Below are 115,343 nucleotides of genomic sequence, written 5' to 3'. Positions count from 1 at the left end.
GCGGCGCGACGGGCGGGACCGCTCGCGCCGGTGCTGGCCGGTCTGCTGCGCAAGGACCCGGCCGAGCGGATGGATGCCGACGCGGCCGAGCAGTTGCTCCGGGCGGCGCTGGACGGCACACCCCGGCCGCCCATCGCGGTGACGTGGCGTCCGGCGCCCGCCGCGTCAACGGCGATCACGGCCCATCCGATCGACGCGTCCGACGTACCCCGGTCGTCGGCCCCGGTGGCAGCGGATCGTGCCGGTCGGGGACCGGCCCGCCGACGGCGGACCTGGCTTCTCGGTGGCCTCGCGGCAGTGGTCGCGCTCGGCCTGGCGGTCGGGGTTCCGCTGGCCACCCGCCGTGCGTCGCGGCCGGCCGGGGGAGGGGTCGAGTTGGTGGACGCCGCAGTGCCGGGTGCGCCGTCGACGCCCGGTGCCGCATCGACGACCGCTGCGCTCCGAGCGATCTCGTGGTCGGTCTACCGGGACGGCAGCGGCTTCTCGATGCCGGCGCCGCGTGACTGGCAGATCGTCCGGCGCGGGCAGCGGGTCGAACTGCACGAGCCGGGCGGCGAACGGATGCTGGTCGTCAGCCAGACCGACTCGCCGCGCACCGACCCGTTGGCCGAACTGGCCGGCCCGGCCGTCGGTGAGCGGTACCGCGACTACCGCCGGGTCGAGCTGCTCGCCGTCAACTACCAGCTCAAGGCCGCCGACCTGGAGTGGGTTTACACCAGCGAGGCGGGCACCGCGATGCGCGGGCGTCAGCGCACCTTCACGACGGAGAAGCGTCAGGGTTACAGCATCGCCTGGTTGACACCCGAGTCCGCCTGGGCGGTCGCCGGGACGGACGCGTTCCGGGAGATCACCGCGGGTTTCCGGCCGGCGTCGACGGCGGGTGGGGCCACCCCGTCGGCCACGCCGGACCGTCGAGTGTCACCGACCCCGAGCGTGCCCCCGACGCGGTCGGGCAGCCGGCTCGTCGGGGTGGCGAGCAAGCGGTGCCTGGACGTCAGCGCGCCGGAATCACCCGACCCGGTCCGGCTCGGGATCTGGGACTGCCGGGACGACCGCGCCTCCCACCAGCTCTGGGCGATGCGCTCGGACCGGAGCATGCAGTTGGGTGGGCGTTGCCTGGACGTGCTGTCCGCGTCCAGCGACGCCGGAGCGGCGATCCAGCTCACCACCTGCAACACGACCCCGGCGCAACAGTTCACACTGAACGAGGCCGGGCAACTCGTCAACGCGCACAGCGGACTGTGCCTGGGCACTGTCGGCCAGAGCACCGCGAACGGCGCGATGATCGAGCAGCGCAGCTGTAGCGCCGGCACGAGCCATCTGCAGTGGACCCGGCGATAGCGCCCGGACACCGACGAGGGCCGTCCTCCTTGCGACACGGAGGACGGCCCTCGTCGGTGGTTGGGTCAGGCGACCGCTGCGGGGAACCGCTCCCAGACGCGGTGCGCGGCCATCAACTGCTGCACCGCGGTCAGCGCCTCGGCGCCCGAGCCCGCCGCCACGACGCCCGGGGTGCCGGCGACGCCGGCCTGCTCCAGCACCGTGACACCTGCGCCCCAGGCACCGATCGCCTTGGCGTGCCGCCAGCACTCCTCGACAAGCAGCAGCACGCGGGGATCCACGGTGGCCGGTTCCGGCGTGCCCGCCTTGGCGTCGCGGGCCGGTAGGGCATCCGGTGCGGGCGCCGGCGCTCCGGCCAGCAGGACCGCGTCGAACTCGACCGATCGGCCGGTGGCGAAGGTGCGCTGCACCGACAGGTCGCCCACCATGCCGCCGTGTGGGGCGATCACCAGCGGCACCATGCCGGCGCTGAACACGGCCCGGCGGACCTCGTCGACGCCGTCCAGGTCGCCGGAGGGGTCGACGACGATCCCGACCATCCGGCCGTCGCTCGGCCACTCCCGACCGACCTGCGACAGCGCCGGGCTGGGCGTGACGTCGGGGAGCGGCACTGTCGGCTGGGGTGCGGGCAGGCCCAGGCCGGTGGCGACCTGCTCGCACAGCACCGGGTCGATGTTGGCGAGGCTCCGCAGCTGACGCTCCTTGATCGCCTGGTGGTAGCACTTACCCAGCTCGAAGGTGTACGCCCGGATGATGTGTTCCTTCTCGACCGGCGACATGCTCAGCCAGAACAGGCGGACCTGGCTGTAGTGGTCGTCGAACGAGGCCGGGTTCGCGCGTACCTTCGGCGCCTGCGCGACAGTGACCGGCACGTCGACGAAGGCGTGCTCGGCGTCCCCGGCGGGGAACGGGTTGCCGCCGTCGAGCGAGTTCGGTCGGTACGGCGCGACGCCGGCGTGCACGGCGTGCTGGTGGAAGCCGTCGCGCAGCATGTCGTTCACGGCGGCGTGCGGGCGGTTGATCGGGATCTGCGTGAAGTTCGGCCCGCCCAGCCGGGTGAGCTGCGTGTCGACGTACGAGAAGAGCCGGCCCTGCAACAGCGGGTCGTTGGTGACGTCGATGCCCGGGGGCAGGTGACCGAGGTGGAAGGCGACCTGTTCGGTCTCGGCGAAGAAGTTCGTCGGCGTCCGGTTGAGCACCAGCCGCCCGATGGGCTGCACCTCGGCCAACTCCTCCGGCACGATCTTCGTTGGGTCCAGCAGGTCGATGCCGGCGAAGGTCTCCTCCGGAGTGTCCGGGAAGACCTGGATGCCCAGCTCCCACTCGGGGTACGCGCCGGCCTCGATGGCGTCGTAGAGGTCGCGGCGGTGGAAGTCCGGGTCGATGCCGCCGATCAGCTGGGCCTCCTCCCAGGTCAGCGAGTGCACGCCCAGCTTCGGCTTCCAGTGGAACTTGGCCAGCACCGTCTCCCCGGCCTCGTTGACGAGGCGGAAGGTGTGCACGCCGAAGCCCTCCATCGTCCGGTACGAACGCGGAATGCCCCGGTCGGACATGTTCCAGATGGTGTGGTGTTGCGCCTCGGTGTGCAGCGACACGAAGTCCCAGAAGGTGTCGTGGGCGCTCTGCGCCTGCGGGATCTCCCGGTCGGGGTGCGGCTTGCCGGCGTGGATGATGTCCGGGAACTTGATGGCGTCCTGGATGAAGAAGACCGGGATGTTGTTGCCGACCAGGTCGAAGGTGCCCTCGTCGGTGTAGAACTTCGTGGCGAAGCCACGGGTGTCGCGGACGGTGTCGGCCGAACCCCGCGAACCGAGCACCGTGGAGAACCTGACGAAGACGTCGGTCTCGCGTCCCTTCTTGAGGAAGCCGGCCCTGGTGACGGCCTCGGCGGTGCCGTACGCGGTGAACACCCCGTGCGCGCCGGCGCCTCGGGCGTGCACCACACGCTCCGGAATGCGCTCGTGGTCGAAGTGCGTGATCTTCTCGCGGAGGTGGTGGTCCTGCAGGAGCACCGGGCCGCGCGGGCCGGCCTTGAGCGAGTGGTCGGTGTCGCGCAGCCGCGCCCCGTTCGCGGTCGTGAGGTAGGCCCCCTGCTGACCGTTCGCGATCGTCGGCGCGCCGGTCTGCGCGCCGGTTGGCGTGCGCGTCTGCGGTGCCCCCTGTTCCGGCTTCGGCGGCAGCGGGTCGTGCGGCGTCGTCGGCTCCTCGAGCGGCGGTGGCGCGCTCCCCGGCGCACCGGGGATGTCCGGGGTGAGGGCGTCGGCGATCTTTCCTGAGGCGGTCTTCACGACGTTCTTGACTGCCTCGGCGGGCTTGCTGGAATCCACTGAATGAACCTCTCCATGGCGCGTGTGCGGGCCGGCGCCTGCCCTGCTACCCCAGGTCAGAGGGTCGAAACACGACTCATCTCGGCATCCTGCGCCGGGACTGGTGATTTCGCCGATGCCGGGATCGGCCAAGCAGCCAAAACTGACATACGTCGATATCCCTCGACTTTAGGGAGTGCCCGACGTGTCCTCACCAACCACCACCCGTCCCCGTTCCGTCGCAGCCCGCGCCACCCGGCTCGCCTTGGCCGCCGTCCTGGCCGCCGGTGGCATCCTGGTCGGATCCCCCGGCGCCGCCCAGGCCGCCGGCCCGTACGACAGGGGCCCCGCCCCGACCACAGCGATCCTGGAGGCAAGCCGCGGCCCGTTCGCGACGTCCTCGCAGAGCGTGTCCTCGCTGAGTGTCACCGGCTTCGGCGGCGGCGTCATCTACTACCCGACCAGCACCAGCGAGGGCACCTTCGGCGCCATCGCCATCTCGCCCGGTTACACCGCCGCCTGGTCCAGCATCAGCTGGCTCGGACCGCGCATCGCCTCGCACGGCTTCGTGGTGATCGGCATCGAGACCAACAGTCGGCTGGACCAGCCGGCCAGCCGGGGTCGGCAGCTCCTCGCCGCGCTCGACTACCTCACCCAGCGCAGCTCGGTGCGGACCCGGATCGACAGCAGCCGACTCGCTGTGGCCGGTCACTCCATGGGTGGCGGGGGCAGCCTGGAGGCGGCCTCGTCGCGGCCGTCCTTGCAGGCCGCGGTGCCGCTGGCGCCGTGGAACACGGACAAGAGCTGGTCCGAGTTGCGGGTGCCCACGCTGATCGTGGGCGGGGAGAGCGACAGCGTCGCGCCGGTCTCGTCGCACTCGGTGCCCTTCTACAACAGCATCCCGGCCTCCGCCGAGAAGGCGTACCTGGAGCTGAACGGGGCGAGCCACTTCTTCCCGCAGAGCACCAACACGCCGACCGCGCGGCAGATGGTGGCCTGGTTGAAGCGGTTCGTCGACGACGACACCCGCTACGAGCAGTTCCTCTGCCCCGGCCCGAGCGGCTCGCAGATCCAGGAGTACCGCAACACCTGTCCCAGCGCCTGACGGCGGTCACGGGGCGGTCGCCGCTGGCGGCCGCCCCGTCCACGTGCGTAAAGGGGCATTGAAGGTCTTGACGCCAAACCCGAGAAACGTACACTGCGAGTGTAAATAAACACCCGCCACGACAGAGGGATGGGTGATGGAGCGCGGCCTCGAACTGCACCACATCGGCGTCCGTTTCGGCGGCCTCACCGCCCTCGACGACGTGTCCCTGCGGGTGCCACCCAACCGGGTGGTCGGCGTCATCGGGCCCAACGGCGCCGGCAAGACCACGCTGTTCAACGTGATCTGCGGCTTCGTCGCACCGGAGACGGGTTCACTCACCCTCGACGGCCGGCCGCTGCGGCCACGGCCGCACCGGCTGACCCGGCTCGGCATCGCCCGGACCCTCCAGGGCACCGGCCTCTTCGCCGGGCTGAGTGTGCTGGAGAACGTGATGACCGGCGCTTCGCACACCGCCCGTGCCGGCTTCGTCCCGGCGTTGCTCGGGCTGCCGGCCAGCGACCGCGACGAGCGCCGGCTGCGCGGGGACGCCCTGGCCATCCTCGACGAGCTGGGCATCGCCGAGCACGCCGGAGCCGCGCCGACCACCCTGCCCTTCGCCGTACGCCAGCGGGTCGCCCTGGCCCGCGCGCTCGCCGCCCGGCCCCGGCTGCTCCTGCTCGACGAGCCGGCCGGTGGCCTCGGGGCGGACGACATCGCCGAGCTGGCGGAGCTGGTCCGGCAACTGCCCCGACGGGACACCGACCCCTGCGCCGTGCTCCTGGTCGAGCACCACATGGACCTGGTGATGGCCGTCTGCGACGAACTCGTGGTCCTCGACTTCGGCCGGGTCATCGCCGCCGGCGCCCCGGACGAGATCCGCGACGACCCGGCGGTCACCGACGCGTACCTCGGTGCCACAGTCGAGGAAGAGGTCTCCCCATGAGCGGCACCGACCTTCTCGTCGTGCGAGGGCTGGTCGCCGGTTACGGCGCCGCGCCCGTGTTGCGGGCCATCGACCTCACCATCCCCGCCGGCACGATCGCCGCTGTCGTCGGCGCCAACGGCGCCGGCAAGACCACCCTCCTGCGCGCGCTCTCCGGCATGATCCGCCCGGCCGCCGGCCAGGTCCTGCTGGCCGGTGAGGACCTTCGCGGTACGCCGGTGGAGCAGCTCGTCCGACGCGGCATGGCGCACGTCCCGGAGGGCCGGGGCGTGATCAGCGAGCTGACCGTCGACGAGAACCTGCGGCTGGGCGGCCTGTGGCGGCGCGACCGGGCCGACGCCGGGCGGGCCCTCGACGAGGTCTACCAGCTCTTCGAGCCGCTGGCCCGACGCCGCCGGCACCTCGGTCACCAGCTCTCCGGCGGCGAGCGGCAGATGCTCGCGCTCGGTCGGGCCCTGGTCGGCCGCCCCCGTCTGCTGTTGCTGGACGAGCCGTCGCTCGGCCTGGCGCCACGGGTGGTCGCCCGGACCATGGCACTGCTCCGCCAACTGCGTGACCGGACCGGGCTGACCGTCCTGCTGGTCGAGCAGAACGTGCGCAGCGCGCTCGCCGTCGCCGACCAGGGCGTCGTGATGTCCCTCGGTCGGGTGGTGATCGCCGCCCCGGCGGTGCAGCTACGCGACGACGTCGACCTGCGCCACGCGTACCTCGGTTTCTGACCACCACCATCTCGTCCCCCGGAGGGAGGACTGTTGGACCGCTTCGTCTTCCTCACCGTCGACGGCCTGTCCCGGGGCGCGGTGTACGCCGCGTTCGCGCTGGCCCTGGTGCTCATCTGGCGGGCGGCGCGGGTCGTCAACTTCGCCCAGGGGGCGATGGCCGTCGCCGCCGCGTACGTCGCCTACACGGTCAGCACCGCTACCGGTTCCTACTGGCTGGGCTTCGTGGTCGCGATCGTCGCCGGCCTGCTGCTCGGTGCGCTGGTGGACCGGGTGGTGATGCGGCACGTCGACCACGCCTCACCGCTCAACCCGGTGATCGTCGCGCTCGGGCTGGTGCTGCTGATCCAGGCCGTGCTCGGCATGGTGTACGGCAGCGAGTTCCGCCCCGCCGAGGCCCCGTTCAGCCGGTCCGCCCTCACCGTGGGCGGGGTCGCCGTGCTGTCCCCGTACGACCTGTTCGTCTTCGCCACGATCGGCGTGGTGGTCAGTGGCCTGGCCTGGATGTTCGCGCGTACCCCGGTGGGGTTGCGGATGCGCGCGGCGGCCTTCGCTCCGGAGGTCTCCCGGCTGCTCGGGGTCAATGTCGGTGGGATGCTGACCCTCGGCTGGGCGCTCGCCTCCGGGGTGGGCGCGTTGGCCGCCATGCTGGTCCTACCGACCGAGCTGGGCCTGCACCCGCACGCGATGGACCTGGTGTTCGTCTCGGCGTTCACCGCGGCGGTGGTCGGCGGGCTGGACAGTCCACCGGGGGCGGTGGTCGGTGGGCTGGTGGTGGGGTTGCTGCTCTCCTACGTGAGCGGCTATGCCGGCAGTGACCTCACCCCGCTCGCGGTGCTGGTCCTGCTGCTGGCGGTGCTGCTGGTCCGGCCCGGTGGGCTGTTCGCCCCGGTCGCGGCGAGGCGGGTGTGAGCGCCACGAGGGCGGCAGTGCCGCCGAGGGAGCAGCTCGACGACCCGGGCGGCCGACCGGTCGACAGCCGACGCGGCTCCACACTGCTGCGCCACCTCGCCGTGGTGGCGGCCGCCGGGCTGCTGCTGGTGGCGGTCAGCTACTCCGTCGAGCCGTTCCGCAACTTCCAGCTCGCCACGGTGGCGGCCTACCTCTGCGCGACCGCCGGGCTGACCGTCCTCACCGGGCTCAACGGTCAACTGTCGCTCGGACACGGCGCGCTGATGGCCACCGGGGCGTACACGGTGGCGCTGTGCCAGACCGCGTTCGCCGACCGGGGGATGACCGGCGGCTGGCTGTTGCCGCTGTCGTTGGCTGCGGCGATCGTCAGCACCGTCGCGGTCGGCGCGGTGGTCGGTGTGGCGGCGGCCCGGCTGCGCGGCCCTTATCTGGCCGGGGTCACCCTCGCGGTGGCAGTGGTGGTGCCGGCGCTGGCGGTCACCTTCGACGGCGTGTTCAACGGAGAGCAGGGGCTGTCGGTGCCGGTGGAGCCGCCACCGCTGTCGCTCGGCCCGTACTTCCCGTACGAGCGGTGGCAGCTCTGGGTCACCGGCGCGGCCACCCTACTCGCGTTGCTGCTGTTGGCGAACCTGATCCGCAGCCGGTACGGGCGTACCTTCCGGGCGGTCCGCGACGACGAGGTGGCGGCCCGTCTGGCCGGCATCCACGTGGCCCGCACCCAGGTCCTCGCGTTCGTGGTCAGCGCCGCCACCGCCGGGCTCGGCGGTGCGCTGCTGGCGGTGCTCGCGCAAAGCGTCTCACCCGGCGCGTTCTCGCTGACCCTGTCGCTGTTCCTGCTGATGGCCGTGGTGATCGGTGGCCTGGGTCGACTGACCGGTGCGCTGTGGGGGGCCGTCCTGCTGGTCGCCCTGCCCGATCTGACCCACTCGGTGACCGAGATGCTCACGCTCTCGCCCGCTGTGGCGCAGCGGCTGGAGGGCAACCTCCCCCTGGCGATCTTCGGTCTCACCCTGATCGTCGTCATGATCGCCGCCCCCGGCGGTGTGCAGGGTCTGCTGTCGCGTCTCGGCCGGGCGTTGCTGGCCAGGCGGCCGACCCGGCGTTCCTGAGCTGTCCTCGGTCCGGCCTCGGCCGGGCGCCCCACCACCACACCGTTCCCCACAGAAAACCGGACCGAGAAAGGTCGGTGTTTCCCATGCACCGTAAAGCGCATCGCGGCCTCGCGATCGCCAGCACCCTTGCCCTGCTCATCACCGCAGCCGGCTGTAGCGGCGACGACGGCCCCGGCTCCGGCGGTGCGTCGGTGCCGGGCGTCACCGACACCGAGATCGTCGTCGGCACCCACATGCCGCTGACCGGCCCGGCCTCGGCCGGCTACTCGAAGATCGCCCCGGCGACGAAGGCGTACTTCGACTACGTCAACGCCAACGGCGGAGTGCACGGCCGCACGATCACCTACAAGATCATGGACGACGGCTACAACCCGGCGAACACCCAGCAGGTGGTTCGTCAGCTCGTCCTCCAGGACAAGGTCTTCGCCGTCCTCAATGGTCTGGGCACGCCGACGCACACCGGTGTGCTCGACTTCCTCAAGAGCAACCGGGTGCCCGACCTCTTCGTCGCCTCCGGCAGCCGCAGCTGGGACCAGCCGGACAAGTACCCGGGCACGTTCGGGTTCAACCCGGACTACACGGTCGAGGGTAAGATCCTCGCCAACTACGCGAAGACGAACCTGGCCGGGCAGAAGGTCTGTTTCCTCGGTCAGGACGACGACTTCGGCCGGGACAGCCTGGCCGGCGTGGAGAAGGTGCTCGGCGCCGGCGCCGTGGCGGTCAAGCAGACGTACGTCACCAGCAACACCAACGTGGCGCCGCAGATCGGCGCGTTCAAGGCGGCCGGGTGCCAGGTCGTCGTGCTCGCCACAGTGCCCGGCTTCACCGCGCTGTCCGTCGGCACGGCGGCCAGGCTGGGCTTCAAGCCGCAGTGGCTGGTCTCCAACGTCGGCGCCGACCACCCGACCCTGGCCAAGCAACTCGGCGCCGCGGCGCCGCTGCTGGAGGGAATGGTCGGCACCAACTACCTGCCGATGCAGAACGACACGGCGAACCCGTGGGTCCAGCTCTTCACCAAGGTCAACAAGGAGCACAACGGGGACGCGCCGTTCGACGGCAACACCGTCTACGGCATGTCGGTCGGCTACCTCTTCGTGCAGACACTGCTCGCCGCCGGCAAGGACCTCACCCGGGAGAAGGTGCTGGAGGCCGTGCAGAAGGGCGGCTTCCAGGGCCCCGGGCTGGTGCCGCTGCGCTTCTCCGCCACTGACCACTCCGGGTACGGCGGCCAGCGGTTGAGCCGGGTGAGTGGGGGAGTGCAGAGCTACTTCGGGCCGGCGTACGAGACCGACGAGGCGGATGGGGCGGTCAACGAGTACACCGCCACCCCGGCCGCGCCACCGGCGAACGGGGTGCCGACCGTCTCCTGAGGCCCCGCAGCCCCGACGTCCGACCGGGCGTGGTTCCCCCTGACCACGCCCGGTCGGACTGCTGCGCGCGTGCTGCCGGAGCGGTCTGCCGCTCGATCGCCGGAGGCGTTGACCGATACCGATAGACGCTCTTACTATCTGCACCGTGAATGCATATTCGGGCCGACTCGCGGACCGGGTCGCCATCGTCACCGGCGCCAGTCGCGGGATCGGTCTGGCCATCGCCCAACGCCTCGTCGCCGAAGGCGCGCGGGTGGGCGTGACCGCCCGCCGCCCCGAAGGGCTGGCCGAGGCGGTCGCCACCCTGGGCGGTCCGGCACACGCCCTCGCGGTGCCGGGCCGGGCCGACGATCCCGAGCATCGGGCCGCCGCGGTGAGTCAGGTCGGCGCGGCGTTCGGGCCGGTGGATCTGCTGGTCAACAACACCGGCATCAACCCGGTGCACGGCCCGCTGGTCGAGCTGGACCTGGCCGCGGCCCGCAAGATCCTCGACGTGAACGTTGTCGCGGCGCTCGGCTGGGTGCAGGAGGTCTGCGCCGCCGGCATGAGCCAGCGAGGCGGCTGCGTCGTCAACGTCTCGTCGATCGCCGGGCTCGGCCCGTCGCCCGGAATCGCCTGCTACGGGGTCAGCAAGGCCGCGCTCAACCACCTCACCGCCAGCCTCGCCGTGGAACTGGGGCCGACGGTCCGGGTCAACGCGGTCGCCCCCGGCGTGGTGAAGACCCGCTTCGCCGCCGCCCTCTACGACGGGCGGGAGGCCGAGGTCGCCGCACGATACCCGCTCGGACGCCTCGGTCTGCCGTCGGACGTGGCGGGCGCTGTCGCCTTCCTGGCCTCCGACGACGCCAGTTGGATCACCGGGCAGACCATCGTCTGCGACGGCGGCGTCTCGCTGACCGGCAGGGTCGGATGACGGCGTCGGCGGAGCGTCCGGAGCCGCTGATCAACGGCTGTCTAGACTCGGCGGTGCGTCGGGGGACGCCGTGGCGGTGAGGGGGCGAGGGCGGATGGACGCAGTCGATGTGGCGGGCCGGGTCGACGGGCGCACCGCCCGCGCCGAGCGCACCCGCGCCGCCATCGTCGAGGCGCACCTCGCGCTCATCTCCGAGGGCGACCTGCGTCCGACCGGGGAGCGCATCGCCGAGCGGGCGGGCATCTCGCTGCGCACCCTCTGGACCAACTTCAAGGACATGGAGACGCTCTTCGAGGCCAGCGGCGCGGAGGTGCTCCGCCAGCAGGACGCCGCCTACCGGCCGATCTCACCGGGCCTGCCGTTGGCGAAGCGGGTCGACGCGTACTGCCGGCAGCGGGCTCGACTGCTCCAGCTCATCGCGTCGTCGGCGCGGGCCGCCCAGATGCGTGAGCCGGTCTCCGAACAGCTGCACCGCAACCGTCTCAAGCACATCGAACGGGTTCGCGACGAGGTCGAGGAGCTCTTCGCCGTCGAGCTGGCCGAGGCCGGGGCGGGACGGGAGCAGTTGCTCAACGCCCTGGTGGCGGCGAGCACCTGGCAGGCCTGGTCGATGCTGCGCTACGGGCTCGGTCTCGGCGTGGACCAGGCCCGCGCGGTGATGGCCCGGACCGTGGGCGCCCTGCTGGCCGAGGTCGCGCCCGACTGATTCCGGCCCGGCCCGATATCGACCCCTCTTTCCATTCGGTTTCCGATGGGTAACACTGGCAGGCATGGTTACTGCATCAAGAGTGCAACTAACCGTGCTGCGTGGCCGGGACGACGAGTGCCGGGCTGTCCGGAGCCTGCTCGACGGCATGACCAACGCCGGCGGTGCCCTGCTGTTGCGCGGAGAGCCCGGATCGGGCCGTACGGCAGTTCTCGGCTACGCCCATCGGCACGCCGAGGGTGACTGCACGGTGCTGGCCGGCAGCGGGCTCGCCGAGGAGGCCGCCCTGCCGTACGCCGGCCTGCAACGCCTGGTCGACCCGGTGCTCGACCGGGCCGCCGGGCTCCCCGGCGAGCAGCGCCAACTGCTGCGGCGCGCACTGGCCGGGGAGAGCTGCCCGGCCGACCGGCAGTTGACCCTGTCGATGGCGGTGCTCGGGCTGCTCGCCGCCGCCGCCCGGGACCGGCCGTTACTCGCCACCATGGACGACATCGACCGAGGTGACCCGCAGACCGCGCAGGTGCTGGCGTTCGTGGCCCGCCGACTGCGGCACCTGCCGCTCGCCGTCCTGCTCAGCGCGGACGTCACCGCCAACCTCGACGGGATACCGGCACACCGGCTGCGCGCGCTGAACGAGCACGAGAGCCGCGCCGTCCTCACCGATCGACTCGATCGGCTGTCCGGGCGCGAGGGCGTCGACCGGCTCCCCGACCGGCCAGCCGCGTCGGCCCTGACCGCGTTGGCCACTATCGGCGGCGGCAATCCGCAGGCCCTGGTCGACCTCGCCGATGTGCTCACCGCGGGGCAGTGGCGGGGTGAGGAGTCGCTGCCGGCAGCGCCACCGGCGGACGGAGCGCTGGGTCGCGCGTACCGAGCCCGGCTGGACCGGCTGCCCCCGGAAACCCGACGAGTGCTGTTGCTCGCCGCGCTCGACGAGGACGGCGAGCCGGGCACCCTGATCCGGGCCGCGGCGGCTGCCGGCGCCGAGGTCGAGGCGCTCGCCCCGGCGGAGGTCGCCGGCCTGGTGCGCGTCGAGCAACGAGGCGTCACCTTTCCGCAGCCGCTGGTGCGCACGATGATCGCGGCCAGCGCGCCGCTCGCGGAGCGCCGCGCGGCGCACCGACTGCTCGCCGAGGTGCTGGTCGCGGACGGGCAGCGGCTGCGCCGGGCGATGCACCTCGCCGCCGCGACGGCGGGTTCCGATCCGGTCCTCGCCGCCGAGCTGGAACAGGCGGCGGTCGGCGGATCCGACGGCTGGGCCGCCGCCTCGGTGGCCCTGCGGTGGGCGGCCGAACTGAGCGACCGGCCGAGGCTGACCGCTACCCGTCTGCTGGCCGCCGCCCGGTACGCCTGGGCCGGGGGGCAACCCGACGAGGCCCGGCTGCTGCTCGACCGCCTGCGCGCGGTCTGCGTCGACCCGGTCGTCCGAGGCCGTGCCGACCTGCTCCGCGGCGAGCTGGAGCTGCGCTGCGGCACCGCGTCGAGTGCGTCTGCCACTCTGCTGGCCTCCGCCGCGGCGGTGGACGGCACCGACCGCGCCCTGGCGTTGACCGGGCTGGTGCGGGCCGGCGAGGCGGTCTGCTTCACCGGCGAGCAGTACCGGTACGCCGAGGTCGGCCGGCGGGCACTGCCGTTGCGGCGCCCGGACGACCCGCCGGCCCTGGAGGTCATGGGGTGCCTGATCGCCGGGGTGGCGGCGACCCTGCGGGGCGACCACGAGCGAGCCGGGCCCGCGCTGCGCCGCGCCGTGGTGCTGGGCGACCGGCTGACCGGTTGGGCGTTGACCCCCACCGCGCTCAGCTGCGCCGCGGCGGCCGGACTGCTGGTGGCCGTGGACGGCGCGGCTCACCGGCTCGCCGAGCGTGCCGTCGAGCTGGCCCGGGAACGGGGTGAGCTGTCCATGCTGTCGCGGGCGTTGGAGCTGCGGGCGGTCGCCGAGTACTGGCTGGGCCGACACGAGGCGGCGGCGGAGACCTCCCGCGACGGGCTGCGCGTCGCCCGGGCGACCGGGCAGGTCAACTGCGCCAACGTCCACCTGGGCATGCTCGCCGTCCTCGCCGCGATCCGGGCCGATCGGGAGACCAGCCTGCGGCGGATCCGCGAGATCGGCGAGTCTCCGACGCCGGGCAGCCGCCCGCACGCGCTCGCCGCGTGGGCCCTGGCGGTGCTCGATTTGGTCGACGGTCGGCACGCCGAGGCCGCGGAGCGGTTGGCGTCGCTGGCTCGGCTCGGCACGCGTCGGGGGCAGGTCCTCGTGCAGGTGATGGCTACCCCGTACCTGGTGGAGGCGGCGGCGCACCTGGCGCACCGGCCGGCGGCGACGGCCGCGCTCGCCGCGTTCGACAGGTGGGCCAGCAGCACCGCGAGCCCGTTGCGCCGGGCCCTGTCCGCGCGGTGTCACGCACTGCTCGCCCCCCGGGGCGGTGCCGAGGCGGAGCGGGACTTCCAGGCGGCGCTGCGCCTGCACCCGACCGAGGCCGGCACGTTCGAGCGGGCCCGCACCGAACTGCTCTTCGGCCAGGAGCTGCGCCGCAGTCGACGCCCTCGCGACGCGCGCACGCACCTGCACCAGGCCCGCGAGATGTTCAGCCTGCTCGGGGTGGAGTGCTGGGCCGAGCAGGCCACCACGGAGCTGCGGGCGGCCGGGGAGTCGATCGGTCCGCCGGACCTGCCCGCGGCGCGGTTGTTGACAGGCCAGCAACTGCGGATCGCCGAGCTGGTCGCCGAGGGTGCCACCAACCGGGAGATCGCCGCCCGGATGTTCCTCTCCACCCGCACTGTCGACCACCACCTGCGCAACGTGTTCCACCGGCTGGGCATCCGTTCGCGGACCGAGCTGGCCCGCGCGTTCACCGCCGAGCGGCACGTCGGTCTGGCCTCCGACCGGTGAACGTCCGGTCTGGACGCGTTTAACTATCACCGCTAGTTTGAGCGTCATGGACCTCACCCTCTCCGCCGAGCAGGCGGCGGTCCGCCAGCTGGCCGCCGAGTTCGCCGACCGCGAGCTGCTGCCGCACGCGGCCGCCTGGGATCGCCGCGAATCAGTCGACCCCACCATCGTCGGCATGCTCGGTGACCTGGGCTTCCTGGGGCTGACCATCGCCGAGACCGACGGCGGTTCCGGCGGCGACCACCTCGCGTACTGCCTGGTCCTTGAGGAACTGGGCCGGGGCGACTCGGCGGTGCGCGGCATCGTCTCGGTCTCCCTCGGCCTGGTCGCGAAGTCGATCGCCGCGCACGGGAGCGCGGAACAGCGCGCCGAGTGGCTACCGAGGCTCTGCGCCGGCAGCGCACTCGGCTGCTTCGCGCTGACCGAGCCGGACAGCGGCTCGGACGCGGCCGCCCTGCGCACCCGTGCGGTCCGCGACGGCACCGACTGGTTGCTCACCGGCACGAAGACGTTCATCACCAACGGCACCACCGCCGACGTCGCGCTGGTCTTCGCCCGCACCGGCGGCCCCGGGCACCGAGGAATCAGCGCGTTCCTGGTGCCCACCGACAGCCCGGGGCTGACCCGGCGGGAGATCCACGGCAAGCTCGGCCTGCGCGGTCAGGCCACCGGCGAGCTGGGCTTCGACGAGGTGCGCGTGCCCGACACGGCCCGTCTCGGGGCCGAGGGCGCCGGATTCCGGCTGGCCCTGGCCACCCTCGCCAAGGGTCGGATGTCGGTGGCCGCCGGATGCGTCGGCATCGCCCAGGGCTGCCTCGACGCGGCGGTCGGTTACGCCGGGCAGCGCACCCAGTTCGGCAAACCGATCGCCGGGCACCAGCTCGTCCAACAACTGCTCGCCGCCATCGCTGTGGACACCGCCGCCGCCCGCTTACTGGTGTGGCAGGTGGCCGATCTGATCGACCGCGACCAGCCGTTCGCCACCGAGGCGTCGATGGCCAAGCTCTTCGCCAGTGAGGCCGCCGTCCGCGCGGCCAACAACGCGGTCCAGGTCTTCGGTGGGTACGGCTACATCGACGAGTATCCGGTCGGCAAGTACCTACGCGATGCCCGGGTGGCCACCCTCTACGAGGGCACCAGCCAGATTCAACAACTCCTCATCGGCCGCGCGCTCACCGGCGTCAACGCCTTCTAGCTGCAGGGAGATCCGGTATGAGAGTCTTCACCTCGTTCGAGGAGTTGGCCGCCGCGACCGGCGAGAGCCTCGGGCCCGGTCCGTGGCAGCCCATCGAGCAGAGCCGCGTCGACCTCTTCGCCGACGCCACCGACGACCACCAGTGGATCCATCTCGACCCGGTCCGAGCCGCGGCGGGGCCGTTCGGCGGGACGATCGCCCACGGGTACCTCACCCTGTCGCTGTTGCCGGCGTTGGCCGGCGGGCTCTATCGGGTCGAGGGGGTGGCGATGGGCGTCAACTACGGGCTGAACCGGGTGCGCTTCCCCGCGCCGCTGCGGGTCGGCGCCGCCGTACGCGCCACCGCCACCATCGCCGACGTGTCGCCGGTCAGCGGCGGTGTGCAGTTGGTCGTGACGGTCACCGTGGAGAGCGACAGCGGCGGCAAGCCCGTCTGCGTGGCCGAAACCGTGAGCCGGCTCTACCGCGCCGTGGAGCAGTGACCCTTCCGGGTGCTGACAGGGCGGCGACGGATCCCGTCGCCGCCCCGTCACCGCACCGCCCTAGCGGTCGAGGCGGAAACGAACTGGTCTTGTTCCTCGAGCTGGTCGCCAGAGTGATAGGGAAATCGTAATCGAATAAAATCCCCCTCGCCTATCCGGGATCGCGTGACACCCCCCGATTCCAGGACGACGATCGGTGCTGCGGGTAACAACGCCGATGCCGTTTCTGGTGTGCATCACACACCCCCTCCCGGTCGTCCTCCGTGTCGTCGATCGCGTCGGATCATCGAACGTGGCCGCGCGCCTAGTTGCGCTGTGGCCGCTACCCGACAGTCGCCGATCGGCTTCCACGGAACTAGATATAGTCCCTGATGGATTGTTTGCCAATCATGTCGCCAGGCTGACAAACAACTCTGTGACGGGGGACAAGGTGGGAAGACCTGAGCGGCCGCTCGACCCGGAGGCAGGCGAGTTGGAGCGGTTCGCGCTCGACCTGCGCCAACTGCGGACGAAGGCAGGTTCGCCGACCTACCGTCAACTGGCCCGACGCGCGCACTTCTCGGTGACCACCCTGGCGAAGGCGGCCAGCGGCGAGACCGTGCCAAGCCTTCAGGTGACACTGGCGTACGTGGCCGCCTGTGAGGGCGATCCGGCCGAATGGACCCAACGGTGGCACAGTCTGATCGCAAGCATGACGTCCGCCGAGACGGTGGGGGGCAGCCGCGGGCCGTATTGGGGTATGGCGGCGTTCCAGCCGGAAGACTCGGAATGGTTCTTCGGACGTGAGCGCCTGGTGGCTCAGCTCCGGGAAATGCTCACCCGCCTCCGGTTCGTCGCGGTTTTCGCCCCTTCCGGTGCGGGAAAGTCATCCCTGCTCCGAGCGGGTCTGATAGCGGCAGTGGTCGACAATCCCGCCAAGGGTCAGCCGGCCTGGGCCACGGTGCTGATGACGCCGGGCGAACATCCCATCGAAGAACTCGCGTTCCAGCTCGTCAGTGAACCGGACCTGGCTCGTGACACGGCCCAGCGTCACCTGGTCGATGAGCCCGCCAGCATTCGCGCGACGATTGAGCAGATTCTTGATGCCCGTCCATCGGGAGCGACCATGCTCATCGTGGTGGACCAGTTCGAGGAGCTCTTCACGCTCTGTCGCGACGAGGGGGAGCGGTCGGGGTTCGTTGCCGCGCTGCTCGCCGCGGCGGAGGTCCCCAGGGTCCGCGTGGTGCTGGGAGTGCGAGCCGACTTCTATGGTCGGTGTGCCGCCTACCCGGCCCTGGTGGCCGCTCTTCACGAGCACCAGCTGCTGATCGGCCCGATGGACGAGAAGGATCTGCGTCGGACGATCACCGGCCCTGCCGAGCGCGCCGGGTTGCTGGTGGACCCGGCGTTGGTGGAGATGGCCGTGGCAGACGTTGGCGGCCAGACGAGTGCGCTGCCGCTGCTGTCCCACGCGCTGTTGGAGACGTCGCGCCTGCGGCAGGGCAAGCGGATCACACTGGCCCACTACCGCGAGTCGGGGGGTGTGAACGGCGCCATCACCCGCACCGCCGAAGGGGTGTACGCGCAGTTCGATGAGGGGCAGCGAGGGCTGGCACGCGACATCTTCCTGCGCCTGACCGCCCTCGGTGACGGCACCGAGGACACCCGACGCCGGGCACCCCTGGCCGAGTTGGTGGGCGGGGCAGACCCATTGGCCGCGGCCGAGGTGCTGGGCAGGTTGACAGCCGCGCGGCTGGTGACGGCGGACGAGAAGGGCGTCATGGTGGCCCATGAGGCCCTGATCCAGGAATGGCCCCGGCTGCGTCGCTGGCTGACCGAAGATCGGGAGCTGCTGCGCGCGCACCGCAGGCTGACGGAGGCTGCCGCCGAGTGGGACCGGCACGACCGCGTGGACGGATTCCTGTATCGGGGGGTCCAGTTGGCGCTCTGGGCAACACACCAGGTGCTGGACCTCAGTGACCTGGAACGGGACTTTCTGGAGACCAGCCGTGCGCGAGAGAGCCGGCGCCGGGCAGCCCGACGGCGCCGGACCAGCGTGGCGTTGACCGGGCTCGCGGCAACCGTTGTCGTGGTGAGCGTCCTCGCGGCAGTGGCGCTCGTGCAAGCGGACCGGGCGGCGGCCGAACGAGACCTCGCTGTTTCCCGGCAGCTGACGGTCGAGGCCAACAACCAACTGCGGATCGATCCGCAGCAGGCGCAGCGCCTCGCCCGACGCGCTCTGACCACACGCCCGACCGTCGGTGCGGAGATGGTGCTCCGCCAGGCCGCCGTCGATGACCGACTGCAGACGATTGTGCCGATGAGCAGCAAGAAGGCATTGGGCGTGGCGTTCAGTCCGGACGGGAGGCGGGTGGCCGCCACCGGGGCGGACGGCGAGGTGCGGGTGTGGACCTGGGCCGGGCACGGCGTCTCCGGACCAGGTCTGGCTCTCACCGGCGGACCCGAGGGACAGGTCTGGAGCCCGATGTTCAGCCCGGACGGGAAGCGACTGGTCACCGCCGGCTCGGACGGCACCGTCCGGATCTGGCAGGTCGATGGAGGCGCTGGGCCCGTCGTCCTGCGCGGGCACGAGGGCCCGGTCTGGGGAGTGGCCTTCAGCCCCGACGGACGGTCGGTCGCGAGTGCTGGCGAGGACACCACAGTTCGGGTCTGGGATGCTCACGGTGGCGGCCGACCGGTGGTGCTGCGTGGGCACACGAAGGTGGCTGTCGGTGTGGCCTTCAGCCCCGACGGGCGCCGGTTGGCCAGCAGCAGCCACGACACGACGGTACGGCTCTGGGATCTGGCCGCGCGATCCACCAGAAGGATCCTCACCGGGCCACGAGAGGCCACCAGGACGATGGTGTTCAGCCAGGACGGCACCCGCCTGGCCTGCTCCAGCACCGACGGTACGGCCTGGGTGTGGCCGCTGACCGGATCGGCGGCCCCGGTGGTGTTGCGTGGGCACGAGGGCACCGTGGAAGGGCTCGCGCTGAGCCCGGACGAGCAGTGGATCGCGACCACCAGTGACGATCTGACCGTACGGATCTGGAACGCCAACGGCGCCGGTGACCCGTTGGTGCTGCGCGGCCACACCAACCGGGTCTGGGCGTTGGCGTTCAGTCCGGACGGATCCCGGCTGGTGAGCGCGGCCGATGACGGTACGCTACGGATCTGGGACGCGGGCAGCGATCGTCTGATCCTGCGGGGCCACGAGAAGGCCACCTGGTCCGCCGCGTTCACCCCGGACGGGCAGCGGGTGGTCAGTGGCGGCGAGGACGGCACGGTACAGGTCTGGAACCTGGCCACACCGGCCGAGCCTCGGGTGCTCGGCCGGCACGACGGCGACGTCTACGGTCTCACCGTGAGTCCGGACGGGACGAGTGTGGCCACGGGCGGCCGCGACGGCAGCGTACGAGTCTGGGACATCGCCGGCAGACACGATCCTGTGGTGCTTCGCGGGCACGAGAAGCAGGCGTGGATCGCCGACTTCAGCCCTGACGGCCGTCGCCTGGCCAGCGTCAGCAACGACGGGAGCCTGCGAATCTGGGACCTCACCGGCCAGGGTGCCCCGGTGGTCCATCGAGTCGCCGAAGAGATCCGGTACGCCGCCTTCAGCCCGGACGGCAGGAAGGTCGCCACCGCTGGTGCGGAGGGCACACTACGGATCTGGGACGCCTCCGGCACCGCCGAACCACTACTACTTCCCGGTCACGAGGGACTGGTATGGGCGGTGGACTTCAGCCCGGACGGACAACGGGTCGTCAGTGCCGGCTTCGACGGCACCGTGCAGATCCATTCCGTCACGAGCGGCAGCGCGCCGATGGTGTTGCGAGGACACGAGGGTCCCGTCTGGCACGTGTCGTTCAGCCCGGATGGGCAATGGGTCATCAGTTCTGGAAAGGACGGCACCGCTCGGCTGTGGCGCGCGTCGGAGGCCGCGCAGTCCGTGACCTTCGGCGGATTCGGCGCCTCCGTGGAGACCGTCGACTTCAGCCCGGACGGCCAGCGGCTCGTCTCGACCCATGACGACGGCACCGTACGAGTCTGGTCCTGCCGCGCGTGTGCCCCGGTCCAGAGCCTGCTGGAGCCGTGACCACGGCCGTCCATCGTGGCGGCTCACGGTCCGAAGTGGATGTGTGAAGCCCAGAACTGCGGTTTGTGGGGATGACGCTTCCGCACGGCGTGGATCGTGTGATGGAGGGCTACCGCGGGTGGCAGCCCTCGTGTCAGGTTGCGGTAGAGATGCCAGGCCACGAACGGTGCGAGTACGTCGGAGATCGGCCACAGGGTGGCGATGGTGTGTACGAAACCCGCGATCTGGAACGCCGAGGCGAGGTGGACCGGCTCGTTGAGCAGCCGCGGCGAGACGACCCCGGTGGTGCAGGCGGAGAGATAAGCAAGCCATGCCCGAGGCGCGTCGGCACTCATGAGCTGTCCCACGGTCAGTACGTCGTCGTGTAGTTGCAGATAGCCGGCCGCCGGGTCGTCGAAGTCCGCCACGGCGTGGCAGGCGAAATGCGCGATCGTCGTCCCGGGTAGCGCGGCCAGCACCGCTGCCGGGTTGGCACGGTCGCCCACCAGTGGTTCCGGCACGGCGCCGAGGATGCGTCGCACCGCTTCACACTCGGCTTCGGCGAGGGCCAGCGGCGCGTACCCGTCCCCGACGGGAGAGTTGCTGCCGACGAGGAGCACGCCCGTGCCGTCGATCGTGGCCGGCCGGCCACGCTGGTCCAGGGAACGGACGGTCAGCGTGTACGACGAGACCACCCGGTCCAGGGTGATCCGGCGCGCCGGGTCCCCCTCGTCGTCGTCATGGTGGCCTGCCGCGTGCAGCGGCAACATCGACAGCACGTCGGTGGGCATCCAGCAGATCTGCGGCCAGGCCTCGTCCGCGCCGATCGCGGTGGTGTGCCCCAGCGCGTGCAGGACCGGCTCCATCGTCGTGTCCCACAACCACGCGAGTACCGCGCGCACCCCGTTTGCGTCGTACTCGTGGTCGGGACCGGGGTCGACCGCTCGGAGGAACCGGTCGGCCTGCTCACGTAGTCGATCCTGCCGGAGCTCGGGCAGCGGAACGTGGTCGGCCGTGTCCGCGGTCAGAATGAGCGCGGCGCACCCGTACGGGGTGACGTTGATGGCCACCACTGTGCGTTCACCGACGACCGCGCGCAGGTCGCCTACAGTGGGCGGCAGCCCGAACCGTTCGTGGCCGGGCAGCGCCCGGATCCGGTCGAGAAGGTCGCGCCATTGCGATGCCAGCTCCCGCGGCTCGTACCCGCCGGGTCCGGCGGTGTGGTCCCGGCGGTGGCTTTGGGCGAGCAACCACCGTAGCTGCTCGACGTCTTCGGCGATCGACGGATGGTCATGGCGCAGGCCGGTCAGATCGTTGTGCGCGTCGAGCGCCTGACGGACGAGGAACGCCCTGCCGTTCTCCAGCCGCTCCCAGGCCGCCTCGAGCCGCGGCGGATCGGCGGCGAGCTCCATCCAGGCCGCGAGTGGTCCGAGACCCTGGAGGTCTTCCAGGTGACGCAGCCGGTCGGCTTCGCTGAGCCCCTCTTCCACGAGCTGCGGCAGCAGGCCGGTGACTAGTTCGACGGCCTCCCGGACCTGGCCGAGGTCGCCTGCCACAGCGGCTCGTTCCGCCCACGCGCGTGCCGATCGCGCCTGCTGCGCCGGCTGTGTGCGCGGGGCGAGGGCGGCATCGTGCCAGTACCGCATCGCGTATTTTGGCGTCTCCGGATCGGGCGAACCAGCCATGCCCAGGTCGAAGAGATTCGCCCAATCGGCGCGCAGGCTGGCGTTCCCGGGGTCCAGGTGAAGCGCGGAGATGAGTGCTTCCGCGGCGAGCTGCAGGTCGTCGGCGGACGATCGGGTCAGCGCGCGCCCGACCAGCGCCTCGGCCAATACCGCGAGCCACTGTGGGCGGTTGACGTCCTCGACGGTGGTGGCGTTCACCGCCCGCAGCGCCGCGTCGACGGCGAGGTCGATGTCCCCACCCAATTCTGGCTCGCTCGCCGTCAGCAGGATCCGGGCGAGTGTGGCCTGCCCCGCCGCGTGGTCGGCGGCACCGGGTGGTGCCAGCGCCGTGACCTCCGTGGCGGTCGTGATCGCGGCCGCTAGCGTAGCCGGATCGGCGTCGTGCTCGTACTGGGTGTGCAGCCGGGAGGCCAGGGAGATGAGGTGACCGATGCGGGCCGGGTCGTCTGCGGGCAGCGTCTCGGTGACTTCGCGGGACACCTGTACGGCTTGCAGGAGGTCGTTGCCGTTGCCCGTGTACCTGTACCGCTCGGTCAGGATCTCGGCCAGGGCGGTGAGAAGCTCGACCCGGCTCCCGGGATGGTCAGTGGGTGTCGAGGCGATCGCCCGACGGGATACGGCAGCGGCCAGGTCGAGGTCGCCCACGTCGCTGCTGTACCGAAACCGGCCGTGCAGCGCCCACGCATAGGAGAGCATGGCGATCACCCGGTCCGACCCTTCCGCCGGGAGACCGGTGACCGCGTCCCGCAGTAGCGTGACAGCTTCCTCGATGTCGTCGCGGCTTCCCTCCACCTCCGAGCGCAGCAGCAGGGCGGACGCCAGTTGTACCCGCCGCAGGTCGGAGGATGGGCGCGGCGTCGCTCTGTCTTCGGCCTGAGAGACGGCCCGGTGGAGGACGGCGATCGCCTCTTCAAGATCGGCTCGCTCGCCCGACTGCTCGAATCTGATCAGGAGGGCGCCGCCGAGCATGCTGAGAAGGGTCGAGCCGGGCTGGGTGCCGTCGGCCTCCGCAGCCTCGATCTCGGCGCGGCTGCTCGCTATGAGCCGAGCCGCGGCACCGTCGTCCTCGGCCGAGCCGTGGTAGAGGCCTAGCGCCACGTCGATGATCGCCATCTTCTCGGGTTCGGCGGCAGCCGCTCGCACGGCCCGAGCTGCGGCCGCGCCGTCCTCGGGACGCATCGAGAGCCGGTAGCGGTGCTGGAGGATGATCGCCACCCCGCTCAGTAGCTGGGAGCGGACGGTCGGGACTGCTCGGTCGGCGCAGCGGCGGGCGTCGTCCAGTACGGCCTCCAACCCGTCGTCGCGTCCGGTGGTGGTGTACCTGACGGCCATCGCCCCTACGTGGTTCACCAACAACGATGGTCGATCCGGGTCGTCCTCGTCGCAGAGGTCGACGGCTTGGCCGGTGGCCTCGACGGCGCCGTCGATGTCAGCCGTACGGCGAGTGATGCCGAACAGCAGGGTGCGGATCCGGCCCAGGTTACTCAGCGCCTTCATGCGGTCACGACCACCCGGCTGGGCCGCCGTGACCGCACGGTGGCCGTACTCCGCGGCCTCCTCGATGTCCGCGGGTACGGTGCGTTGCTGAAAGCGTTCCAACAGCGCCGCCGACAGGCTCATCAACGCTCCGAGAAGCTCCGGATCGCTGGGATCCGTGCCGTTCAGAGCCTGGCGTGCCAGGGTTACCGCGTCGTCCCCGTCGCCAGCCGCTCCAGTGCGCTCGAAGCGCATCCGAAGAGTGACCGCCAGCGTGGAGAGGATGCGGTTGTGATGCGGCGACGTCAGGTCCGCCGCGATCCGCAGCCCTTCGATGGCCTCGTCCAGGTCGGCGGTCGCGCCACTGGCCTCGTATCGGATGACGAGGCCGTTACTCAGGTTGAAGAGCGCCGCGGCGCGCGGTTCCGGCATGTCGCCAAACGCCGCCACCGCGGTCCGGCCGATCTCGATGACCTCGTCCAGGTCCGCGGCGGAGCCGTGGAGGCGGAATCTGTGCTGGAGTTGGGTGGCGAGGTTGGTCAGTGAGGCGGCCCAGTGCCGTGAGCCCTCAGACAGGGTGCCGAGGTACGAGCGGAGCAGGCCGATCAGCCGGTCGAGGGCGGCCGGATCGGCCCGGGTGTCGGGATCGAGCATCAGCCGTCTCGCCTCGGCGCCCCAGGCCGCTGGGTCACTGTCAGCCACGCCGGGGTCGGCGGCGGTCATGGTTCGCAGCAGCTCCCGCAGTGGCTCGGGCACCAACTGTTCCCGGTCCGGCATCAGGCGGCCCAAGGTGACCAGCGCTTCCGTCATGTCGGCCTGGGCGAGCCCGGCCTGGTACGCCCACCACATCGTCATCGCGTGCAGGTACTCCGACAGTTCCCCGCGATCCGTCATTCCGGCTGCGATGGCGTTTCGCGTCATGGTGCCGCTGTCGATGCCGAGCGCCTCTTCGAATGCCAACTGCTCGCGGATCTCGTCGGGCAGAGGTGTACCGGTTACCGTCTGCCAGCGTTCCTCCAGCGCCCCGAACCCCACCGCCTTTGCGATGGTGATGAGGGAGGTCGCCGGCGAGTCGAGAATGGTCCGGCCATGGACACTGTGAAAGTCATCGAACAGAGCGACGCCACTGATCGCGTCGTCCAGCGCCTGACCAGTGTCTCCACGCGACATCCCGATCTGAGCGAGCAGACCGTAGGTGCCAGCCAGCGCGCCGCGATCCAGTCTCTGCGCCTGGACCAGCCCCTCCCGGACGACGTGCTCGGCCGCTTCTTCTTCGTGGCGGCGCAGATGGAGCCGACCGAGCGCGTGGCGTCCACGGAGGATCAGCCCATCCGAGTCTCGCTCCTCGCCGAGAGCGATGATCTTGCGGAGCCAGGTCTTGGCCTCGTCCGGCCGATCCTGCTGATCGAGTAGCTGACCGAGGTTGTCGTAGCCGTCCGCCATTGCGCGGGGATCGCCGACCTGCTCGGCGACCTCGACGAACTGAGTCTGCCAGTGCTGCGCCTCGGCGGGTTTGCCGCGCCTCTGGGTGACGAGGCCGAGCAGCCGGCAGACATCGCCGTACCTGGTTGTCTCGGACTTGTGCAGGAACAGTTCAGCGGAGCGCCGATAGAGCTGCTCAGCGTCCTCAAGCCGACCGCGTTCCTCGAGAACCTCACCCAGATTGCGATAGACGGCGGCGGTGCCAACGCGGTCGTCCATGGCCAGATGCGCGTCCAGGGCCAGCCGCAGCCAATGCTCGGCCGCACCGAGACGGTCCCGCTTTCTCGCCACGATCGCCAGCGACTGCAGTCGGATGGTCTGGGCGGCCCGATCCCCTGCCCGGGTCACGATGTCGAGTGACTGCCGGTAGAGACGTTCCGCCTCCTCGAGATCGCCTTGGTTCTCCGCGACGAAACCGAGCTGATGGTACGTGTTGGCGCGTTCCGATTCGTCCACGCCGACCAGCGCCCGGCGGTACCACCGTTCTGCGTCGTCCCAGCGCTGGCGGGTCTCGGCGACCCGGCCGAGTTGGTGTTCGAGCACCCGCAGACTCTTCGTGAACTCGTCGCGTGCCGCGATGGCGTCATGCACCTGCAGGTAGAGCCGTTCGGCGTGATCGACGTCGCCGGCACGCAGCCACTTGCGGGCCTGCGCCATCATCTGCTGGTGCCAGAGGGTGCCGGCCCTGCCGCCGAGCGGAGGCGGCCATCCTTCGTCGCTGTCGAGCGCGTCGCGGCAACGCTCGAACCACAGCAGGGATTCCGCGTACAGGCACCGACTGTCTGCCAGCTCGTCCAGCGGTTGATAGATGGTTGCGGCCATACCCCAGTCGCCGTCCGCGAGCGCGCCGCCGACTACCGTGCCGTAGGTGTGCCGCTGGAAGTGGATCATCCAGAACGTGAGTTCGGGGTCCTCGCCGGCCAGGTCGTGCTTGAGGAGCATAGGTCCGATCTGCGCGTAGATGTGGTACAGGAAGCGCGAGGTCGTTCCGTGCTCCGCCTCGTACGATTCAGCGGCCTCCACCCGCCAGGCCAGGTCCAGGTAGCGGCGGACCGCGGGGTCGAGCAGGTAGAGGTAACTGCCGGCGTAGCGATACAGGCCGGCCCGGCTCGCCTCCTCCAGAATCGGTTTCCACACGTCGGCGTCACGATCGGCGATCCGGGCCGGGATGTGCCCATGACGAGACACCAGGCCAAGCGCGTCGAGGTCGGCGTAGTCCCGAAACAGGCTGGTCACGACAAGCTGGCGCCGCGCGTGCGGGCTCAACTTCGTCAGGGCGTACGCGAACACCCACGGCAGCGACGTCTGTTCCTCGGCGGGTAGCGCTGTCACGAGGCCGGATTCGGCGAGGAACTGCTCCGGCGTTCCCGACTGCAGCAGGGGTACGGCCAGGCGCAGGCTCAACGGGTTGCCGCCGATTCGTCGCATCACCTCGAGAAACGCCGGCCGGGACCGTGTCGCCTCCGACAGTTGTCGTTCGGTGAACTCCATCGCCTCGGCCTGGCCGAAGCCGCGGGCTTCGATGCGGGTGGCGTCGACGATCCAGTCCTCGGTGGTGCGACTGGTGATCACGACGGTGCTGCCGGTCTCCGTCAGCCGGCGGACAAAGTCGGCGAACTCACCGGCCTCCGCGGCGGTGAGGACCGGGGTCGTGCAACCCGGGTCGGGCAGCGAGTGGGCGATCTCCAGACCGTCCAGGAAGATCAGCATCGGCCGATCGGACAGCGCGGTCAGCACCCGGTCCACCCAGGCGGCGCGGTTGCCGGGACGTAGCGGCTGATGGTCACGTCCGTGGACCAGGCGGCTGAGCGCGGCGGCGAGGTGCGCGGCCGCGAACGTCGGCGCCCCAGACTCGATCGGATGCCAGAGCACGCGCTCGTATCCGGCCGTCTGCCCCGTGGTCACCCACCACCGTCCGAAGGCCCGGGCCGCCTCGCTCTTGCCCGAGCCGGATGGTCCGTGCAGGATCACCGGTCTCTTCTGCCGCGCTGCGGCCTGGGTCGCGGCGATCAGTGAGTCGCACCCGACGGGATCGGACATCGAGTGCAATGTTCCCGGGCGGTTGCCGCGAGCGTCTCGCAACTCGTTCAGCTTCTCGTCGGTGCGACCGGGCTCGCGATCGGTGTGTGCCCGGGGAATACGTGGGTCGGCGCTGAGGAAGAGCGCAGGCAGCAGCCGGTCGGCGCGCCGCCGGACGACCGAGTCGGAGGTTCCTTGAGCGAGACGACGGCGGCCTGCGGCGACCGCCTCCGTCAGATGCCCTCCGCTGAGCAGTTCGTCGTAGACGGTCAGGAGGAACTCCGCCGCGGCCGTCGCGTGCAGTGCCGAACCAAGGGTGATGACCGCCTTGGCGCCATCCTCGACGATGCGGACCGCCTGGGCCCTGACCGCCTCTCGGCTCGCCGGGTCGGACCGACCACCGGGAAGCACCACGATCGGTACGCCGAGCGCGCCGATGCCGTCCTGTATCGGCACCCCGTCCTCGACGTGGATGAGGTGAAAGGGCCGGCCCGCCTCAGCTTGTGACCGCACGTGCGCGACCACCTTTTCGGGATCGGGTCCATAGGGGGTGTAGTAGGCCTCGATACCGACCGGCGTCCGCAGCGCGCCGAGCCGATCCGCCACCTGCCGAGCCACCAGCCGATGCTGCCCGCTGCCGTCCGGGTCGCCGAACAGGACGATCACACGCAACTGCGCTCCCGGCAGATCTACCGGCGCTGGCGCCGGCGTCGGTGGACGGACCTCGCCGGCGATGGCTGTCTCGGCCTGTCCGGCCCGGACGTCGCCGATCTCGAACGACGTCCGCAGGTGATCGTCGAGATACCACCGGATGAGCTCTGCGGTATCCGGGCTCCGCGGAACCCCGGCCAGTTCGTCGTCACTGTGGACAGTTACCCGCTGAGCCATGGCGCGCACCCCGACCTGTCATCAGAAGGCGTCGTGCGGATCCTCTGCCAGCTCATATTGCCCGCTGCGGGCGGCTCCCACACGACTGGAGCACAGTCGGGTAACCGCCAGATCAACCCCAGCGAGCGGCACCATCGATCGTCGGACGCGCTCAAGCCCGAGCTGCGTGGAGCACCGAGCCCAGCCAGCGCAGCTGACGCCGCACGTGCACGGCCTCCCCGCCCTCATGGCCGTTGAACGGGTAGACGTGCATCTCCCGCTCGGGCGGGACCGACCTTCCGATCGCCGCACCGTAGTGGTTGTAGGCGGCGAAGGCGGTTCGCGGCGGGCAGACGGTGTCGCGTCCGCCGACCCCGAAGTGCGCCGGCGCCGTCGCCCGACGCGCGAAGCTCACCCCGTCGACATAGGACAGCGTGTGCCACACCGCCTCCTCGGCCTCCCGGTGCACCGCCAGGTACCGGGCGATCTCGCCGTACGGCGCGAGGTCGGTGAGCGCGACGGCCCGGCGCATGTCGCAGAGGAACGGGGCGGTGGTCAACACCGCGCTGAGTTCCTCGACGAGACCCGCCACCGCCAGGGCGATGCCGCCGCCCTGGCTGTTGCCCACCACCGTGACCCGGTCATCGTCGACCCCCGGTAGGGCGCGGACCGCCTCGACCGCCCGCACCGCATCGGTGATCAGGCGGCGGTAGTGGTAGGTGCGCGGATCGAGGATTCCCCAGGTGACCGGCCAGGGCCCGCCCGGCGCGCCGTGCGGGTCGGGGGTGTCCCCGGCGCCGTGCTGCCCCGCCTGGCCCCGGTTGTCCATCAGCAGGTGCGCGTACCCGGCCACCGCCCACGTCGGCCGTTCGTGGGGCAGGCCGCGCCCGCGACCGTAGCCGGCGTACTCGACCACCGCCGGCAGCGGCTCTCGAACCCCGGCCGGGCGGGTGTACCAGGCGCGGACCGGGTCGCCACCGAAGCCGGCGAACGTGACGTCCCAGGAGTCGAGCAGCCGCAGGTCGGTGGGTTCCGGGCGGACGTCGACGAGTACCGGCACGGCGGCCGCCTCGGCGAGCGTGGCCCGCCAGAACTCGTCGAAGTCGTCGGGTTCGGCGACCTCGGGTGCGTACCGCTGGAGGTCGTCGACGGTGGAGGCGGAGTGGGGCACGGGTCCTCGCAGGGGCCGGGGTCAGTACGGGTGGGCGGGCGGCGCGGTGCTCTCCCGGACGACAAGCTCGGTCACCAGGTCGATCCGGCTGGTCGCCGGCTCGTTCCCCCTGGTCAGGTCGAGCAACATCTGGGTGGCGATGCCGGCCATGTCGCGCAGCGGCTGGTTGATCGTGGTGAGCGCCGGGTCGGTCCAGGCGGAGACCGGCAGGTTGTCGTACCCGATCACCGAGAGGTCCTCGGGCACTCGCAGGCCGCACTGACGGGCGGCCCGGAGCACACCCATGGCCTGGATGTCCGACCCGGCGAAGATCGCCGTGGGTCGGTCCGGCCGTTGGAGCAGTCGCAGCCCGTGGGCGTGCCCCGCTCCGGCGGAGAAACTGCCGTAGCGGATCAGCTCGCGGTCGACCACGATCCCGGCTTCGTCGTGGGCCGACTGGAAGCCGGCGGCGCGGGCTCGGCTGCACAGCACGTCGGGTGGCCCGGAGATGATGGCGATCCGGCGGTGCCCCAGCTCCAGCAGGTGCCGGGCGGCGAGCAGGCCGCCGTTCCAGTTGTTCGACCCGACGGTCGGCACGGACGCCGAGGTGGCGCTGTCGGTGTCGACGACGACGAACGGTATGCCCTGCCGGCGCAGGTGCTGCTGCTGGGCCTCGGCCAGGTGGGAGAGGACGAACACCACGCCCAGGGGGCGGTCGGCGAGTAACGCCTCCAACCATCGTGCCGGCGGGCGGTGCGCGCCGTCGAGTTGGGCGATCGACAGCCCGATGCCGGCCGCGGAGGTCACCGCCTCGACGCCCCGCAGGATCTCCATCGCCCAACCCGTGTCGAACTCGTGGAACACGAGGTCCACCCGGCCGCCGCTTGTCGCGTGTCGCCGTGCGCGGCGCTGGTACTGGTGGCGGTCGAGGCTCGCCTCCACCCGGGCCCTGGTGCCGGGGGCGACGTCGCCGCGTCCGTTGAGGACCTTGGACACGGTCGCGACCGAGACGCCGACATCGTTGGCGATGGTCGCGATGGTGGTGGAGGCGGGTGGGTCGAGCGGGCGGTGCTCTGTCATCGCGGCCTCATACAACATCCGAAAGTTTCGGGCGACCTTAACATGACGAGACATTCACGCCAGTAGGTGTCGCAGTCGGGCTGCGCATTCGAGCGGCATTGCGAGGCTTGTCGGCGACGGAGCGCCAATCGTGGGATCACCGTGTGCAGGAAACAACCCCTGGTGGTCCGATTGAGACTCTTGACAGGCATCGATGGGGCACTTAGGTTGCCGAAAAGGTTACGCAGGTTTCCGGAAAGTTTCGGATCGTGGGAAACGTCCGCCACAGACCTGGTTCCACCAGGGCGCGGGGATGTGGCCGGAGCTAAGGGGTCAGGGGATGAGAAGTCAGTCGCTCGGGGACGGTGGCGCCGCGCCGTGGCGTGATCAGCGGCTGTCGCCGACCGAGCGGGCCGAGGCGCTTCTGCCATTGATGTCCCTCGAAGAGAAAATCGCCCAGCTCGTCGGGGTCTGGGTCGGCGCCGACGCCAGTGGCGAGGGCGTCGCACCGCACCAGTCGGACATGATCAGCGAGTTGCCGCAGTGGAGCACTGTCATCCAGTACGGGTTGGGCCAGCTGACCCGCCCGTTCGGCACCGCCCCGGTCGACCCGGTGTCCGGCGCCCGGTCGCTGGCGGCCTCGCAGGCGCAGATCGTGGCCGCCAGCCGGTTCGGCATTCCCGCGCAGGTGCACGAGGAGTGCCTCACCGGGTTCGCGGCGTGGCGGGCCACCGTCTACCCGACCCCGCTGAGCTGGGGCGCGTCCTTCGACCCCGAACTGGTCGAGGCGATGGCCGACCGGATCGGGCGGTCGATGCGCGCAGCCGGTGTGCACCAGGGCCTCGCCCCGGTGCTGGACGTCACCCGGGACTACCGCTGGGGCCGCACCGAGGAGACGATCGGCGAGGACCCCTACCTGGTCGGGACGACAGGTGCCGCCTATGTGCGGGGCCTGGAGCGGGCCGGCGTGGTGGCCACGCTGAAACACTTCGCCGGCTACTCCGCCTCCCGAGGCGGACGCAACCTCGCGCCGGTGCCGATGGGGCGCCGCGAACTGGCCGACGTCATTCTGCCGCCCTTCGAGATGGCGCTGCGCCTCGGCGGCGCGCGCTCGGTGATGAACTCCTACGCCGAGATCGACGGCCTACCCGTCGCGGCCGACAGGGGGCTGCTGACCGGGTTGTTGCGTGACGAGTGGGGCTTCACCGGCACCGTGGTGGCCGACTACTTCGCCGTACGGTTCCTCCAGACCCTGCACGGAGTCGCCGGAGATGCCGCCGACGCGGCCCGGCTCGCCCTGCGGGCCGGAATCGACGTCGAGCTGCCCACGGTTGACGCCTTCGGTGAGCCGCTGGTGGAGGCGGCTCGCCGTGGCGAGGTCGACGAGGCGCTGATCGACTGCGCGCTGCGTCGGGTGCTGACCCAGAAGATCGAGCTCGGTCTGCTCGACGAGGGCTGGCAGGAACTGCCCGACGACGTGGCGTCCCTGCGTCTCGACGACGAGGCCAGCCAGGACATCGCCCTTCGCCTCGCCCGGGAGTCGGTCGTCCTGCTGCGCAACACCGGCGTCCTCCCGCTGCCCATGGGTAGCCGGGTCGCCCTGGTCGGTCCGGTCGCCGACGACCCGATGGCCATGCTCGGCTGCTATTCGTTCCCCAACCACGTGGGCGTCAACCACAGCGACTTCGGGCTCGGCCTGGACATCCCCACACTGCGCGACGAGTTGGCCCGACGCGTCCCGCTGCTCACCCACGAGCCGGGCTGCGCCATCACCGGCGAGGACACCTCGGGCATCCCGGCCGCGGTCGCCGCCGCGGCCGCCGCCGACGTGTGCGTGCTGGCCGTCGGCGACCGGGCGGGAATGTTCGGCCGGGGCACCTCCGGTGAGGGCTGCGACGCCGTCGACCTGCGACTACCCGGCGTGCAAGGCGACCTCGTCCGCGCCGTCCTCGCCACCGGCACCCCGGTCGTCCTGGTGTCGATGGCCGGCCGCCCGTACGCGCTCGGCCCGGAGTTCGACGACGCGGCGGCCGTGGTGCAGGCGTTCTTCCTCGGACAGCTCGGTGGGCAGGCGCTCGCCGAGGTGCTCACCGGCGCGGTCGACCCCTCCGGGCGGTTGCCGGTCAGCGTTCCCCGCGACGCCGGCGGGCTGCCGAGCACCTACCTGGCGCCACCGCTCGGCCGGCGCAACAAGGTCTCCTCGATCGACCCGACCCCGGCGTACCCGTTCGGCCACGGGCTGAGCTACACCACCTTCGAGTGGTCCGACGCGACGGTGGTCGAACCGCGCGAAGATCCGATCGCCTGGCCGGTCGACGGCGAGGTGCGGGTACGGATCACCGTCGCCAACACCGGTGAGCGGGCTGGCACCGAGGTCGTGCAGCTCTACCTGCACGACCCGGTCGCGCAGACCACCCGTCCGGTGGTCCGGCTGATCGGCTACACCCGGCTGCCGTTGGCGGCCGGTGAGGTGGCGCACGTGACGTTCGGCGTACCTGCCGACGTGGCGTCGTTCACCGGGCTGACCGGCCAACGGATCGTCGAGCCCGGCGACGTCGAGCTGCGCTTCGGCCGATCGAGCGGCGACGTGGCGGCGGCCCTGCCGCTGCGGCTGGTCGGTGCCGAACGCCAGGTCGGTTTCGAGCGGGAACTGCTCACCTCGGTGCGGATCGAGCCCCTGGTGGCCGTTCCACAGTCGGCATAGGAGGCCAAGGATGACATCCACCCTGCGGCCACCGCCGCCGGCGCCGCCGAGTTCTCCGCAGCAGGCGCAGAGCCCTGCCCCGCGCTCGCCACGACGCCGTCGCAGTTGGCGGCAGGCGCTACGCCGGGACTGGCAGCTCTACTCCCTCGCCATCCTGCCGCTGCTGTTCTTCCTGGTCTTCCGGTACCTGCCGATGATCGGCAACATCATCGCCTTCCGCCGTTTCAAGCCGGGCGGCAGCATTTTCGGTGAGTACTGGGTCGGGCTGCGCTACTTCCGGATGTTCCTCAGCGACCCGACGTTCTGGGAGGTGTTCACCAACACCCTGGTGCTGGGGACGCTGACCCTGCTGTTCTGCTTCCCGCTGCCGATCGTGCTGGCGCTGTTGCTCAACGAGGTCCGGGCCCGCCGCTTCAAGCGGTTCGTCCAGTCCGTGTCCTACCTGCCGCACTTCCTGTCGATCGTGATCGTGGCGGCGATGGTCATGCAGTTGACCTCGATCGAGGGCACTGCCAACCAGATCGTCAGCCTGTTCGGTGGCGACCCGGTGGCGTTCCTGCAGAAAGCGGAGTGGTTCCGCACCATCTACGTCTCGTCCGAGGTCTGGCAGACCGTCGGGTGGGGCACGATCCTCTACCTCGCCGCCCTCACCACCGTCGACGAGGACCTGTACGAGGCCGCCCGGATCGACGGCGCCGGCCGGCTGCGGCAGACCTGGCACGTCACGTTGCCCGGCATCCGTCCGACGATGGTGACCCTGCTGATCCTCAACATCGGCAGCTTCCTGGCGGTCGGGTTCGAGAAGATCCTGCTGCTCTACAACCCGTTGACGTATCCGACAGCCGACGTGGTCTCCACCTATCTGTTCCGGATGGGCTTCCAGTCGAGCAACTTCAGCTACGCGGCCGCCATCGGCCTCTTCGAGGCGGTGATCGGGCTGATCCTCGTCCTGTCGGCGAACGTCATCTCCCGTCGCACTGTGGGGACGAGCCTGTGGTGACCCTCGGTACGAAGATCGACGCCCCGAAGACGCGCGGGCCGGTGGACAGCCGGGGTTACCGGATCTTCCGGGTGGTCAACACGATCGTCCTGCTCGGCGTCGTGGTCGTGACGCTGTATCCGTTCCTCAACATCGTGGCCCGGTCGCTCAGCGAAGAGGCGTACATCATCGCCGGCAAGGTGACAATCGTCCCGCGTGGCTTCGACCTGACCGCGTACAAGCTGCTGATGTCGGACGCGATGTTCTGGACGAACTACCGCAACACAGTGGTGTACACGGTGGTCGCCACGCTCATCTCGATCGTGCTGACCACGTGTTACGCGTACGTGCTGTCGAAGCCGCAGCTCAAGGGGCGCCCGTTCCTCATCGGTGTCGCGCTGTTCACCATGTTCTTCTCCGGTGGCCTGATCCCCAACTACGTGCTGGTCACCAGCCTGGGCATGAAGAACACCATCTGGGCCGTGGTGATCCCCAATGCCATCAGCGTGTTCAACCTGCTGGTGATGAAGGCGTTCTTCGAGAGTCTGCCGAGCGAGCTGGAGGAGGCCGCGGCCGTCGACGGGCTGAACACGTACGGCACCCTCCTGCGGATCGTGCTGCCGCTCTCGAAGGCGATCATCGCGACGATGGTGCTCTTCTACGCGGTGTCCTTCTGGAACTCGTGGTTCACCGCGTTCCTCTACATCGACCGCCAGGATCTGCTGCCGGTCACCGTGTACCTCCGCAACCTGATCGCGGGCGCCACGAGCGCCGAGTCGGCCGCGGCCGATGCCGACAAGGTCCAGGCCGCGGCCACCCTCCAGGCCGTGACGATCGTGCTCACCACCCTGCCGATCCTGGCGATCTACCCCTTCGTCCAGCGGTACTTCGTCCGCGGAGTGATGCTCGGCGCGGTCAAGGGATGACGCCGGCGCCACACCGCTTCCCCAACGCAACCCCCCACCACCGAAAGGACGAGCCATGCTCCACAAGACGTGGCGCCGCGTGGCAGTAGCCACAGCGGGTCTGCTTGCGCTCTCCCTTGCCACCGCCTGTTCCGAGGACCCCGGTGAGTCGACTGACCTCTCCGAGAACCGGGTCGGCGCGATGGCCAACTACGGCGTCGGTGACCAGTTCAAGGCCACCGAGGCGCTCTCGTTCTCCACCCTCTACAACAACCACACGTTCTATCCCCTGAAGGAAGACTGGCTGTTCTGGTCGGAGCTCACCAAGCGGACCAACGTCAAGATCGAACCGGTGGCCGTGCCGCTGAGCGACTACGAGCAGAAGCGCAGCCTGCTGATCGGCGCCGGGGACGCCCCGCTGATCATCCCGAAGACGTACCACCCGCAGGAGAACGCGTTCGTGTCCTCCGGGGCGATCCTCCCGGTGAGCGACTACCTGGATCTGATGCCCAACCTCAAGGAAAAGATCACCAAGTGGAACCTCAAGCCGGAGATCGACAACCTGCGGCAGTCCGACGGTAAGTTCTACCTGCTGCCCGGCATGCACGAGAAGCCCACCCAGGACTACACGGTTCTGGTGCGCACCGACATCATGCAGGAGCTCAACCTGGCCGTCCCGAAGACCTGGGACGAGCTGTACACGGTGCTCAAGGCGATGAAGGCGAAGTACCCGAACGTCTACCCGTACTCCGACCTGTTCAGCAAGCCCAACCCGACCGGGGCCCTGCTGAACATCCTCGGCTCGGCCCACGGCACCCAGGCCGGCTGGGACTACCAGCACGCCACCTGGGACCCGGCGGCGAAGAAGTTCAACTACACCGGCGCGTCCGAGCAGTACAAGCAGATGCTCACCTACCTGCACAAGCTCGTCGCCGAGGGCCTGCTCGACCCGGAGAGCTTCACCCAGACCGATGACCAGGCACGGCAGAAGCTGGCCAACGGCAAGTCCTTCGTGGTCACCGGCAACGCGCAGACGCTCGTCAACAATCACCGGCCCGACCTGGCCAAGACCCTGCCGAGCGCGAAGATGGCCAAGATCCCGCTGCCGATCGGCCCGGCCGGCGAGATCAACCCGTTCCCCCGGCTGGAGAACGGCATCATGATCTCCTCGAAGGCCCGGGAGAGCAAGAACTTCGTGGCCATGATGCAGTTCATCGACTGGCTCTGGTATTCCGACGCCGGCATGGAGTTCGCCAAGTGGGGTGTCGAGGGCACCACCTTCACCAAGGACGCCTCGGGCAAGCGTTCGGTCACGCCCGACGTCGACTTCCTCGGGGTCAACCCGAAGGGCACCAAGCACCTGCAGAAGGAGTTCGGCTTCCAGAACGGTGTCTTCTCCTACGGTGGCACCCCCGACCTGGTCCGTGGGTTCTTCTCGCCGGAGGAGTTGGAGTTCCAGAAGGTGATGGACGCTCGCACGCCGAGGCTGGTGCCCCCGCCCGCTCCGTTGACCGACGAGGAGCGCGAGCAGGTGTCGCTCTGGGAGACTCCGCTGAAGGACTTCGTCACCCAGAACACGCTGAAGTTCGCCCTGGGCCAGCGCCCACTGAGCGAGTGGGACGCGTACGTGGCCGAGCTGAAGGCAAAGAACTCCGACCAGTACATCGACCTGGTCAACAAGGCGTACGAGCGGTTCCAGAAGAACAACGGCTGATCAGCGGAGTCCGGTCGGGCGGCCTTGTCGCGGCCCGACCGGACTCCCGCGACCACGGATCAGCTGAGTCGACCGGAGGGAGCGAGCGTGAGTGGCGCGACTCAGACCCGGCGACAGTTCGGCGACGGACCACTGTCGCGGATCACCTCGCGCGTCTACATCCTGCTCGTGGTCGAGCTGCTCCTGCTGCTCACCACGTTGCCCGCCCTGCTCCCGCTGCTGTTGCTGGGCCGCGACCCCAGCAACCTGCCGCTGGCCGCGCTCCTCCTGGTGCCGATCGGCCCGGCGATCTCCGCCGCCCTGTACGCCCTGCGCCACCAGCGAACCGACCTGACCGACCTGCACCCGGCCGCCCTGTTCTGGCGCGGCTACCGGGCCAACGTGTCCGGCGTGCTGCGCGTCTGGGTGCCGACGCTGCTGTGGCTGACGGTGCTCGCCGTGAACCTCGCGTACCGCGGTGCGGTGGGCCTGTCGAGCTGGTGGGCAGTGCCGCTGGTGCTGATCGGAGTGGGCGTGACGCTCTGCGCGGCAAACGCCGTGGTGATCACCTCGCTGTTCGACTTCCGCACCCGCGACGTGTTCCGGCTGGCCGTGCACTTCCTCGTGCGTACCCCCGGTGTCTCCCTCGGCAACGCCCTGCTGCTGGCCGCGGCGGCCGGGATCACCGCGGTCTTCTCCGAAGCGGTGCTGATGCTGCTCGCGTCGATCGCGGTGCTGGCGTACCTGCGCATCAGCGATCCGATGATCCACCTGATCCGGAAGGAGTTCACCTCATGAGCCTGCCCCTCAGCGCCAAGGTGCCCTTCGGGGGCGACTACAACCCGGAACAGTGGCCCGAGGACGTGTGGAAGCAGGACTACCGTCTCTTCGACAGCGCACGGATCGACCTGGTCACCCTCGGGGTGTTCGACTGGGCGCTCACCCAGCCCGCCGAGAACACCTACGACTTCGCGCTGCTGGACAGGATCGTCGAGCGTGCCAGTGCCGAGGGACGCGGGATCTGCCTGGCCACCGGCACCGGAGCTCACCCACCATGGTTGGCGAAGGCGTACCCGGAAGTGACCCGGACCGACTTCGAGGGCCGCAAGCACCGCTTCGGCCAGCGACACAACTCCTGCCCCAGCTCGCCGGTCTTCCGCCGGCTCTCCACGGAGCTGGCCCGCCGGGTCGCCCGCCGCTACGCCGACACCCCGGCGGTGCTCGCCTGGCACGTCGGCAACGAGTACGGCGGCGCCTGTTACTGCGCGCTCTGCGCGGCCGGCTTCCGGAACTGGCTGCGTCACCGCTACGGCACCCTCGACGAGCTGAACGAGGCCTGGTACACCACCTTCTGGTCACACACCTTCACCGACTGGGACGAGATCGAGCCGCCGTCGGCGCTGACCGAGCACTGGCGCGGCCCGGATCACACGGCGTTCCCGGGCATCACACTGGACTACCTACGGTTCACCTCCGACGCGATGCTGACCAACTTCCGCGACGAGAAGGCGGCCATCCGGGAGTGCAGCCCGACGCTGCCGGTGACCACGAACTTCATGGGCATGTACCGCCCGATCGACTACCACCGCTGGGCCCCTCATCTGGACTTCGTCTCCTGGGACAACTACCCGCCCGACGACGAGTCGGCGGCCCGGATGGCGCTGACCCACGACCTGATGCGCGGGCTCAAGGGCGGCCAGCCGTTCTGGCTGATGGAACAGACCCCGAGCTTCACCGCGTGCCGCGACGTCAACCCGTTGAAGCGCCCCGGTCTGATGCGGCTGTGGAGTTGGCAGGCGGTGGCGCACGGCGCCGACGCGGTGCTCTTCTTTCAGCTGCGTGCCTCTCGTGGGGCCAGCGAGAAGTACCACGGCGCGGTCATCGGGCACGCCGGTCGCTCCGACACCCGGGTGTTCCGGGAGGTATCCGAGCTGGGCGCCGAACTGGAACGGCTCGGCCCGGCGTCGCTGGGCGCGCGGACCCCGGCCCGGGTGGCGCTGCTGTTCGACTGGGACAGCTGGTGGGCGTTGGAGCTGTCCGACGGCCCGTCCCGGCTGGTCCGCTACCAGCAGGTAGTGCTCGCGTACCACCGGGCGCTCTGGGACGCCGGTGTGGACCTGGACGTCATCGCGGTGACCGCCGACCTGTCCCGCTACGACGTGGTCGTGGCCCCGGCCCTGCACCTGCTCAAGGGTGACCTGCCGCAGCGGCTGGAGGCGGTGGCGACGCGCGGCGGGTCGGTGCTGACCACCTACCTGTCCGGCCGGGTGGACGAGAACGACCAGGCGTTCCTGATGGACGTACCGGGCCCGCTCGGGCAGCTCATGGGCGTCCGGGTCGACGAGTGGGACGCCCGCGGCCCGGACGTGGTCAACACGGTCCACCTCGGCGACGGCGCGGATCAGCTCGACGTCGACGCGCGGCTGCTGTTCGAGCTGGTGATTCCACAGGGCGCGCAGGTCATCGGCACCTACCAGGCCGACTTCTACGCGGGCACCCCGGCGGTGACGCGCAACTCCTTCGGCGCCGGCGACGGCTGGTACGTGGCGGCCGGACTGGACCAGGCCGGGGTGTCCTGGGTGGTGCGGCAGGTGCTCGCCCGGCACGACCTGCTCGGGCCCTACCCGGACGTGCCGAACCTGGAATCCGCCGTGCGGGTCGCGGCGGACGGGTCGCGGCTGCTGTTTCTGCTCAACCACCGCGCCGAGCCGGTCGAGGTGACCGCCCGGATCGGCGGCGTCGACCTGCTCACCGGCGACCGTACGGCGGCCGGCGGCGCGCTGCGGCTGCCGGCGTACGGGGTTGTCGTGCTGGAGGAGGACCGGTGAACGCCGAAGAGTCGGTGGAGTTGGAGCAGCTGATGTTCGTCGAGGAGCCGATGGACGGTGGCGAGCCGCGCGTCCATCCGGCCTGGCTGCCCCCGGAGGCGTTCCGGTCGCTCGGCGCGCGCCGCATCCTGCTGCACGGCGAGGGGTTGCTCGTCGACACCGTCCTCAACGAGGTCTCACGCGCCTGCGCGCGATACGGCGGGAGGGTGTGGCATTCCCCGTCCTGGGACGTCGACGTCGACCTGGTGCTCGCCCTGCGCGACGCCCCTGAGCTGCCCAACCCGGCGGTGGAGGCGGCGCGCGCGGCAGGTGAGGCGGCGCTGGTCGAGCTGGGCGACGGCGGGACGCTCGGCGACGAGGGTTTCGTGTTGGCGCGGGCTGGCGACGTGACAGCGGTGCTGGCCGACGCTCCCGCCGGCCTGCTGTACGGGCTCTTCCACGTGGTCCGGCTCTGCGCGGCGGCCTTCGACCCGGCTCGCCCCCCGGAGCGGCATCGGCCGGCGCTGCGCCGACGCATGCTGAACCACTGGGACAACGTGGCAGTGCACCCGGTGATGGGCCAGGTCGAACGGGGGTACGCGGGCGGCTCGATCTTCTGGCGGGACGGCCGTCCGCGCGGCGACCTGGCCCGGGTGCGGGAGTACGGGCGGCTGCTGGCCTCCTGCGGGGTCAACGCGATATCGGTGAACAACGTCAACGTGGCCCGTACCGAGGCGCTGCTGCTCACCGAACGGCTCGGCGACGTGGCCGAGATCGCCGACGCGCTGCGCCCGTACGGCATCCGGGTGCACCTGTCGGTCAGCTTCGCCGCGCCGGTGGTCCTCGGTGGCCTGCCGACCGCCGACCCCCTGGACGAGGCGGTGCGGGTCTGGTGGGCCGCTACCACCCGGCGGGTGTACGACCGGATCCCGGACTTCGGCGGCTACCTGGTGAAGGCGGACTCGGAGGGGCAACCCGGCCCGTTCACGTACGGCCGTGACCACGCCGACGGGGCGAACCTGCTGGCCGAGGCGCTCGCCCCGCACGGGGGAGTGGTGCACTGGCGGGCGTTCGTCTACAACCACCACCAGGACTGGCGGGACCGGTCCACCGACCGGGCTCGGGCCGCGTACGACCACTTCGCCCCGCTCGACGGGCGGTTCCGCACCAACGTGGTCGTCCAGGTGAAGTTCGGCCCGGTGGACTTCCAGACCCGCGAGCCGGTCTCACCGGTGCTCGCCGCGATGCCGGCGACCCGGCTGGCGGTGGAGTTGCAGGTCACCCAGGAGTACACGGGCCAACAGCGGCACGTCTGCCACCTCGGCCCGTGGTGGGGTGAGGTCCTCGGTTTCGCCCCCTGGGGGCCGGGCGGGCGGACGATCGCCGACGTGGTCACGGGCGAGTCGGCGGCGGGCGGCGGGATGGTCGCCGTCGCCAACGTCGGCGACGACCTCTTCTGGACCGGGCATCCGTTGGCGCAGGCCAACCTGTACACGTTCGGCCGGCTCGCCTGGGACCCTCGACGGGACCCGACGGCCGTCCTCGACGAGTGGATCACACTGACCTTTCCGCCGTCGGCGACCGCCGACGCGGAGCTGGTGCGGCGGACCCTGCACGAGATCATGGACGACTCGTGGCGCACGTACGAGCGCTACACCGCCCCGCTGGGCGTCGGCTTCATGGTCAACCCCGGCGACCATTACGGCCCCGGCGTCGACGGGTACGAGTACACGCGGTGGGGCACCTACCACTTCGCCGACCGCGACGGCGTCGGCGTGGACCGCAGTCGCGCGTCGGGCACCGGTTTCGCCGTCCAGTACCCGCCGTACTGGGCGCAGGTGTACGAGTCACCCGAGACCTGCCCCGACGAGCTGCTGCTCTTCTTCCACCATGTGCCGTACGGGCATGTGCTGCGTAGCGGCTCGACAGTCATCCAGCACATCTACGACACCCACTTCGCGGGGGTCGAGGAGGTGACGGTGATGCGACGGAAGTGGCAGACGTTGACCGGCATGATCGACCCGAGCGTGTACGAGCGGGTCGCCGAACGCCTCGACGAGCAGGTGCGCTGCGCCACCGAGTGGCGCGACCAGATCAACACGTATTTCTTCCGCAAGTCCGGGGTGCCGGACGAGCGAGGGCGGGACATCTACTGAGCGGCGGTGGGGGAGGCCCGACCATCCGGTCGGGCCGCCCTCGTGCCGCGCGCCCCAGCCGGCCTGGCAGGTTCCGAAAACGTCCCGATAATTTATCGCGGCCCGTCGGTGCTGACCATGCCCGTCGATGGCCATTCCGACGCAGGTGACCGCCGGAACCGTTGCGGCGAAAGGTTTCCGGAAGTCTTGACAATCGAGGGTGCTCGATCGAAGCTGACATGGTCACGCGAGCCGCGGTCAAGGTCGGGCGAAGGGCAGTCCTCGACTTAAGTCCCCTTCCACGCGCCTTTTTCGCAAGGGATCGCGACGATGACACTGAAGACGAGAATGCTTGGCGTCGTCATGGCGGCCGTGACACTGGCCGCCGCCGCCTTGACGTTCGCCACCCCGGCGTCGGCGGCGACGCTCACGCAGGTGACGAACTTCGGCACCAACCCCACCAACCTGCAAATGCACCTGTACGTCCCGGACCGGGTGGCGACCCGACCGGCGATCCTCCTGGCCATGCACTACTGCACCGGGACGGGCCCCGCATTCCACTCGGGCACCCAGTACGCCTCACTCGCCGACCGGTACGGGTTCATCGTGATCTACCCGTCGGCAACCCGCAGCAGCAAGTGCTGGGACGTCTACTCGCCGCAGGCGTTACGCCGTGGCGGCGGCAGCGACCCGGTCGGGCTCATGTCGATGGTCGACCACGTGCGGCAGCGCTACTCCGCCGACCCCGCGCGGATCTTCGCCACCGGCACCTCCTCCGGCGCGATGATGACCAACGTCATGCTGGGCGTCTACCCGGACGTGTTCGCGGCGGGCGCCTCGTTCGCCGGAGTCCCGTTCGCTTGCTTCGCCACCGGCGGCACCTCGGAGTGGAACAGCCAGTGCGCCAACGGGCAACTCGTCCGGACCGCGCAGCAGTGGGGTGACCTGGTCCGGGAGGCGTACCCCGGCTACACCGGCCAGCGGCCCCGGATGCAGATCTGGCACGGCACCAACGACGAGACGCTGCGCTACCCGAACTTCGGCGAGCAGGTCAAGCAGTGGACCAACGTGCACGGGCTGAGTCAGACCCCGACGTACACCGATTCCCCGCAGTCGGGCTACACCCGCACCCGGTACGGAGGCAGCGGTCCGTTGGCGCCGGTCGAGGCGATCAGCATGCAGGGTGTCACGCACAACATCCCGGTCGACGCCGCGCAGGTGATCCGCTTCTTCGGGCTGGACGGCACCGCGCCGCCGACCACGCCGCCGCCGACCACGCCGCCGCCGACCACGCCGCCGCCGACCACGCCGCCGCCGACCACGCCGCCGCCGACCGAGGGCGCCTGCCGGGTCGGCTACACGGTCAACGCCTGGAACAGCGGCCTCACCGCGAGCGTGGCCATCACCAACACCGGTGCCACCGCCGTGAACGGTTGGGCGCTGACCTTCACGTTGCCCACCGGGCAGCGCATCACCAGCGGCTGGAACGCCCAGTACGCCCCGGCGAGCGGTGCGGTGACCGCCCGCAACGTCTCCTACAACAACACCATCGCCCCGAACGCGTCGGTCGAGATCGGCTTCCAGGCCACGCACGAGGGCGGCACCGGCAAGCCCACCTCGTTCGCCCTCAACGGTGCCGCCTGTTCGGTGTCCTGATTTCCCTTCCCACCCCACCACCCCCAGAAGGAGTCACACAATGAGAAGTACGAGATGGAAGGCGGCATCCAGAGCCGCCATCGCGCTGGCCGGCGCGGGTGCCCTCGCCGCCGGCATGGCGCTGTTCGCGACGGCACCCGCGGCCGCCGGGACGACGCTCGGCGCGTCCGCCGCCGAGAAGGGTCGGTACTTCGGCACCGCGGTGGCCGGATTCAAGCTCTCCGACAGTGCGTACACCACGATCTTGAACCGTGAGTTCAACATGGTGACCGCCGAGAACGAAATGAAGATGAACGCCACCGAGCCGCAGCAGAATCAGTTCAGCTACGGGGCGGCGGACCAGATCGTCAACCACGCGCGCAGCCGTGGGATGAGCGTGCGAGGTCACACGCTGGCGTGGCATTCGCAGCAGCCCGGCTGGATGGAGAGCATGAGCGGCAGCGCGCTGCGGCAGGCGATGCTCAACCACGTGACGCAGGTGGCCACCCACTTCCGGGGTCAGGTCGTCGCGTGGGACGTGGTGAACGAGGCGTTCGCCGACGGCAGCTCCGGAGGCCGTCGCGACTCCAACCTCCAGCGCACCGGCAACGACTGGATCGAGGCGGCGTTCCGGGCGGCGCGCGCCGCGGATCCGGGCGCGAAGCTCTGCTACAACGACTACAACACCGACAACTGGACGCACGCCAAGACCCAGGGCGTCTACAACATGGTGCGCGACTTCAAGGCCCGTGGCGTGCCGATCGACTGCGTGGGTTTCCAGTCGCACTTCAACAACGAATCCCCGTACGTGAGCAACTACCGCACCACGCTGTCCAGCTTCGCGGCGCTCGGTGTGGATGTGCAGATCACCGAGTTGGACATTCAGGGCGCGTCGGCGAACACCTACCGCAGCGTCGTCGAGGACTGCCTGGCCGTGGCCCGCTGCAACGGCATCACCGTGTGGGGCATCCGCGACAGTGACTCGTGGCGAGCTTCGCAGACCCCGCTGCTGTTCAACAACAACGGCTCCAAGAAACCCGCGTACGACGCGGTCCTCGCCGCGCTGAACAACGGCACCACGCCGACGGACCCGCCGACGGACCCGCCGACCGACCCGCCGACCGATCCGCCCACCACTCCGCCTCCGGGCTCGGGTGGCTGCACGGCGACGGTGTCGGTGAACCAGTGGACGGGTGGTTTCGTGGCCACGGTGAAGGTGACGGCCGGTTCGTCGGCCATCAGCGGCTGGACCGTCGGCATCGGTCTCCCGTCCGGCGCGACGGTCACCAACGCGTGGAACGCCAACCGCAGCGGTAACACCGGCACGACGAACTGGACGAACGTGGCGTACAACGGCCGGGTCGGCGCCGGACAATCCACCGAGTACGGCTTCCAGGCCAACGGCACCGCCGGAAGCCTCAGTCCCACCTGCTCGGCAAGCTAAAGCCCCACCGGCCGGTGCGGAGGCGGCTTCCGCCCCCGCACCGGCCCACCGGGGGCGGGCTAGCCGTCGATGCGGATGATGTTGCGGATCTTGTTGGACGCGTCCAGGGCGGCGACCTTGTACGCCTCGGCCAGCGTCGGGTAGTTGAACACCGCGTCGACCAGGTAGTCGATGGTGCCGCCGCAGCCCATCACCGCCTGCCCGATGTGGACGATCTCGGTGGCGGCGGTGCCGAACACGTGCACCCCGAGCAGTCGGCCGTCGTCGGGGGAGACGAGCAGCTTCAGCATGCCGTACGAGTCGCCCACGATCTGACCCCGAGCCAATTCGCGGTACCGGGCGATGCCCACCTCGAACGGTGTCGAGCTTTCGGTGAGCTGCGCCTCGGTCTGCCCGACGAAGCTGATCTCCGGGATCGTGTAGATGCCGATCGGTTGCAGGCCGTGCATCTCCCGGATCGGCTCGCCGCAGGCGTGCTGCGCGGCCAGCCGGCCCTGCTCCATCGAGGTGGACGCGAGCGCGGGAAAGCCGATCACGTCGCCGACGGCGTAGATGTTCTCCACCGAGGTGCGGTAGTTGGCGTCGACAGTGATCCTGCCGCGTCGGTCCGCCTCCAGCCCGGCCGCCTCCAGCGCCAGGTCGTCGGTCTGACCCTGCCGCCCGGCCGAGTACATCACCGTGTCGGCGACGATCTTCTTGCCGCTCTTGAGGATGCACAGCGCCGCCGTCTGGTGCTTCTCCACGGCGGCGACCTCCTCGCCGAAGCGGAACGCCACGGACAGGTCGCGCAGGTGGTACTTGAGTGACTCGACGACCTCGTCGTCGCAGAAATCCAACATCCGCTCGCGGCGTTCCACCACAGTCACCTTGGTGCCGAGGGCGGCGAACATCGAGGCGTACTCCATGCCGATCACGCCGGCGCCGACCACGACCATGCTGCGGGGTACGGCCTGGAGGTTGATGACCCCGTCGGAGTCCACGATCGTCCGGTCGTCGAAGTCGACGCTGTCCGGACGGGCCGGGCGGGTGCCCGCGGCGATGACAATCTTGTCGAAGGTCACCTTGGACTCGCGGCCGGAGCCGCCGTCGACCCAGATCGAGTGCGCGTCGGCGAAACGCCCGGTGCCGGTGATCATCGCGACCCGGTTGCGGGCCAGTTGGTTGCGGATGACGTCGGTCTGCCTGGTGATCACGTGCTGGGTCCGGGCGGCCAGGTCACTGACCGTGATGTCGTCCTTGACCCGGTAGCTGCTGCCGTACAGGTCCCGCTGACTCAGGCCGGTCAGGTAGAGCACTGCCTCGCGTAGCGTCTTGGAGGGCACGGTGCCGGTGTTGATGCACACCCCACCGATCATGTCGCGGCGCTCCACGATGCCGACTCGCCTGCCGAGCTTGGCGGCGGCGATCGCGGCCTTCTGACCGCTGGGCCCGGAGCCCAGCACCAACAGGTCGTAGTCATACACAGGCGTTAGCGTCGCAAGATGTCGCGGCGCGCGCCAGACCCCGGAGTCGAGCGTTATTCGTCTGCCACAGTGCAGAGGCCGCCGTTCAGCGTGATCTCCTCCGGCAGTTGCGTGCCGGAGGCGACGAGCCCCAGCGACACAGTGCCGCCGGGCGGGATCACCGCGTTGCGACCGGTGTCGCGCACCCGCAGGTAGCTGTTGTTGAGGCGGTCGACGACCTTCGCGCCCCAGATGCCACGGACCTGCTGGCTGGCCCAGAACCGCCACGTCATCGTCCAGCCGTCGATCGCCGTGGCGCCGGTGTTCTCCACGACGAGGTGCGCCACGAAGCCGTCCGGCCACTGCCGCACGTCGGACCGGACCGTGCAGCTCGGGGGCGGCGGCAGGGTGGTCACGGTGACCGGTGTGGACAGGGGGGACAGGTTTCCGATTTCGTCGCGGGCCTGCACGACGAAGGTATACGTGGTGTTCGGCGTCAGCCCGCTGATCTGGGCACTGTTCACGGGCGGGTACTGGTAGACCTCACGGACCCGGGTGAGTGTGCCGCCGGCGTCGACCCGGAACACCTCGTATCGGTCGAGCGCGACGTTCTCCACCGAGTGGGCCCACCGCAGCCACACCTGTGTGGCGGCGACGTCGTACGCCACCGGTTGGCCCGGCGCGCTCGGTGGTTGGTCGTCGCCCGGTGGCATGGTCAGCCGCAGTGTCGGGTTGGACACCGAGCTGTTGCCAGCCGCGTCCAGAGCCCACACCGAGAAGGTGTACGTGCGCGACGGCCGCAGGTTGGTGATCCGGATGCTGTTGGTGTCGGTCGAATACTGGGCGCCGGAATCCTCGAATCGCGCGCCGACCGGGTAGCGGACCACGCCCACGTCGTCGGTCGAGGCCGCCCAGGTCAGCTCGACCGAGGTGGTGTCGATGGCGACGACGGTGATCGGGCCGGGCGCGGTGGGCGGTGTGGTGTCGTCGGCGGCGTACGCCGGCGTCGCGCCGGCGGCGACCAGGGTTGCCGTCAGTGCGGACGCGACCAGCGCGGCGGCCTTCGACCGGATTCCTTGACTTCGACGTTCGCGCACGATGTATACCCCCGACTCCGGCCGCCCACCGCTTCCATCAATCCATCCCCGTCGATACTAGGTCACTGTGGTTCGGCAGGCTGCCCCGCCGGGCTCGGCCGCCGACCTCGGCGCGCGCAGACGCCCCAGGGCTGGTGGATGTGTGCCGCTCGTTGCCTTTGGAGCTGAATCGTCTACGACATCGGTGGCCACCGGTGCCGCTGATTCGTTGACGACATCAGCTCCAAAGGCAACGAACAAGGCACCAACCCGCCCGCGAGCCGCCGCCCGCGAGCCGCCGCCCACCAGAGCCCGATCTAGCCGACGAGGCGGCGTTCCCACGCCCAGGCGGCGATCTCGACCCGGTTGCGGGCCTTCAGTTTCATCTGCACGCTCGCCAGGTGGGTCTTGACAGTGCCGACGGCGATGAAGAGTTGGGTGGCGATCTCGGCGTTGGTCAGGCCCCTGGCGACGAGCTTCACGACGTCGAGTTCCCGTGGCGACAGGCCTGCGTCGTCGCGCGCCGGGGCCGGCGAGCTGAGGTGCTCCAACAGCCGAACCGTGATCGAGGGGCTGATCAGCGCGTCGCCGGACACTGCCGCGCGGACCGCCTCCACCAGCAGGGCCGGGCCGGAGTCCTTGAGCAGGAAGCCGCACGCGCCGTTGGAGAGCGCGGTGTGCACGTACTCGTCGAGGTCGAAGGTCGTCACGACGACAACCCGGATCGGGTCGGCGACGCCCGGGCCCGCGAGCAGCCGCAGTGCCTCGAGACCGTCGAGGCGGGGCATCCGGATGTCCAGCAGCACCACGTCCGGGCGCAGTCGTCGGGCCAGTTCGACGGCCTGGACGCCGTCGGCGGCCTCGCCGACCACCTCCATGTCCGACTGGGCGCCAATGATCATGCCGAAGCCGGTCCGGACCATGGCCTGGTCGTCGGCGATCAGCACCCGGATCACCGCGTCACCGCCACGCGGAGCGGGAACGCCGCGTCGAGCACCCAGCCACCGGCGACGCCGGGCCCTGCGGTGATCGTGCCGCCGAGGGCGCGTACCCGCTCGGTGAGGCCGATCAGGCCGAAGCCGTGCCCCCGGGCCGGCGCGGTGCGCGGCGACGCGCCGTCGTCGGCTACCCGGACCAGCAACCAGTCGGGGGTACGCCGCACCGCCACGTCCACGGACCGCGCGTCCGGCGCGTGCTGGCGGGTGTTGGTCAGCCCTTCCATCACCACCCGGTACGCCGACGTCGACACCTCCACCGGCAGTCCGTTCAGGTCGCCGTCGACGTGCAGTCGAGCCGGCGCGTTCGCCGCGCCGTTGAACCCGGCCAGCAGCGGCTCCAGCTCGGTCACCCCGGCCAGTGGCGCCAGCGGCGCGTCCGGCGGGGCGTCCGGGTTGCGCAGGATGCCGACCATCCGCCGCATCGACGCCATCGTCTCCGCGCCGGCCCGCTCGATCTGTTCCAGGGCGACGATCACCCGTTGCGGGTCCTGCTCGGCGACGAACCGGGCACCCTGTGCCTGGACCACGATGCCGGTGACGTGGTGGGCGATGAAGTCGTGCAGATCCCGGGCGAACTCGGCACGTTGCTCGGCCCGGACCAGCGCGATGGCCCGCTCCCGGCCGGCGGCCATGACGCGCAGGTAGAGCCCCACCCCAGCGGCGCCGGCCGCGGCGAGCACCTGGAGCAGGCCGAAGATCACCAGCAGGTTCTCGGTGCCGACGCGCAGCGGCATCGCGGCGACGGCGAGCCCGGCGGCCACCGCGGCCCACGGGGCGAGCCGCGGCGCGCCCCAGCGGCTCACCACGAAGACCACGCCGATCAGCCCTGCCGACTCGGCGAGCCCCCAAGTGCGGGCGAGCAGGATGCCGCCGCCTCCGGAGAGGAGCACCACCCCTGCGGTCACGGCCAGTGAGGCGGTGGCGAGTGCCAGCGCGGCCAGCGGCAGCCGGCGGGAGCCCAGCCGATGCACCGGCAGCCACAGCGGCACCGTCGCCACCGCCAACCCCATCGGCACCAGCAGGAGCAGAAGAGTACCGATGCCGGAGTTATCCGCCGTGCTGGCCGCGAAGTCGAAGAGGGCGAGCAGGCCGAAGGCCACCAGCCCGGCTGCTTGGGCCAGGCGTACCCACAGACGTCGAAGATCCGGCGTGCTCATGGTGACCCAGCGTAGCCAGCTGGGTGGAGGTGGCGGATCGGCCAAAAGGCAGACCCGGCACCGGCGATACCCGGCCCCGGGCCGATGCGCGCACCCGCCGGTGGCGGCGACGCTGTGCCGGTCACCACGCAGCCACTGGAGGAACGATGACAACCCACGCCCCGCCGGAGACCAGCCACGCCGCGGTCGCCGCGGTCGACCTGGTGAAGGTGTACGGCAGCGGCGACACCGCCGTCCGTGCCCTGGACGGGGTCTCGGTCGGCTTCGGCCGGGCCGAGTTCACCGCGATCATGGGCTCGTCCGGGTCCGGCAAGTCGACGCTGATGCACTGCCTCGCCGGCCTCGACACTGCCACCTCCGGTCGCGTCCTGCTCGGCGGCACGGAGCTGACCGGCCAGTCGGACCGGACGCTGACCCGGGTACGCCGGGAGCGGATCGGGTTCGTCTTCCAGTCCTTCAACCTGCTGCCGCAGCTCACCGCCGCGCAGAACATCACGCTGCCGCTGGACCTCGCCGGTCGGCAGCCCGACGCGGAACTGCTCGCGCACCTGGTGCGGGTGCTGGGCCTCGGCGACCGCTTGAACCACCGGCCCAGCGAGCTGTCCGGCGGCCAGCAGCAGCGGGTGGCGCTGGCCCGGGCGCTGGTGGCACGGCCCGAGGTGGTCTTCGCCGACGAGCCGACCGGCAACCTCGACTCCCGCTCCGGGGCGGAGGTGCTCACCATCCTGCGCGACTCGGTACGCGACCTGGGCCAGACCGTCGTCATGGTCACCCACGACCCGATCGCCGCCGCGTACGCCGACCGGGTGGTGCTGCTCGCCGACGGGCGGCTGGCCGGCGAGATCGACAAGCCGAACCAGGTGTCGGTCACCGACGCCCTGCGTGACCTGGCGGCCCGCCGATGAGGGCGACGGTGCTGCGTACCCAGACGACCGCCGCGGCCCGGCGGCCCGGCCGGCTGATCCTGACCGGCCTGGCGATCCTGGTCGCGTCGTTCGTCGTGTTCGGCACCGTGCTGGTGCAGCAGATCACCGAACGGACCGTGCGGGACAACCTCAGCGGCACCCCGGCCGTCACCGACCTGGTGATCGGCAGCGTCGACGTGCCGCCACCCGCAGTGGCCGACGTGCGGCAGATCCGGGCCGTGCCCGGGGTGGCCGAGGCGGTGGCCCGGGTCTCGACGGGGGTCTCCATCGGCGAGGGGTACCTCAACCTCCAGTCCGATCCGGGCACCGGCCCGCTGACCACGGTCCGAGTGATCGAGGGTAGCTACCCGGATCAGCCCGGCGAGATCGCGATCACGCCGCGTACCGCCGAACGGCTCGGGCTCTCGGTCGGCACCACCACCAGCGGCACCGGCGGTGAACTCACCACGCCCGCCCCGCTCACAGTGACCGGCCTGGTGGAGAGCGGCGTCGACGCCGGTTACGACGCGTACGCCCCGGACAGCGCCGTGATCGCCTGGGCGCGCCTGACGACCGTGGAGCGCGTCGACGTGCGGGTGGCCCCCGGCGCCTCGACCGACGCGGTCCGCCAACGGGTGACAGCAGCGGTCGCCGGCCAGCCGATCCGCTCCGGCGCCGAGGTGCGCGAGTCTGAGGCCCAGGCGGCGGCCCAACAGGTCGGGAGACTCTTCATCCTGGTCGGCATGTTCGTCTCCATCGCTGTCGTCGCTGCCGCGCTGGTGGTCACCTCGACCTTCCGCATCGTCTTCGCGCAGCGGATGCGGCAGCTCGCGCTGCTGCGGGCGGTCGGCGCGAATCGGGCCACCCTGGTGGGGGCCCTGACCGCCGAGGGAGCCCTGACCGGGCTGGTCGCCGGCGTCGTCGGGGTCGCCAGCGCCCTCACTCTCGGGTACGCGCTGCCGGCGATCCTGCGCGCCACCGGCCACGAGGTCTCCTCGCCGGGCCTGCCACTGGCGGAGGCGGTCACTGTGGTGATCGGTGCCGTCGTGATCACCGTGCTGGCCGTGCTGGCGCCGGCGCTGTCGGCCGCCCGGGTCTCCCCACTGGAGGCACTGCGGGCGGCGAGCGTCACCGCCGGCCGCCGCGGCATCGGCGTGCTGCGTCTGGTCTTCGGGCTGCTCCTGGCCGTCGGCACGATCCTGGCGGCGGTCGGGACGATCAGTCAGTTGCCGAAGCCGGAGCAGTCGGACTACGACCCGTCGATGCCACTGTTCCTGCTGGTCGGGTCCGGCGCGTTGGCGTTCTTCGCGCTGGTGGCCCTCGGGCCGCTGCTGGTACGCCCGGTGCTGGCAGTGGTGGGTTGGCCGCTGCGCCAGCTCGGGCCGCTCGGACGGATGTCGGTCGGCGGGATCGGCGGGACGCCGCGCCGCGCCGCTGCGGTCTCCGTCGTGGTCGCGCTCGGCGTGACCCTGATCTCCGGGGTGGTCATCGGCGGCGCGTCGCTGCAGATCCTCGCCGACCGCGAGATGGCGCTCTCGGCCCCGACCGACTTCGAGGTCACCAGCAACGGTGGGACGCTTCCGCCGGCCGTCGTGACCCGGGCCGAGGCGGCGCGCGGCGCGCTGGCGAGGGTGGTGCCGTACCGGATGGTCGGTGACGCCACGCTGCTGCGCGGCGCGGACAAGCTCGGCGACGTCGAGGCCGGTTATCCGACCAGCGACCTGAACCTGGCCGCGCTGCCGAGCACCGGCGCCCTGGACGTGGCCCAGGGCAGCCTGACCGATCGTGGCCCCGGCCGGATCGTGCTCAACAGCTGGGTCGCGCGGGACGCGGGTCTGCGGGCCGGCGACACGGTCACGCTCGCCGTCGCCACCGGCAGTGTCGACGTGCGGGTGGTCGCGGTCCTGCCCGGTGACGGGCCGCTACACGCGGGCATCCTCGCCGATCCGGCCGACCTGGACCGGCTCGGTGTGCCGGCCGCGTACAGCGGTCTGCTGGCCGATGCGGCCGGCGCCGGCGAGGACGGTCGTACCGCCGGCGTGCGGGCGCTGCGGCAGGCGATCGGTGGCAGCGACGGGGTGGGCCTCGCGGTGCTCGCCGACGAACGGGACCGCAACGACGCGTTGGTGCGCACCCTGGTCTGGATCGCTGTCGGTCTGGTCAGCCTGACCGTGCTGATCGCTGTGGTCGGCGTGGGCTCCACGACCGCGCTCTCGGTGGTGGAGCGGGTACGCGAGTCCGGGTTGCTCCGGGCGATCGGGCTGTCCCGGACCGGTCTGCGCACCATGCTCACCGTCGAGTCCGGCCTGTACGGTGTGATCGGCGCGACCATCGGCCTGGTGCTCGGCATTCCGTACGCCTGGTTGGCGGTCCAGACCCTCGGGATCGAGGCTCCGCTGACCGCGCCGCTGCTGCCGCTGGCGGGGCTCTTCGTGGTGCTGGTCGGGCTGACCGCGCTGGCCGGGGTGCTACCGGCCCGTCGGGCGTCGAGGGTCAGCCCGGTGGAGGCGCTGGGGGCCGACAACTGAGCACCGTCGTGGGGTGGCACCGCATCGTGGCGCCACCCCACGACGGCCTGGTCAGTTGGGGTTGTTGGCGTGGGTCAGCGTCTCCCAGGCGACGAAGAGGTTGTTGGTGCCGGCCGGGCGTTGTTGCAGCGTGAGGGTCTGGGTGTTGGTCATGACGTTGCCCAGCCGGGTGCTCATCGCGTTGAAGCCGACCTCGGTGATCGGCCCGAGGCCCCGGGTGAGGCTGCCGCCGCAGAGCCAGGAGGGTGGCGCCTCGCCGAGCTGGTAGCGCGAGTGGAAGCCGAGCGCCTGACGCAGCCGCTCACCGACCTGTGGGTGCAGGTCCCGTCCCTGGATCCGTGAGGTCTCCGCGACGTGCGAGATGGCGGAGATCCCGTACCCGGTGTGGACGAAGTCGCGGCAGGTCTCCTGGGCGAGGCCGGCGACGAAGGTGGACTGGCCCTGCCAGTAGCCGATGATCTCCGCGCTGGTGTCCAGGCCGCTGCCGGGCATCGTATACGGCAGCGCGCCGTCGCTGGGCAGGTAGACGAAGGCACGGGTGCGGTTGAGGAAGCGGCTGACCGCCGCGTCGTAGGCGGACCGGTCCTCCAGGAAGACCGAGATGCCGACGGCGGCCTCCATCATCGTCAGTTCCCAGTTGCCATTGCTGTTCGACCCGTTGCGCACCACCGGCAGGTAGACGTTGCGCAGCATGGTGGCGAAGCGGTTGGCGTTGGGCCAACTCGTGTACGTGTACTTGATGATCTCGGCGGCCCGGGGCCAGACCGAGGCGGCCCAGCCGGTCTGCAGTGGGGCGTTGCTGCCGGTGTGGGCGGTGATGGTGGCCGACCACGCGTCCATGATCTGGATCGACTTCTGCGCGTACCGGGCGTCACCGGTGACGTACCAGGCGAGCGCGTCGGTGTACGCGGCGATCGCGTCCTCCCGCTCGTCGGTGCAGCCGTTGTTCGGGTTGGAGTAGGAACCGCACTCGACCACCGAACGGGGCGCCGGGGTGCGCGACAGGGAGGCGTACCGGCTGCCCATCATCTGGTTGTAGGCCGCCGCCCACGGCTGCGCGCCGGCCTGTACCCGGCCACGGACGAAGTCGAGCTGGCCTCGGCTGACCAGCACGCCCGGGTGGGTGAAACCACCGGAGGGCGGCGGTGTGGTGCCGCCGCCGGTGGGCAGTGCCCAGGTCTGGTTGGCGGTGCCGGTGCAGCTCCAGATCTGCAGCGGGGTGCCGTCGGCCGAGCTGGGGCCGGTCGCGTCGAGGCACTTGCCCGAGGTCGGGTTGACCAGTTGCCCGGCGCTGGGCGACCACTGCTGTGCTCCGGTGCCGTTGCAGTCGTAGATCTGCACCCGGGCGCCGTTGGCAGTGCTGGCGGCGGCGATGTCCAGGCACCTGCCCAGCGCCCGGATCGTGCCGTCGTCGGCCACCGTCCACTGTTGCGCCGTGGAGCCGTTGCAGGCGAAGAGCTGCACCGGTGTGTTGTTGGCAGGGTTCGCGGCGGCCACGTCGACGCACTTGCCGCCGTACCCGGTGATGGCGCCCGTCGCGGCCGCCGCCGCGGGCGATGCGCCGACGATCAGGCCGGTCGGTACGGCGAGCAGGGCCGCGGCGAGCGCGGAGGTCAGTCTGATGCGGGGGCGGCGGGGCAGGAGCCCGGCCGATCGTCGCGCCATGTGGGGGTCCTTCCGGGGCGGCGAAACAACTGTAAAGTGTGTTAATCATTACAGTCATACACACCGATATCAATGTCTTCGTCGCCACGGATGCCGTTACGGGTGCATGGACGCACCCTTGAGCACCTTGTCCACCACGTTGCGCGGCGCGTGCAGCGCCAGGCCCACCAGGTCGAGCTTCTCCCGTCCGACCGCCTGCACGGCGGCGCGGTTGTCCCGGTCGTTGCCGGTGGCGAACAGCTCGGACGTGAAGATCGCCAGCCGCAGGCCACGGGCCAGGGCGCGCGAGTGCGCGCCGACCACCGTCGCCCGGTCACCGGCGAAGACCAGCACCGGCTGGCCGAACATCGGCAGGTAGCTGGTGCCGTCCGCGTCGCAATACTCCTCGCCGACCAGCTCCGGCAGCGTGCTCGCGATGCCGCTGACCAGGAAGGCCGTGACGTTCAGCCGTTGCCAGCTCGCCAGGTCGTTGCGGAGCAGTACGGCGATCTTGGTGGGAAAGCGGATCGGTTCGGTCATGCCGTCGAGCCTGCCCGCCCCGACGCCTGTCGGTCTTGTACGTTCTTAGCGTGGACACCCGCCCGGCGGGCTCGCACGTCAGCGCGTGGCGACCCGCGGTAGCCGGGATCGCCGAGGTCTTCCACGCCCACTTCGTCGACCACGCCTACCCCCGGCACATCCACGACGTGTGGACGCTGTTGATCGTCGACGACGGCGCGGTCCGCTTCGACCTGGACCGGCACCGGCACGGCGCGCTGCGCACGTCGGTCACCCTCCTGCCGCCGTACGTTCCGCACGACGGCAGCTCCGCCACACCGGACGGCTTCCGCAAGCGGGTCCTGTACCTCGACACCTCGGCGCTCGACGCCGAGCTGGTCGGCCGGGCCGTCGACGAACCGGACCTGGCCGATCCGCAGCTGCGCGACCGGATTCACCACCTGCACCAGGTGCTCGCCACACCCGGCGACGAGTTCGAGGCCGAGAGCCGGCTGGCGTTCATCCTGGACCGGCTCCGCCGTCAGCTCCGCCAGCGCTCCCCGGCAGGTGTCCTGCCTCCTGGACGCGGCCTCGCTGTGCGACTACGGGAGCTGCTCGACGCCCGGACCGTCGAGGGCGTCACGCTGGGGGAGGCGGCGGAGCTGCTGCACGCCCACCCGACCCACCTGGTCCGGACGTTCACCCAGGCGCACGGTGTGCCACCGCACTCGTACCTGACTGGCCGTCGGGTCGAGCTGGCGCGTCGCCTGCTCCTCGCCGGGCAGCGGCCCGTCGAGACCGCCGTCGCGGCCGGGTTCTTCGACCAGGCGCACCTGACCCGCCACTTCCGGCGCTACCTGGGTGTCAGCCCGGCCCGCTATCCCCGACCGAGCTGATCGCCGTCAGACGAGCTGACCGCCGATGACGGCGAGCAGGCGCAGCTTCTCGTCGCTCGGCGACCCGGGTACGGCGGTGAAGACCAACAGTGTCTGTGACTGGTCGGGATCCACCAGCGTCTGGCAGTGCAGCTCCAACGCCCCGACCTCCGGGTGCACGAAGTGCTTCGGTGGGCAGTAGCCGGCGGGCACCGGGTGCTCCCGCCACAGGTGCGCGAACTCCGGGCTCCTGGCCAGCAGGTCGTCGACGAGCGCGGCGGCCCGCGAGCCGCGCCCGTCGCGGGTGTACGCCGCATGCAGGTGCGCCACGAGCAGTCGACTCTGCGTCTGGTGGTCCTGCGCCGGGTGCAGCTGCCGTGCCGTCGGGTCGGTGAACCAGCGGTGGTGCGCGCTGCGCGCCAACCCGGTGTACCGGGTCTCGTCACCGAGCAGGGCGACGGCCGGGGCGGTCTGCGCCAGGGTCTCGCCCAGGTGGTTCACCACCTGGGCCGGGGTGTCGTGCATCCGGTCGAGGATGCGCATCATTCCCGGGTTCACGTGGTCGGCCCGCACCGCGCGGCGCGGAACGGCGTGACCGGCGAGCTGGAACAGGTGGTCGCGTTCGGCGAGGGTGAGCCGCAGGCCCCGGGCCAGGGCGGCGAGCATCTGCTCCGAGGGGTGCGGTCCGCGCTGCTGCTCCAACCGGCTGTAGTAGTCGGTGGACATCCCGCTCAACGCGGCGACTTCCTCGCGCCGTAGCCCTCCGGTACGCCGACGGGGGCCCCGGGGCAACCCGACGTCCTCGGGCTGGAGCGCCTCGCGGCGGGTGCGCAGGAAGCTGGCGAGTTGGGCGCGGTCCACGGGTGTCTCCGATCGGTGGGTGCCGGCGGGCGGACCGGCACATGGATTGCAACAGACCATCCCTGCCCCGGTGTTCCACCCCGCGCCCCGGCCCCGCCCCGCCCTTTGATCTCGCGATCTTGCACCTTCTGTCGAGACATAAGGGTTGTAACACCCCATGTCGGCATCCGAAAGTGCAAGATCGGCGCGGGCGGGGCGGGGCGCGCGGGACGGGCGGGGCGGGCCGGGGCGAGGGGCTGGTGCGGTTAGCGCTGGATGGACTTGGTTTCCAGGAACTCCTCCAGCCCGAAGCGGCCGAACTCGCGGCCGTTGCCGGAGTGCTTGTAGCCGCCGAACGGGGCGAGCGGGTTCCAGTGGCCGGCGTTCACGTCGACCTGGCCCACGCGCAGCCGCCGGGCGATCGCCAACGCGTGCTCCGGCTCACCGAAGACGCCGCTGGTCAGGCCGTACAGCGTGCCGTTGGCGATGGCCACGGCCTCCTCCTCGTCGGCGTAGGGGATGATCGTCAGCACCGGGCCGAAGATCTCCTCCTGGGCGATCGCGGAGGCCGGGTCGACGTCGGCGAAGATCGTCGGTTGGACGTAGGCCCCGACGGTCAGCCCCTCGGGCCGCTGCGGGCCGCCGAACACGAGCCGGGCGCCGTCGGCGATGCCCCGCTCGATGTAGCCGACGACCTTCTGCCGGTGGGTCTCGGACGCCATCGGGCCGATCCGGGTGGCCTCGTCGCCCGGGTCGCCGACGGTGTACTGCTTCGCGGCCTCGACGGCCAACGCCACGACCTCGTCCTGGCGGGAGGCGGGTACCAGCATCCGCGGCCACGCGCCGCAGACCTGACCGCCGTTGCTGAACGCCATCATGAGACCCCGCTCGACAGCGGCGGGCACGTCGGCGTCGTCGAGGATGATGTTCGCGCCCTTGCCGCCCAGCTCCAGCGCGACCCGCTTGACGGTCGCCGCGGCCACCGCGGAGATCCGCTGCCCGGCCCGGGTGGAGCCGGTGAAGGAGATCATGTCGATGTCCGGGTGGGCGGAGATCGCCTCGCCGACGGTCGCGCCGGTGCCGTAGACGACGTTGAAGACACCCGCCGGTACGCCGGCCTCGGCGGCGGCCTCGGCGAGGACGCGCGCGGTCAGCGGGGCGTTCTCGGACGGCTTGAAGACCATCGTGTTGCCAGCGAGCAGGGCCGGCGCCAGCTTGGAGACGATCTGCTGGAGCGGGAAGTTCCACGGCGTGATCGCGCCGACGACACCGATCGGCTCGCGGACGATCAGCGAGTTGCCGACCTCCTCGGTCCAGGCGAAGTCGTCGGCCAGGCCGGCGACGGACTCGACCACGGCGGCCGGGAACGCGACCTGGGCGGTCCGGGACATACCGATCGGAGAGCCCATCTCGGCGGTGATCGCCTGAGCGATCTCCTCCGTGCGGGCGGCGAGGCCGGCGCCGAGGCGGCGCAGCACGTCCGCCCGGTGCTGCGGGGTGGTCGCCGACCAGGCCGGGAAGGCGGCTCGGGCGGCGGCGACGGCGCTGTCGACGTCGGCGGCGGTGCCGGCCGGGGTCTCGGCGACGACCTCGCCGGTGGCCGGGTTCACGACGGGAAGGGTGCCGGCGGAGCCGGTGACGGTCTCGCCACCGATCCAGTGGCCGGCGACGGTGTAGGTGGAAGGTGTCATGGACCGACCGTCGCACCGCCGCCGAACCCCAACCAGGTGCGGTTTATCCACGGTTCCGCGATCCCTGGCTGGGGCTCGGCCCCCTCAGAGCGCGAGGACGATCCGGCCGGCGGTGGTGCCGGCGTCCTGTCGGGCCCAGGCCTCCGCGATGGCGTCGAACGGCACTATCTCGTGGTCGACGGTGAGCCGGCCGGCCGCCGCGTGCCCGGCCACCACTGTCAGCGCGGCGGCCCGCTCGGCGGTCGACAACCCGTTGTTGGTGTAGCCGATCATCCGCAACGCGCCGCTGCGCAGCACGGCGGACTCGATGGGTGCTGTCGCGCCGGCCGCGCTACCCAGGTTGACCAATCGCCCGCCCGGGCGCAGCACCCGCAACGCCGCCGCGGCCGGGACACCGAAGACCGGATCGAGGACGAGGTCGACCGGCCCGTCGGCGGCGTGGCGCAGCCGGTCGGCCATCGACGCGACATCGTCGTCGGGGAGCAGCGGGACCGCGACGGCGGCGCCGAGTTCCTCGGCGCGGGCCCGCGCCGCGGCCGACCGGGCCACGGCGATGACCCGGCGGGCGCCACCGAGCAGGGCGAGCTGGACGGCGGCCTGACCGACCACACCCCCGGCGCCGAGCACGATGACCTGTTCGCCGGCCGCGAGGCCGCCGGCGTGGGTCAGCGCCGCGTGCGCGGCGACAGCGGAGAGGCCGAGGGCCGCGAGCAGGGTCAGCGGTACGCCGGCCGGCAGCGCCACCACGTCGACGGTGGGCACTGTGACGGTGGTCGCCATGCTGCCGTCGACACCGGAGCGCATCCCGGCCGACGTGCCGAACCAGACCGCGGTGCCGTCGGCGAGCCGACCGACCCCCTGCACACCCGGCACGTACGGGGTGCTCGGCGGTCCGAAATAGCTGGTGCCGCTGGCGCAGAGCACGTCCAGCGGGGTGATCGGCACGGCCTCGACGGTGACCGCCACCGCACCGTCGGCCGGTACGGGCACCGGCCGCTCGGCGATCGTCGGTGCGGCGCCGCAGGTGGTGAGCACAGCCGCGCGGATCACGTCGCGATGTCCGGGTAGGGCATCGAGAAGTGGGCCAGTCGCGCGCCGTAGGACTTCTGGTATTCCAGCGGCTGTGTGTTGTCCCGCTCGAAGAGGGCAATGAAGAGGGTCAGGGTGAGGAACGGGTGCGCGCCCAACTCGAAGAGCTTCACGTGGTCGTGGGTGGCCAACGCCTCGCGCTCCACGTCGTCGAAGCGCAACCAGGTGCTCGCCTCGCCGGTGTGGCAGTTCAGCACCGTGTTGGCGCACTCGGCCTCCCACCAGGCGACCAGCTCACGCGGCTCGCTGCGGTAGCGCTCGACCAGTTCCGGGTCCCGGTCGACCATGAAGAGGAACTTGTTCAGCAGATACTTGCTCATGCTGGCGCTCCGTTCGGGTACCAGGTGAAGTACGCCTCCATGGTGTGGAACAGATCGAGCGTGTCCACGTAGTCGGCCTTCACGCCGGCGCCGGCCACGCCCATCATCAGCATGAAGTCCATGAAGCCGTGGGTGGCGTTGCCCGGCGAGTGCAGGCTGTCCAGGGTGACCTCGCGCAGGCACTCGTCCAGGTCGCCGTTGGCGATCCACTCGACGGCCCGCTGGTCGAACTCCGGGTCCGGGCCGTGCGGGCCGAACTGCCGGGGGCCGCCCAGCTCCAGTGAGAGGTGGCCGGTGCCGATGACCGCCACCCGCAGGTGCGACGGCCACGACTCGACGATGTCGCGGATGCTCTGGCCGAGCTGGACGAAGCGCTTCGGCTGCGGCAGCGGCGGCGCGAAGATGTTGGTGTAGATCGGCACGATCGGCAGGTCGGCCTCGGGCCGCAGCGTGATGATCGGGCAGGTGATGCTGTGGTCGATGCGCAGCTCGTTGCTGAACGCGAGGTCGAAGCCGGCGTCGAGCCCGGCCCGCAGGATGTGCCCGGACAGGTCCTCCTGGCCCTTGAGCAGCATCCGGGGCAGCCCGAACTCGCGCTCCTCGTTGTACCAGTTGGCGTCGTAGTGGGGCGCCTTGCCGACCAGGAACTGTGGCATGTTGTCCAGCCAGAGTTGGTGGAAGTGGTCGGAGCCGACCATCACCAGCACGTCGGGCCGGGCTCGGGTCAACGTCTCCCGGAACGCCAGGATCTTGCGGGTCCACTCGTCGGCGAATGGTGGCCGATCCTCGCCGGTCGCGGTGCTGGCCCGGTAGTAGAAGGGGTGGTGGGTGGAGGCGATGACCGCGACGATGGAGGCCATTCCCGCTCCTTTCGGGGGTGGAAGAGCAGATCAGGGTTCGTAGACGGCGTTGCGGTCGACGGTGCGGTAGATGTCCATGCCGAGCGGTCGTCGTCGCTCCTCGGCGAGGTGCCCGAGCAGCCCCGCCGCGCGGGCCAGCAGGGCGAAACCGCGCAGCATCTCGACCGGGAGCCCGAGGTCGGCGAGGGCCGCCCCGCAGACTCCGGCGCCGTTGAGCGGCAGGGTGCGGCCGAGCACCTGCGGGTGGACGCGTCCGATCGCCTCGAACAGCCGCAGGTGCGGGCCGTGCAGACCCTCCTCGGTGGCGATCCTGATCAGCACGGGGGTGCGTGGGTCCTGCTCCTTGTGCACGGGGTGCCCGAGCCCGGGGACCAGTCGACGCTCCCGCTTGGCCCGGGTGACCGCGTCGAGCGCCACCGCGTCGTAGTCGGTCACGTCGCCGGCCTGGGCGAGCGTGTCGGCGAGGAAGCGTCCACAGTCCTCGGTGACACCGAGAAAGCGGGAGCCGCCGCCGAGCAGGCCGGCGGCGAGCGCGCCCTGCAACGACTCGGGCGCGGACAGGTACGTCAGCCGGGCGGCGATCGCCGTCGGGGTGAAGCCGTGGTCGGCGAGGGCCACCAGCACCGCCTCGAAGACCCGTACCTCACCCGGGGTGGGGCGGCGGCCGGCGACCAGCCAGTACGCCAGCTCGCCGAAGCCCACAGTGCCCATGAGGTCGGCGGCCAGGTCCTGCCCGAGCAGGGAGATGGTGGTCGGGTCGGAGGTGCCGATCCCGGTGGGGAAGCTCAGTTCTTCAGCCACGCGCGGATCTCCTCGCCGTGTTCGTCGAGCCCCGGCGGCGGTAGCTCGTACCGGGCCGGGGTGTCGGAGAAGGTGATGGGGTTGCGGACACCGGGCACGTCTCCGACGGTGACGACCGGGTCGAGGCCCAGCTCCTCGGCGAGCGCCACACCACCGTCGATGGTGTTGATCGGCGCGCACGGGACGCCGGCGGCGAGCAGGTCCCGGAACCACTCGTCAGTGGTCCGCTTGGCGAGGCGTTCGACAAGCAGCGGCCGCAGTTGTTCGCGGTTGGCCGTGCGGTCCTGGTTGCGGCCGAAGCGCCTGTCGTCCGGCAGGCCGGGCAGGTCGAGCACCTGGCAGAGCTTGCGGAACTGCCCGTCGTTGCCGGCGATGACGATCAGGTCGCCGTCGGCGGTGGGCAGTGGCTCGTACGGGAAGAGGCTGGGGTGCGCGTTGCCCATCCGGAACGGGACGGTGCCGCCCGCGACGTAGCCGCTGGAGTGGTTGACCAACCCGGACAGCGCCGAGCTGAGCAGGTTGACCTCGACGTGCTGGCCTCGTCCGGTCTCGCCACGGTGGTGCAGCGCGGCGAGGATGCCGATGCTGGCGTGCAGCCCGGCCATCACGTCGAAGACGGAGATGCCGGCCCGGTACGGCGATCCGTCCGGGTCGCCGGTGAGGCTCATCAGGCCCGAGATCGCCTGCACCATGAGGTCGTAGCCGGGGAAGTCCTTACCGGCGCCGGTGCCGAAGCCGCTGATGCTCGCGTACACGATCTTGTCGTTGTTCGCGGTGACGGTGTCGTAGTCGAGGCCGAACCGGGCGAGGCCACCGGGCCGGAAGTTCTCGATCAGCACGTCGGCGCGGCGGGCCAACTCCTGCGCGGCGGCCAGGTCGTCGGGTTTCCTGAGGTCCAGGGCGACCGACCGCTTGTTGCGGTTGATGCCGAGGTAGTACGTCGAGACCCCGTCGCGGGTGGGCGGCATCCAGGTGCGGGTGTCGTCGCCACCGGGGCTCTCCACTTTGATCACCTGGGCGCCCAGGTCGGCCAGGAGCATCGTCGCGTACGGCCCGGCGAGGATCCGGGAGAAGTCCGCGACGAGCAGGCCGGCCAGTGGGCCTGTCGAATGCTGCACCATGTTTCCGCCCGTTCTGCGGACACCTGTCCGCCGGGACAGCATGCGACGCCGCACGGTGCGTGTCAACGGTGTGTTCGTCGATCGGGACCACCCTCTTGACACGCTTCGTGACCGGGACCACACTTGCGCCACTCGGGCTGGCCGCACAGCGGACAACGGTCCGGATTCCCCTCGTACTCCGAAAGGAATGGGTGGCGAATGAGCGCAACCGACCGGCCGGTGGTCTTCCGTAACGGCCTGGTTCTCACCATGGACGACGCGCGCACGGTGCTGCCCGGCGCCGACGTGCTGGTCGTCGGCGGCCGGATCGCGCAGGTCGGCGTCGGCCTCACCGCACCCGACGACGCCCTGGAGATCGACGCCACCGACGGCATCCTCATGCCCGGCATGGTCGACACCCACCGGCACCTGTGGCAGACCGCGATGCGCGGGTACGGCGCCGACTGGACCCTGACCCAGTACTTCGTCTGGTACTACCTCGAGTCGGGCAAGCTGTTCCGGCCCGAGGACGTCTACGCCGGCAACCTGCTCGGCGCGATCGAGGCGATCGACGCCGGCGTCACCACCACTGTCGACTGGTCGCACGGGTTGCAGACACCCGAGCACGCCGACGCCGCCGTGGACGCCCTGGAGGCGGTCGACGGACGGTTCGTGCTCGCCTACGGCAACATCCAGCAGGGGCCGTGGGAGTGGGCCACTTCGCCGGAGTTCCGCGACTTCCACCGCCGCCGCATCGACGGTGGCAAGCTGGCCGGCTTCCAGTTGGCGTTCGACGTCACCGGTGACCCCGCCTTCCCGGAACGGGCCGCGTTCGAGGTGGCCCGTGAACTGGGCGTCGCGGTGACCACCCACGCGGGCGTGTGGGGCGCCACCAACGACGACGGCATCCGGCTGATGCACGAGAACGGGTTCATGAACCCGTCCACCGTGTACGTGCACGCGGCGACGCTCACCCAGGACTCGTACAACCGGATCGCCGCGACCGGCGGCTCGGTCTCCGTCTCGACAGAGAGTGAGCAGAGCGCCGGCCAGGGTTACCCACCCACCTGGCAGTTGCGCCACCACGACATCCCGGTGTCACTGTCGATGGACACCAGCGTGTGGTGGAGCGGCGACCTCTTCTCCGCGATGCGGAGCACGCTCGGCGCGGACCGCTCCCGGGAGCACCTGGAAGCGCACGCCAAGCAGGAGACCATCACCCACTGCCACCTGCGCGCCGAGCAGGTCGTCGAGTGGGCCACCCGAGGCGGCGCCCGTGCGCTCGGCATGGACGCCACCATCGGCGCGATCACCCCCGGCCGTCAGGCCGACGTCGTCCTGATCAAGAACGACGCCTCGCCGGCGATGTTCCCGATCCTGAACCCGCACGGTCACGTCGTCTTCCAGGCCCAGCGTGCCGACGTGCACACGGTGCTGGTGGGCGGCCGGGTCGTGAAGCGCGACGGCCGCCTCGTCGGCGTCGACCTCGCCGCCGCGCGGGCCAGGGTGGCCGCGACCATCGACCACCTGCGCGAGACGATGGGGGAGGAGGCGTGGCAGCGGGGAATGAACCCGGACGTCCCCGAGACCGCGATCCTGGAGAACCCGTACCAGTACACCGAGTGGGACGCCGGGTCGGCGCAATGGAAGCATTAAGGACATGAGTGACAACGGAAGGGGCGCCGGGCCCGACTTCATCGAGGCTCTCGCCCGTGGCCTCGACGTCCTGCGCTCCTTCCGTCCCGCCTGCCCCTCGATGACGCTCAGCGAACTCGCCGCCGCCACCGGCCTGGCCCGCCCCACCGTCCGGCGCATCCTCATCACGCTCGAATCGCTGGGCTACGTCCGCGCGGTCGGCCGCGGCCACACCCTCACCCCGCGCGTCCTGGAGCTGGGAATGGCGTACGTCAACGCGCTGAACATGTGGGACGTCGCCCGGCCGCACATGGAGAAGCTCGTGGCGCAGACCAACGAGTCGACCTCGATGGCCCAACTCGACGGCAGCGACATCGTCTACGTCGCCCGGGTGGCCGTCCCCAAGATCGTCACGCTTGGTGTCACCATCGGCACCCGCTTTCCGGCACCCGCGACGTCGATGGGCAAGGTGCTGCTCGCGGCCCTCCCGCCGGACACGCTGGCGACCGTCCTCGCCGAGCCCAGCCGCTCCGGCATCACGCCGCGCTGGCAGCCCGCGCCGGGCGACCTCGACGCCGTGCTGCGCGAGGTCCGGGCGAAGGGCTGGGCGCTCGCCGACCAGGACCTGGCACCGGGGATCAGGTCCGTTGCCACCGGCGTACGCGACGGCGACGGGCGAGTCGTCGCCGCCATCAACGTGACAGTGCACGCCGCCGAGACCTCGCTGGAGACCCTGCGCGAGGAGCACCTACCGAGGTTGCTGCGCGCGGCCGCCGACATCGGGCACGACTGGGCGCTCACCGCCGCCGTGCCGGTGGCCACGGCCTAGGGGCGTGACCTACCGATCCTGAGCTTCGCGCGTCGTCCGGGACAACACGGACACCCGAGCCGATGTCATAGTGCCGCGATGAAGGCAGACCTGCACAGTTACTTGAAGGGCGGCCGCGAGTCGCTGCTGTGGAAGCTCGACGGGCTCGGCGAATACGATATTCGGCGTCCGTTGACCCCGACCGCGACCAACTTGCTCGGTCTGGTGAAGCACGCGGCGGCCATGGAGATCCTCTACTTCGGCGTCGTGTTCGGCCGACCGTTCGAGCAGAAGCTGCCATATGTCGGCGACGAGGCGGAGACCAATGCCGACATGTGGGCGAGCGCGGATGAGACCCGCGAGGAGATCGTCGCACTGTACGGTCGCGCGATCGCCCACGCCGACACGACAATCGATGCCCTTGCCCTGGATGAGGTAGGCCACGTGCCGTGGTGGGGCGATGCAGCGGTCACGTTGCACCACGTCCTGGTCCACGTCATCGCGGAAACCCAACGGCACGCCGGCCACGCCGACATCGTGCGCGAACTCATCGACGGCGCGGCCGGGCTGCTGCCCAGAAACGACAACCTGCCCCACGTGGACGAGTCATGGTGGCTGGACCACCGCCAGCGAGTGGAGCAGGCTGCCCTCGACGCCGGCAAGCGCAGCAGCTAGGTCTCTGCCGGTCATGGCAGCCAGTTAGCCGGTCTGCCGCCTGGGTCGGTCTGCCGCGGATCGATCATGATGACTGAAAGTGTCGTACAGCTGTACTAGGTTCGGGTCGTGGTCGAAGAGTTGACGCAGGCAGAGGGCGCCATCGCGGCCTGCGCCGATACGCCCACGTGGGCCCGACCCGAGGACGAGTTGATCGCCGCACTCGACACCGCTCACCGCATCGAGCAGCGGCTCGCGGCGGTGAAACTGGCTCTGATCCGTGAGCTCGACGGCCGAGGCGTCCCCACCGCGCAGGGCGCCTCCTCCACTGCGGTCTGGCTCCGCGAACGGTTACGCCTCACCATCCCGGCCGCCCGCCGCCTCGTCGACCTCGCCGAGGTTCTGGACACCGGCAACCCTGGGGTACGCCACGCACTGGCCGATGGCCACATCGCCGTCGATCAGGCCCGGGTCATCGCCGACACGGTCGACAGCGTGCAGACCGCCGCCGGTCCCGAGGTCGCCGACAAGGCCCTCGGCGTGCTCGTCGAGTGGGCCGGGCAGTTCGATCCCACCCTCTTACGCAAACTCAGCACCCGCATCCTCGACCACGTCGCACCCGACATCGCCGACGCCGCCGCCCAAGCAGCCCTGGACGCCGAGGCCCGCCGTGCCGCCCGCGACCGCCACCTCACCCTCTCCACCCTCAGCGACGGCCGGCTGCGACTCACCGGCATCCTCGACACCGAGACCGCTGGGCTGCTCCGTGCCGCCATCGACCCGCTCAGCGCACCCTCGGGCCCTGACGACCAGCGCTCTCCCGGGCAACGCCGGCACGACGCTCTCAGCGACGTGTGCCGCCTCGCCCTGCGCACCGGCGAGTTGCCCGAGCACGGTGGTGATCCCGCCCAGATCGTCGTCACCACCAGCTACGACGGGTTGACCCGGCAACTCGGCAGCGGTGCCCTCGACACCGGCCTGCGCCTCACCCCCGAGGCCGTGCGCGGCCTCGCCTGCGACGCCGCCATCCTCCCCGCAGTCCTCAACGGAGCCGGCCAACCACTCGATCTTGGCCGACAACGTCGTCTCATCACCGGCTCCCTCCGGCGAGCCCTGGTGCTGCGGGACGGGGGCTGCGCCTTCCCGGGCTGCGACCGACCACCGCGCTGGTGCGACGCCCACCACATCAAGCACTGGGCCGACGACGGCGACACGAGCCTCGCCAACGCCGTCCTGCTCTGCGGCCACCACCACCGGCACCTGCACCACAGCGACTGGGCGGTGCGACTGGCAGGCGACGGCCACCCCGAGTTCGTGCCACCGGCCTGGCTCGACCCCGAACAGGTCCCCCGCCGCAACCACTACCACCGACGGACGTGAGCATCACCAGCACACACGATCACCCCGGTCAGCAGGCCGTTCGAGTGGCCAGCCCCGCACGCCCCACGGCCAGTGGGCCGATGGAGTGCCCAGGCCGGCACGGCCCCACGCCTGCGGGTCCGACGCGGAGGGAGGCGCGCAACCAGGGCCCGGCACGGCCCCATTCCCGCGCGTCCACCGACCCGGAGGGAGGCGCGCAACCAGGGCCCGGCACGGCGCCGCCGGTCAACGCCGGTCCGACCCCGCCAGGCGGACGGGACTCACCCCATTCCCGCGCGTCCACCGACCCGGAGGGAGGCGCGCAACCCAGGGCCCGGCACGCAGCTCCGCCGCGCGCCCGGGACGCAGCTCCGCCGCGATCTCGTACCCGACTCCCTCGTGCGTGCCGGGGGGCAGCGCGATTCTCGGTTCGACCTCGCCGCTGTGCCGTGGGTGGACGTGCCAACCCTCACGACGGTGATCGCTTGGCAGCCGCACAGCCGCACAGCCGCACAGCCGACCCCCCGGGCCGTACTGGGCGAAACACCTAGCTCGCGACTCTGCCGGCTGATTGCCACCCCGACGTCCGGCCACAGTCGCACGGCCGATCGGATACGCGGTCGGGCCGTCACGAAATCCGGCGGCGAACCGTCACAGCTGGCGGTTAGTCTTCCTCCGCGCGCCGTCGTCCTGGCACGTCGCGCCCCGCGCCCGGTTGGCGCGGCATCGCCGCCACCGCCCACCGTCGGCCGGCTCAATCGACTTCAGGAGAGTTAGTGACACAGCAATCCCTCGCGACATCGGACAAACTCGACGGCGCGGTGCTCAAGGTGGCGGGCGTCGTCGTCATTGGCGCGATCATGTCGATCCTCGACGTGACTGTGGTCAGCGTGGCGCTGCCCAAATTCCAGAGCGAGTTCGACGCGTCCTACGCCCGCGTCGCCTGGACCATGACCGCCTACACCCTCGCCCTCGCCACAGTGATCCCGCTCAGCGGGTGGGCGGCGGACCGGTTCGGCACCAAACGGCTCTACATGGTGGCGCTGGCCCTGTTCACTATCGGGTCGGGCCTCTGCGCCATGGCCGACACGATCGGCGAGCTGATCGGCTTCCGGGTCCTGCAGGGCCTCGGCGGCGGCATGCTCATGCCGCTGGGCATGACCATCATGACCCGGGCGGCCGGGCCACACCGGATCGGCCGGCTGATGGCGGTCCTCGGCATCCCGATGCTGCTGGGGCCGATCGGCGGCCCGATCCTCGGCGGCTGGCTGATCGACACCGCGAGCTGGCACTGGATCTTCCTGATCAATCTGCCGATCGGCGTGATCGCCCTGATCTACGCGCAGGTCGCGCTGCCGAAGGACGCGCCCGAGCCGTCCGAGTCGTTCGACTTCGTCGGCATGCTCATGCTCTCGCCGGGTCTCGCCCTCTTCCTCTACGGCGTGTCGTCCCTGCCGGAGGCGGGCACCTTCGCCGAGGCCAAGGTCTGGGCCCCGATGCTGGTCGGCGGCGCGCTGGTGGTGGCGTTCGTGCTCTACTCGTTCAAGCCCCGGCACCCGCTGCTCGACCTGCGGCTGTTCCGCAACCGCAGCCTGACCATCGCGTCGGTGACGATGTTCGTGTTCATCATCGCGTTCATGGGCGCCGGCCTGCTGTTCCCGAGCTACTTCCTGCAGGTGCGCGGCGAGTCGACGCTTGCGGCCGGCCTGCTGATGGCGCCGCAGGGCATCGGCGCGATGATCACCATGCCGATCGCCGGCACGCTGGCCGACCGGGTGCCGATCGGGCGTACGGTCCCGTTCGCGCTGGGGCTCATCGTCGTCGGGTTCTTCGGTTTCACCCAGGTCGACCCGCAGACCTCGTACTGGCTGCTCGGTGGGTCGCTGTTCGTGATGGGTCTGGGCATGGGCGGCACGATGATGCCGATCATGACGTCGGCGCTGCGGACGTTGTCGGCCAACGACGTGGCCCGCGGCTCGACGCTGGTCAACATCCTCCAGCAGATCGGCGGCTCGGTCGGCGCCGCCGTGATGTCGGTGATCCTCACCAACGAGCTGAACGGCTCCCGGCCGATCCCCGGCCTGGTGGACGAGAGCGGCAAGCCGGTCACCGAGGCCGGGCTGGCCATCGCCGCCCAGCAGCGGCCGGAGCTGCTCCAGCAGATGCCGGTGGACCCGTCGATCATCGAGCGTGGTCTGGACTTCGCCGCCAAGTCGTTCGCGAGCACGTTCTGGGTCGCGTTCGCCCTGGTCGTGCTCACGATCATCCCGGCGGCGTTCCTGCCGCGCCGACGTCAGCCGGCGCAGCTCGACGACCCGCAGGGCGAGCAGGTCAGGACGCCCGTCGTCATCCACTGACCGCGCCCGGCCGCGCTCGGCACCCGGTGAGGTGCCGAGCGCGGCGGGTACGGCGTCAGCGCAACGGACCGTCGCCCGGTCCGTTGGGGTCCTCGACCAGGTGGATCGCCGCTTCCTCCGCGCTGGCGGCACCCGCGTCGATCCCGGCGTCCCACGCCACCGACTCGGCCTCGTCGTCCTCGCGGACGCCGTCGTCGTAGGCGACGAGACGGCCGGCGCGTGCTTCCGCCTCGTACCCCCGGCGGGTCAGCTCGTCCTCGTCGTCGCCACCCTCGGCGTACGGGTCGACATCCGGCACCTCCTGGGCGAGGTGTTGCGCCAGGGACTCGCCCGCCCGTTCCTCGGCCGGCGTGGTGCCGAACCGGTTTGCCGCCGTCCAGTGGTCCTCGGCGATGATGCCGGTGTCGAGGGGGTCGCCGACCCGGTCGTCGTCGAGGGTGTCGGAGGCGTCCAGGACTCCGTCGTCCTCGGCCACGTTCCACTCGTCGACGGAATCCATCCGTTCGGTCTGGCTCACGGCGGTCTCCTCTTCGTCACGGTGCAGCAAAGCGCTCAGCCTATGACCGTGCAACGCGCCCGTTCGCCGAGGTCTGCCCGCTGTGACGAACGGACCTCGGACGGGCGGTGCCACTGTGGGTCACCGCTTCAGCAGTTCCGCCACGGCGTCGGTGAACTCCACCGGCTGCTCGATGTGCGCGAAGTGTCCGCTTCGCTCCAGCGTCACCAGCCGCGAGTCCGGAAGCCCCGCGTGCAACTGCTCGGCCCAGCGGGGGCCACAGATGAAGTCGTACGCCCCGACGATCACCACGACGGGCACGGTGATCTCAGCGAGGTTCTCCCGCACGTCGAAGGGCGTCGGGTCCTGCGCGCCGGCCGGCGTCGCCCAGATTCGGACGGCCGCCTGAAACGGGGCGAACTCGGTCTGTCGGCCCCAGAAGTCCGCGAAGTACACCGGCAGGGCGGCGCGCAGAGCGGCCCCCAACGAGTCGTCGTCCGTCGCGCCGCCGATCTGCGCGAAGGCACCCGGGACCGCCGCCGCCTCCGGCCGGTCCGGGTGCCGCTGCGGGTAGGCGGCGAGGCCGGCCATCGCCTCGCCCCAGAACTCGGCGCCGGTGACGGGCGAGGTGTCGTACAGGGCGAGGCCGGAGATCCGGTCCGGGTGGGCCAGCGCGTAGCGCTGGACGACGAAGCCGCCGTGCGAGTGCCCGAGGAGGTACACCCGGGGTTCGCCGAGGTGTTCGACGACGGCGTGCAGGAACCGGACATAGGTGTCGAGACGGTAATCGTCGGGGTTGTCGAGCTGCCCCGACGCGCCAGTGCCCACCGGCTCGACGTAGACCATCGTGAAGTGCGTCTCAAGGCTGGGCGTCCGCAGGTAGGCCCACTCGATGCCCGGCCCGCCGGAGTGCGCCACGCAGACCGGGCCGGTGCCGGCGACGTGGTAGACCTGCCGAACGCCATCCACTGTGAACGTGTGGGCACCCGGTGCGAGGGCGCTGACGTCGTGGCTGATGAAACCCATGAACTATCTCCCGATCCGAGACCCGCGCGGCGTCGGCCGACACGGCAACTGGTGCATGACGCGGACCAGATGCGCGGGTCGAGGGAAAAGTTCGCTCGTCGGAGAAGTTTTTTCAGACCAGCGCGGGGACGGGGTGGAAGAGGGTGAGTTGGCGCACCCGGCCCTCGCGCAGCACCTGCAACCACAGCGCCGCGGGTGGGCAGTGCTCCGGGTCGTCGGGTGGGCTGATCAGGTCGGTCTCCCAGATCAACACGTCGCCGCTGGCCACCACGTTGCGCAGCCGCTGACGTACCCCGGCCGTCAGGTCGCGGTCCATGCCGTTGATGGCCAGATCACGGCCACCGCGCGGGCCGCCCGGCACGATCATCTCGGCGTCCGGCCACCAGCTCTCGCGGACCACCCGCTCGAAGTCGCCGCCCATCGCCGTGGTGATCATGTCGCGGCCTTCTCGCCACCGCGAGTCGTTCGAGGCGGCGACGTCAGTGTGCGCGGCGTCCGCCGCCGTCCGCAGGCCGCCGGCGAGCGCCCGACGGGCGTGGCTGAGGCGGCTGCGGACGGTGCCGACCGGCACGCCACACACGGCCGCGATCTGCTCGTACGAGGACGCGTCGCTGAAGTAGCGCAGCAGGGTGACGAGCCGGTCAGGTTCGGACAGCTGCCCGATGGAGTGCCACACCCAGTCGCGCATCGCGGCTCGGTCCAGTGCCTCCTCCGGGGTGGGTGTGTCGGCGGGGCGGGTGAACCACTCGGGTTCGGCGACCGGGACGGCTCTGGGCCCGCGCAACGCCATCCGGCTGTTGTTGCGGACGATGGCCCGCAACCAGGGGCCGACGGCGCTCGGGTCGCGCACCTCGCCGATGCGACGTAGGGCGACGAGCATCGTGTCCTGCACCGCGTCCTCGGCGTCCGGCCCGTAACCGAGGACGCCCAGCGCGACAGCCCGCATCCCCGCCTCGTGCCGGGCCAGCAGCGCGCCCAGCGCGGCAGCGTCTCCCGCCTGCGCGAGCACTACCAGCTCCCCGTCGCTCTGCGTCACGCGTACGTCCTCTCGCAAGTCCCGGAGCGTCCCATCTGTACGGCTTTGGGCGGCTATTTCGGTGTCCATCGCCCCTACCAGCCTACGACGTGTGAACGTCTCGGTTCTGAGCCAATGCTGCGGGAGGGGCGAGGGTCACCGCCCCGAGGCCGACGACGGTTGCCGGAAAGTGACACACGCCGGTCGTAGCCTGGGCGGCATGAGGACCTGCCGTGTCGAAGCCCTTCGATGGTGCGTGGTCGGCGTCCGCGCGTTCTTCACGGGTCTGCGATGACCGAGCTGAGCTGGGCGCAGGTGTCCGCCCGACGACTACAGCGACACCGGCTGTGCCCACCGGCGGCGGGCGCGGCACCGGACGCCGGTGGGGTCGCCGACGTGGTGTCGGCGATCTGCGGCGCGCACGCCCAGATCGCGTCGGCCGCCGAGTTGTCCATCGGGCTGCGGGTGCCGGGCACGACCCGCGCCCTGGTACGCCGCGCACTGTGGACCGACCGCACCCTGGTCAAGACCCGTGGGCCACGCGGAACCGTGCACCTGCTCGCCGCGGCGGACCTGCCGATGTGGGTCGGCGCGCTGACCGCGTTGCCGGCCCCGTCCTGGGAGCGGAGCGTGGTCCTGCTGACGCCCCGGCAGACCGAGCAGGTCATCGCGGCCATCGCCGACGCGGTCGCCGAGGCCGACCTGACCACCGCCGAGCTGACCGAGGAGGTCGTCGCCCGTACCGGCCCGTGGGCGGGTGACCTGGTCATGGAGGCGTTCCAGGACAAGTGGCCCCGGTGGATCGCCGCGATGACCGCCGCCACCCGGGCCGGAGCGGTCTGCTTCGGCCCGAATCGCGGTCGGGCCAGCACGTACACCAGCCCGACCCGGTGGCTGCCCGACTTCGCGCCGATGCCCGGTCCCGCCGCCCTGGCTGCCCTCGTCCGCGGCTACCTGCACGCGTACGGGCCGGCCACCCCGGCACAGTTCGCCCGGTGGCTGGCGGTGGCGCCGGGGTGGGCGACGTTGCTGTTCGACTCGCTGGACCTGACCGAGGTGACGGTGGAAGGCACCCGGGCCTGGGTGGCCGCCGACGACAGCGAATTCCCCGACGACCGGCCGTCCGGGTTGCGGCTCCTTCCGTACTTCGACGCGTACGCGGTCGGCTGCCACCCCCGCGAACGGCTCTTCCCCGGTGCCGCCGCCGAGCGGGCGCTCGCCGGTGGCCAGGCCGGCAACTATCCGGTGCTGCTGGTCGACGGGGTGGTCGCCGGCGTGTGGCATCAACGCCGCTCCGGCCGCGCGATCCGGGTCACCGTCGAGCCGCTGCGGACGCTCGGCGCAGCCCAGCAGCGGGCGTTGGCGGAGGAGGTCGAGCGGATCGGCGAGATCCTGGACGGCAGGGCGTCGCTGACCATCGGCACTGTCAGCGTCGGTCCGCACGCCTGAGGCCACGCCGGCCCACCGCCTGGGCCACGATGAGAGCGTGCACCCCGAACCGGTCGACCACGCGCCCCGGCAGGCGTTTCCCTGGGCGCTCCTACGCCAGCGCTGGGAGGACCTCACCTTCCTGCACTGGGCCGTCGCCCCGGAGGTGGTCGCGCCGTTGCTGCCCGCCGGCACTCGTCCGGACACACTGCAGGGGGTCAGCTACGTGGGGCTGATCGGCTTCCGGATGGTCGGGCTGGGCTTCGGCCGAGGCCCGGGGGTGCCGTACTTCGGCACCTTCTGGGAAACCAACGTCCGGCTCTACTCCGTCGATGACGCCGGTCGGCGAGCTGTCGTGTTCCGGTCGCTCGACGCGTCCCGTCTGCTGCCGGTGCTGGTGGCGCGGGCGACGCTGCGCCTGCCGTACCTGTGGTCGTCGATGCGGTTGGATCGCGACGGTGACCGTCGCACCTACCGCTGCCGGCGGCGCTGGCCGGGGCCCGCGGGCGCGACGAGCCGGATGGTGGTGCGGGCGGGGGAGCGGATCGTCGAGCCGACCCCGCTGGAACACTTCGTCACCGCCCGCTGGGGGCTGCACACCCGGGCGTACGGGCGCACGCTGCACCTGCCGAACTGGCATCCGAGCTGGCCGCTGCACCGGGCCGAGGTGCTGCACCTGGATGACGAGTTGGTAGCCGCCGCTGGGCTGCCGGCACCGGTCGGGCCACCGGTCAGCGTGCTCTACTCGCCGGGTGTCGCGGTCAGGTTCGGCCCGCCGGTGGCGGCCCGGTCACGTGGTGCCGGGCCGCCGGAACCTCAGTAGCGGTCACGTGGTGCCGGGCCGCCGGAACCTCAGTAGCGGCCACCCTCGGGTGCGGGCAGCGCGTCCAGGTCGGCCATGTCCTCGGCGCTGAGCCGCACGTCAGCGGCCGAGCAGTTGTCCACCAGGTACTTCGGGGTCTTGGTGCCGGGGATCGGGATGACCTGGTCACCCTGGGCGACCACCCACGCGAGGGCGACCTGCGCGGGGCTGAAGCCGGCCCGGTCGGCGATCTCCCGGACCCGGGCGACGATGGCGAGGTTGGCGCGCAGCGCGTCCTGCTGGAAGCGCGGCAGGCCACGCCGGAAGTCGTCGGCGGGCAGGTCGTCGAACGAGGTGAACCGGCCGGCGAGGAAACCGCGCCCGAGCGGGGAGAACGGCAGGAAGGCGATGCCCTGCTCGCCGCAGTACGGCAACACCTCGGTCAACGGGTCACGCGTCCACAGTGACAACTCGGACTGCACCGACGCCACCGGGTGCACCGCCTGGGCCCGCGCGATCTGCGCGACGGTCACCTCGGACAACCCGAGCTGCCGGGCCTTACCGGCCGCGACGACCTCGGCCATCGCGCCCCAGGACTCCTCGATGGGCACCTCCGGATCGACCCGGTGGAGCTGGTAGAGGTCGACGTGGTCGGTGCCGAGCCGGCGCAGGCTCTCGTCGATCGCCGAACGGATGTGCTCCGGGCGGCCGTTGTTGCCGATCTTCGGTGAGTTGCCGGGGCCACCGGTGGGGGAGGTGGCCACCAGGCCGACCTTCGTGGCCAGTACGGCCCGCTCCCGGTGCCCGCCGGACAGTGCCCGCCCGACCAGCTCCTCGTTGGTGTACGGCCCGTACACGTCCGACGTGTCGATCAGCGTCGCGCCCAGGTCCAGCGCCTGTCGGATGACGGAGATCGACGTGTCGTCGTCGCGAGGGCCGGTGATGTCGTAGCCGTGGCTCATGCCCATGCAGCCGAGGCCGATGACGCCGACCTCGGGTCCGGTGCTGCCCAACGTGGTGGTTCGCATGCGCCCCACGCTACGACCGGACGGGCGGACCCGCACTCGCCGTGGCGGGCACAGCTTCTACCCAGGTACGTGACGACTCTCACCGGAAGTGGACTCGGGAGTCCGGTACGGTGGGCGCTAAGCGGACCTGCGAGTCCGGATATGACCGACGGCGACCCACGAGGAGCCCCCATGAACCCGGTACGGATCAGCGACGCCCTGCGCGCTGTGGTCTTCGAGCCGACACGCGACCTGACCGACGCGCTCGACGAGTTCTACGCCCCCGACTACACCCACCGCAGCGACGGCGAGACCCTCGACCGGGCCGGATTCGTCGCGATGGTGACCCGGGTACGCGCTCAGATCGCCAGCGGCACCGTGTTGGTCCTCGACGAGCTGCGCGACGGTCTCCGCTACGCCGAACGACACGTCTACGAGATCACCCTGGCCGACGGGTCGACCGCCAGACGGGAGATCGCCGTCTTCGGGACGTACGCCGAGGACGGCCGCTTCCGCCACCTCAGCGAGACGGGTTTCGACCTGTCCGCCTGAACCGTCTCGACGACCAACGCAGGAGAGAGAGCCATGCCCCGCCTTGCCGACCCCGACCCGAACGCGATTCCGGCCGACGTCCGCGACGTCCTGTCCGCCCTGCCGCCCGACCCGATGGTCAAGATGCTGACCCACTCGATCGGCACTGTGAACCTCTTCATCCAGCTCGCGAGGGCGCAGTTCACCTCGTTGGAGCTGCCCGCCCGCTCGCGGGAACTGGTCATCCTCACCGTGGCCGAGTACACCGGGTGCGAGTTCGTGGCAGCCCAGCATGGCCCGATGTCGGCGGCGGCCGGCGTCGACGAGCGCACCCGCGAGATGATCAGCAGCCGGGACATCGACGACCCACACCTCTCCGGTCATGACCGCACGCTCATCCGGTTCGCCGCCGAGGTGGTGCGGTCACCGCGCGTTCCCGATGACCTCTTCGACCAGGTGCGGCACATCCTCAGCGAGCGCGAGATAGTCGAGGTGCTCCAGGTGATCGGCTACTACTGGTCGTTCGGCCGGGTGGCCACGGTGCTCGACGTCGAACTCACCACCGTGTACGGCGACGAGCCGCTGCTGACCGACGAGACCGAGCGGGCAGACTGAGGCCATGACCCCACCGACGCCGAGCGACAGGGATGCTCCCCATCGGCGTCTGGACGCCCGTCGCAACCAGGAGCGGGTCCTCGCCGCCGCCCGGGAGCTCTTCAGCGAGCAGGGTCTGCAGGTGACGGTGCCGCAGGTGGCGGAGCGGGCCGGGGTGGGCCGCGCCACTGTGTACCGCAGCTACCCCAGCAAGGAAGACCTGATCGTCGCGGTCGTCCAGCGGCAGTTTCAGGAGCTGGAGCAGCGCACCCGCGCGGCGCTCGACGGCGTCGACGCGTACCGGGAGTGGTGTTCCTTCGTGCCCGACCTGTTCGGACGCCTCGCGCGCGACCGGGTCCTCGCCGACGCGTTCTTCGAGGGCAGGCTGGTGCCCGCGGCGCGCATCCTGGATCTGATCGGGCAACTGGTGGCGGCGGCCCGAACATCCGGCAAGGTCCGCCCGGACGCCGGGGAGCTGGACATCCGGGTAATCCTGTGCGGCGCGGTCCGGCAGCTCATCGTGCTCGACGAGCGTGACCCGGCGGTGTGGCGCCGGTACGCCGACCTCGTGCTCAACGCGCTGCGCCAGTGACGGCCAGGGCTGACACTGGGAGAAAGCTCGGCCGACGTGTCGAGGACTGTCGCGCCGGCTTCGACAATGGGTTGCGGGCCAGACAGTGGGCCTCGCCGACGAGCCGGCACGGCACGGACCGAGGAGTGGATCGATGACGAAGGTGACGACCTGGGCGACGATGTCGTTGGACGGCTACATCGCGGACGCGTCCCACGGTGGCTTCGAGTACCTCTTCCAGTGGTACGAGAACGGCGACGTCGAGACGCCGACGGCCGACCCCGAATTGACCTTCCGGACCTCCGCCACGAGCGCCCGGCATCTGCGGGCTCTCACCGAGCGGACCGGCGCGCTCGTCGTCGGCCGGAGGCTCTTCGACATCACCAGCGGGTGGGGTGGCCGGCATCCGTTGGACGTGCCCGTCGTGGTGGTCACGCACAGCGTGCCGGAGGGCTGGGCGCCCGAGAACGACTCCTTCGTCTTCGTCACCGGCGGCATCGAGAGCGCCGTCGCCCGGGCGACGGCGCTCGCCGGCGACAAGGAGGTCAGTGTCAACGGCGGCACCATCGCCGCCCAGGTCGTCGAGGCCGGCCTGCTCGACGAGGTGCACATCGACCTCGTCCCGGTCCTGCTCGGGGCCGGCATCCCGCTCTTCGCCAACCTGAAGATCGCGCCACTTCAGCTGTCCGGTCCGTTCAGCGTCGTGGAGGACGACGGCGTCACCCACCTGGCCTACCGGGTACGCCCAGTCGCCTGAGTGCCGCGGGGACCGCTGCCCCGCCTTGCCCCCATTGGCATTGATCGATATTGTGCGCGCAGGCGCCGCCCCGCCTCAGACCACCACCGTCGATCCGAAGCGGGTTCCGCATGCGCACACTGAGACTTGTCACGACCCTGGCCGTCGCCAGCCTGCTCGCCGGTGCGGTGGCAGCGGTCGCCGCCACACCGGCCAGCGCGGCGACCGCCGTGTTCTCCGTGACGAACAACTGGGGCAACGGCTACCAGGGGCAGGTCACCGTCACCAACGACACCTCCGCACCGATCACCAGCTGGCGGGTCGAGTTCGACCTGCCGTCCTCCTCGACCGTCAGCCAGTCGTGGAACGCGCAACAGACGACCTCGGGCAGCCACTACACCTTCGCCAACGTGTCCTGGAACGGCACCCTCGCCGCCGGCGCCTCCACCTCGTTCGGCTTCCTCGTCACCGGCACCGGCACCCCGGTGAACTGCACTGTGAACGGCGCGTCCTGCGCCGGCGGTCCGCCCCCGACCACCCCGCCGCCCACGACCCCGCCCCCGACCACGCCGCCGCCGACCACCGGCACGCCGGTCGAGCGGCACGGGCAACTGCGGGTCTGCGGCACCACCATGTGCGACAAGTCCGGGGCGCGGGTGCAGCTGCGGGGCATCAGCAGCATGTGGCTCAACTGGGAGACCGCCCCGTACGCCGAGAACCTCTCCGCGTTGACCTGGATGCGCGACAACTGGAACCTCCAGGTGATCCGCGCGGCCATGGGCGTGGAGCCGGCCGGGGCGTACCTGAGTGACCCGTCCAAGGCGCGCGCCCAGGTGGAGACCATCATCAACAACGCGGTCACCGCCGGGGTCTACGTGATCGTCGACTGGCACGCGCACGAGGCGCAGAACAACCAGTCGCAGGCGGTGGCGTTCTTCGGTGACCTGGCCCGCCGGTACGGCCACCTGCCCAACGTCATCTGGGAGCCCTACAACGAGCCGCTCCAGGTCAGTTGGACCAACGTCATCAAGCCGTACCACCAGGCCGTGGTGTCCGCGATCCGCGCCGCCGATCCGGACAACATCGTCGTGCTCGGCACCCCGACCTGGTCACAGGACGTGGACGTCGCCGCGGCCAGCCCGGTCAGCGGCACCAACCTGATGTACACCCTGCACTTCTACTCCTGCACGCACGGGGCGTCGCTGCGCGCCAAGGGTGACGCGGCGATCCGCGCGGGTCTGGCGCTGTTCGTGACGGAGTGGGGCGCCAGCAACGCCGATGGCGGCCTCGACGGCCGGGCCTGCCTGCCGGAGGCGCAGTCCTGGGTCGACTGGATGAAGGCGAACGGTATCTCCTGGACGGCCTGGAAGCTCGACGTCGGCACCGACACCACAAACCTGCTCAGCCCGGGGGCGCCGGTGACCGGTGGGTGGACCAACTACCTGCACGGCCACGCGCCGTTCGTGGTGGCGAACATGAGGTGAGCCCGGCCGCTCCTTGACCGGGATTGATCGAATCGAGGCTGCTGGTGTCGGGGTGTCCAGGCCGGCGGGACACCCCGACATCACCGGCAGCCATCACTACCGCGCCACGGCCACCGTCGGAGGGTCACTGTGTGAAGGCCCGCCGGTACGCGGTAGGGGTGGTGGCGAAGGCCCGCTGGAAATGCGCACGGAGGTTGGTCGCCGTGCCCAGGCCGGTACGCCGTGCGACCTCGTCGATGGTGATCCCGCCATTCTCGAGCAGGGTGCAGGCGGCGCGCAGCCGTTGCTGGATCAGCCACGCTCGTGGGCTCATCCGGAATCGACTCTGGAAAGTGCGGTGCAGCGTGCGGCTGGACATCACACCCTGCCGGGCAAGGTCCGCGACGGTGATCGGGCGGTGCAGGTTGCCGCTCGCCCACGTGATGACCCCGGCCAACTCGTCGCCCTCACCCGGAACGCCGACCGGGATGAACTGGGCCTGACCGCCGGCGCGGTGCAGCGGTGTGACCATGTGGCGGGCCCGTTGGAGGGCGGCAGCCTGCCCGTGGTCGCGTCCGACGAGGTAGAGGCACATGTCCAGACCGGCGGCGAGCCCGGCGCTGGTGATCACCTCGCCTTCGTCGACGTACAGCGCGTTCGCGTCCACGAACACCAGTGGATGCTCGTGAGCGAGCGCGTCGGCGTGCGCCCAGTGGGTCGTCGCGCGGCGACCGTCGAGCAGACCGGCCTGGGCCAGCGCGAAGGCGCCGGTGCAGATCGACGCGATGCGGACGCCACGACGGTGTGCCTGCCGCAGCGCCTCGAGAGCACGCGGCGGCGCCGGGCCACGGCGGAATCCGGGCACGATCACCGTGTCGGCATCGTCGAGCGCGTCGAGCGTCGCGGCGACCGTCAGCTCCAGGCCTGCGGTGGTGGTGGTGACCGAACCACCGTCCAGTGCGCACACCGTCATCGCGTACCGGCCGTGGCCCTCGTGGCCGAACACCTGCGTCGCGATGGTCAGATCGAAGGCGACAACAGTGGGTAGGGCGAGGACGGCGACTCGATGCGTGGCGGGTTTCTTACGCATGATGGCAAGGATGCCACTCGCCGCCGCCTGGTCGGCAGGAGATTCTGGGCCGTGTGCGCATCGAGATCGTGGTGTTCGACGGCTTCGACGAACTGGACGTCTTCGGGCCGTTCGAGGTGTTGTCGATGGCCGGCTTCGACGTGGCGCTGGTCGCCGTCGAACGGTCGGGGCTGGTCACCAGCATGCGTGGTGTCCAATTACAGGTGCCCGAGGTGCTGGGTCAGGCCGACGGCGTGATCGTCCCAGGTGGCGGATGGCTGAACCGGGCCTCCGAGGGTGCCTGGGCCCAGGCGCAGCGCGCTGTGCTGCCGGCGAAGCTGGCCGCACTGGCGCCATCGGCGCGGTGGACGGCGTCGGTGTGCACCGGTGCGCTGCTACTCGCCGCCGCCGGCCTGCTGACCGGCCGGCGGGCGACCACCAACCGCAACGCGTACGACGAGTTGCGCGCCCACGACGTCACAGTCCTCGACGAGCGGGTGGTCGACGACGGTGACCGGGTCACCGCTGGCGCGCTCTCGTCCGGGCTCGATCTGGGGCTGTGGCTCACGGAACGGGAACTCGGCGCCACCACCGCCGACCGGGTCGCCGCGTCCATCGAGTACCGGGCTCCGCGTCGCTGAGCAGCACGGACAGAACGGGCGCGTCACCTTAACGCGCCGGAAACACCCCCGGTACCAACCCTGGGAACGCTCGTCGGACAGCCAGACCACCGACACGCGAACCGGGGTGACCATGGCCGACAACACCACGAACGCGCCGACGTACGACGAGCCGGTGGGCCGGTCCGGCAACGGCCGGACGCTGCCCACCCCCCGTACGAACCCGCTCCTGTCGCTGGACGACGGCGACCCGGCGGACCTGGCCACGATCGGGGTGGAGGAGGAGTTCCACGTCGTCGACCTGCACACCCGGGAGTTGGTGCCCCGCGCCGGGGAGTTGCTCGACCGGTTGCCGGCGGCCTCGTTCACCGCCGAGTTGCACCGCAGCGTCGTGGAGACCAACACCGAGGTCTGCCGCACCCTGGACGAGATCCGCGCCGAGCTGACCCGGCTGCGTCAGGCGGCCGTCCAGGTCGCCGACCGGGCCGGTCTGGGCATCGTGGCGGCCGGTACGGTGCCGCTGCGCGCCGACGGCGACCCCAGCGTCACCCCCACCTCCCGCTACCGGCGGATGCTCGACGAGTACCAGATGCTCGCCCGGGAGCAGTTGATCTGCGGCGCGCAGGTGCACGTCGGCGTCTCCGACCGGGACCTGGCGGTGGCGGTCACCCGTCGTGTTCAGCCGTGGCTGCCGGTGCTGCTCGCCCTCTCCACCAGTTCGCCGTACTGGATGGGCCAGGACAGCGGTTACGCCAGCGTCCGGTCCCTGGTCTGGCAACGCTGGCCCACCGCCGGAGACCCGGGCGAGGTGACCAGCGCCGCGGACCACGAGGCGCTGGTCGCCGAGTTGATCTCCTCCGAGACCATCACCGACCCCGCCATGATCTACTTCGACGTCCGACCGTCGGCGCACGTGCCCACAGTGGAGCTGCGGATCACCGACGCCAACGCCGACGTGGAGACCATCGTCCTGCTCACCGGCCTGTTCCGGGCGCTCGTCCGGCGGGAGGTCGCCGCCCTGCGCGCCGGGGTGGAGCGCACCGCCGTACGACCACCGGTGCTGCGCGCCGCCGTGTGGCGGGCCGCCCGCTCCGGGTTGGAAGGTGACCTGCTCGACCTGCCCCGGTCGGCCCGACCGGTGCCGGCCGCCCAGGCGGTCCGCCGCCTGGTGACCGACCTGCGCCCACAACTGCGGGCGACCGGGGACTGGGAGCAGGTCAGCGAGCTGACCCGGTACGCGCTGGAACGGGGCAGCTCCGCCGCCCGGCAGCGGCGGGCGTACGAGCGACGGGGCCGGTTGGCCGACGTGGTCGACCTGCTGCTCGACGAGACCCGGGGCCGGGTCCGCGGTCCGCTGCCGGGTGCGCCGACACCGCCAGTGCTGCCCACGTACGCCGACGCCGGCGACGAGGTCTTCGGACCGGCCGGACCGCAACCGGCGTACGCCCCGATGCTCGCGGCCCTGCGCCAACTCGGCGCCGGGGCCCTGCGTCAACGCGAACACGACCGGGACGAGGAGCAGCGGGCCCGCGGCGTGACGTTCAGCGTGGCCGGCGAGGCGAGCACCCGGCTCTTCCCGGTCGACCTGGTGCCCCGGGTGGTGCCCGCCGCCGACTGGCGGACCCTGCGTACCGGCCTGGTGCAACGCGCCCGCGCCCTCGACGCGTTCCTGCGCGACGTCTACGCCGACCGGGCCGTGGTGGCCGACGGCGTGGTGCCGGCGTGGGTGGTGGAGTCCTCACCCGGGCTGCGCCCGACCGGGGCGCTGATGGGCCGGCGGGGCACCCGCGCCCAGGTGTCCGGCACCGACCTCGTCCGGGACCCGGACGGCGGCTGGTACGTGCTGGAGGACAACCTGCGGGTGCCCTCCGGGATCGGCTACGCGGTGCAGAACCGTCGGCTGACCCAGGCGGTGTTGCCGGAGCTGCCGGTGCCGGAGGATCTGCTGCCCGCCGACGAGACGCCGGCGATGCTGTACCGGGCGCTGGTCGCCGCGGCGCCCGCCGCGGCCGACGACCCCGCCGTGGTGGTGCTCAGCAGCGGCCCCGGTGACCCGGCGTGGTTCGAGCATCGGCTGCTCGCCGACGAGATGGGTGTGCCGTTGACCGAGACCAGCGACCTGCTGGTGGAGGAGGGCCGGGTTCGGCTGGTCCGCGAGGGCTGCCGCCGCGAGGTCGACGTGATCTACCTGCGGATGGACGAGGAGGCGCTGCTGCACGCGCCCGGGGCGGACGGCGTGCCGCTGGGGTGGCCGCTGCTCGCCGCCGTGCACGCCGGGCGGCTCACGCTGGCCAACGCGCTGGGCAACGGTGTCGGTGACGACAAGGCGCTGTACGCGTACGTGCCGCGGCTGATCGAGTACTACCTCGGCGAGAAGCCGCTGCTCGGGGACGTGCCGACGTACCTGTGTGGGCTGCCCGAGCAGCGGGCCGAGGTGCTGGGTCGGCTCGACGAGCTGGTGCTCAAGCCGGTCGACGGGTACGGCGGTGACCGGGTGGTGATCGGCCCCCGCGCTGAGGCGGAGGAGTTGGACGCCGTCCGGGAGCAGATCCTCGCGGCCCCGCACCGGTGGATCGCCCAGGAGATGATCGCGCTGACCACCCACCCGGTCTTCGACGGCACGGCGCTGGCTCCCCGCCATGTCGACCTGCGGGCGTTCGTGTTCCTCGGTGACACCGCCGAGGTCGCGCCGGTGGCGCTGACCCGGGTGGCGCCGGCCGGCAGCATGATCGTCAACTCGTCGCGCGGCGGCGGGTCGAAGGACACCTGGCTGCTCGGTGGAGCCGACGAACCGTCGGCGTAACCGACGCTTGACCCACCCGTCATCGGGACGCAACCCGGTCCACCAAGCCTGGACCGGTCAGCGGCCCTCAGCGGATCCAGCCGATGGAAGGTGTGTGCCATGTGCGGTATCGGAGGCGAGTTCCGCCTCGACGGGGCGCCACCGGACCTGGCCGCCGTCGAACGGATGCTTCCCGTCCTGGCCTCCCGCGGCCCGGACGGCGAGGGTCGGTGGCACCGGGGGCCGGTGGCCCTGGTGCACCGCCGGCTGCGCATCATCGACCTGTCCGAGGCGGGCGCCCAGCCGATGGTCGACACCGAGCTGGGTCTGGCAATGGTCTTCAACGGCTGCATCTACAACTACCGGGAGCTGCGCGACGAGCTGACCGCCGCCGGCTACTCCTTCCGGTCCACCTCGGACACCGAGGTGATCCTCAAGGCGTACCACCGGTGGGGGACGGCCTGCGTCGAGCGGTTCTACGGGATGTTCGCCTTCGCCCTGGTCGAGCTGGCCACGCACACCCTGGTGCTGGCCCGGGACCGGCTCGGCATCAAACCGCTTTACCTGGCCGAGGGGCCGGGCCGGGTGCGTTTCGCCTCGACCCTGCCGGCGTTGCTCGCCGCCGGTGACGTGGACACCGACCTCGACCCGGTGGCGCTGCACCACTACATGAGCTTCCACTCGGTGGTGCCACCGCCGCGCACGATCCTCGCCGGGGTCCGCAAGCTGCCGCCGGCCACCGTGCGGGTCGTCACCGCGGACGGCCGGAGCGCCGACACCACCTATTGGCGGCCGGAGTTCAACCGGGCCGCCGCCCCCGCCATGTCCGCCGACGAGTGGCAGGAACGGCTCATGGCGGCGTTGCGCACCGCCGTACGACGGAGGATGGTCGCCGACGTGCCGGTCGGCGTACTGCTCTCCGGCGGTCTCGACTCCAGCCTGATCGTTGCCCTGTTGGCCGAGCAGGGCCAGACCGACCTGGCCACCTTCAGCATCGGTTTCGAGGCGGCGGCGGGGGAGAGCGGCGACGAGTTCCACTACTCCGACCTGGTCGCCCGCCACTTCGACACCGACCACCAGCAGATCCGCATCGGCGCGAAGCGGTTCGTCCCCGCCGTGCACCAGGCCATCGCGGCGATGAGCGAGCCAATGGTCAGCCACGACTGCGTCGCGTTCCACCTGCTCTCCGAGGAGGTCTCGCAGCGCATCACAGTGGTGCAGTCCGGGCAGGGCGCCGACGAGATCCTCGCCGGCTACGACTGGTACCCGCCGATGGCCAACGTGGCCCGCGCGGACGCCGTCGAGGCGTACGCCCGGGTGTTCTTCGACCGTCGCCACGACGCGCTCGGCGGGCACCTGGCGCCCGAGTGGATGCTCGACCACGACGCCAGCCTGGAGTTCGTCGCCGCGCACTTCGGCGCACCCGGCGCGGACACCGCGCTGGACGCGGCGCTGCGCCTGGACAGCCTGGTGATGCTTGTCGACGACCCGGTCAAGCGGGTCGACAACATGACGATGGCCTGGGGTTTGGAGGCCCGCGTGCCGTTCCTCGACCACGAGGTGGTCGAGCTGGCCGCCGCCTGCCCACCCGGCATGAAGCTGGCGCAGGGCGGCAAGGGGGTGCTGAAGGCCGCGAGCCGGGGCATCGTCCCGGACGAGGTGATCGACCGGCCGAAGGGCTACTTCCCGGTGCCCGCCATCCGGCACCTCTCCGGCCCACTGCTCGACGACGTGCGGGACGCGCTGACCGCTCAGGCGGCGCGCGAGCGGGGCCTGTTCCGCAAGGACTACCTGGAGGAGTTGCTGGACGCGCCGAACGCCCGGCGGACCACGCTGGGCTCCAACGCGCTCTGGCAGCTGGGGCTGCTGGAGCTCTGGTTGCAGCGGATCGGGGTTTAGATGAGCGTACGGATTGAGCCGCCGCGCACCACCCGGCGGCCCCGACCCGCGAGCCACCGGCCGGTGTCGCCGCCGGTGCCGATCAGTGAGGACTTCGCCCCCGCGCCGTCCCCCGACGGCCGCCGGGTGGCGTTCCTCTCCGACCGTGCTGGCACGCCCGGCGTCTGGGTCTGTCAGGTCGACGCGGATGCGCCCGTCGCGCTGCCCGTCGGTGACGAGCCGGTCCTCGCGCTGAGCTGGTCCCCGGACGGCCAGTGGTTGGCCTGTGTCGTCGCCCCCGGTGGCGCGCCCCGCACGGAGCTGTGGGTGCTGCGCCCGGACGGCACGCGACGCCACCAGGTCGCCGGGTTCGGCCGCCGCAGCGCCGCGCTGGCCGGCTGGCTGCCTCACGGCGCGGTGCTGGCGGTCACCGAGACCGACGAGCACGGGCAGGCCCTGCTGGTCGACGCGGCCACCGGGCACCGGCGGGTGCTCGCCCAGGGCGACCTGCTCACCCTCCTGGACGTGGCCCCGGACGCCGGCACCGCGCTGCTGCGCCGCGGCCCTCGTAACGCCCGCTGGCTGGAGGTGCTCGACGTGGCCACCGGCGTGCGACGGCGGCTCTTCCCGGACACCGGGCGGGGCAGCACCGACCAGGGTTGGTTCGGCCCGGACGGCACGAGCGTGCTGGCCCGCACCGACGCGTTCTCCGAACTCGCCGCGCTGGTACGGGTCGACCTGGCCCGACCGGAGCGGCCGCCGACCCGGCTGGCCGGACGACCGGACGCCGAGTTGGAAGACGTCACGCCCAGCGCGGACGGGCAGCGCGGCGCGTTGCTGTGGAACACCTACGGCGGGCGCAGCGAGCTGACCCTGCTCGACTTCGCCAGCGGTGTGCAGCGGGCCGTCGCCGCCCCCGGCGAGGTGCTCGGCGACGTCGTCTTCGCCGCCGACGGCGGTCTGCTCTGCCTCACCGCGCAGGGGCCGGTGCAACCACGGGAGGTGTGGCTGGTCGACCCGTCGACCGGGGCGCCGCGCCCGCTGCGACCGGACACCGGCCCGCGTACGGACGATGCCGGTGTCGCGCCGCAGCTGGTCGACCTCCGGGCCCGCGACGGGCTTCCGCTCTCCGGCTGGCTCTACCGCCCGGCCGGGCCGGGCCCCTGGCCGACGGCGATCAGCCTGCACGGTGGCCCGGAGGCGCAGGAACGTCCCGGCTACAACCCGCTGTTCCAGGCCCTGGTGGCGCAGGGCATCGCGGTCTTCGCGCCCAACGTCCGGGGGTCGTCCGGGTTCGGCCGCTCGTTCGTCGCCGCCGACAACCTCGCCGGCCGCTACGGCGCGATCGCCGACGTGGCGGCCTGCGCCGACTACCTCGTCGACACCGGCGTGGCCCGGCCCGGCCAGCTCGGCGTTCTGGGCCGCTCCTACGGCGGTTACCTGGTCCTCGCGGTGCTGGTGAACTTTCCCGGTCTGTTCGCCGCCGGGGTCGCCGAGTGCGGCATCTCCGACTTCCGGACCTTCTTCGCCGGCACCGAGCCGTGGATCGCCGCCGCCGCCGTGAGCAAGTACGGCGACCCCCAGCGGGACGCCGACCTGCTGCGCGACCTCTCCCCGCTGACCCACATCGACCGGCTGGACGTGCCGCTGCTGCTGATCCACGGCGCCAACGACACCAACGTGCCGGCGGGCGAGTCGGCGCAGGTCGCCCAGGCCCTCGCCGACCGCGGTGTGCCGCACGGGCACCTGGTGCTCGCCGGGGAGGGGCACGACTTCCTTTCGCGGACCAACGCCGAGGCGGCCCGTACGGCCACCACCGGCTGGCTGACCCGGCACCTCGCCGCGACCGCGACCGTCGTCGGCTGAGGCGTTATCCTGCGCCGGTGGAGGTCGCGGCGCAGGGCGAGCGGTTGGCCGCGGAACTGGGTCGCTGGCTGGCCGAGGTGACCTTCGTCGACCTGGACACCGACGAGGTCACCGCGCGGGTGATCGACTCGGTGGTGCGGTGGGCCGAGGCCCAGGGCTGGCGGGTCTACCGGCGCGCGCCCAGCGTGCTGCCGTTGCCACCGCCGCTGGAGCAGCGGCACTCGGTGCTCGATGTGGCGTGTGCCCGTCCGGACGGTCCGCCCGTCGTGGTGGAGGTCGACCACACCGACCGGGCCCGTACGGTGCAGAAGTTGCGCGCGGAGGCGGACGCCGGCCGGATCCCGATCTGGGTGCGGTGGGGCGTCGGGCGTTTCACAGCGCCGCCACCGCCGGTGCGGATGGTGACCGTCGAGGTGACCCGACGGGCCGGTCCGGCCGGGCGCGGACGGCTGCACAGCCGCGGCGGCGACCGCCCCGCCCCAGCCCACTCGACCGGCGCCGGCACGGTGACCCCGCAGGCGCTGCCGATCCCGTTGACCGACCCGGCGCAGGGCCCGACCGACGACGCGGGTAAGAGCATCGAAAGCGAATCGTAAGGGGCCTCCGGCAGAGTTCTGGGTGTCACCGGAGAACACGACAAACACCCAGGAGATCCCGATGCGCAAGCTCGTCAACTCGACCTACATCACCCTCGACGGCGTCATCGACAACCCGATGTGGACCATGCCGTACTTCGACGAGGAGGCCGCCAGCTTGGCCGGTGCGCAGACCGAGGCGGCCGACGCGATGCTGATGGGCCGGGCCACCTACGACGGCTTTTCCTCCGTCTGGCCGAACATGGATGAGAGCGACCCGACCACTGGCGCCGCGTACTTCAACAACGTCAAGAAGTACGTCGCCTCGACCACCCTGACCAACCCCACCTGGAACAACACGGAGGTGCTCCAGGGCGATCTGGTCGAGGCGGTCACCGCGCTCAAGGCCCAGCCCGGCAAGAACATCATCCAGTACGGCTTCGGCTCGGTCACCACCCAGCTGATCCGGGCGGGCCTGGTGGACGAGGTCCGGTTCTGGATCCACCCGGTGCTGGAGGGCGGCCCCAGCCTCACCGTGCCGCTGACCGACGTCAAGGCGTCGTTCGACCTGGTCGACACCCGGGTGCACAAGAGCGGCGTGATCGTGGCCTCGTACCAGCCGAAGGTGGCCTCCTGAGCACCGGTCAGAGCTGGGCCCGGGCCTCGCCCGGGCTCAGCCGCGCGCCCTCGGCGAGCAGCGCCTCGAAGCGTTCCGGCCCGAGTTCGGCCCGCAGTCGTGTGGTCACCCGGTCGGTGTCGTCGCGTTCGGCCGGCGCGGCGGGGGACTGCGTGGCGAGCCGGGCGGCGGCCGCGGCGCCGAGCAGCCGGGCGGCGACCTCGGGGGAGCGCACCGCCGCCGCCATCCCCTCCAGGGGGCCGACCGCGTCGCGCATCGTCGCCATCACCTCGGCGACCTCGAACGCCTCGATGTGCAGGGCCAACGCGGCGTCCGGGTCGCCGCCCTGCTCGACGGCGTAGCCCAGCTCCACCAGCACCATCGGCAGGTAGAGCGCGGGTTGGCTCTCTCCCCGACCCAGGTCGGCGAGGTGGCTGAGGTGGGTGACGGCCAGATCGAGCTTGCCGTCGCGGCGGGCGGCCAGCCCGAGGCTCATCTCCGCGAAGATCAGTGCGCCGGGCGAGCCCTGCTCCACCGCCAGGTCGTAGGCGCGTTCGGCCAGTTCCCGACCCTGAGCGTAGTCGCGGGTCTGCACGGCGAGCCAGGCCAGCCAGGACAGCTCGGCGCAGACCTGCGGCCACAGCGCCAACTCCTCGGCCCAGCGCAGCCCCTCCCGGTGCAGCGCGAAGGCGCGCTCATGCTCGCCGCGCATGTCGGCCAGCCCACCCACCCACTCGGTCGCCCGGAGCCGACCCCACCGGTCGCCGAGGTCGGCGAAGAGCGCGGCGCTGCGGGTCGCGGTGCGCTCCAGGGTGGCCTGGTCGCCGTTGGCGTGGGCGATGTGGGCCACCGAGGTGAGCACAGCGGCCTCGGTCCACGGGTCGGCGGCGGTGGGCAGCAGCTCCGACGCCAGGGCCAGGTCGCCGTGCTCGATCACCGCGTTGGCCGCGAACCAGGCGGCGTGACCGCTCGGGTCGGCGGCCACGGCGGCGCGTACGTCGTCCGGCGCGATCACCTCACCCTGCGACAGGGCGAAGCCGACCCGCCAGGGTGCCGCGCGGGCCTCCTGCTCCGGGTCGCCGGGCACGGCCAGTGCCCGCCGTGCCTCGGTGAGCCGGCCGCGCAGGAACCAGTACCAGCTCAGCGCGACCGCCAGGCGCAGCCCGCCACCGTGCGTCAGCGCCGAGCGCAGGTTCGCCAGCTCGGTGTCGAGCAGCGCCAGCCACCGCTGCTGGTCGGCCCCGCGCAGCCCGGGGTCGGCGCGTTCGGCCAGCTCGGTGTAGTAGGTGGCGTGGCGCCCGCGTACCTCGTCGGCGTCGGTGAGGCGTTCCAGGCAGAACGCGGCCACCGATTCGAGCAGCCGGTAGCGGGGGGCCGCGCCGGAGTCGTCGAGCACCACCAGCGACCGGTCCACCAGCCGGGCGAGGGCGTCCAGGTCGGTTCGGCAGACCTGTTCGGCGGCCTCCGGGGTGCAGCCGTCCGGGAACACCGCCAGTTGGGCGAGCACCAGACGGTCGGACTCGTCCAGGAGGTCCCAGCTCCAGCCGATCACAGCGGTGAGCGTCCGCTGCCGTGGTGGCACGTCCCGCTGCGCGGTGGTGAGCAGCCGGAACCTGTCGTCGAGCCGGTCCACCACCCCGCGTACGCCCAGCGCGCGGACCCGGGTCGCGGCCAGCTCCAACGCCAGCGGCAGACCGTCGAGGCGGCGGCACAGCTGGGCCACCGCCGTAGCGGTCTGCCCGTCGAGGCGGAAACCGCGCTGCTGCGCGGCGGCGCGGGCGACGAACAGCCGGGCCGCCGCCGAGCGCCGGACCGCGTCCAGGTCACCGTCGTCCGGCACCGGCAGCGGGGGTACCTCCCAGAGCAGCTCACCAGTCAGCCCGAGTGGCTCTCTGCTGGTGGCCAGCACGCTCACCCCGGACACGTCGCGCAGTAGCCGGGCGACCAGCTCGGCGACCGGTTCGATGACGTGTTCGCAGTTGTCCAGCACGAGCAGCACCTGCCGGTGCCGCAGGGCTGTGACCACCCGGTCGGCGGGGGACTGGGTCGTTCCCGCGGCCTCGTGGGCGCCCAGAGCGCCGAGCACCTGTTCGGCGACGCTGGCGTCACCGGCCGGGAGCGGGGCCAGCTCGACCAGTCGGACACCGTCCGGGTAGGACGTCGCGCGGGCCGTCTCGGTGGCCAGCCGGGTCTTGCCGACGCCGCCCGGCCCGAGCAGCGTGACCAGCCGCTGCCGGGGCAGGAGCGTCAGCAGCTCGGCCAGCGCCTCGTCCCGCCCGATCAACTCGTCGAGCGGGGCCGGCAGATCGTTCCGGATGACCGCCGCCCTCGGCGGGGCGTCCAGGCCGGCGTCCTGTTCGAGGATCCTGCGGTGCAGGGCGACCAGCTCCGGGCCGGGGTCGAGGCCCAGCTCCTCGGCGAGCCGGGCCCGCAGCTCGGCGTAGCTCTCCAACGCCTCGGACTGGCGGCAGGCCGCGTACAACGCGCGCAGCTGCACCGCCCGCAGGCCTTCACGTAGCGGGTGTCTGGCGACCAACTCGGCCAGGTCCGCGGCCACCAGGTCATGCTCACCCCGGGCCAGCCGGGCCTGCGCCAACCGCTCCTGAACGACGAGGCGCTGCTCGGCGAGGCGGGACGCCTCGGCCCGCACGAACTCGGCGTCGGCCATGTCGGCGTACGCTTCGCCGCGCCACAACGCGAGGGCCTCGGTCAGCCGTTCGACATCGGCGCAGCGGGCCAGCTCGTCGAAGCGGCCGACGTCGACCGCGTCGACCCGCAGCAGGTAGCCGGGTGGCCGGGACTCGACCAGCTCACGGGCGCCGGGCTCGGCGTCGTTGAGCGCCTTGCGCAGTTGCGACACCCGCACCTGAAGGGCTCCGGCCGGATTGGCGGGGGCGTCGTCACCCCACAGGTCGTCGATGAGGCGGTCCGCCGAGACCACCTGGTTGCGGTTGGCCAACAGATCGGCCAGCAACGCCCGCACCTTGGTGCCGGGCACCACCACCGGCTCGCCGGTGTCCGTGGTCACGGCGAGCGGCCCGAGCACCCCGAACTGCACGGCGGTCATCCTAACCGCGCGGCGCTGACCCGGAGCGCGTCCGCCGGACGCCGCCGCGGTGTGGTTCAGCCGGCCGAGCGCAGCAGCGGCTCGGGCTCGGCGTCGCCGAGCAGCGCGCGGGCCTGCCGGGCCAGCAGGTGGTGCTGGGCCGCGCGGGCCAGCTGTTCGCCCATCTGGGCGTGCCTCACCGCCTCCTGGTGTCGGTCGGCCGCCCGGTACGCGGCCGCCAGGCCGAGGTGCGCGTTGACCTCGGCTCGGCGGTAACCGATCTCCCGGCCCAGCCGCAACGCCTGGTGCAGCAGCTTGAGCGCCGGTGCCGGGCCGTGCAGGCCAAGCGCGGCGGTGCCGAGGGTGGCCAGGGCCTCCGCCTCGACCCGGCGTCGACCGATCGCGCGGGCGATGCTCAGACACTCCTGGGCGAGGCCCTGCGCCTTGACGTGGTAGCCCAGGTCGACGTACGCGGCGGCGAGCTGGTCAAGATCGGTCGCGAGGCCGTAGCGGTCGCCCACCTGTCGACGCAGCACCACGGCATGGGTGAGGTGCAGCACCGCCAGGCTGGGCCAGCCGAGCGCGCGCACACCGACGGCGAGGTTGTGCAGGACGTTGGCGATGTCGTTGCGCGGCTGCTCGGTGACGTCGAGGGACGTGTAACCCTCCAGCGCCGCCTGCTGGGCCTGGACCGCGTCGTGCACCTGGCCCAGTTCCAACCGGACGACGCCGAGGTTGCCCAGGCAGCTCCACTCGGCGTGCCGGTTGCCCACCTCGCGGTAGAGCCGCAGTGCCTGTGCGTAGCACTCGCCCACCTCGGTCAGCTGGCCCTCCTCCCGGTGCACGATGCCCAGGTTGTTGAGGATGGACGCCTGCCCGGCACTGTTGCCCAGACGCAGTTGGATGGTCAGAGCCGCCCGGAACCGCCGCCGCGCGTCGGCATAGTTGGCCCGGCTGGCGCTCAGTGTCGCCAGACTCGACTGCATCGCGGCCACCCCCGGGTCATCGCCCTCACGTTGGGCCTGAGTCAGGCCCAACTCGACGACCTCGCGCCATTCGCCGTGCGCCCCGGTCTCCTGGAGGTAGCCGCGCATCCGGTCGGCGAGGTGCCAGGCGATCTCACGTGGGCCGTGCTGCGCCACGTGCCGGATCGCGCTGAGCAGATTGGCGTACTCGGCGTGGAACCAGCTCGGCGTCTCGGGCTGCGCGGCCACCGCCGTACGCCGGACCGAGCCGGCGGGTCGGGGCAGGAACGCCATCCGGGGGTAGTTGCGCCGTGCCAGCGCGTCGGCGATGGCCAGGTACCCGTGGAACAGTCGACCCAGGGCTTCGGCGCGCTGATGGACGGTGTCCTCGTGCTGGGACTGCTCCGCCGCGTACAGGCGGATGAGGTCGTGGGTCACGAACCGACCGCCCCGGGCGGGGCGGACCAGGTGACTGCTGGTCAGGGTGCGCAGCATGGCGTCCGCAGTGGACCAGTCGACGTCCGCCAGCGCCGCGAGGTCCTCGGTGGTGAAGCAGTCGGTGGGGGTCGACCCGAGCAGTCGCAGCGCGCGCCGTTCGGCGCCGCCGAGCCGTTGATAGGACGGTGTGATCGCGGCGCGCAGCGCCACTCGGGGGTCGCCGGGCACGGAGAGGCCACCGAGCCGGTCTCCGTCCCGCAGTCGCCGCACGTACGCGCGGGCGTCCTCCGGGCCGGTGGTGGCCAGGTTGGCCGCCGCGATCCGCAACGCCAGCGGGAGGTTTCCGCAGAGCGCGGCGAGGTCGTGGACGACGTCCGGTGCCACACTGAACCCGTGATCCCGGAACACCGCGACGAGCAGGTCGGCCGCGGCGTCCGGGCTGAGCGGGTCCAGACCGACGGCCCGCCCACCGTGCAGCGCCACAAGGGCGCCGAGCGTGCTGCGGCTGGTCACGATCACCGCGCAGCCGCCGGCGCCGGGCAGCAGCGGCTCGACCTGCTCCGCCGATGCGGCATCGTCCAGGACGATGAGGACGTGGCGACCGGCGAGCGCCGCCCGAAACGCGGCTGCCCGGGCGTCGGCGGTGGCGGGTTGGGCCGCCGGGGGAACGCCCGAGTAGGTGAGCAGCTCGGACAGGACGTCGAACGGGCGAGCCTGATTCCTGTGCTGACCGCGCAGTCGCGCGTACCACTGGCCGTCGGGAAACTCGTCGGCGAGCTGGTGACCCAGGTGGACGGCGAGAGCGGTCTTGCCGATGCCCGGAGCGCCCGACACGGACACCAGCGGCAGACGTCCCTCGCTGGCGGCGGTGACGATCGAGCGTCGGATGGCCTCGACTGTCGCGACACGACCGTGCAGTACGCCGATGTCGGCCGGGAGCAACGACATCGGAGGCGCCGCGGGGGTGGCCGTGGCCGCCGCCGGAGGTGGTCGCCAGCTCAGCGCGGGGTCGGCGCGGAGCATGCCGTCGCGCAGCTCCCGCACCGCCGGCCCCGGGTCGACGCCCAACTCCTCGGCGAGGATCGTGGCGAGGCGATGGAAGGCATCGAGGGCTTCGGCCTGCCGCCCATCGCGATACAGCGCGAGCATCAGCTGCGCCCACAGCCCCTCGCGCAGCGGGCTGCGTCGGGTCGCCCGCCGCAGCCCGGCGACGATCTCGGTATGCCGGCCGAGGGTCAGCTCGGTGTCGAAGTAGACCTCGCTGGCGCGCGCCCACCGCTCGGTCAGCGCCGGCACGTCCTCGCGGTGCAGCACCTCGGAGTCGACGTCCGCCAACGGGTCGCCGCGCCACAGCGCCAGGGCCTCCCGGAGCAGGTCGGCCCGGCGTTGTGGATCGGCGGTGCGACTCGTCGCCACGAGCGCGTCGAAGCGGGAGAGGTCGAGGGCGGCCGGCGGCAGCTCCAGGAGGTAGCCGCTGGCGTGCGTCGCGATCAGCTCGCCGGGAGGGCCCTCGATGGTCAGGGTGCTGCGCAGCCGCCGAACCAGCGAGTGCAGCGCGGCTCGCGCGTGGATGGGTGCCCCCGTGCCCCAGACCCGATCGACGAGCGCGGGGACGCTCACCGTCTCACCCCGGTTGAGCAGCAGCGTGGCCAGCAGTGCCCGCTGCCGGTTGGCCGGGACGGGGATGGTGCGGCCGTGCCGGGAGACGCGCAGCGCGCCGAGCACGGCGAAATCCCACTCCACGAAAGCCCCCAGCGTCGGCCGACCAGACGCCTCGCGACGTCGACCGGCAGCGACGGTAACACGACGGTCCGACACTGCGGTGTGGACGTTGACGCACGGTGACGGCCTAGCCGCAGGGTGCGTGACAGTGCGGTGACAGCGCTTCGACGACGCCCGCTGCGACAGTTCCCTCGGCGACGAGGAGGAGCAGGTGACGCAGATGGAGTTCCGCATTCTGGGGCCGATCGAGGCCGTCCGGGCCGGTCAGTCGGTGCGGCTGGCCGGTCCGCAGCAGCGCTCGGTGCTGGCCGCGCTGCTGCTGGCACATGGCCGGATGGTGTCGGTGGGCCGGCTGGTACGCCTGCTCTGGGCCGAGCAGCCGCCGACGACCGCGCGTACCCAACTGCGTAAGCGGGTCTCCGAGCTGCGCGGGGCGCTCGGCGCCGATCGCATCCGCTCCTGGCGCGACGGTTACGCGGTTCGGTTGGAAGCGGGCGAGCTGGACCTGGACCGGTTCCTCGACGAGGTGCGGCGGGCCGCAGTGCTGCGCGACGCGGGCCGGCCGGCGGAGGCGTCAGCCGCGTTGAGCACGGCTCTCGAATGGTGGCGCGGGCCGGCGTTGGCCGACGGCACCGAGGAGCTGACCGATTCGGAGGCGCCGCGACTGGAGGAGGCACGGCTCGCCGCGATCGAACAGCGGGTGGCCGTGCGGTTGGACCTGGGCCACCACCCGCAGGTGGTTGGCGAGCTGGTCGCGTTGGTCCGGCGGCATCCGTTCCGGGAGCGGCTGCGGGGGCAGCTGATGCTCGCCCTGCACCGCAGCGGACGTACCGCCGATGGCCTGGGTGTCTACCGGGACTGGCGAGCGGAGTTGTCGGCGCAGCTCGCCATCGAGCCGGGGCGGGAGCTGCGCGACCTGCACCGGACGCTGCTCGGTGGGGATGTCTGCCGCTGAGCATGGTGGTGCCGGGCGGGGGCGCTGCGGCCCCCGCCCGGGTCGGCGTCACGAGCAGGCGAAGCCCCAGTAGTGCGAGCTGATCTGGTTGTCGGCGGGGGTGCCGTCGTCGAACGCCTGGTAGCCGAGGGTGAAATCGGCCCAGTAGTCGCCGCGCGACAGGCACATGCTGCCACCGGTGAGGAACGCCCCGGTGCGCATCCGTACCGCGTCGTAGTCGTGGTAGACACCGTTGTTCCAGACCGACGTGGCGATGTTGTCGAAGCTGTAGTCGCCGCCGCAGTCCCACTGGCCGGTCGTGGCGGCGCCGCCCGGGTTGACCCAGTTGCTCGCGTTGCCCGCCCAGGCGCACCAGCGGCCACCCCAGTAGGCGTGCTCGTAGGCGTAGAAGTAGCCGTCGGCCGCTGCCGCGGTCCGCGCCCCGTCCTGTGGGGTTCTCCGGGGCAGGTCGACCCGCTCGGCCCGGCCGTCGCGATCGGTCGGCGCGGCCTGGCTGGCCGATCCGAGCGCGCCCGGTTGCGCGGGGGATGCGGCCGCCGGTGCGCCGGCCAGCAGCGTGGCGAGCATTGCGCCTCCCGCCAGGACCAGGTGGATACGTCTCATCTCATCCTCCTTCTCGCCGGGCGACCATCGCCTCGGCGTTCATTGGTGCTCGGCGGCGACCACGGCCCGGGCCGTGGGGAGCGCCCCGTGCTCCAGCCGGTTCTTCGCCGCCACGTCCTGGTGGTACGCCGCCGTCAGCTCGTCGCCGTGGCGGGCGTCCAGCGCCCGTGTCGTCGCGGCGAGGCCGTTCTGGGCGCACCGCGCCTCGGCGACCGCCGCGGCGATCTCGTCCGCCCGCCCCCGGGTGCCGACGCTCTCCCGTAACCGCTCGGGGGTGTCGGCGGTGTGGCCCTGCTGCCGCAGGCACTGCGCCCACGGTCGGAGCGCGGCCGTCCACGACGGATCGGCGAGGACCCGCCGCTGCCGCAGGTACGTCAGGTCGGTGACCACCTTGCTCGACCGGTACCACTCGGCCAGGTCGCCGTAGAGCCGGCGCTGCGCCTCGGATGTGCATCCCTCGGCGCTGCGCCGCATCACCCCGCCGGAGGGGAGCCGCGCCTCCAGCCCTTCCGGGCGGGCGCCGTTGAGCGCGGCCAGGAACGCCTCCCGGCGCTCGGGGGACAGGCCGCTGACGTAGCGCTGGTTGGGGTCGGTGCGCCGGCGGGCGTCGACCGCCTTCACCAGGTCCGAGCCGAAACCGTGTTTCCGCGCCCACGCGATGTCGTCGACGACGTACGGGAAGGAGAGCAGCTCGTCTGCCGGTGGCGACGTGCCCAGCCACAACTGGAATCCCGCGCGGACCATGCAGTCCCGGGTGAGCAGTGACTCGGCGCGCACCAGAAGCCGCCGATCCTCGGCCGTGACGGGCCCGGACGGGCCCGGATCGGACGACGGCGCGACCGTCAGCGCCGGTGCGGCCGAGGTGGAGCCAGACCGGGCACCGGCGATCGACGACGCGGCCAGCGGCAGTGCCAGGGCGAGGGTGACGATGACGACGGTCGCCCGCCGTCCGGGCCGGAACGCTCCGGGTGTTCCGCGTACTCGCATGAGCCGAGCAGACCAGCGCGGTGTTCCCTTTTCGTACCGTCGCCGTACCGTGAGCGCCTGGCCCGCCGACATTCGCGGTGCGGCGCTCGTGGCGTGCGGCCGCATTTACGGGTAGAAACATCTCAACCCCTTCCGGCCCGGCCCTACCTCCGGCGGCAAGGGTCAGAGAGCGCTCTCACCGCCCCCAGCTGCGCCGGAAGTACGCCCGGCCAGCGGAGAGGACGAACCACATGACAACCCCGTCCCGAGACGTGCGCCGGAGATCCGGTCGCACCCTCCTGCTCGCAGTGGTGTTGACCACCGCCACCACGATGACCAGCACGGGGGCCAGCGCCGGCCGCCCGACGCACGGCGCACCCGACTTCGGCCCGAACGTGACGATCTTCGACCCGTCCATGCCGGTCGGCGAGATCCAGCAGACCCTCGACGCGGCGCACGCCCGGCAGGTCGACAACGAGATGGGCACCGAGCGGCACGCCTACCTGTTCAAGCCCGGCACGTACGGCACGGCCGCGCAGCCGTTGCAGGCCAAGGTCGGCTACTACACCGAGGTGTCCGGCCTGGGCGCCTCGCCCACCGACGTCACAGTCAACGGCAAGCTGGAGGTTTACAACCGCTGTCTGGCCGACGGCGGCACCGGCAACTGCCTCGCACTGGTCAACTTCTGGCGCACCCTGTCCAACCTGTCGCTCACCATCAACGCGGCCGGCCAGGACGACTGCCGGTCGTCGGCGAACTTCTGGGCGGTCTCCCAGGCAGTGTCGATGCGCCGACTGAACATCGGCGGCGGCGGTCTGTCGCTGATGGACTACTGCACCGCCGGCCCGCAGTACGCCAGCGGAGGGTTCATCGCCGACTCACGGCTGCCGGCCACTACCAACGGGTCGCAGCAACAGTGGCTGACCCGCAACAGCGAGGTCGGTGGCTGGTCCAACGCCGTGTGGAACCAGGTGTTCGCGGGGGTCGAGGGCGCGCCGGACGACGCCGCGTTCCCCGACCCGCCGTACACCACTCTGGAGACCACCCCGCTCAGCCGGGAGAAGCCCTACCTCTTCGTCGACGGCAAGGGTCGCTACCAGGTGCGGGTGCCCGCCGCGCAGCGCGACAGCCGGGGCGTCTCCTGGGGTGACGGCATCACGCCGGGGCGCACCATCGGGATCGGCGACTTCTTCGTCGCCAAGCCGTCGGACTCGGTGCGCGTCATCAACAGCCAGTTGGCGCGAGGCAAGCACCTGCTGCTCACGCCCGGCACGTACGACATCGCGCGCAGCATCGAGATCCGGCGCCCGAACACAGTGGTGCTGGGGATCGGGCACGCCACGCTGACCGCCGTGAACGGCGCGATCCCGCTGGACGTGGCCGGTGTTCCCGGGGTGATCGTCGCGGGTGTCACGATCGACGCGGGCCTCGTCGAGTCGCCGGTCCTGCTGCGGGTCGGACGTGAGCACGGCCGCGACGCGAGCAGCCCGCACAACCCGACCACCCTCTCCGACGTGTACTTCCGGGTCGGCGGCCCGCACATCGGGCGGACGAACACCGCGCTGGAGGTCAACAGTGACAACGTGCTCATCGACCACACCTGGGTGTGGCGCGGTGATCACGGCGTCGAGGGCTTCACCGAGGGCGTCAACGGTGACACCGACCGCTGGCGTACCAACACCGGTCGCTACGGGGCCGTCATCAACGGCGACCACGTGACCGCCACCGGCCTCTTCGTCGAACACTTCCAGCGCTACAACACGGTCTGGAACGGCGAGCACGGCACCACGATCCTCTACCAGAACGAGCTGCCGTACGACCCGCCGACGCAGGCCGACTGGATGAACGGCGCGGTCGAGGGCTGGGCCGGGTACAAGGTCGGTGACCGGGTGCGTCACCACACCCTGTACGGGGGTGGGGTGTACGTGTTCAACCAGAACAACCCGTCGATCCACACCGAGAACGGCTTCGAGGTGCCGAACCGGCCGGGGGTGCGGCTGCATCACATCATGACCGTCAACCTCAGCGCCGGCACGATCGACCATGTGGTCAACGGCGTCGGGGACGCGGCCGACATGACCAGGGTCGGCGCTCCGGTCTACCTGACGCAGTACCCGACCCCGTAGCGGGGATCGGGCGTACCGACGGGGCCGGAGCCGGCGATGGCTCCGGCCCCGTCGTCCGTGGTGGGGGCGTCCGCAGAGGAAGAATTCGCGTCGACGGTCTTGAATTCCTATCGAGTCGGTAGGAAAATACGTGAATGCCGGTCGGTCCGCTCCTCACCTCGCGTCGGGTCGTCGACCTGATGCGAACCGCCAGTGAGCTGTGTCCGGGCGCACCGGGCACCGACTGAGCACCGCAGCACCGCACCCCTCTTCCGGCCGCACCGCCGGCTCGCGCGTCGACTCGTGACCCGGCGCGGCTCCGCACGCCCGTCACCGCGCTTCTGAACCGATCCGGCACCGTCGGCTCGGCTCACCACCATGGAGGTACGCCATGACATCCGACCAGCCACCGCCCACCCCGCCGACGGCCGGTGCGTCCCGGCTCGCGTTCAACGAGGACTGGGCGGCGACCATCCTCGGCCTGGTCCTGCTCGCACTGGTCCTGCTCGGTGCCATCCCCGCCGGACTGGTCCCCTGATGACCGCCGACGCGACCCGCACGGGCACCGAGGCCGCCACGGTCGGCGACGCACGCGTCGACGAGCCGCCCGCCGAGGACGTGATCGAGCGCGACACGTCGTCGACCACCGCCGATCCTGTCGAGCCGACAAACGCGGCGCGTGACGGGGCATTCTGGGCGTGGACGGCACTCGGCCTGCTGATCGTGGTCGGTCTCGCCGCGCTCACCCGCTACCTGGAGCAGAACGTCCCGGCCTGGGCCGAGGGCACCGCCATCGAGGACGTCGGAGCGGCTGTCGAGTACCCGGTCTACGCGATCCTGCTCGGCCTGCTCGGCAACGTCGCCGTCACAGTGCTCGGGTGGCGGGACCGGATCACCGCCGCGTTCCGAACCGAGTTCTTCATCAAGACCGGTCTGGTGCTGCTCGGGGCGTCGATCAACCTGGCCGTCATCGCCAGCGCCGCCGGCCCGGCGATCGCCCAGGCGATCCTGCTGATCAGCGGGGTGTTCCTGTTCACCTGGTGGTTGGCCGGCAGGTTCGGCCTCGACGACAAGTTGCGGGCGCTGCTCGCGTCGGCGGTGTCGATCTGCGGGGTCAGCGCGGCGATCGCCGCCGCCGGCGCGGTGCGGGCCCGTCGTGAACAGTTGGCCTACACGGCGAGTCTGGTCATCGTCTTCGCGCTGCCGTCCATCTTCATCCTGCCCTGGTTGGCCGACGTGTTCGGGCTCTCCGACGCGGTGGCCGGCGCCTGGATCGGTGGCAACATCGACACCACCGCGGCGGTCACCGCGGCGGGTGCGCTCGCCGGTGAGGAGGCGCTCCAGATCGCCAGCATCGTCAAGGTCACCCAGAACGCCCTGATGGGCGTGGTGGCGGTCGCGCTCACCGCGTACTTCACCCTGAAGGTGGAACGACGGCCCGGCGCGGCCCGACCGGGCCTCGGTGAGCTGTGGACGCGGTTCCCGAAGTTCGTCCTCGGCTTCATAGCGGCCTCGGTCATCGCCACCTGGTATCTCGACGCGACTGGCGCGGACGGCAAGGCCACCATCGCCGTCGTCAACGACCTGCGCGTGTGGTTCCTGATCCTGGCCTTCGTCAGCATCGGCCTGGAGGTCCGGGTCGCGTCGCTGCGGGAGGCGGGCTGGCGACCGGTGGCGGTGTTCGCCAGTGCCACGGTGTTCAACCTGGCGTTGGCGCTCGCCCTGGCGTCCCTGCTGTTCCGCAACTTCTCGGCCTGAGTCGGCCGGCCGCCCCTGCGGACGGTGGTGGGGCCGGAGCCAGGTTGGCTCCGGCCCCATCGCGATCAGCGGGGTGGTGTCGTCGAGGTGGTCGGCGCGCGGTGGGACCGACCCGACCGGGTGTGCGAGGTGGGCGTCTTCACCGGGTCGAACGGAAGATCCTTCCTGGTCCGTGCGGGTGCCGCCAGGAACGACGCCGCCGTCTCGGTGGGCCGCTTGGCGCGGCGCGGCACGGCTGCCGTGACGGGGGTGTTCTTCGCCGACCGGCTGTGCCGGGCACCGGCCTTGTGCCGGCCGGTGCCGGTGCGCGCCTCGGCTCCCGCGACTGTCACCGGGCTGGGGATCAGCACGGGGAGGGGGCTGGCGGTGCGCCCCGCGCGCCGGTGCCGGGCGCGTCCGCTGCCGGTCTTGAACCCGAGCGCGGGCCGTTCCACCAGGTGCCAGGAGAGCACGGCGCACACGAGGGCACCGAGCAGGCTCAGCACGATGTAGCCGAGCATCCCGAATCGGGCCCCGCCGAGCAGCGCGATCATCTGCTGCACCGGGAAGCCGTAGATGTAGATGCCGTACGTGTAGTCGTGCCGGCGGCTGATTCCGGACAGCCGCTTCGGCAGCGCGACGGCCGCGAAGAGCACCAGGTAGGCGAACGCCGGCACACCCACAGCGAAGAACCCGCCCAGCCACAGCGAGCCGACCAACGCGACGCCGGCCAGCACGCCCAGCTCTCTGGTCACCGGGATCCGGTGCGCGTACAGGCGGGCGGCGGCGCCGAGCAGGAACAGGAAGCCGAGCATCAGCGTCCAGTCGGCGGCGAACGCGCCGAGCAGGGGGAACGGCCCGATCGCGCCGTGTTGCGGCGGGCGGGAGCTCCAGGTCGGCGCCGTGAAGAAGTCCCGCAGGACCAGGGCGTAACAGACGGCGGTGAGGACGAGTACCGCGCGAGGCGCCCGGTGCAGCACCGAGGTCACCACGAGGATGCCGACGATCCCGTAGAACGCCAGGTCGTACCGCAGAGTCCACAGTGAACCGTCGAATGCGCTCGGCCCGCCGACGATCTGGCCGTACGGAGTGTCGGCCAGCAACCCGGAGATGGGGAACTGCTCCATCGAGGCGAGGAAGTTCGTCGTGACGTAGTCGAAGGGCCCCTCAGGGTGCCCCCAGAACCCGTCGAGGTTGCCGTTCTCGTACAGCGCCGCCAGGGGGGCGAAGACGAACGCGGTGACCAGCAGGCAGGCCCACAGCCCGGGGAAGACCCGCAGCAGGCGGGCGCGGACGTACTGGCGCAGCGTGGAGCGCAGCGCGCTGTCGGTGATGAGGAATCCCGAGATCAGGAAGAATCCGTACAGGCAGAGGGTTCCGAGGTCGCTCTGCCGGCCGAAGGTGGCCGCGCCGAGGTTGTGCTGGCCGAAGCCGAGCGGGCCGGCGTGCGCGATGATCACGCCACAAGCCATCGCCAGGCGCAGGACGCCGAAGGCGTTGTGCTGGGCGGAGTATCTGCCCTGCAGCGTCGCGGAACGCTGCCCGTTCAACTTCGCCTGCACCTGGGAACTCCTCTGATCACTGAACTGTGTGGACCGACGGATCGGAGCGCTGCCGATCGATGTGCCAATTATCAGGGGGTAAAGGAGGTTTGTCCGGAAATTGGGATGATTGTCCAGGTTGGCTGCCGTTAGCCGATGGCGGCGGCGGTGCGGCGACGCTGCACCACCCGACGGGCCGGTACGTTCAGCAGCCCCGCCAGGGCGACGACGGAGCGGTCACTCGCCCGCCCGTCGCCGAACGGCGAGCCCACGACGGCGGCCCGCCCGCTGGCAAGGTGGCGGAGCCCCGCCGACAGGAGCAGTTCGGGGTCGGTTCCCACCAGCTCGCCGCGGCCCGGCGTCAGGGCCTCCGGACGTTCCGTGGTGTCCCTGGTGACCAACAACGGCACCCCCAGGGTGGCGGCCTCCTCCTGGAGCCCGCCCGAGTCGGTGACGACCAGGTCGGCCGCCCGCAGCAGCCCGACCATCTGTGGATACGGCAGCGGTGGCGTGACCCGGGCGTTGGCGACGCCCGCGAGGCCCGTGGTGACCTCCGCGCTGAGCTGCGGGTTCGGGTGGGTGACCATCACGATCTGGGCGTCGGGGCACGCGCGCGCCAGGCGACGGAGCCCATCCACGGTGGCAGCCACCCCCTCGCCCCAGTTCTCCCGCCGGTGCACAGTGGCCACCACCAGCTTGCGGGCCGCGTCGACCCAGTCCGGCGCCTGGGCCATGCCGCGCTCCACCAGGTCGTGAAGGGCGTCCACGACGGTGTTGCCGGTCACCACTATCGCGCTGGAGCGAATGCCCTCACCGATGAGGTTCGCCCGAGCCGCCGGGGTCGGCGCCAGGTGCAGCGCCGCGATGCGGGCGAGCATCGCGCGGTTGGCCTCCTCGGGGAACGGTCGGTCCAGGTCGTTGGTCCGCAGCCCGGCCTCCAGGTGGACGACCGGGACGTGCCGCCAGAACGCGGCCGTCCCGCCGGCCAGGGCGGTCGTGGTGTCCCCTTGCACCACGACCGCCGCTGGACGGTGGTGTGTGAGCAACTCGTCGATGCCCGTGATCAGTGCCGCCGCCAGTTCGGCGAGCGAGCCGCTCCGCCGTTGCGGGCGCAGGCTCACCTCCGGGCGGAGACCGAACGGGGCGAGTGCCTCGGCGACGCGTCCCGGCTGTTGACCGGTATCCGCCACCCGTACCGTGAACCTCGGATCATCGAGGAGACGGCGGATCAGAGGCGCGGTCTTCACTCCTTCCGGCCTGGTGCCGGCGAGGATCAGGACCTCTCGCGGTGTCGAGCCGCTCGCACACATGTCGGGTCAGCTCCTGGCAGCCGCGCGGCGACGCCGGTAGAGCGAGAACCCGCCGGTGGTGCCGGCCACGAGCGCGCCGAGACCGAGTGCGAGCGGTGCCCCGGCGAGCGGGATCACCGGAATGGGGGGCGCGACCGCGTTGGCCCCGCAGCTCGACGTGCCGATGGTGACCCCGGCCAGCGCTCCACCGAGCGCCGTCAGGTTCAGCGCCGTGACGGTGAGTTGGCCCACGCCGGAGCTGGACTGGCCGTTGAGGGTCAGGTCGATCAGCCCCGGGATGCTCAGGCCGGTGTTCGGCGCCGGGTTGACCGGCAGGGCGAGCAGGGTCGTCTCGATGCCCAGGATCGTCGAGACGATCCGGGCGTTGACCAGGCTCGCGGTGCCGGTCGCCGACGGGCTGCTGGTGGCCTGGCACGACGAGTAGATGGCGTCGGCGACGAGTGCGATCGTGGCGAGGCCGCTGGTACCGAGGGTCAGCGTCACCCCGGCGCCCGGCGTGACGAGGCACGACCCGCCGGGTCCGATGGTGATCGAGCCGCCGGTGCCGAGCACGCCGGCGCAGGCCGCCGAGGTGCCGTCGTTGAACGCCCGGACGCTCTGGCCCAGCACCCCTGCGGTGATGACGGTCTGCCCGCCGAGCACGCCCAGCGGCGGATTCTGGTTACCGGAGATCGACTCGGTGGTGCCGTCGTTGGTGGCCGACGCCGTGCCGGAGCTGGCGAGGCCACCACCGAACAGGCTGATCTGAAGGGCCGAGGCGGAGGACTGGGAGGTGTCGGCCATCGCCGGAGAGGCCGCCAGGACGACCATGGCGAGACCACCGGCCAGCACCGCGGCGGTGCGGGCGAGACCGGATCTAACTCGTGGCATAGATGTCTACTTTCTGGTGTGGGCGGTTGCGGGGCGGTCTGTGGTGGGGGTGGCGAGGTGCGAGAGGTGGCTGAGATGCCGGGGCGGTCGGATCGACCGGGGTCCGTCGTTGCGACGCGACCGGCGTGCCGGTTGGCCCCGACTCGGCTGGGCCGGCACGGCGGCCCGACCCACTGCCGCCTGGCCGACGGCCACCCGGCCCACGGCCCGAGCCGGAGCCGGCTGCGGATCGGCGGCACGGGCGGTCTTCTGCCAGTCCGTGCGGGCCGTCACCATGCGGGCGAAGGCCAACCAGACCGCCAGCGACTGGGCGTAGCTGTACAGCCAGTGGCAGACGCCGAGCAGCAGGGCCTTGGAAATCGACAGCTGCGGCTCACAACGGATCCGGTAGACGATGCCCCACAGGGCGAACGGTCCGATGCCGAAGACGAGCACCAGCGGGGGTACGCCCCAGCCGCCACTGCTCCACCAGCCGCGCAGTCCGCCGGCGGTGTTGTCGATGTAGTAGGACATCACCACCAGGCAGGCGACGTAGATCGGTGTGCCGAGCAGTTGGGTCCACGGCGCGGCCAGGAAGTGGGCGATCTCCAGGGTGGCCGAGTTGCGGATGCGCGGCGAGCGCAGCACCCTGCCGAGGTAACGGCCACACTGCATCGACCCCTGGGCCCAGCGGGTGCGCTGCCGCACCAGCGGGCGGATCCGGGTCAACGCCTCCTGGGCCACCCAGCTCTCCGGGCAGTACTCGGTGCGACCACCGGCCAGCAGGATGTGCAGGCCCAGCTCGAAGTCCTCCAGGAGGGCGCCGTGCCACGGTGTGCCGTGCTGGTCGGCGATCTCGTTGAGTAGGGACAGCCGGGTGAACTGCCCGTTGCCGCCCATCGCCACGCTGCCGGTGCGTCGCCGCAGCGACTGCATGGCGGCGATCGGGGCGCGGAACTCCATGTCCTGTAGCCGGATCAGCAGCCGTCCCCAGCGACCGACCTCGGTCGGCTGCGCGTACCGGCGCGGCGCGCACTGGAGCATCCGCACCTCCACCTGGACCGCGCCGACCTGCGCCGAGCCGAAGTACTGACGGCCGGAGAGGGCGACCGGACCCTGGGGGTCGAGTCGGCTGTCCGCGTCCAGGACCCCGACGATCACCCGGGTGCGGTCCGCGTTGGCGGGCAACGACTGCTCGATGCGTCGCCAGGCGGCGTTGAGGGCGGCGCCCTTACCCTGTCGCGCGTCCGGCAGTTGACGCTGGACCACGTGCACCCGCGGTTGGTCGGTGAACGCGGCCAGTTCGGCCAGCGTGCCGTCGTCGGAGGCGTCGTCGACGCACCAGACGGTCGCTTGCGGGAAGTCGCAGAGCAGGCGCCGCACGGTCTCGCCGATGACCGACGCCTCATTGCGGCACGGCACGATGATGTGCCAGTCGAAGCCGTCCGGGCTGCCGCCCCGACTACGTCCACTCTTCAGGTGGAACACCAGGATGCTCAGCACGTACGCACAGAAGCTGACGCACAGCAGGAACGCCGCGGTGTTGAGCAGGGCGAGCGACTGCGTCTCAGTGGACACCGGCGACCGTCCCGGAGATCCGCTTGGTCCGGCTGACCAGGACCACGAAGAGGATGGTGACGGCGATCAGACCGGCGGTCGTGATCACCGAGCCGATCAGCACGTGGCTGCGTTCGTAGCCCAGCTTGAAGCCCCAGGTCTGCATCGAGACCACCACCGCGCCGAGTCGGAGCTGGTTCACGGTGACCAGCAGCACGACGGCCATCGCCAGGGCGTTGAGTCCACGCGTCAGTGAGATGCGGCGGAAGCCGACCAACGTCGACGCGAGCACGATCGGCGGGATCAGCAACATGGCTACCGAGCAGCCGCTGGAGACCATGAAGCCGACCCAGCGCTCGTCCAGTGGGAAGATCACGGCCGCGCCGATGGATTTGGTGTCCGCCAGCCCGACGGCGTTGACGAGATGAGCGTTCAGCCACGCCTCCGCGCTGGCGATGTCGTGCCACCGCCAGAGCATGGCGACGGCGGCGGCGACTCCGATCAGGCCACCCGCGCTGGCGCGCAGCCACGACCCGCGTCGGGCACCTGTCATCGCTCGCGGCCCAACATGGCGACGAGCCACAGTGCCAATCCCAGCACTACCAGCCCGACGCCGACCAGCAACCAGGACTGGACAGCAACCCCGGTGGCGGCAAGGCCACCTCCGATGTGTGGCCCCTTGGTGGGTACTCCGTACATGCCAACTCCCTCGCTCACTCGAAGGCCAGAATGGCATCGCAGAATCGGGCAAAGAGGATAAAGCGGCATAGAGACCCTAAAGAGTGATTAAATGCTTCATGAGTGGGCAGGCGGGTGACTCGAACGGCTACATCCCTTGCCCCGCAACAGGTTCAGCGTCCCGAGAGTTCGTGCAGAGGTGGTAAAGATGGTGACCGGTATCCCCGGCCGCACGCTCACGCCGGCGCCGTCGAGGTGGCGGGCGATGGCCGGCTGGAAGAAGGCGGGCCTCGCCCTGCTCCTGATGTTCGGCGTGCTCTGCGCGGGCCTCGTCACCGTCGGCTTCGGCCTGAAGCACAGGTACGAGAGCCGCGTGCAGCGCGAGGACATCCTCGGTCAGGGCACCCACGACGACCGCCGGTGGGAGTCGGGGCCGCTCAATCTCCTGCTGCTCGGGTCGGACTCCCGCGACGGCGAGCCGGACCAGGCTCTCTACCCCGGGCAGCGGTCGGACACCATCATGCTGGTGCACGTCAACGCCGCGCGGGAGGCCGCCACCGTCGTCTCCATCCCCCGGGACAGTTACGTCGACGTGCCCGCGGCGGGGCAGACCTGGTCCGGTGGTCCCAACAAGATCAATGCCGCGTTCGCGTTCGGCGGGGCCGCGCTGGCCGCCGAGACGGTCGCCACGCTCACCGGGCTGCCACTCGACGGCGTGCTGGTGGCCAACTTCGCCGCCGTCCGCAAGCTGGTGGACGCGGTGGAGGGGATCAACGTGTGCCTGCCGTACACCGTCAAGTCCTCGGACACCGGCGCCACCTGGCCCGCCGGCTGCCACGACCTGGACGGCAAGGCGGCCGACGACCTGATGCGGCAGCGGCACGGTGTGCCCGGCGGAGACTTCGGCCGCATCTACGACCAGCAGCTCGTGGTACGCGCCCTGGCCGAGCGGGTCACCGCGACGAATCTGCTCACCAGCCCGACCCGACTCGACCGGGTGCTCACCACCGCCGCCGAATCTCTTGTCGTCGACCGCGACCTGAACCTCACCGACCTCGCCCTCGTGCTGCGCAAGGTGAAGCCGGAGACGGTCCAGTTCGTCACAGTCCCGTTCAGCGACGCGAACCTGCAGACCCCGGCCGGGTCCGCCGTACGCCTGGACGAGGTCCGGGCCCCGGCGCTCTTCGCCGCCCTGCGCGAGGACCGGGTGGCGCAGTGGGTAGCGGCCAACCCGCAGACGCCACCGGCCAACTGAGCACTGGTACGAAGACGGCGGGTGGGAGGTCCTGAGACCTCCCACCCGCCGTCACTGTCGGCCCAGGTCTAGCGCGACCGCCGCCAGTAGCGGCAGGTCCAGTCCACCTGGTGCAGCTCGTCCTCGATGCCGTGCTCGGCGCGGAAGTCGTCGACGGCCTGCTTGCAGCCGCGCACCGCGTGGTAGTCGTCGATGATCACGTAGCCTCCGACGGAGAGCTTCGGGTAGAGCGAGCGCAGCGCCACCATCGTCGAGTCGTAGAGGTCCCCGTCGAGACGCATGACCGAGATCCGTTCCACCGGCGCGGTCGGCAGGGTGTCCGAGAACCAGCCCTTGAGGAACCGGACCTGGTCGTCGAGCAGCCCGTAGCGCTCGAAGTTCGCCTTAACCTGCTCCAACGACACCGCCAGGAACGGCACCTGCCAGAGCGCGTCCTCGACGTCCTCGACCCGGTGGGGAGCCGGCTTCGGTAGGCCGCGGAACGAGTCCGCTACCCACACCGTCCGGTCCCGGTCGCCGTAGGCGCGCAGCATCCCGCGCATGAAGATGACCGCCCCGCCGCGCCACACACCGGTCTCGATCAGGTCACCGGGCACGCCCCGCTCCAACACGTCCTTGACGCATCGCTCCAGGTTGTCCAGCCGCCGTAGCCCGATCATGGTCTCGGCCTCCGGTGGCCAGTCCCGGCCGGTGGCCCGCGCCTCCGCGTCGAAGGGGAACTGGAGCACCAGCTCCAGGCCCTTACGTTGCAGCAGGTGCCGGCCGCGCTGGAGGATCCGGCCGTGCAGGGACCCTTGGCGTGGGTGGTAGGGCATCCACGTCTCGCGGAAGACGTAGCGGGTCAGTGCCTTCTTGAGCAGATCGCAGTAGAGGGCGCGGGGGTCGTCCAGCGACGGCTCGGACGCCTGTGTGGGTATCAACATCTCACTCATCGGCCTATCTCCTTGTCAGTGTCGTTCGTGGCCAGCTGGGCGGGCCGCCTGTCGTGGGCGGGCCGCCGACCGTCGCTCCGTCCGTCGTCAGCCCCGGCGTTCGGCGTCGCCGACGGCTACCGCCCGTCGCAGCACGATGGGCCCGGTGGAGGGGTGTTCCGCACTCGGCCGCCCGGCGGTCAGCAACTCCTGCCCGAAGACCGGCCAGTGGTCCGTCAGGTGGGCAACCGGGGTGTCCGGGGAAGGCTCCGGTGGCGCCGCCTCCGCCACCGGCGACCGCCAGACCGTCTCGGGTCGGGCCAACGGTCGGCCGAGAACAGCCGCCACGGCGGGACCGCCGCCCCAGGCCGGAGCCGCGGGCTCGGGCTGGGCGGTGCGCGTCGGCACCTGCTCGGGCTGGTCCGGGACATCGGTCACCACCGGATTCGGCTGGGTGATGGCATCCTCGATCCGGGTCGGTCCGGCCGGCGGCTCCGTGGACGCCACGCTGCCGTACGCGGTGCGCCCGGCCGTCGTGCTCTCGACCGGCTGACGCTCGGCCGTCGCGCTCTCGGCCGTCGCACTGCCGACCGGCTTGCGGTCGACGGGCTTGCGGTCGACCGTCGTGCCCTCGACCGTCCTACCCTCGACGGTCCTGCCGGCCGGGGCCGACTCACCCGAGCTCTGTCGGCGGTGCCGTCCGGGTGGTCCGGACTTGTCCTCGACCAGGGCGCTGACCAGCTCACGGATGACCGCGCCCTGGGCGCCCGCCTTCGTCGCCGGCAGCGCCAGGGCATCCTGGGTCGCGCCCGGCACCAGGGCCGGTTGCTCGCTGCTCGGCCGGTGGTCAGTGCGGGGCACCGCCCCGATCACCACGACACCGGCCAGCGGCAGCCCGAGCTGTTGCACGAGCCGGGCCGCCCGGGTGCTGTCGTCCAGGTTCGTCCTGCCGGCGCGGACGACAAGCAGCACGCCGTCCGCGTGCTGGGCGAACGCCGAGATCTCCCGTCCGGCCAGGATCGGCGGCGCGTGGACGATCACACAGTCCTCGTCCTCGCCCAGCACGTTGAGCAGCCCGCCCAGCTCGTGCAGGGCCTCCGTGTCGGCGCCCTCGCGAGGCTCGGCCGGCAGCACGGTCAGGGTGGGGAAGTCGACCAGGCGCACCGGCGGGCACTTCTGGGCCAGCACCTGCTGCCAGGTGTGCGGCGCCTCCGGGAAGTGGCCCGACAGCACCGGGTCCCGTACCGCCCCGTCCACCAGTGTGGCCCGACAGTGTTCGTCGGCCATGCCGAGACCGAGCAGGGCGGTCACCAACGCCTTGCCGTCGTCGTCGTGTGCGCTGGTGACCAGGATTCGCCGGCGGGGCAGGGGAGCGGTGAGCACACTCAGCGTCGAGATCGTGGCACGTACCGCGTCGGCGACGTTGGTGCGGCCGTACAACGCGGCGGCGTGATGGCGGGCGAAGCGGCGCGGCAGCTTCGGCAACACCCCGATCACCGGCAGGCCCAGGCGTGCCTCGATCTGGCCGATGTCGCGCAGCCGGCTGTCGAACCGGTCGCGCAGGATGGTCGCGCCCCAACCGGCCAGCAGCCCGGCCAGGGCCCCGAGCACGCCGTTGAGCAGCGGCTTCGGGAAGGCCGGCCGGGCCGGCGGGCTGGCGGTGTCGAGAACCCGCGCGTTGATGCTCGTGGAACCGCCCATGTCCAGCCGGCCCAACTGCTGACTGACGGCGCGGGAAGCGGCGTTCGCGATCGCGGCGGCCTGCGTACCGGTGCTGGCGCTCGCGTGCACGGTGATGATCTGGAGGCCGAGTTCGTACTCGCCGCTGACGTGACCGAGCACCGCCCGCTCGGGCAGCTGCAGCGAACGCGCCGCCTCCAGCGCGACCTCCCGCGACCCGACCAGTCGGGCGATGGTGGGCGTGAGGTTCTGGGCGAGGGCCAGATCGGCAGGTCTGTCCTCGTCGGTCTGCTCGGCGCTGACCAGCACGGAGGCTTCCGCCTCGTAACGCGCCGGGAGGAACTGTGTCACTCCCTGCGCGGCGGCCAGGCCCGCGCACAGGCCGAGCAGCGGTACGCCCACCCGGCGCCAGGAGGCACCGAGCAGACCTTTGACATCTATCGACGCGCTCATCAGGCGATCGCCTCTCTGGTTGGGTGCCCGGCCTCGGCGGGCGATGTGCGGAGGGACCGGGCCGGGGACCGCAGCCCGCGCCAGGTCGTGCAGAGGGTCTCGGCGATCCGGTCCCAGCCGAACTCGGCGCCGGCACGGGCCAACCCCCTGTTGGCCAACTGCCCGGCGAGCGCCGGGTCGTCGCGCAGCCGCGCGAGGCGGGCGGCGAGCGCGGTGACGTCGCCGGCCGGAAAGACGAGACCGGCGTCGCCCACCACGTAGGGGATTTCGCCGACGTCGCTGCCCACCACGGGTACGCCACACGCCATCGCCTCGACCAGCACCCGGCCGAACTGCTCGCGCAGCGGGATGCCGATCCACGGCAGGGTGTTGCGCTGCACCACCTCGACCGACGGCATCGCCAACACGTCCATGTCGTTGAGCAGCGTGGGCAGTTCGGCGTGCCCGGCCCAGCCGTGCCGGTGCACCCGGCCCGGTCGGCGCGCGGCGGCCCGCTCGATCTCGGCGCTGAGGCTGCCGTCACCGACCAGCGACACGTCGCAGTCGATCAGCTCGGCGGCGCGCAACAGGTCGACCACGCCCTTGTGCGGCTCGAGCCGTCCGACGAACCCGACGGTGAACGGGCGCGCGGCCGGATCGGTGGGCAGTGGTTGGAACGTCCGGGTGTCCACGCCGAGCGGCACGATGGTGGCCGGGCCCCGGTAGCCCTTGATCCGCAGAACGTTCAGCGCCGCGGGTGTGATCGGGAAGGCGTGGTCGACGGACAGGTAGGACTGTCGCTCGATCCGGGGGAACGGCACCGGAAAGCGGGTGACCACGTTCTGCGCGGCGTACAACGTGGTGGGCACCCCGGCCCAGCAGCGTTGACGCAGCCGCAGCGCCTGCCAGGTGGTGAGGTACGCGGCCTCGCCGATGACGTGCAGGATGTCCGGGCGGGCGGTGGTCACGTCGTGCTGGCCGGGCAACCGGAACAGCACCGAGGCCATGTGCCCGGTCAACGACTCGCCGAGCAGGTGCGGAACGACGTGGTACCGCAGCCGGTGGTGTCGACGGGCCAGCCGGGCCAATTCGCGGCGGGTCCCCGGGGACACGTCCGCGGCGAGCACGGTGAGGGTGACGTCCGGCTGTTCGCACAGAACGTCGAACAGGTCCGTCCAGTGTTCGGTGCGCTTGCCGACGACAGTTGTCAGGACGTGCATCACGCTCCTCCTCTCGTTTCAGGTCGGGTGACCGCGATCCGGCCGACGCGGGTCCAGGCCCGCAGCCGGGCCTTCCCGGCCCGGGGTTGCACTGGCATTCGCGCCCCGGCCAGTCCGATACCGATCAGTGCGCGCAGGAGCACCACGCCGCGTACCGCGCGCAGGGTGCCGGCGCGGTGGCGGGCGAAGAACCGCAGCATGCTGCGGTACAGGTGAGGCCAGATCCAGGCCGGGTCGGAGCTGCTCGCCCCGCCGGTGTGCACGGCGGTCACCGAGGGCACGTACAGCACCTCGGCGCCGCGCCGGGCCGCCTGGAGGCACAGCTCCTCGTCCTCGTAGTACAGGAAGTAGCCCTCGTCGAGGCCGCCGATCGCCACGAACAGCTCGCGGCGCACCGCCAGGCAGGCACCGGAGAGCCAGTCCACTGCCACCGGCTGCGCCCCGCGCACACAGGCGTCGTACGCGGCCCGGCGCTGCCGGCCGCTGAGCAGCCGTCGTAGCGACACCGGCACCAGCGACCCACCGAACCGGCTGGCCAGCACCGTGCCGAGGGATTCGAACCGGTGGGCGCTGATCGCGACCCGGCCGTGCGCGTCGGTGAGCCGTGGCCCCGCGATGCCCACCGACGGTCGGTCGCGCAGCACCCGGACCAGTTCCGCCACCGCGCCGGGGGTGACCACGCAGTCCGGGTTGACCAGGAGCACGACGTCGGTGTCGACCCCGGCCGCGGCCCGGTTCACGGCGGTGGCGAATCCGGTGTTGGTGGGGCTGGCGAGGACCGTCACCTCCGGGAACCGGCTTCGGACGAGGTCGACGGTGCCGTCGGTGGAGGCGTTGTCCACCAACCGCACCGGCACCCGCGCCTGCCGCAGCGCGGTCAGGGCGGCGACGATCTGTCCCGCCGAGTTGTGGGTGACCACCACTGCGGTGGCGTCGGCCGCGCTCATGCCGCCACACCCGTTCGGGTCAGGGCGCCGCGCAGCAGCGGTGGCCGGGCGGGTCGCCGTAGCCGCGCCCCCTCGTGGTGTGCCGTGAGGAGGGTCAGCGCCGGCAGCAGGCCCAGCTCCCAGTGCCCGTCGGTGGGCGCCGCGAAGAGGGCGGCGGCCAGGAAACCGCAGGACAACGCCGCGAACGGCAGCGTGATCCCGTCCCGACTGCGCAGGCCGACGCGGATGCTGCGCAGGATCGGCCAGAGGACCAGCAGGAGCCCGACCAGCCCGAGGTTGGCAAGGACTGTGACGTAGAAGGCGTGGTACACCGGCCCGACGTCGGTGAAGGTGAAGCCGGACAGGTAGATGTCCGGCGTGGTCTGTCCGAGGCCGGCCCCGACCAGCGGCTGGTCGGCGAAGACGCCCAGACCCACCTCGGACTCCACCCCCCGGTAACCGGCGGACTGCTGGAACCCCTTGGTGATCTCCGTGGCCCGCTCCCGTACCCCTGGCTGCAGGGCGAGGATCGCGGCGACAGCGACCGCCGTGGCGGCGGTGGCGGCCAGGCCGGTCCGGACCGTGCGGCCGCCGCGGACCAGCATGATCAGCCCGGTCAGCGCCGCGGCGAGCCAGATCCCCCGGTACGACGCGAGGAGCACGTCGACGGCGAAGAAGCCGCCGAGCAGGAGGGCGCCGGCCCGACGCCAACCCCGCACCCGACCGGCGATCCAGATCAGCGCGGGGATGGCCATGAGGGTGATGAGCCCGCCGTGCCGCCCCGGTGCCGCCACCGAAATGGCGGTGAAGACCCCCGCCAGCACCACGTACAGGATGCCGGCGGCCAGGATCCGACGCGGCGTGGTGAGGGTGTGGGTGGCGACGAAGAAGTACACCGGGATCGTGGCCACCTGGTACGCGGCGACCAGCACCTCCGCCGGGAGGTTGCCGACGGCCAGGCCGTAGGTGGCCGCCACGACTGTCAACCCGACCAGGACCAGCATTCCCACGTCGGCGGCGGTGCGCCGGATGCCCCGCTCCGCCCCGAGCCAGTGGCGGGCGGCCAGCGCGGCGCCGCCGGCGGCCAACAGCAGCACCTTCACCGCGATGTAACCGCGCACGTCGCCGCCGCTGAGCAGGGCACCGACAACGGCGCCGCCGATGATGCCAACCGGCAGGACGGCCCAGGGCCAGAGCAGGAACGCGCCGAAACACAGCACTCCGATGGCGGCGGCCAGGCCGACCGGCCCGGGCAGCAGGGTCACCACTGTCACCACACCGCCCAGCGCGGCGCCGGCGAGCACCACACCGGGCGCGACGATCGGCACTCTCATCGCGGCAACCCCGCCAACAGGGAACGCAGCTGGACGCCCCGTGCCGACCAGCTGTTGCGGGCGGCGACCTCCCGGCGTCGGGCGGCGTCGTCGGGCGCGTCGGCGCGGTCCAGCGCGTCGGCCAGCGCCGCGGCGAAGCTCGCCGGGTCGGCGGCGAGGGCGATGGTGTCGCCCAGTGCCTGCAGCGCCGGCAGCGGCGTCGCGACGACGGGTTTACCGAGGGCCAGATACTCGAAGCACTTCTTCGGGTGCACGTAGTCGATCAGCCCGCCCACCCGGTAGGGGATGATGGTGACGTCGCAGGCCCGCAGGATGCCTGGCACGTCTGCGAAGCGGACGGCGTCGACAAGCACCACGTTGGACAGTCCGGCGAGCGGGGCACGGCCGGCCCGGGTGGACGGACCGATCAACACGAACGTCCACTCCGGATGGGCGCGCGCCACAGTGGCGACCAGGTCCGCGTCGAAGGCCCGGGTGTCGACCGCCCCGCTGTAGCCGATCAGTGGTCGGCGCAGGCTGAGCAGCCAGGGCGCGACCGGGCCGTCCGGCGAGAAGCGGTGCGGGTCGCATCCGTTGGCCAGCACCACCGGTGCCGGGTCGGAGGCGGGCATCCGGTCGGGTAGCGCGGTGGAGGAGGCGAGGACGAGGTCGGCGGCGCCGACGGCGGAGCGCAGCGCGCGGCGCAGGTGCCAACGGTTCCAGGGCCGGGTGAACGTCCAGTCCAGGTCGGTGGCGTCGTAGACGACGGCGGACGCGCCCAGCCGGGCGGCCACCGGCGCGGCCAGGTCCTCGTCCAGCCAGAGCAGTCGTACGGATGCCGCCCGCCGCTGGAACCAGCGGCGCAGCACCCGCGCGGCGAGCCAGCGGTTGACCCGGTTGACCGGGGGCAGGTGCCGGCCGAACGGCAGCAGCGTCGGCGCGGCGCACTGCCACAGACCGTCGGCCACCTGCCGAACCTGGACCCGCCAGCGCGGGAGGTGCCCGGCCGGGTCGACGAAGAGCACCCGGTGGTCGACGGTCAGCTCGCGGGCCAGCGCGTGTTGCCGGTGGGCGCCGTTCTCCCACGGTGTGCCGCTGAAGATGACCACCCAGTCGCTGTCGTCGGCGGGCGTCACGACCGCTGCGGCCGCCGGTTGCAGGGTGGTGGTGTGCTCAGCCACGGCCCGACCGTTCCATCGGACGTGGCGCTCCGGCGGGTAGCAACTCGTCCTCGCCGAGGCGGCCGAGCACCGGGCGGGCGCGCTCGTCGTCGAGTCGCAGCAGGCGGGCGCCGGCGTGTCGGTCCAGCCAGCCACGCAGCGCACCGGCCGCGATCCGCCGGTTGATCCAGT

General features: G+C 71.4%; 87 protein-coding genes (2 of these 87 running past the window's edge). 48 read left to right on the top strand and 39 right to left on the bottom strand.

Annotated elements, in window-relative coordinates; translation table 11 throughout:
• Nucleotides 1-1,341 carry the 3' portion of a protein kinase domain-containing protein gene (locus tag OHB44_RS19620; RefSeq protein ID WP_442932615.1) on the top strand. The gene continues 705 nt to the left of window position 1, outside the view, so only the last 1,341 of its 2,046 coding nucleotides appear in the window; the start codon falls outside the window, past its left edge; the stop codon is at nt 1,339-1,341.
• A gap of 65 nt (nt 1,342-1,406) precedes the next feature.
• Here OHB44_RS19620 and OHB44_RS19610 read toward each other — a convergent pair whose 3' ends face one another.
• Nucleotides 1,407-3,668 (bottom strand): catalase, encoded by a 2,262-nt coding sequence (locus OHB44_RS19610; protein WP_330437800.1) that lies wholly within the window; start codon nt 3,666-3,668, stop codon nt 1,407-1,409.
• A gap of 184 nt (nt 3,669-3,852) precedes the next feature.
• On the opposite strand from OHB44_RS19610, the gene OHB44_RS19605 reads away from it, so the two are divergent.
• The 12 genes from OHB44_RS19605 (at nt 3,853) to OHB44_RS19550 (ending at nt 20,051) form a co-directional block, all read left to right on the top strand.
• Nucleotides 3,853-4,752 carry an alpha/beta hydrolase family protein gene (locus tag OHB44_RS19605; protein ID WP_330437799.1) on the top strand — a complete coding sequence of 300 codons (900 nt, stop codon included), beginning with the start codon at nt 3,853-3,855 and terminating at the stop codon, nt 4,750-4,752.
• Nucleotides 4,753-4,888: 136 nt separating this feature from the next.
• Nucleotides 4,889-5,677 carry an ABC transporter ATP-binding protein gene (locus OHB44_RS19600; protein ID WP_238682541.1) on the top strand — a complete coding sequence of 263 codons (789 nt, stop codon included), beginning with the start codon at nt 4,889-4,891 and terminating at the stop codon, nt 5,675-5,677.
• Complete coding sequence (locus tag OHB44_RS19595; protein WP_238682540.1) at nt 5,674-6,396, top strand: ABC transporter ATP-binding protein; 723 nt, start codon at nt 5,674-5,676, stop codon at nt 6,394-6,396. Before OHB44_RS19600 ends, OHB44_RS19595 begins: the two co-directional genes overlap by 4 nt.
• Before the next feature lie 33 nt (nt 6,397-6,429).
• Nucleotides 6,430-7,308 (top strand): branched-chain amino acid ABC transporter permease, encoded by an 879-nt coding sequence (locus tag OHB44_RS19590; RefSeq protein WP_091399163.1) that lies wholly within the window; start codon nt 6,430-6,432, stop codon nt 7,306-7,308.
• Nucleotides 7,305-8,417, top strand: coding sequence for a branched-chain amino acid ABC transporter permease (locus tag OHB44_RS19585; RefSeq protein ID WP_266302226.1), 1,113 nt, complete (start codon nt 7,305-7,307; stop codon nt 8,415-8,417). Before OHB44_RS19590 ends, OHB44_RS19585 begins: the two co-directional genes overlap by 4 nt.
• Nucleotides 8,418-8,503: 86 nt before the next feature.
• On the top strand, nt 8,504-9,790 hold the full coding sequence (locus OHB44_RS19580; RefSeq protein ID WP_238682538.1) for an ABC transporter substrate-binding protein: 1,287 nt from the start codon (nt 8,504-8,506) through the stop codon (nt 9,788-9,790).
• Between the two features lie 145 nt (nt 9,791-9,935).
• Nucleotides 9,936-10,703: an SDR family oxidoreductase gene (locus OHB44_RS19575; protein WP_238682537.1), complete on the top strand. Its 768-nt coding sequence runs from the start codon at nt 9,936-9,938 to the stop codon at nt 10,701-10,703.
• Nucleotides 10,704-10,797: 94 nt separating this feature from the next.
• The gene (locus OHB44_RS19570; protein ID WP_238682536.1) at nt 10,798-11,409 is read left to right on the top strand and encodes a TetR/AcrR family transcriptional regulator; all 612 of its coding nucleotides are present in this window, start codon (nt 10,798-10,800) and stop codon (nt 11,407-11,409) included.
• Between the two features lie 82 nt (nt 11,410-11,491).
• Nucleotides 11,492-14,299, top strand: a complete 2,808-nt coding sequence (locus OHB44_RS19565; protein WP_330437798.1) for a helix-turn-helix transcriptional regulator — start codon at nt 11,492-11,494, stop codon at nt 14,297-14,299.
• Between the two features lie 46 nt (nt 14,300-14,345).
• Entirely contained in the window at nt 14,346-15,494 is a 1,149-nt protein-coding gene (locus tag OHB44_RS19560; protein ID WP_266302229.1) for an acyl-CoA dehydrogenase family protein, read from the top strand.
• Nucleotides 15,495-15,511: 17 nt separating this feature from the next.
• Nucleotides 15,512-15,976, top strand: coding sequence for a MaoC family dehydratase (locus tag OHB44_RS19555; RefSeq protein ID WP_330437797.1), 465 nt, complete (start codon nt 15,512-15,514; stop codon nt 15,974-15,976).
• A gap of 430 nt (nt 15,977-16,406) precedes the next feature.
• On the top strand, nt 16,407-20,051 hold the full coding sequence (locus OHB44_RS19550; protein WP_330437796.1) for an nSTAND1 domain-containing NTPase: 3,645 nt from the start codon (nt 16,407-16,409) through the stop codon (nt 20,049-20,051).
• A gap of 23 nt (nt 20,052-20,074) precedes the next feature.
• Here OHB44_RS19550 and OHB44_RS19545 read toward each other — a convergent pair whose 3' ends face one another.
• The 3 genes from OHB44_RS19545 to OHB44_RS19535 all read right to left on the bottom strand — a co-directional run bounded on the left by OHB44_RS19545 (nt 20,075) and on the right by OHB44_RS19535 (nt 29,789).
• The gene (locus OHB44_RS19545) at nt 20,075-27,580 is read right to left on the bottom strand and encodes a CHAT domain-containing protein (protein WP_330437795.1); all 7,506 of its coding nucleotides are present in this window, start codon (nt 27,578-27,580) and stop codon (nt 20,075-20,077) included.
• A 151-nt stretch (nt 27,581-27,731) separates the two neighbouring features.
• Nucleotides 27,732-28,730, bottom strand: a complete 999-nt coding sequence (locus OHB44_RS19540) for an acetylxylan esterase (RefSeq protein WP_330437794.1) — start codon at nt 28,728-28,730, stop codon at nt 27,732-27,734.
• A 21-nt stretch (nt 28,731-28,751) separates the two neighbouring features.
• Nucleotides 28,752-29,789, bottom strand: a complete 1,038-nt coding sequence (locus tag OHB44_RS19535) for a LacI family DNA-binding transcriptional regulator (protein WP_238682529.1) — start codon at nt 29,787-29,789, stop codon at nt 28,752-28,754.
• Between the two features lie 319 nt (nt 29,790-30,108).
• Here OHB44_RS19535 and OHB44_RS19530 point away from each other — a divergent pair, with 319 nt between their 5' ends.
• The 9 genes from OHB44_RS19530 (at nt 30,109) to OHB44_RS19490 (ending at nt 44,070) form a co-directional block, all read left to right on the top strand.
• A complete protein-coding gene (locus OHB44_RS19530; protein WP_330437793.1) occupies nt 30,109-32,472 on the top strand; it encodes a glycoside hydrolase family 3 N-terminal domain-containing protein in 2,364 nt (787 codons plus the stop codon).
• 10 nt (nt 32,473-32,482) lie between these two features.
• Entirely contained in the window at nt 32,483-33,472 is a 990-nt protein-coding gene (locus OHB44_RS19525; protein ID WP_238682527.1) for an ABC transporter permease, read from the top strand.
• Nucleotides 33,469-34,377: a carbohydrate ABC transporter permease gene (locus tag OHB44_RS19520; protein ID WP_238682526.1), complete on the top strand. Its 909-nt coding sequence runs from the start codon at nt 33,469-33,471 to the stop codon at nt 34,375-34,377. The genes OHB44_RS19525 and OHB44_RS19520 overlap by 4 nt, the downstream gene beginning before the upstream one ends.
• 55 nt (nt 34,378-34,432) lie before the next feature.
• On the top strand, nt 34,433-36,070 hold the full coding sequence (locus OHB44_RS19515) for an ABC transporter substrate-binding protein (RefSeq protein WP_238682525.1): 1,638 nt from the start codon (nt 34,433-34,435) through the stop codon (nt 36,068-36,070).
• 87 nt (nt 36,071-36,157) lie between these two features.
• Nucleotides 36,158-36,847 (top strand): DUF624 domain-containing protein, encoded by a 690-nt coding sequence (locus tag OHB44_RS19510; RefSeq protein ID WP_330437792.1) that lies wholly within the window; start codon nt 36,158-36,160, stop codon nt 36,845-36,847.
• The gene (locus OHB44_RS19505; protein ID WP_330437791.1) at nt 36,844-38,877 is read left to right on the top strand and encodes a beta-galactosidase; all 2,034 of its coding nucleotides are present in this window, start codon (nt 36,844-36,846) and stop codon (nt 38,875-38,877) included. The genes OHB44_RS19510 and OHB44_RS19505 overlap by 4 nt, the downstream gene beginning before the upstream one ends.
• Nucleotides 38,874-41,012 (top strand): alpha-glucuronidase, encoded by a 2,139-nt coding sequence (locus tag OHB44_RS19500; protein ID WP_330437790.1) that lies wholly within the window; start codon nt 38,874-38,876, stop codon nt 41,010-41,012. The genes OHB44_RS19505 and OHB44_RS19500 overlap by 4 nt, the downstream gene beginning before the upstream one ends.
• A 309-nt stretch (nt 41,013-41,321) precedes the next feature.
• Nucleotides 41,322-42,647, top strand: coding sequence for an extracellular catalytic domain type 1 short-chain-length polyhydroxyalkanoate depolymerase (locus tag OHB44_RS19495; protein WP_330437789.1), 1,326 nt, complete (start codon nt 41,322-41,324; stop codon nt 42,645-42,647).
• 40 nt (nt 42,648-42,687) lie between these two features.
• Entirely contained in the window at nt 42,688-44,070 is a 1,383-nt protein-coding gene (locus OHB44_RS19490) for an endo-1,4-beta-xylanase (RefSeq protein WP_372488260.1), read from the top strand.
• A gap of 59 nt (nt 44,071-44,129) precedes the next feature.
• On the opposite strand, the gene sthA is transcribed toward OHB44_RS19490, so the two are convergent.
• The 4 genes from sthA to OHB44_RS19470 form a co-directional block, all read right to left on the bottom strand.
• Nucleotides 44,130-45,533 (bottom strand): Si-specific NAD(P)(+) transhydrogenase, encoded by a 1,404-nt coding sequence (gene sthA, locus OHB44_RS19485; protein WP_238682520.1) that lies wholly within the window; start codon nt 45,531-45,533, stop codon nt 44,130-44,132.
• Nucleotides 45,534-45,586: 53 nt separating this feature from the next.
• Nucleotides 45,587-46,609: a fibronectin type III domain-containing protein gene (locus OHB44_RS19480; protein ID WP_266302236.1), complete on the bottom strand. Its 1,023-nt coding sequence runs from the start codon at nt 46,607-46,609 to the stop codon at nt 45,587-45,589.
• Between the two features lie 296 nt (nt 46,610-46,905).
• Nucleotides 46,906-47,544, bottom strand: a complete 639-nt coding sequence (locus tag OHB44_RS19475) for a response regulator (RefSeq protein WP_238682518.1) — start codon at nt 47,542-47,544, stop codon at nt 46,906-46,908.
• The gene (locus tag OHB44_RS19470; protein WP_330437788.1) at nt 47,541-48,743 is read right to left on the bottom strand and encodes a sensor histidine kinase; all 1,203 of its coding nucleotides are present in this window, start codon (nt 48,741-48,743) and stop codon (nt 47,541-47,543) included. The genes OHB44_RS19475 and OHB44_RS19470 overlap by 4 nt, the downstream gene beginning before the upstream one ends.
• 146 nt (nt 48,744-48,889) lie before the next feature.
• Between OHB44_RS19470 and OHB44_RS19465 the strand changes: the two genes are divergently transcribed.
• Together OHB44_RS19465 and OHB44_RS19460 are read left to right on the top strand one after the other, a co-directional pair.
• Nucleotides 48,890-49,648, top strand: a complete 759-nt coding sequence (locus OHB44_RS19465; RefSeq protein WP_238682516.1) for an ABC transporter ATP-binding protein — start codon at nt 48,890-48,892, stop codon at nt 49,646-49,648.
• Complete coding sequence (locus OHB44_RS19460; RefSeq protein ID WP_330437787.1) at nt 49,645-52,176, top strand: ABC transporter permease; 2,532 nt, start codon at nt 49,645-49,647, stop codon at nt 52,174-52,176. Before OHB44_RS19465 ends, OHB44_RS19460 begins: the two co-directional genes overlap by 4 nt.
• Before the next feature lie 51 nt (nt 52,177-52,227).
• Here OHB44_RS19460 and OHB44_RS19455 read toward each other — a convergent pair whose 3' ends face one another.
• Both OHB44_RS19455 and OHB44_RS19450 read right to left on the bottom strand, forming a co-directional pair.
• Nucleotides 52,228-53,841 (bottom strand): ricin-type beta-trefoil lectin domain protein, encoded by a 1,614-nt coding sequence (locus OHB44_RS19455; protein WP_330437786.1) that lies wholly within the window; start codon nt 53,839-53,841, stop codon nt 52,228-52,230.
• 96 nt (nt 53,842-53,937) lie between these two features.
• Nucleotides 53,938-54,360, bottom strand: coding sequence for a DUF2000 domain-containing protein (locus tag OHB44_RS19450; protein ID WP_330437785.1), 423 nt, complete (start codon nt 54,358-54,360; stop codon nt 53,938-53,940).
• A 50-nt stretch (nt 54,361-54,410) separates the two neighbouring features.
• Between OHB44_RS19450 and OHB44_RS19445 the strand changes: the two genes are divergently transcribed.
• The gene (locus OHB44_RS19445; RefSeq protein ID WP_330437784.1) at nt 54,411-55,214 is read left to right on the top strand and encodes a helix-turn-helix transcriptional regulator; all 804 of its coding nucleotides are present in this window, start codon (nt 54,411-54,413) and stop codon (nt 55,212-55,214) included.
• Nucleotides 55,215-55,220: 6 nt separating this feature from the next.
• Here OHB44_RS19445 and OHB44_RS19440 read toward each other — a convergent pair whose 3' ends face one another.
• The 7 genes from OHB44_RS19440 to OHB44_RS19410 all read right to left on the bottom strand — a co-directional run bounded on the left by OHB44_RS19440 (nt 55,221) and on the right by OHB44_RS19410 (nt 61,915).
• Nucleotides 55,221-56,054: a helix-turn-helix transcriptional regulator gene (locus OHB44_RS19440; protein ID WP_330437783.1), complete on the bottom strand. Its 834-nt coding sequence runs from the start codon at nt 56,052-56,054 to the stop codon at nt 55,221-55,223.
• Between the two features lie 245 nt (nt 56,055-56,299).
• The gene (locus tag OHB44_RS19435; protein ID WP_330437782.1) at nt 56,300-57,724 is read right to left on the bottom strand and encodes an aldehyde dehydrogenase family protein; all 1,425 of its coding nucleotides are present in this window, start codon (nt 57,722-57,724) and stop codon (nt 56,300-56,302) included.
• Nucleotides 57,725-57,808: 84 nt separating this feature from the next.
• On the bottom strand, nt 57,809-58,774 hold the full coding sequence (locus OHB44_RS19430) for a quinone oxidoreductase family protein (protein ID WP_266302243.1): 966 nt from the start codon (nt 58,772-58,774) through the stop codon (nt 57,809-57,811).
• A complete protein-coding gene (locus tag OHB44_RS19425; RefSeq protein ID WP_238682508.1) occupies nt 58,771-59,133 on the bottom strand; it encodes a hypothetical protein in 363 nt (120 codons plus the stop codon). Before OHB44_RS19425 ends, OHB44_RS19430 begins: the two co-directional genes overlap by 4 nt.
• Nucleotides 59,130-59,993, bottom strand: a complete 864-nt coding sequence (locus OHB44_RS19420) for an extradiol ring-cleavage dioxygenase (RefSeq protein ID WP_238682502.1) — start codon at nt 59,991-59,993, stop codon at nt 59,130-59,132. Before OHB44_RS19420 ends, OHB44_RS19425 begins: the two co-directional genes overlap by 4 nt.
• Before the next feature lie 30 nt (nt 59,994-60,023).
• On the bottom strand, nt 60,024-60,794 hold the full coding sequence (locus tag OHB44_RS19415; RefSeq protein ID WP_238682501.1) for a citryl-CoA lyase: 771 nt from the start codon (nt 60,792-60,794) through the stop codon (nt 60,024-60,026).
• Nucleotides 60,779-61,915, bottom strand: coding sequence for a CaiB/BaiF CoA transferase family protein (locus OHB44_RS19410; protein WP_266302245.1), 1,137 nt, complete (start codon nt 61,913-61,915; stop codon nt 60,779-60,781). Before OHB44_RS19410 ends, OHB44_RS19415 begins: the two co-directional genes overlap by 16 nt.
• 198 nt (nt 61,916-62,113) lie before the next feature.
• On the opposite strand from OHB44_RS19410, the gene OHB44_RS19405 reads away from it, so the two are divergent.
• The 5 genes from OHB44_RS19405 to OHB44_RS19385 all read left to right on the top strand — a co-directional run bounded on the left by OHB44_RS19405 (nt 62,114) and on the right by OHB44_RS19385 (nt 68,707).
• Complete coding sequence (locus OHB44_RS19405; RefSeq protein ID WP_330437781.1) at nt 62,114-63,550, top strand: amidohydrolase family protein; 1,437 nt, start codon at nt 62,114-62,116, stop codon at nt 63,548-63,550.
• 4 nt (nt 63,551-63,554) lie between these two features.
• Nucleotides 63,555-64,358 (top strand): IclR family transcriptional regulator domain-containing protein, encoded by an 804-nt coding sequence (locus tag OHB44_RS19400; RefSeq protein WP_238682497.1) that lies wholly within the window; start codon nt 63,555-63,557, stop codon nt 64,356-64,358.
• A 78-nt stretch (nt 64,359-64,436) separates the two neighbouring features.
• A complete protein-coding gene (locus OHB44_RS19395; protein ID WP_330437780.1) occupies nt 64,437-65,012 on the top strand; it encodes a DinB family protein in 576 nt (191 codons plus the stop codon).
• A gap of 108 nt (nt 65,013-65,120) precedes the next feature.
• Nucleotides 65,121-66,371, top strand: coding sequence for an HNH endonuclease signature motif containing protein (locus OHB44_RS19390; protein WP_330437779.1), 1,251 nt, complete (start codon nt 65,121-65,123; stop codon nt 66,369-66,371).
• 755 nt (nt 66,372-67,126) lie between these two features.
• Nucleotides 67,127-68,707 (top strand): DHA2 family efflux MFS transporter permease subunit, encoded by a 1,581-nt coding sequence (locus tag OHB44_RS19385; protein WP_238682490.1) that lies wholly within the window; start codon nt 67,127-67,129, stop codon nt 68,705-68,707.
• Between the two features lie 55 nt (nt 68,708-68,762).
• Here OHB44_RS19385 and OHB44_RS19380 read toward each other — a convergent pair whose 3' ends face one another.
• The 3 genes from OHB44_RS19380 to OHB44_RS19370 form a co-directional block, all read right to left on the bottom strand.
• On the bottom strand, nt 68,763-69,224 hold the full coding sequence (locus OHB44_RS19380) for a DUF5709 domain-containing protein (protein ID WP_238682489.1): 462 nt from the start codon (nt 69,222-69,224) through the stop codon (nt 68,763-68,765).
• Nucleotides 69,225-69,344: 120 nt separating this feature from the next.
• The gene (locus OHB44_RS19375; protein WP_330437778.1) at nt 69,345-70,229 is read right to left on the bottom strand and encodes an alpha/beta fold hydrolase; all 885 of its coding nucleotides are present in this window, start codon (nt 70,227-70,229) and stop codon (nt 69,345-69,347) included.
• Nucleotides 70,230-70,341: 112 nt separating this feature from the next.
• Nucleotides 70,342-71,265, bottom strand: coding sequence for an RNA polymerase sigma factor (locus tag OHB44_RS19370; RefSeq protein ID WP_238682486.1), 924 nt, complete (start codon nt 71,263-71,265; stop codon nt 70,342-70,344).
• 270 nt (nt 71,266-71,535) lie between these two features.
• Between OHB44_RS19370 and OHB44_RS19365 the strand changes: the two genes are divergently transcribed.
• Both OHB44_RS19365 and OHB44_RS19360 read left to right on the top strand, forming a co-directional pair.
• Nucleotides 71,536-72,693: a winged helix DNA-binding domain-containing protein gene (locus OHB44_RS19365; RefSeq protein WP_330437776.1), complete on the top strand. Its 1,158-nt coding sequence runs from the start codon at nt 71,536-71,538 to the stop codon at nt 72,691-72,693.
• Nucleotides 72,694-72,730: 37 nt separating this feature from the next.
• Nucleotides 72,731-73,495, top strand: a complete 765-nt coding sequence (locus tag OHB44_RS19360) for a YqjF family protein (protein WP_266302253.1) — start codon at nt 72,731-72,733, stop codon at nt 73,493-73,495.
• Between the two features lie 29 nt (nt 73,496-73,524).
• Here OHB44_RS19360 and OHB44_RS19355 read toward each other — a convergent pair whose 3' ends face one another.
• Complete coding sequence (locus OHB44_RS19355) at nt 73,525-74,502, bottom strand: aldo/keto reductase (RefSeq protein ID WP_238682481.1); 978 nt, start codon at nt 74,500-74,502, stop codon at nt 73,525-73,527.
• Between the two features lie 171 nt (nt 74,503-74,673).
• Here OHB44_RS19355 and OHB44_RS19350 point away from each other — a divergent pair, with 171 nt between their 5' ends.
• From OHB44_RS19350 to OHB44_RS19330, 5 genes are all read left to right on the top strand, one after another.
• Entirely contained in the window at nt 74,674-75,033 is a 360-nt protein-coding gene (locus tag OHB44_RS19350) for a hypothetical protein (RefSeq protein WP_238682480.1), read from the top strand.
• A 33-nt stretch (nt 75,034-75,066) separates the two neighbouring features.
• Nucleotides 75,067-75,627, top strand: coding sequence for a carboxymuconolactone decarboxylase family protein (locus tag OHB44_RS19345; protein WP_330437775.1), 561 nt, complete (start codon nt 75,067-75,069; stop codon nt 75,625-75,627).
• A gap of 4 nt (nt 75,628-75,631) precedes the next feature.
• Entirely contained in the window at nt 75,632-76,198 is a 567-nt protein-coding gene (locus OHB44_RS19340) for a TetR/AcrR family transcriptional regulator (RefSeq protein ID WP_238682474.1), read from the top strand.
• 133 nt (nt 76,199-76,331) lie between these two features.
• On the top strand, nt 76,332-76,934 hold the full coding sequence (locus OHB44_RS19335) for a dihydrofolate reductase family protein (protein WP_330437774.1): 603 nt from the start codon (nt 76,332-76,334) through the stop codon (nt 76,932-76,934).
• Nucleotides 76,935-77,044: 110 nt separating this feature from the next.
• Nucleotides 77,045-78,397, top strand: coding sequence for a cellulase family glycosylhydrolase (locus OHB44_RS19330; protein WP_330437773.1), 1,353 nt, complete (start codon nt 77,045-77,047; stop codon nt 78,395-78,397).
• A 124-nt stretch (nt 78,398-78,521) separates the two neighbouring features.
• On the opposite strand, the gene OHB44_RS19325 is transcribed toward OHB44_RS19330, so the two are convergent.
• Nucleotides 78,522-79,466, bottom strand: coding sequence for a GlxA family transcriptional regulator (locus OHB44_RS19325; protein ID WP_330437772.1), 945 nt, complete (start codon nt 79,464-79,466; stop codon nt 78,522-78,524).
• A 53-nt stretch (nt 79,467-79,519) separates the two neighbouring features.
• Here OHB44_RS19325 and OHB44_RS19320 point away from each other — a divergent pair, with 53 nt between their 5' ends.
• The 6 genes from OHB44_RS19320 to OHB44_RS19295 all read left to right on the top strand — a co-directional run bounded on the left by OHB44_RS19320 (nt 79,520) and on the right by OHB44_RS19295 (nt 87,803).
• On the top strand, nt 79,520-80,086 hold the full coding sequence (locus OHB44_RS19320; protein ID WP_330437771.1) for a DJ-1/PfpI family protein: 567 nt from the start codon (nt 79,520-79,522) through the stop codon (nt 80,084-80,086).
• A 112-nt stretch (nt 80,087-80,198) separates the two neighbouring features.
• Nucleotides 80,199-82,868 carry a carboxylate--amine ligase/circularly permuted type 2 ATP-grasp protein gene (locus OHB44_RS19315; protein WP_266302261.1) on the top strand — a complete coding sequence of 890 codons (2,670 nt, stop codon included), beginning with the start codon at nt 80,199-80,201 and terminating at the stop codon, nt 82,866-82,868.
• A 99-nt stretch (nt 82,869-82,967) separates the two neighbouring features.
• A complete protein-coding gene (locus OHB44_RS19310) occupies nt 82,968-84,746 on the top strand; it encodes an N-acetylglutaminylglutamine amidotransferase (RefSeq protein WP_330437769.1) in 1,779 nt (592 codons plus the stop codon).
• A complete protein-coding gene (locus OHB44_RS19305; protein WP_330437768.1) occupies nt 84,747-86,591 on the top strand; it encodes a S9 family peptidase in 1,845 nt (614 codons plus the stop codon).
• A 17-nt stretch (nt 86,592-86,608) separates the two neighbouring features.
• Entirely contained in the window at nt 86,609-87,187 is a 579-nt protein-coding gene (locus tag OHB44_RS19300) for a hypothetical protein (protein ID WP_238682461.1), read from the top strand.
• Between the two features lie 61 nt (nt 87,188-87,248).
• Nucleotides 87,249-87,803, top strand: coding sequence for a dihydrofolate reductase family protein (locus OHB44_RS19295; RefSeq protein ID WP_238682460.1), 555 nt, complete (start codon nt 87,249-87,251; stop codon nt 87,801-87,803).
• A 7-nt stretch (nt 87,804-87,810) separates the two neighbouring features.
• On the opposite strand, the gene OHB44_RS19290 is transcribed toward OHB44_RS19295, so the two are convergent.
• On the bottom strand, nt 87,811-90,849 hold the full coding sequence (locus tag OHB44_RS19290; RefSeq protein WP_330437767.1) for a BTAD domain-containing putative transcriptional regulator: 3,039 nt from the start codon (nt 90,847-90,849) through the stop codon (nt 87,811-87,813).
• A gap of 56 nt (nt 90,850-90,905) precedes the next feature.
• Entirely contained in the window at nt 90,906-93,974 is a 3,069-nt protein-coding gene (locus tag OHB44_RS19285; protein WP_330437766.1) for an AfsR/SARP family transcriptional regulator, read from the bottom strand.
• A gap of 199 nt (nt 93,975-94,173) precedes the next feature.
• On the opposite strand from OHB44_RS19285, the gene OHB44_RS19280 reads away from it, so the two are divergent.
• On the top strand, nt 94,174-94,908 hold the full coding sequence (locus tag OHB44_RS19280) for an AfsR/SARP family transcriptional regulator (protein WP_238682608.1): 735 nt from the start codon (nt 94,174-94,176) through the stop codon (nt 94,906-94,908).
• A 48-nt stretch (nt 94,909-94,956) separates the two neighbouring features.
• Here the strand turns inward: OHB44_RS19280 and OHB44_RS19275 are convergent, their stop codons facing one another.
• Both OHB44_RS19275 and OHB44_RS19270 read right to left on the bottom strand, forming a co-directional pair.
• Nucleotides 94,957-95,511: a hypothetical protein gene (locus tag OHB44_RS19275; RefSeq protein ID WP_330437765.1), complete on the bottom strand. Its 555-nt coding sequence runs from the start codon at nt 95,509-95,511 to the stop codon at nt 94,957-94,959.
• A gap of 39 nt (nt 95,512-95,550) precedes the next feature.
• Nucleotides 95,551-96,498 carry a hypothetical protein gene (locus tag OHB44_RS19270; RefSeq protein WP_330437764.1) on the bottom strand — a complete coding sequence of 316 codons (948 nt, stop codon included), beginning with the start codon at nt 96,496-96,498 and terminating at the stop codon, nt 95,551-95,553.
• A gap of 230 nt (nt 96,499-96,728) precedes the next feature.
• Between OHB44_RS19270 and OHB44_RS19265 the strand changes: the two genes are divergently transcribed.
• The 3 genes from OHB44_RS19265 to OHB44_RS19255 all read left to right on the top strand — a co-directional run bounded on the left by OHB44_RS19265 (nt 96,729) and on the right by OHB44_RS19255 (nt 100,340).
• Nucleotides 96,729-98,603, top strand: coding sequence for an adenylyl cyclase (locus OHB44_RS19265; RefSeq protein WP_330437763.1), 1,875 nt, complete (start codon nt 96,729-96,731; stop codon nt 98,601-98,603).
• A 370-nt stretch (nt 98,604-98,973) separates the two neighbouring features.
• Nucleotides 98,974-99,120, top strand: coding sequence for a hypothetical protein (locus OHB44_RS19260; RefSeq protein WP_330437762.1), 147 nt, complete (start codon nt 98,974-98,976; stop codon nt 99,118-99,120).
• On the top strand, nt 99,120-100,340 hold the full coding sequence (locus tag OHB44_RS19255; RefSeq protein ID WP_266302270.1) for a YeiH family protein: 1,221 nt from the start codon (nt 99,120-99,122) through the stop codon (nt 100,338-100,340). The genes OHB44_RS19260 and OHB44_RS19255 overlap by 1 nt, the downstream gene beginning before the upstream one ends.
• Before the next feature lie 65 nt (nt 100,341-100,405).
• Here OHB44_RS19255 and OHB44_RS19250 read toward each other — a convergent pair whose 3' ends face one another.
• From OHB44_RS19250 to OHB44_RS19225, 6 genes are all read right to left on the bottom strand, one after another.
• Nucleotides 100,406-101,881, bottom strand: a complete 1,476-nt coding sequence (locus OHB44_RS19250) for an acyltransferase family protein (RefSeq protein WP_238682451.1) — start codon at nt 101,879-101,881, stop codon at nt 100,406-100,408.
• 128 nt (nt 101,882-102,009) lie between these two features.
• On the bottom strand, nt 102,010-103,170 hold the full coding sequence (gene wecB / locus OHB44_RS19245) for a non-hydrolyzing UDP-N-acetylglucosamine 2-epimerase (protein ID WP_330437761.1): 1,161 nt from the start codon (nt 103,168-103,170) through the stop codon (nt 102,010-102,012).
• Nucleotides 103,171-103,176: 6 nt separating this feature from the next.
• Entirely contained in the window at nt 103,177-104,040 is an 864-nt protein-coding gene (locus tag OHB44_RS19240) for a choice-of-anchor P family protein (protein WP_238682449.1), read from the bottom strand.
• 6 nt (nt 104,041-104,046) lie between these two features.
• Complete coding sequence (locus tag OHB44_RS19235; RefSeq protein WP_330437760.1) at nt 104,047-105,597, bottom strand: glycosyltransferase family 2 protein; 1,551 nt, start codon at nt 105,595-105,597, stop codon at nt 104,047-104,049.
• Nucleotides 105,587-106,129: a hypothetical protein gene (locus tag OHB44_RS19230; protein WP_238682446.1), complete on the bottom strand. Its 543-nt coding sequence runs from the start codon at nt 106,127-106,129 to the stop codon at nt 105,587-105,589. The genes OHB44_RS19235 and OHB44_RS19230 overlap by 11 nt, the downstream gene beginning before the upstream one ends.
• The gene (locus OHB44_RS19225; protein WP_088989215.1) at nt 106,126-106,275 is read right to left on the bottom strand and encodes a peptidase; all 150 of its coding nucleotides are present in this window, start codon (nt 106,273-106,275) and stop codon (nt 106,126-106,128) included. Before OHB44_RS19225 ends, OHB44_RS19230 begins: the two co-directional genes overlap by 4 nt.
• A 187-nt stretch (nt 106,276-106,462) precedes the next feature.
• Here OHB44_RS19225 and OHB44_RS19220 point away from each other — a divergent pair, with 187 nt between their 5' ends.
• On the top strand, nt 106,463-107,509 hold the full coding sequence (locus OHB44_RS19220; RefSeq protein ID WP_330437758.1) for an LCP family protein: 1,047 nt from the start codon (nt 106,463-106,465) through the stop codon (nt 107,507-107,509).
• A 68-nt stretch (nt 107,510-107,577) separates the two neighbouring features.
• On the opposite strand, the gene OHB44_RS19215 is transcribed toward OHB44_RS19220, so the two are convergent.
• From OHB44_RS19215 to OHB44_RS19185, 7 genes are all read right to left on the bottom strand, one after another.
• Nucleotides 107,578-108,441, bottom strand: coding sequence for a TylF/MycF family methyltransferase (locus OHB44_RS19215; protein ID WP_238682444.1), 864 nt, complete (start codon nt 108,439-108,441; stop codon nt 107,578-107,580).
• An 87-nt stretch (nt 108,442-108,528) separates the two neighbouring features.
• Nucleotides 108,529-110,553, bottom strand: a complete 2,025-nt coding sequence (locus OHB44_RS19210; RefSeq protein ID WP_330437757.1) for a hypothetical protein — start codon at nt 110,551-110,553, stop codon at nt 108,529-108,531.
• On the bottom strand, nt 110,553-111,752 hold the full coding sequence (locus tag OHB44_RS19205) for a glycosyltransferase family 4 protein (protein WP_330437756.1): 1,200 nt from the start codon (nt 111,750-111,752) through the stop codon (nt 110,553-110,555). The genes OHB44_RS19210 and OHB44_RS19205 overlap by 1 nt, the downstream gene beginning before the upstream one ends.
• Nucleotides 111,752-112,699 (bottom strand): glycosyltransferase family 2 protein, encoded by a 948-nt coding sequence (locus OHB44_RS19200; protein ID WP_238682441.1) that lies wholly within the window; start codon nt 112,697-112,699, stop codon nt 111,752-111,754. The genes OHB44_RS19205 and OHB44_RS19200 overlap by 1 nt, the downstream gene beginning before the upstream one ends.
• Complete coding sequence (locus OHB44_RS19195; RefSeq protein ID WP_330437755.1) at nt 112,696-114,012, bottom strand: O-antigen ligase family protein; 1,317 nt, start codon at nt 114,010-114,012, stop codon at nt 112,696-112,698. The genes OHB44_RS19200 and OHB44_RS19195 overlap by 4 nt, the downstream gene beginning before the upstream one ends.
• On the bottom strand, nt 114,009-115,172 hold the full coding sequence (locus OHB44_RS19190) for a glycosyltransferase (RefSeq protein ID WP_330437754.1): 1,164 nt from the start codon (nt 115,170-115,172) through the stop codon (nt 114,009-114,011). Before OHB44_RS19190 ends, OHB44_RS19195 begins: the two co-directional genes overlap by 4 nt.
• Nucleotides 115,165-115,343: the final stretch of a glycosyltransferase family 2 protein gene (locus tag OHB44_RS19185; RefSeq protein ID WP_238682438.1), read on the bottom strand. Its footprint extends 1,129 nt past the window's final position; only the last 179 of its 1,308 coding nucleotides appear in the window; its start codon lies beyond the right edge, outside the window; it ends in the stop codon at nt 115,165-115,167. Before OHB44_RS19185 ends, OHB44_RS19190 begins: the two co-directional genes overlap by 8 nt.

The sequence above is a fragment of the Micromonospora sp. NBC_00821 genome (assembly GCF_036347035.1).
In the GTDB taxonomy this organism is placed as follows: domain Bacteria; phylum Actinomycetota; class Actinomycetes; order Mycobacteriales; family Micromonosporaceae; genus Micromonospora; species Micromonospora hortensis.
This window is presented reverse-complemented; position numbering and strand designations above follow the sequence as displayed.

Excerpts from the sequence above, each read along its gene's own strand:
- OHB44_RS19600 (WP_238682541.1), top strand. The coding sequence starts at position 4,889 with ATGGAGCGCGGCCTCGAACTGCACCACATCGGCGTCCGTTTCGGCGGC.
- OHB44_RS19595 (WP_238682540.1), top strand. The coding sequence starts at position 5,674 with ATGAGCGGCACCGACCTTCTCGTCGTGCGAGGGCTGGTCGCCGGTTAC.
- OHB44_RS19580 (WP_238682538.1), top strand. The coding sequence starts at position 8,504 with ATGCACCGTAAAGCGCATCGCGGCCTCGCGATCGCCAGCACCCTTGCC.
- OHB44_RS19570 (WP_238682536.1), top strand. The coding sequence starts at position 10,798 with ATGGACGCAGTCGATGTGGCGGGCCGGGTCGACGGGCGCACCGCCCGC.
- OHB44_RS19560 (WP_266302229.1), top strand. The coding sequence starts at position 14,346 with ATGGACCTCACCCTCTCCGCCGAGCAGGCGGCGGTCCGCCAGCTGGCC.
- OHB44_RS19555 (WP_330437797.1), top strand. The coding sequence starts at position 15,512 with ATGAGAGTCTTCACCTCGTTCGAGGAGTTGGCCGCCGCGACCGGCGAG.
- OHB44_RS19545 (WP_330437795.1), bottom strand. The coding sequence starts at position 27,580 with ATGGCTCAGCGGGTAACTGTCCACAGTGACGACGAACTGGCCGGGGTT.
- OHB44_RS19535 (WP_238682529.1), bottom strand. The coding sequence starts at position 29,789 with ATGACAGAGCACCGCCCGCTCGACCCACCCGCCTCCACCACCATCGCG.
- OHB44_RS19530 (WP_330437793.1), top strand. The coding sequence starts at position 30,109 with ATGAGAAGTCAGTCGCTCGGGGACGGTGGCGCCGCGCCGTGGCGTGAT.
- OHB44_RS19525 (WP_238682527.1), top strand. The coding sequence starts at position 32,483 with ATGACATCCACCCTGCGGCCACCGCCGCCGGCGCCGCCGAGTTCTCCG.
- OHB44_RS19515 (WP_238682525.1), top strand. The coding sequence starts at position 34,433 with ATGCTCCACAAGACGTGGCGCCGCGTGGCAGTAGCCACAGCGGGTCTG.
- OHB44_RS19505 (WP_330437791.1), top strand. The coding sequence starts at position 36,844 with ATGAGCCTGCCCCTCAGCGCCAAGGTGCCCTTCGGGGGCGACTACAAC.
- OHB44_RS19495 (WP_330437789.1), top strand. The coding sequence starts at position 41,322 with ATGACACTGAAGACGAGAATGCTTGGCGTCGTCATGGCGGCCGTGACA.
- OHB44_RS19490 (WP_372488260.1), top strand. The coding sequence starts at position 42,688 with ATGAGAAGTACGAGATGGAAGGCGGCATCCAGAGCCGCCATCGCGCTG.
- OHB44_RS19470 (WP_330437788.1), bottom strand. The coding sequence starts at position 48,743 with ATGAGCACGCCGGATCTTCGACGTCTGTGGGTACGCCTGGCCCAAGCA.
- OHB44_RS19465 (WP_238682516.1), top strand. The coding sequence starts at position 48,890 with ATGACAACCCACGCCCCGCCGGAGACCAGCCACGCCGCGGTCGCCGCG.
- OHB44_RS19460 (WP_330437787.1), top strand. The coding sequence starts at position 49,645 with ATGAGGGCGACGGTGCTGCGTACCCAGACGACCGCCGCGGCCCGGCGG.
- OHB44_RS19455 (WP_330437786.1), bottom strand. The coding sequence starts at position 53,841 with ATGGCGCGACGATCGGCCGGGCTCCTGCCCCGCCGCCCCCGCATCAGA.
- OHB44_RS19450 (WP_330437785.1), bottom strand. The coding sequence starts at position 54,360 with ATGACCGAACCGATCCGCTTTCCCACCAAGATCGCCGTACTGCTCCGC.
- OHB44_RS19435 (WP_330437782.1), bottom strand. The coding sequence starts at position 57,724 with ATGACACCTTCCACCTACACCGTCGCCGGCCACTGGATCGGTGGCGAG.
- OHB44_RS19425 (WP_238682508.1), bottom strand. The coding sequence starts at position 59,133 with ATGAGCAAGTATCTGCTGAACAAGTTCCTCTTCATGGTCGACCGGGAC.
- OHB44_RS19420 (WP_238682502.1), bottom strand. The coding sequence starts at position 59,993 with ATGGCCTCCATCGTCGCGGTCATCGCCTCCACCCACCACCCCTTCTAC.
- OHB44_RS19410 (WP_266302245.1), bottom strand. The coding sequence starts at position 61,915 with ATGGTGCAGCATTCGACAGGCCCACTGGCCGGCCTGCTCGTCGCGGAC.
- OHB44_RS19405 (WP_330437781.1), top strand. The coding sequence starts at position 62,114 with ATGAGCGCAACCGACCGGCCGGTGGTCTTCCGTAACGGCCTGGTTCTC.
- OHB44_RS19400 (WP_238682497.1), top strand. The coding sequence starts at position 63,555 with ATGAGTGACAACGGAAGGGGCGCCGGGCCCGACTTCATCGAGGCTCTC.
- OHB44_RS19395 (WP_330437780.1), top strand. The coding sequence starts at position 64,437 with ATGAAGGCAGACCTGCACAGTTACTTGAAGGGCGGCCGCGAGTCGCTG.
- OHB44_RS19375 (WP_330437778.1), bottom strand. The coding sequence starts at position 70,229 with ATGGGTTTCATCAGCCACGACGTCAGCGCCCTCGCACCGGGTGCCCAC.
- OHB44_RS19365 (WP_330437776.1), top strand. The coding sequence starts at position 71,536 with ATGACCGAGCTGAGCTGGGCGCAGGTGTCCGCCCGACGACTACAGCGA.
- OHB44_RS19355 (WP_238682481.1), bottom strand. The coding sequence starts at position 74,502 with ATGCGAACCACCACGTTGGGCAGCACCGGACCCGAGGTCGGCGTCATC.
- OHB44_RS19350 (WP_238682480.1), top strand. The coding sequence starts at position 74,674 with ATGAACCCGGTACGGATCAGCGACGCCCTGCGCGCTGTGGTCTTCGAG.
- OHB44_RS19345 (WP_330437775.1), top strand. The coding sequence starts at position 75,067 with ATGCCCCGCCTTGCCGACCCCGACCCGAACGCGATTCCGGCCGACGTC.
- OHB44_RS19340 (WP_238682474.1), top strand. The coding sequence starts at position 75,632 with ATGACCCCACCGACGCCGAGCGACAGGGATGCTCCCCATCGGCGTCTG.
- OHB44_RS19335 (WP_330437774.1), top strand. The coding sequence starts at position 76,332 with ATGACGAAGGTGACGACCTGGGCGACGATGTCGTTGGACGGCTACATC.
- OHB44_RS19330 (WP_330437773.1), top strand. The coding sequence starts at position 77,045 with ATGCGCACACTGAGACTTGTCACGACCCTGGCCGTCGCCAGCCTGCTC.
- OHB44_RS19325 (WP_330437772.1), bottom strand. The coding sequence starts at position 79,466 with ATGCGTAAGAAACCCGCCACGCATCGAGTCGCCGTCCTCGCCCTACCC.
- OHB44_RS19315 (WP_266302261.1), top strand. The coding sequence starts at position 80,199 with ATGGCCGACAACACCACGAACGCGCCGACGTACGACGAGCCGGTGGGC.
- OHB44_RS19310 (WP_330437769.1), top strand. The coding sequence starts at position 82,968 with ATGTGCGGTATCGGAGGCGAGTTCCGCCTCGACGGGGCGCCACCGGAC.
- OHB44_RS19305 (WP_330437768.1), top strand. The coding sequence starts at position 84,747 with ATGAGCGTACGGATTGAGCCGCCGCGCACCACCCGGCGGCCCCGACCC.
- OHB44_RS19295 (WP_238682460.1), top strand. The coding sequence starts at position 87,249 with ATGCGCAAGCTCGTCAACTCGACCTACATCACCCTCGACGGCGTCATC.
- OHB44_RS19290 (WP_330437767.1), bottom strand. The coding sequence starts at position 90,849 with ATGACCGCCGTGCAGTTCGGGGTGCTCGGGCCGCTCGCCGTGACCACG.
- OHB44_RS19280 (WP_238682608.1), top strand. The coding sequence starts at position 94,174 with ATGGAGTTCCGCATTCTGGGGCCGATCGAGGCCGTCCGGGCCGGTCAG.
- OHB44_RS19275 (WP_330437765.1), bottom strand. The coding sequence starts at position 95,511 with ATGAGACGTATCCACCTGGTCCTGGCGGGAGGCGCAATGCTCGCCACG.
- OHB44_RS19270 (WP_330437764.1), bottom strand. The coding sequence starts at position 96,498 with ATGCGAGTACGCGGAACACCCGGAGCGTTCCGGCCCGGACGGCGGGCG.
- OHB44_RS19265 (WP_330437763.1), top strand. The coding sequence starts at position 96,729 with ATGACAACCCCGTCCCGAGACGTGCGCCGGAGATCCGGTCGCACCCTC.
- OHB44_RS19260 (WP_330437762.1), top strand. The coding sequence starts at position 98,974 with ATGACATCCGACCAGCCACCGCCCACCCCGCCGACGGCCGGTGCGTCC.
- OHB44_RS19255 (WP_266302270.1), top strand. The coding sequence starts at position 99,120 with ATGACCGCCGACGCGACCCGCACGGGCACCGAGGCCGCCACGGTCGGC.
- wecB (WP_330437761.1), bottom strand. The coding sequence starts at position 103,170 with ATGTGTGCGAGCGGCTCGACACCGCGAGAGGTCCTGATCCTCGCCGGC.
- OHB44_RS19240 (WP_238682449.1), bottom strand. The coding sequence starts at position 104,040 with ATGCCACGAGTTAGATCCGGTCTCGCCCGCACCGCCGCGGTGCTGGCC.
- OHB44_RS19230 (WP_238682446.1), bottom strand. The coding sequence starts at position 106,129 with ATGACAGGTGCCCGACGCGGGTCGTGGCTGCGCGCCAGCGCGGGTGGC.
- OHB44_RS19225 (WP_088989215.1), bottom strand. The coding sequence starts at position 106,275 with ATGTACGGAGTACCCACCAAGGGGCCACACATCGGAGGTGGCCTTGCC.
- OHB44_RS19220 (WP_330437758.1), top strand. The coding sequence starts at position 106,463 with ATGGTGACCGGTATCCCCGGCCGCACGCTCACGCCGGCGCCGTCGAGG.
- OHB44_RS19215 (WP_238682444.1), bottom strand. The coding sequence starts at position 108,441 with ATGAGTGAGATGTTGATACCCACACAGGCGTCCGAGCCGTCGCTGGAC.
- OHB44_RS19210 (WP_330437757.1), bottom strand. The coding sequence starts at position 110,553 with ATGAGCGCGTCGATAGATGTCAAAGGTCTGCTCGGTGCCTCCTGGCGC.
- OHB44_RS19205 (WP_330437756.1), bottom strand. The coding sequence starts at position 111,752 with ATGCACGTCCTGACAACTGTCGTCGGCAAGCGCACCGAACACTGGACG.
- OHB44_RS19200 (WP_238682441.1), bottom strand. The coding sequence starts at position 112,699 with ATGAGCGCGGCCGACGCCACCGCAGTGGTGGTCACCCACAACTCGGCG.
- OHB44_RS19195 (WP_330437755.1), bottom strand. The coding sequence starts at position 114,012 with ATGAGAGTGCCGATCGTCGCGCCCGGTGTGGTGCTCGCCGGCGCCGCG.